The sequence below is a fragment of the Rhizobium sp. LjRoot98 genome (assembly GCF_964252935.1).
Taxonomy (GTDB): Bacteria; Pseudomonadota; Alphaproteobacteria; order Rhizobiales; family Rhizobiaceae; genus Pararhizobium.
The window spans coordinates 288,217-398,924 of sequence record NZ_CAXUPW020000003.1 but is presented as its reverse complement, the minus strand read 5'-3'; the positions used below and the strand labels follow the sequence as shown (position 1 = coordinate 398,924).

Sequence of the window (110,708 nt, the reverse complement as noted above, 5' to 3'; positions counted from 1 at the left end):
TGGCGAGATCGCGGATACCGCTATGATCGCCGGCATGACAGATTCCAGTTCGACAGGCGCCAGGCCAATCGCGGCCATTTCCAGCCGAGATATGGACGTGACCGCTTTGACCCCACCCTCCCGGTGCGGGAATATCGTGGCCAGCGCCCAAGCGGCTGGAGCCAGTCCTATGGCGGCGACGGTTTCCCATCCTATGCCAATGGCGGCACCTATTTCGGCGGCTTGTCGGCCTGGACCGATCCCGGCAACGGCACCTATTTCAGCTCAGAGCGGAGCGGCTACGGTTACTTTCCGGATGATACCGGCATGACCTATCCCGCGGTGCGCCCGAAAATCATCCACGTCAATCCGTCGACCAACGCGCGCGCCTGTTCCTGGGAATCCGGCGTTTGCGTGATCCGGCGGTGACAGATAGAGCCATAGCCGCATGAGTGCCGATAAAGTTGCAATCCTTCTGCAAGACGTAAAAGAGCATCGCGCGGATCTCTTTCCGATTGTCGCGCGCCTGCGCGACGTGATTCTGGCCGCCGGTCCTGCGATTACCGAGGAGGTGAAGTATGGTGGATTGCTGTTTTCATCCGGCCAGAGCTTCTGCGGCGTTTTTCCCTACAAGGACCACGTGACGCTGGAATTCAGCCAGGGTGCATCCCTCACTGACCCGCATGGCTTCCTGTCCGGCGAGGGCAAGTACCGGCGCCACATCAAACTGGAGACCATGCAGGATATCGAGACAAGCCACGTTGCCGATTATATCACGGCAGCACATGCGGCGGTGAACACCTGACCGCCTGCGCTATGGTTCGGCGCATCATCATTTGCCGCGCCGTGAAAGTCCTCAATCACAACCCGCGCTCAAAAAACGCCAGACCGTGGTCTTCTTGACCTCGCTGTCCTCCAGCGCCCGGGTCACCGGCACCTGGTAGGTCGCCAGCATCTGCATCCGGTCCCGCGGGCAATAGGCACGGCCGGGATCACCGACGAGGACATCGGCTCCCTCGGCGGCCAGCGCGCTCAGCCACCGCACGATCCGGTCGGCAAACGCCTTGTCATAAAAGACATCGCCAGCCAGATAGACATCCGCATCCCGCCCGGCGCCGATCATGTCGAGGCCCGCGGAAGCGACGTCGACACCATTCAGCGCGGCATTGAGCCGGATCGCCGTTTCGGTCCACGGATCGATATCGACGGCCAGCACCGACGATGCCCCTGCCTTCATCGCCGCGATCGCCACCAGACCCGAGCCGGAAGCGAAATCGATCACCCGCTTGCCGGCCACCAAATCCGGATGATCGAGAATATGCCGCGCCAGCCCCTGCCCACCCGCCCAGGCAAACGCCCAGAACGGCGGCGGCAAGCCTATCTCTTCCAGCTCTTCCTCCGTCTTCAGCCACAGATCATGCGCTTCGCTGGCCAGATAGAGCCGCACCTCCGGCACATGCGGCGGCGCCATGATGTCCGTGTTCTCGCGGATGAAGGTTTCGGGATTGGTTTTCATGGAGTCTGTTTGATGATTGGCCATTAGGTTGACGGCACCTCTTCTCCCCAGCGGGGAGAAGGTGGCCCATGGGGCCGGATGAGAGGGCGGTACACTCAGACTCGCTGAAACACCCCCTCATCGCCTCACTTCGTTCGGCACTTCTCCCCGCAGGGGAGAAGAGGAAGATCACCGCGGCGGATTATCCAGCCCGCCGATCCGGCAGATTTCCAGATACTCCTCCTCGGTCACCGGCTGCACCGATAGCCGCATCGAGGTAACCAGCGCCATCTTCTCGAATTTCGGATTGGCCTTGATGTCCTTCAGCGATACCGGGTTCGGCAGGTCGCAGACGGCGCGGATATCGACGCAATCCCAGCGGGCATCGCCCTCGGCGGTCGAATCCGGGTGCGACAGTGCACAGACCTCGGTGATCCCGACGATCTCCAGTCCCTCGTTCGAGTGGTAGAAGAAACCCTTGTCGCCGATCTGCATCGCCCGCATGTTGTTGCGCGCCAGATAGTTGCGCACGCCCGTCCATTCGGTCCCCTTGGCACCCGCATCCTTCTGCATCGCCCAGGACCATTTGAACGGTTCGGACTTGTAAAGCCAATACCCCACGCTCAGGCCTCCGGCTTGTTGAAGACCCAGTTCCAGGGCTTGATATCGACATTGGAAAACAAGCCGGCCTTGGCATAGGGATCGGCGCTCGCGATGGCCCGCACGTCCTCGATCGTCTCTGCCTTCAAAACCACCAGGCTGCCATTCGGCTTGCCGGCATCGTCAAGAAACGGACCGGCGAAGACCAGCGTACCCTTGGCGTTGAGATCGTTCAGAAACTCGACATGCGCGGGACGGGCGTCCATCCGCACCTGCAGGGCATTCGGCTTGTCCGTGCACAGAACCGCAAACAGCATTGTGTTCTCCTTGATTGCCTATTCTTAGGAAGTGTTTATTCCTGCGTGATCGGCCGGGACATCAGCTGTTCCAGCGCCGTCTTCACGTCCATCTTTCCATCAATGATCGCAGCCACCGCTTCGGTGACCGGCATATCGACACCCAGTTGCCGGGCCACATCGGCAGCGACGGAGGCAGCAAACGCACCTTCGACCAGCTCATTCGAATGCCCCTTGGCACTGCCGCTCTGCCCGAGCGCGATGCCATAACGCAGATTGCGCGACTGATGGCTGGTTGCTGTCAACACCAGATCGCCAAGACCGGACAGCCCGCGTACCGTATCCGCCTCGCCGCCCCGTGCCGCAACGAACCGTGACATCTCGGCCAGTCCGCGCGAAATCAGCGCCGCCCGGGCGGAATCGCCAAGACCTGCCCCTTCGACGATACCGCAGGCAATCGCCAGCACATTCTTCAACGCGCCGCCGAGCTGCACCCCAATACGGTCAGCCGACGGATAAAGACGAAAAGTCGCACCCGACAAGGCTTCGGCCAGAACCGCGGCCCGCTCGACAGAGCCCGCCGCAATCACCATCGCCGTCGGCAAGCCCTTGGCGATATCGGCGGCAAACCCCGGGCCGGAGAGCACGGCGACATTCTGCAGATGCAGCTCTTCCTCGACGACATCGGTCAGCAACCGGCCACTCGCCCGCTCCATGCCTTTGGCGCAGATCACCACATCGGCCCCCTTGCCGATGAAACCGTGCAATGACCGCCCAGCCTCGCGCTGCGCCTGCGATGGCATGGCGAAGAGCACGATGCCGGCACCCTCAAGAACGGTTGGGTCATCGGAAACAACAAGCGTTTCCGGCAGATCGATGCCCGGCAGCGCGCTGTCATTGCGGCCGGTTTGCTTGAATTCCTCGACGATACTTTCGCGGCGGGTGAGCAGCGTCACCGGCACCTTGCCAGAGGCGGCGGCAACGGCGGCCAGTGCCGTTCCGAAGGCCCCGGAGCCAACGACGACGATACGATCGGTATTCATGACGTCCGCCATCACGCCTTTGCTCCCCGCTTGCCAAAGCCGATCAGGGCTTTCGCATCCGCATCCAGCGGCCAGCGCGAACGCGGCGCCACATCGAGATCATCGGCCGGCAATCCTGCCGCCATGCGCTCGGCCCCCGCCCAAGCGATCATTGCCGCATTGTCGGTGCACAGTTGCATCGGCGGCGCGATGAAGTGAAAGCCATTCTTGTCGCACAGCTCCTGCAGCGTCGCCCGCAGCGTCTGGTTGGCCGCCACCCCGCCGGCCACCACCAGCGCCGGATGCGTCACCGTGCCGGCAAACTGCTCCTTGAAGCGGGCAAGCCCGCGGCCGATGCGATCCTTCAGCGTGCGCGAAATCGCCTTCTGGAAGGAGGCGCAGATATCGGCGATGTCCTGTTCGGTCACTGGCTCGATCGACTGCGCCGCCTGGCGCACGGCCGTCTTCAGGCCGGAAAATGAAAAATCGAGCCGCGCTTCGCCGACCAGCGGACGCGGGAAGGAAAACCGGTCCGGATTGCCACTTTTTGCCGCACGCTCCACCGCCGGACCGCCAGGATAAGGCAGCCCCAGAAGCTTCGCGGTCTTGTCGAACGCCTCGCCCAGCGCATCGTCGATTGTCGTCCCCCAGCGCTCGTAGACGCCGACGCCCTTCACCAGGATCAGCTGTGTGTGGCCACCGGAAACCAGCAGCATCAGATAGGGAAAGGCCAGCCCATCGGTCAGCCGTGCTGTCAGCGCATGACCTTCCAGATGATTGACGGCATAAAGCGGTTTTCCCGATGCCCGTGCCATCGCCTTGCCGGTCATCAGGCCCACAAGCAGGCCGCCGATCAGGCCGGGACCGCTGGTGGCGGCAATCGCATCGATATCCGCAAGGGTTACCCCGGCGCGCAAAAGCGCTTCCTCGATCAACGTATCCAGCGCCTCGACATGGGCGCGCGCCGCGATCTCCGGGACGACGCCACCATAGGCGCTGTGCTCTTCCAGCTGGCTCAACACCACGTCGCCCAGAATTTCGCCGTGGCCGTTTTCGTCGCGCAACACGACGGAAGCTGCGGTCTCATCACAGCTTGTTTCGATACCGAGGATGCGCAGGCGGGCAGACATGGGCAGAATTACTCGAACATTGCGGTCGCGGGGAAAGGCGGATACACGGAACTCCGGTAACAACGGATCGCAGTGGATGCAAACAAAACCTTTCCGGATCGGCACGCGGGGCAGCCCCCTGGCGTTGGCGCAGGCCCATGAAACGCGGGACCGGCTGGTGGCTGCGCATGGTATGCCGGCCGAAATGTTCGAAATCGTCGTACTGTCGACCATGGGCGACCGGATCACTGACCGGTCGCTGTCGGAAATCGGCGGCAAGGGCCTCTTCACTCAGGAACTGGAGGATATGCTCACCTCCGGCGGGCTGGATTTTGCCGTGCATTCCTCCAAGGACATGCCGACCAAGCTGCCAACGGGCCTCTATCTCTCCGCCTACCTGCCGCGCGAAGACGCCCGCGACGCCTTTGTCGGTCGCACCGCCAGGAAACTTCTCGATCTGCCGCAAGGAGCCACGATTGGCTCGTCGTCGCTGCGCCGTCAGGCGCTCATCAAGCGCCTGCGCCCGGATATCAACGTCATCACCTATCGCGGCCTCGTCGATACCCGGCTAAGAAAGCTGGCCGAGGGCCAGGTCGATGCGACGCTGCTTGCCTTTGCGGGCCTGAAGCGGCTGGGCAAGGACGACGTGCCAACCGAGCTTCTCGATCCCGAAACCTTCCCGCCAGCCCCGGCACAGGGCGCAATCTGTATTGAAAGCCGGATCGACGACAACCGGGTCAATAGTCTGCTCGAAGCGATCAACGATGCGCGAACCCACGAGGCCGTCACCTGTGAACGTGCATTCCTTGGGACGCTCGACGGCTCCTGCCGCACGCCGATTGCCGGTTACGCGGTCTCTGATGGCGAAAACATTCGTTTTTCCGGCATGGTCCTGACGCCTGATGGCAGCGAATATTTCCGCGTGGGCATTGAGGGCAAGGCAGCCGATGCCGAACAGCTTGGCGCCAAGGCCGGCAACGATATCCGCCTCGATGCGGGACCGGACTTCTTTTCGAGCTGGGCGTGAGCATGCCCGCCCCGTTGCGCATTCTTGTCACTAGGCCCAGGCCTTCAGCGGCGGCAACCGCAGCAAAGCTCGCAGCGATGGGGCACGAGGCCGTGCTTCTGCCGGTCATGGAAGCCATCCATCAGCCACGAGCGGCACTGGAAGCGCTGACCCATGCCCACAGCGCCATTGCCGTCACCAGCGCCGAAGTGTTTCGTGCCTTGGCACCCTATGGCGAACAGGTGACGCCGCATCTACGGACACCGGTCTATTGCGTCGGTCCCGCAACGGCGCAGGCAGCACAACGCATGGGCTTCCAATCCCTGATAACGGGCAGCGGCACCGGCGTTTCCCTGGCAAAGATTGCCGCGGCCGCATCGGTCGATCTCGCTGACGGCCTGGTCTATCTCGCCGGGTCGCCGCGCTCTCCGGCTTTCGAGGCAGGGTTACAGGCCGCAGGCATCGCCTGCCGCACCGCCGAGACCTACCGGATGTCGGCCATCGCGCACCCACCCGGGACAGTCGAGCAATGTCTGCATCCGCCGGTCCCGGACCTCGTTCTGCTCTATTCGCACGAAACCGCACGGCATTTTTTCGCGCTGCTGTCTCCACAAACGACACACAGGATGTCCGGCATGCGTATCCTGTGCCTCAGCCAACACGTCGCAAATGCCATCCCCCCTGGTTTCGGGCCGGTCGCCATTGCCGCGGAGCCTTCCGAAGAAGCCCTTCTCGCCCTCGTCTGACCCGCTGCACCACAGGCAGCGGAACACAAATCCATCCAGCGACGGTCAAGGAATTGTCGCTTGGGGGCTTTCCCTATCCCTGCCGCATGTCTAGGTTTAAGACTGTACGTCAAGTTCATGCGATAACGGAAAGAGATCATCATGGGACCGGAAAACCCTCCGCGCCGCTCGAAGTCCGATCAGGAGCCGTTGACGATCGACCTGGATGCCAATCCGGCCACTGCGGACGATGCAAAAAACGACGCAGCCGTGGAAACCGCTGAAAATGGCGACAGGGCCGACATCCGGGCTGGGGAAGCCGATGAAACCGTGCGGGCCGATATCGCCGAAGCATCCGATAACGCCAGAACAGACACCGGCTCCACAGCTCAGCCGGACGAAGAGGATACACGGGCAGAAGCCGCATCCGCAGCCTTTGCTGAGGAACCGGTATCGGCCGCGACTGCGGCAGAAGAACCGGCAAGGCCCATCTACCCTGCACAGCATCGTACCTCCAATTCCGGCGCCCTTGCCGCCGGCATTCTCGGCGGCCTGATCGCGCTTCTCGGCGCCGGCGTCCTGCAATATGCCGGTATCATGCCCTCGCTTGGCCCGGGCGGTGGCAATACCGCGATCGAGCAGAGCCTTGCCAGCGATATCGAAGCCCTGAAAGCGCAGCTCGCTGCAGCTCCGGCGCCGCAGGCGGCGGCCGATCTTGGCCCGCTCGATGCCCGCATTGCCGAACTGGAGAAGAAGACCGCCGAAGCGGGCAATGGCGCGGCCGCCGACGTCTCGGGCCTCGATGCTCAGATCACCAACCTGACCGGTGAAATCGCCACGCTGAAAGCGGCGTTGGCCGATGCACAGCAGTCAACCGAAGCCGCCAAATCCGAGCTTTCGGCCCGCCTTGACGCAGCCGAAAAGAAGATCGATGAGCCGGCAAGCGATGTGCAACTGGCCCGGGCCGTGGCGGTCACAGCTTTGAAGACGGCGATTGATCGTGGCGGACCGTTCTTGGCCGAGCTCGACGCGCTGAAAAGCGTCGCCGCCACTGATCCGGCCGTCACCGGCCTTGCGGAGGACGCCAAGACCGGTATTTCCCCGCGCGCCGACCTCGTGCGTGATTTCCCAGCCGTTGCCGATACCATGCTGGAGGCAACCCGGCACACCGATCCCAATCAGGGTGTGTTCTCCCGCCTGATGGACAGCGCATCTTCGGCCATCCGCATCCGCCCCGTCGGCAGCGTCGAGGGCGAAGGTCCGGAAGCCGTCGTTGCCCGCATCGAGGACAAGCTGGTGAATGGCGACCTGAAGGGCGCAAGCCTGGAATGGGACGCGCTGCCGGAACCGGCAAAGGCCGCAGGTGCCGCTTTCAAGACCAAGCTGGATCAACGCATCCGCGTCGAGGGGTTGATCGATGCCACCGTTGCCGGCGCCATGACGGCCAACCAAGGCTAAGGAAGAGTTCATGATCCGTATTCTGTTCTATGTTCTCGTCGTCCTCGCCCTTGGCGCAGGCTTTGCCTGGCTGGCTGATCGCCCCGGCGAACTGTCGCTGATCTGGCAAGGCCAACGCATTGAGATGAGCCTGATGGTCGCGGCAACGCTGCTTGCCTCGTTGATCGCTGCCATCCTGATCGTCGTCTGGTTCATCCGCGTCGTCTGGCTTTCGCCCCATTCGATCTCCCGCTATTTTCGCGCCCGCAAGCGTGACCGCGGTTATCAGGCTCTGTCCACCGGCCTGATCGCCGCCGGCGCCGGGGACAGTGCACTTGCCCGCAAGATGACCGCCCGCACCCACGGCCTTCTGAGCGCCGATCAGGAGCCGCTGATCCATCTGCTCGAAGCGCAGACGGCGCTGATTGAAGGCAAATACGACGACGCCCGCAAGAAGTTCGAGCTGATGGCCGACGATCCGGAAACCCGCGAACTCGGCTTGCGCGGTCTCTATCTCGAGGCCAAGCGGCTGGGCGCCAATGAAGCTGCCCGCCAATATGCCGAACGCGCTGCCGACAAGTCCCCGCACTTGCCCTGGGCAACGCTGGCCGCGCTCGACTATCGCAGCCAGACCGGCCAGTGGGACGAAGCCATCCGCCTTCTCGACCAGAGCCGCACGGCGCATGTCATCGAACGCAAGGAGGCCGACCGCAAGAAGGCCGTGCTGTTGACCGCCCGCGCTTCCGAAAAACTGGAGACCGATCCAAAGGGCGCCCGCGACGATGCGCAGGCAGCGCTCAAACTGGCCGAGGACCTGGTGCCGGCCGGCCTCATCGCCGCCAAGGCGCTGTTTCGCGAGGACAATCTGCGCAAGGGTGCCGCCATTCTGGAAAAGCTCTGGAAACAGGAGCCGCATCCGGACGTCGCCAAGCTCTATGTCCGTGCCCGCAGCGGTGATTCCGCCACCGACCGGCTGAAGCGCGCCAACAAGCTCGAAGCATTGCGGCCCAACAATCCGATCGCGCTCGCCGCCGTCGCCGAAGCAGCACTTGAAGCCCGCGAATTGCCGCTGGCTCGCGCCAAGGCGGAAGCCGCCGCCCGCATCCAGCCGAACGAAAACATCTTTCTGCTGCTCGCCGATATCGAGGAGGCAGATACCAACGATGACGGCCGCATCCGTCACTGGATGAACCAGGCACTGAAAAGTCCGCGTGATCCAGCCTGGACCGCCGATGGCGTCACATCGCCGGAATGGCTGCCGGTCTCGCCGGTCAGCGGCCGCCTGGACGCCTTCGAATGGAAGCAGCCGGTCGCCGAGATTGCCGGCGCGATTGAAGAAGGCAGGCCGGATACCGCCGACGCGGCGATCCGCAGCCTGCCGCCTGTTGCCATCGTCCACCAGCGCCCGGAACCACAGCCGGAGCGGGCCACCGTTGCGGTCAAGGCAAGCCCGGTGATCGAAGCTGCGGATAAGGCGCCGGAGACAGTCAAGACCATCGCCGTACCGGCACCGAGCGAATCGGTGATCGTGCCGCAAACGGTGAAGGCAGAGCCGAAACCGGTCCCGGCCAAGACTGTGGAAGCCAAGTCGACAGAGGCTGTCGTCGAGCCCTTCTTCGGTCGCCCACCCGATGATCCGGGCGTGCGCGACGATAACAACAAGCCATTGGAAAAGACGGCATTCCGCCTGTTTTGAGACGAAACCCCGACCTTAAACGGAAAAACATGTTTGAGCGTTTTCGAAGCTTTCTCGATAGCCTGACCGGCAGCGGAACGCCGGTCATCCAGCCCGGCGACCCCCGCATCGCCATCGCCGCACTCTGCATCCAGGTGATGGAGGCCGACGGCGAAATCCACGAGAAGGAGCGCAAGAAAGTGCGCTCGATGGTCAAGGATCATTACAAGCTCGACGATGCCTCGCTCGACGCGCTGATCGTCGCCGGGGAAACCGCCGAAAGCCAGGCCATCGATTTCTTCCGCTTCACCTCCGATATCAAGCGGCATTTCTCCGAGGAGCAGCGGATCGACCTGGTCGGCATGCTGTGGGAAATTGCCTATGCCGATGGCAAGCGCAGCGAGATGGAGGACCACGTGATCTGGCGCGTCGCCGATCTCCTGGGCGTATCCGGCAGGGACCGGATCATCAAACGGCAGGAGGTTGCTGCCAAACTGGACATCGTGGAGGAGGCCACAGCCCACCAGGAAAAGTGACATGCTTTTCGACGACCGTACCTACTATAGGCGCAACGCAGGCAAGCCGGTCCTGATCGTCCTGCACCAGGAGCGCTCCAGCCCTGGCCGTGTCGGCCATCTCCTCTTGGAAAAAGGGCTGAGCCTCGATATTCGCCGCCCGGTGTTGGGCGATCCCTTGCCCGCAACGCTGGATCAGCATGCCGGCGCCGTTGTCTTCGGCGGACCGATGAGCGCCAATGACGACGAAGACTATGTCCGCCGCGAGATCGACTGGCTCTCGGTGCCTCTCACCGAAAACAAGCCCTTCCTCGGCATCTGCCTTGGCGCCCAGATGCTGGTGCGCCATCTCGGCGGCGTGGTCGGCCCGCATCATGAAGGCCAGACGGAAATCGGCTGGTATCCGCTTGAAGCGACCGACAAGGGCCGCGCCCTGATGCAATGGCCATCGATGGTCTACCAGTTTCACCGCGAGGGCTTTGATCTTCCGGCGGGTGCCGAACTGCTTGCGTCTGGCGCCACCTACCCCAACCAGGCGTTCCGCTATGGCGAAAACGCCTGGGGCATCCAGTTTCATGGTGAGTTGACGCGGGTGATGATGCACCGCTGGGTCGTGCATGGGGCGCACCGGTTTGAACTGCCGGGCGCGCAGCTGGGGCGCCTGCATCTCGAAGGCCGGATGGACTATGATGCGCCGCTGCGCGCCTGGATGGACCAGTTTCTCACCCACATCTTCCAGCGGCACGGCGAGAAGACCGCTCTCTGATCGTCACGCCTTGCTGCGATCCGGCGCATCGAGCGAATCGATCTTGCGCAATTGCGGAAAACCGAGCGCCCAGATGACCGCGACCGCCAGCGTACCAACGCCGCCGATGACGACAGCCGGAACGGCGCCGATAAAATGCGCCATCGTTCCGGCGCGGAATTCACCGAGTTCGTTGGACGCTCCGACAAACACCATGTTGACCGCATTGACCCGGCCGCGCACGGCGTCCGGCGTCCACAGCGCAATCAGCGTTTCGCGCACATAAACCGAGATCATGTCCGCCCCGCCCATCAGCATCAAGGATGCGATCGACAGCCAGGCAATATGCGACAGCCCGAAAATGACCGTGCCGAGACCGAACAGCGCCACCCCGGCGAACATCAGCCTTCCGGCATTGTGACGGATCGGGTAGGCGGCCAAGGTCACGGCCACAAGGATGGCACCGATGCCGGGCGCCGCCCGCAGCAGCCCCAGACCGAGCGGACCGAGCACGAGGATTTCGCTGGCGAACACCGGCATCAGCGCCACGGCGCCACCGAGCAGCACCGCAAACAGGTCGAGCGAGATGGCCCCCAAAACGATCTTTTCCGTGCGGATGAACCTGAAACCGGCCAGTACCGAGGTCCAATCGCGCGGCTCGCTGAGGCTATGTTGCGCCGGCTTTGCGATCAGGAAGATGAGAATGGAGGCAAGGACGAGAAAGACCAGCGCCACGGAATAGGCAACGACGGCGCTCAGACCATAGAGCAGGCCACCGGCCACCGGCCCGAGGATCGCCGCCGTCTGCCACGAGGACGAATTCCAGGCGATAGCATTCGCCAGATCCTTGGCCGGAACCAGATTCGGCGCCAGCGACTGGACTGCGGGTGCCATGAAGGCGCGCTCGATGCCGAAGACGATCAGGATGGCAAAGACCGGCCAGGGCGAAAAGGCATGGGCAAGCGTCAGCCCCAGCAACGCCGCCGCGCAAAGGGCGCTGATGATCATGCAGATCGAGACGATCATGCGGCGCGAGTGCCGGTCGGCCACATGCCCGGTGATGAGGATAAGCAAAAGCGACGGCAGGAACTGGAAGAGGCCGATCAGACCGAGATACAGCGTGTTCTGCGTCTGCTCGTACATCTGCCATCCCACCGAGACGCTGATGATCTGGATGGCGAAGGACGCAAGGAAGCGGGCGAAGAAGAAACGGGCGTAGGAGACATGCCGGAACGCGGCGAACCGGTCAGCATCCTGATGAACGGACATACGGCAATCTTCCCGGACAATGGCAGTTATTCCGCCGTATTAAACATGTTTGGCCCATCGCGAAAGCACGGACTTGCCGGTTTAGCCGTCAATGTCTACATGTCTGTCAATAACGAATTGGAGACCGGCATGCTTGCTGTCATTGCGACCCTGAATTTCATCATCAACATAGCGTGGTTCCTGGTCATCGCCTCGGCCATTTTTTCCTGGCTCTACGCTTTCAACGTCATCAACGTGAACAACAACGCCATCAACATGATCGGCCGTTCGCTCTACCAGTTGACGGAACCACTCTACCGGCCGATCCGCAACATTCTGCCCAACATGGGCGGCGTCGACCTGTCGCCACTGGTGGTTTTGGTCATCCTCTATTTCCTCTGGTATTTCCTCAACACGACCGTTGCTGCCGCCTTGCTCAGCTAAACGCTGCCGCGCCTACGGGCTCATGGTTTGAATATTCGAAAACAAAAAACCTCCGGATCAGCCTGATCCGGAGGTTTTCTTTTGTAGAATGTCGAAACTCTGCCCTCCCTCTTCTCCCCACCGCCCACCGGGGAGAAGGTGGCCCAAAGGGCCGGATGAGCGGCTACAAGCCCAGAACTCGAGAAAAGTCCCTACCCCGCTGGGTAGAGAGCACGCACCGCGAACCGTTACTTCTCAGCCTTGGCGCGCTCGACTGCTTCGAGAATCAGCTTCTGCGCAACCGTGACATCCTTCCAGCCAAAGATCTTCACCCACTTGCCGGGCTCCAGATCCTTGTAATGCTCGAAGAAGTGCTCGATCTGCTGCAGGGTGATTTCCGGCAGGTCGGTATAGTCCTTCACCTTGTCGTAGCGTTTGGTCAGGTGATAGTTCGGCACGGCGACGATCTTTTCGTCCTTGCCGGAATTGTCTTCCATCATCAAGACGCCGATCGGGCGCACGTTGATGACGCAGCCTGGAACCAGCGGGCGGGTCGATGCGATCAGCACATCGATCGGGTCGCCATCTTCCGACAGCGTGTGCGGTACAAAGCCGTAATTGCCCGGATAGGTCATCGGCGTGTAGAGGAAACGGTCGACAACCAGCGTGCCGGCTTCCTTGTCCATTTCATACTTGATCGGATGGCCGCCAACCGGAACCTCGACGATCACGTTGATATCTTCCGGCGGATTCTTGCCAATCGAAATTGCATCAATACGCATGAGTTTTCCCCCAAGGGCCAGTTTTTCGGATGGCAAGTCCGATAAAGGGAAACATGACGCAGCGCAACATTACTTTCGTTTTCGTCCGAAAAATGCGACGTTTGAGCGAATATTCGCGCAGGATGGGACGTATATCTGCAAGAGGAACTCCGATGAAACAGTTCGCCTATGCAATACCGTTTCTGATGCCATTCTCGATGGCGGCCGGCCCGGCCCATGCCAATGACAGCGCGTATACGGACCTAGATACCGATCACTGCAAGGCCCTCTTGCCGGAAGATACGGAAAGCGGCAGCGTTTCGCTGCGCTGCAGGGGGTTCAAGGATTATGCGGTTTATTTCAAGGAAGGCGATCTGCGTCAGAGCATCCTCTACGGCTTCGTCAGCGACACCTATGTCAACGACGCCTTCGAAAGCTTCGAGCCGTTCAACACTGCGACGCGAAAGATCGAATGGCGGCTTGGTGTGGACGGCAAACCGGCTGCGACAATCCTGCGCTGGTTTCTGGACAATATCGATCCGGTTACCTACGAACCGTCACCGAAATTGAAAGGCCAGGTTCTCGTCGTCTCGAAAGTGGCGGATGGCTCCGGACAGGGATGTGTCGTCGGCTATGTCGATGCATTGGCCAATCCCGAGCCCAACGCACTGGCCCGGGAAATCGCCGACACCAGGACAAAAGACTTCGTCTGCGGCCGCAACATGGCAGCGTATCACGGCATTCGCGGGCCAACTGCGGCAGAGCCAACGCACGTTTTTCCCGACTGAAACGGATTGATAGGCAGACGCAGTCAGCCGGGGGTATCAGTCCCAGATATAGCCGATCTTCTTCAGGTTCCTTTCGCCGAAATCTTCCATGCCCTCGCAGAGATCGCGGCCGCCGGCCATGCGGAAGAAGCGGTCGGCATGGTGGCTGTCTTCCAGGCACCAGACAACAAGGCCCTGGCAACCCAGAGATTTCAGCAGGTTCTTCGCTTCGCCGAACAGGATGCGGCCAAGCCCGATGCCCTGATATTCCGGGCGCAGGTAAATCTCGTAGACCTCGCCTTCCTGCGGCAAAGACCGGGACCGGTTGAGGCCAAGCGTGGCGTAACCGGCGATAACGCCGGCCACTTCGACGACCAGCAGCGTCGAGGGTCCGCGCGTGGCTTTGCGCCACCATGCGTGATCGCGCCGGTGAACCATCTGGGTCAGCGGCTTGTGCGGAATGAGACCGCCATAGGCCTGCAGCCACGAGACGCGGTGAACATCCGAGATGGACATGGCGTCCCTCGGTTCGCCCGGACGCACCTCGATCGATAGTGTTTTCATAACGCGACTCTAGACCCGTGCCGGACAAACAGGAATCCCGTCCAAAGGCCTGTCTTTAACTAACTCACAGGCAACTTATGGGGACAACCATCCAAAGTTAACGCTTTTTTAACTTTTCCGGCAAGCGGCTTTCATCATGGCACACAGGATTTGGCACCCGGCGCCCGCCTAACACTCGGATAGCCTTCTCTTTTCTGGCCAAACAGGTGATTCGGCCTGGCGAACACCAGCCTTTTGCAGGGTTGCGGACAGCAATTGGAGGTACGAACGCGATTGGAGGGTCATGACCGCAGAATATGGCGGCGCGGCATGGAACCTTTTCAAGGGTCGCGCGTTTGAGAACGTCTGGATATGCGCAGCGACGCACATCGGGACTGCCGCGGCCACGTCTTCCGGCCCCGGATCTTAACGGGAAGTAGGGCGGTTCCAATTCTGGTCAAGCTCCAGGCTGCGGAAATCCCGAAACACCCATCGACCGATCGTTCAGCGGCACCCCTCGTGCCCGTTATGGAGTAGCCGATGAAAAATCTCTCAGCAGACAGGCGGATGATCAAGATCGCCATGGCGGCACCCTATCTCGAACGGGATGAGGAACACGCGCTGGCAATGGCATGGAAAGACCATCACGATCAGGACGCCCGCAACAAGATCGCCATGGCGCATATGCGGCTGGTCATCTCCATGGCCGCCAAGTTCCGCAATTTCGGCTTGCCGATGAGCGATCTTGTCCAGGAGGGACATATCGGCCTTCTGGAAGCAGCGGCCCGCTTCGAGCCGAGTCGCGAAGTCCGTTTCTCAACCTATGCCAGCTGGTGGATTCGCGCCTCGATGCAGGATTACGTGCTGCGCAACTGGTCGATCGTGCGTGGCGGCACCTCGTCGGCGCAAAAGGCTCTGTTCTTCAACCTGCGCCGGCTGCGCGCCAAGCTCGCCCAGGGCGACCGCCAGCTGACAGCCCGCGCCGTCCATGAAGAAATCGCCGTGGCGCTCGGCGTCAGCCTTGCCGATGTGCAGACAATGGACGCCCGCCTCTCCGGCAACGACGCTTCGCTGCAGGCGCCGATCTCCACCTCAGGCGAATCCGATGGCGGCGAGCGCCTCGATCTTCTCGCCTGCGACGCACCGCTTCCCGACGAGCAGGTTTCCGAAATGATCGACAGCGAGCGCCGCCGCACCTGGCTCAGCCACGCGCTCTGCCAGCTGAATGACCGCGAAATGAAGATCATCCGTGCCCGCCGCCTTTCCGAAGACAGTGCCACCCTCGAAGAACTCGGCGCCGATCTCGGCATCTCCAAGGAGCGGGTCCGCCAGATCGAAACCCGGGCATTGGAAAAGTTAAAGATCGCGCTTGTAGCGGAAGCGCCGGTACTGGCGATGCGGCATTGATATGCCTTTGACTGAGCACGGAACCGGATGAATAGTTTCATCCGGTTTTTTTGCGTCAGGATGAACCGTGTAAGCATATCCGCTGCACGATCTTCTGCGACGGCGGTCACGGGCGGTTTACCTTTCAAAGCTAATACTTCAAACACGTGGTATTGCGCCGGCGGCGCAGATTGTTCCCAGCTCGCTTTCAGGTGGTCTAATGCACGAGACATTCGATTCCGGCGTCTTCAACCTGGCGCCGATTGCCATGTGGATCGAGGATTTCAGTGAGGTAAAAGCGCTTTTCGATGTTTGGCGCGCCCAAGGGGTTACCGACATCCGTGCGTTCCTGCGGGAGGATACATCGCGCATCGGGCAATGCTCTGCGCGAATCCGGGTTCTGGATGTCAACCGCAAAACCCTCGAGCTTTTTGAGGCCGGTGACGTCGATCATCTTCGCGCGGGCATAGCCCAGGTCTTTCGAGACGATATGCTCGAAACACACATCAATGAACTGGCCGCCCTTTTCGACGGGGAAACCACGTTTTCCAGCACCACCGTCAACTACACGCTCTCCGGCCGGCGTCTCGATATCCAGCTTCGCGGTGCCGTCATGCCGGGCCATGAAGGCTCGCTTGCAAAGGTGTTGCTGACGACGGAAGACATCACCGCGCGGGAAGATGCACGCCGGGCGGAACTTGAACAACGGCTCTATGCCGAAGGCATCTTCGAACATTCGCCGGTGTCGCTCTGGATCGAGGACTTCAGCCGCATCAAGGCTCTGATCGAGGATATCCGCAATCGCGGCATCAGCGACTTTCGAACATTCATGGACGTCCATCCGGAATTCGTCACCCAATGCATGAGCGAAATCCGTGTCATCGACGTTAATCAGGCGACACTCGATCTGTTCTGCGCTCCGGATCGCATGACGCTGCTTCAACGGTTGAGCGATATCTTCCGCGACGATATGGAAAAGCCGTTCCGCGAGCAATTGATCGAGCTTTGGAACGGCAACCTCTTCCATCACCGCGAAATCGTCAACTACGCGCTGGATGGGTCCGAGCGGCATATCCTGCTGCATTTTTCCGTCTTCCCCGGACACGAAAACGATTGGTCCCGCGTTCAGGTGGCGCTGGCCGATATCACCGCGCGCAAGAAAGCCGAAGCCTATCTCGAATATCTCGGCAAGCATGACGTCCTGACGAAACTCTACAATCGCGCCTTCTACGCTGAGGAAATCAACCGGCTGGAACGGAAATCGCTGCGGCCGGTTTCAGCGATCATTATCGATCTCAATGGCCTGAAGGAGGCCAACGACCAGCTTGGCCACGACGCTGGCGACGCATTGCTGCGGCGGTTCGGCGAAATCCTCAACGGCGCTGTCTCGCAGCCCAACCATGCCGCCCGGATCGGCGGCGACGAGTTCGCCGTGCTGATGCCAGGTGCGGACATCAAGGCGGCAGGCGCGATGATGGAGACGATCAACGAACTCTTGAAGATCAACAACCAGTTCTATTCGAGCGCTCCCCTTACCCTGTCCTTCGGCGTCGCGACCAGCGAGCAGGGCGAATCCATGGAAGCGCTCGTCCAGCGCGCCGATACCCTGATGTACGAGCAGAAGAGAGCATTCTACGAAGCCAAGGGCACGATGGGCGTGACCGGCGGCCGCATCGCCCGCCGGACATCGTAGCGGGGAATGTCGAGGGCAGGGCGCGCCACGCGGACGAAGCGCGCTGGAACGGGAGAAAAAGTTAACTAAGGCTCAAGCAAATCGTTTCAACTTTAAATGTATATTAATGCAACTTTAATGTTCCGCAGCTGCTGATCGCCTCTTTGATTGGCATGCGCCCCGGCTGCATCCATGTTCCCCCGGCGGCGGCCGAGCCGTTCAGGCTCGCTGTCACCAGCATTGCGGGGGTATTGTTCCGAATGATTGCTTTTGTCATCCGACTTCGGAGCCGCGCGCATTTCAATGTGCAGAGAAAAAACGCCCAAAGCGCCCGCGCTTTCGTCGGCTCCGCCAAGCGTAGAATGGATACCAGGTCCAGGCTCGGCATCGTCATTGCCGCTTTTGCCGTGATCTTCCTCGCGGCCCTTGCCCGTCTTGTTCAATTTGGGGTTGCGGAACCCATCGCCCTCGCATCGATCGGTGACAATGTCTCGGCAGTTGCCTCGCGGCCGGATATCGTCGATCGCAACGGGCAGCTGCTGGCAACGGATCTTCGAACCATGTCGCTCTATGCCGAGCCGCGCCGAATCGTCGATGCCGACGAAGCCGTCGAAAAACTCTCAACCGTCATTCCCAATCTCGACTGGAGCGACACCCACCGGAAACTGCGATCCGATTCAGCGTTTCAATGGCTGAGACGCCAGCTGACCCCGCGCCAGCAATCGGACATCCTCGCCTTGGGCATACCCGGCATCGGCTTTAGGCCCGAAAACCGCCGCTTCTATCCGGGCGGCCCCACCGCATCGCATATTCTCGGCCATGTGAACGTCGACAATCAGGGCCTTGCCGGCATGGAGCGCTATATCGACCAGCAGGGGCTGGCCGATCTGCGCGCCGCCGGCCTGACGGGTGATGTACCGCTGGAACCGGTCAAACTATCGATCGACCTGCGTGTTCAGCATATCGTCCGCGAGGTCGCCGCGCGGGCAATGCAAAACTATCAGGCGGAAGCCGCGGGCGCCGTGGTTCTGGACATGAAGACCGGCGAGATCCTCGCAATGGCCTCGGTGCCCGATTACGACCCCAATCAGCCATCCCGGACACTGCCGGACGGCAGCATCGACAAGGAATACGAAAAAGGCTGGTTCAACCGCATCAGCAACGCCACGTTCGAGATGGGATCGACCTTCAAGAGCTTTACGCTGGCCATGGGTTTCGACGCCGGAAAGATCGACCTCAATTCGGTTGTCGACGCCTCCCGCCCGATCCGTATGGGCGGCTTCACCATCAAGGATTTCAAGGGCAAGAACCGCCCCCTCTCGATCGTCGAGGTATTCCAGTATTCCTCGAACATCGGCACGGCCGCCGTGGCAGATATGGTCGGCATTGAAGGCCATCAGGAATTCCTGACCCGGCTGGGGCTCCTGTCGAAGATGGAAACGGAAATGCCGGGCGTGGCGACGCCGACGCAGCCCAGAGCCTGGAAGAAGATCAACTCGGTGACCATCTCGTTCGGTCACGGGGTAGCGACCACGCCGTTGCAGACCGCCGTTGCGGCAGCCTCGCTGATCAACGGCGGGACCCTGATTCCGCCGACATTTCTGCCCCGGACACTTGAAGAGGCAGGGGCGATCTCCCGCACGGTCGTGACGGAAAAGACAAGCGCCGACATGCGCTATCTCTTCAACTGGAATGGTTCAAACGGATCAGGCCGCCACGCGCAAGTCCCCGGTTTCAATGTCGGCGGCAAGACCGGAACGGCTGACAAGGTCATCAACGGCCGGTACGCGAGCAACATCAACTTCAACGCCTTCGTTGCGGGCTTCCCGATGGACAAGCCGAAATACATTGTCCTGTCGATTATCGATGCGCCGAAAACGGGCGAGAACGGCGGACGCACGGCGGCATCGACCGCCGCCCCGATGATCAAGGAAATCATCGGCCGCGCCGGCCCCCTGCTCGGCATTCAGCCGCAGTTCGGCAAGGACGGATCGATGATGCTTGCCGACTATTGAGGCAAGACTGATCAGCCTTCCAGCCGTCTGCATCTATTCCGAGATGATCTTCACCTTGTCGCCCGGCTTCACCGTCGAGGTGATCTGCATGGCGTTGATCAGCCGGAAGAGATCGAGCTTGCGGTCAGTTCCCATCATCCGGGCCGAAAGCGTGGCCAGCGTATCGTTCGCCTTGACGGTCACGACACGGATGCGCAGCGGCTTCAGGGCCGCGGCCTCCTGCGGCGTCATGCGGCGGAAGGAGGCGCGCAGCACATCGGCCGTCGGCTCCAGGCTCGGCGCGCCCTTCGGCACGGCGGTCAGGAACCGGTAGATCTGCGTGTCGATCCGGATCACGGTGACGTCGAAATCCCAGCGCTCCGCCGATGCCCGTGCCGTTGCCGCCTCAAGCCCGTTGATCGTCACGGCATGGATCGTATCCGGCTGCAGGCCGGTTACCCAGCCGCTGCCGATATAGTCGGTCAGGCTGCGCTTCTGCGCATCGGCCACGCCGTCAAAGCGGATTGCCGTCTCGTTCGGCCCGGTCGCAAGCACCGCCTCGGCCTTGTTGTCGATCTGGAAGCCGGCCGGTACATCGAAACGGATGCCGAGCGTTCCGTGCAGGAACGTCTGGCCACGGACATAACCCTCCTGCGGGCTGTCGCCATAGAGCAAGCCATCGATCCCGGCGAGATAATAGTCGCGGCCGCGATCACCGACAGCGCCTTCTGCGCCAAAGGCACGGGCATGGCGGCGGGCGAGATCGACGCGCTGCGGCGCGCTCGGATGGCTCGACAGGAAGTCCAGGCTCTGGTCGCTGTCCGGATCGACCGAGGAGAACCGGCTATAGGCTGCCATCGAATCGAGGAAGCGTGCCGCCGCATAGGGATCGTACCCGGCTTCGCCGAGCATGCGCACACCGATGACGTCGGCCTGCAATTCCTGATTGCGCGAGAAGGCCGCCAGGCGCAGCTTGCCCCGCGCCAATGCCTGCTTGCCGGCCAGATCGCTCGACAGCACTTCGGACACGACGCGGCTGGCAATCACCTCTGCCTCTTCGCGCTGCTGCCGCTCGATGCCATGGTTGGCGGTCACGTGTGCCATCTCGTGGGAGAGCACAGCGGCCACTTCCGAGGCATCGTCTGCGAGCGCCAGAAGGCCGCGCGTCACATAGAGATAGCCACCCGGCAGCGCAAAGGCGTTGATCGCGGGCGAGTTGAGGATGGTGATGCGATAGGACTGGTTCGGGTTTTCCGAAACCGCCGTCAAAGCGCCGGTGATACGGGCAACCAACCGCTCGGTCTTTTGATCCTGATATTCGCCGCCGTAGCTCGCAACGATGCGCGGATGCTCGCGGGCGCCGACCTGGGCGCGCGGATCGTTCTTCTGGACTTCCTCGACGATCTGCGGATTGGAGGACGGCGAAACCTTGGGCTCATAGGTCTGCTCGATCACCGACTGGCAACCCGACAGGAGCAGGGCCCCGAACAACGCCGCGACGGCGCGATAGGACACGCCGAAGCCCGTTCCTGAATCCCGCTTTTGCGTTCCTGCCGTTCTGCTCATCGCCTCAGCTCGTTTCCAGTCTTCAGCCCAGCCGCGCAAACAGTCAGTTGATCGCGCGGATGCAAATTCAGTATTCTTTACAGCCGTATAAATAGGTCTGGCGCCAGTTACGGCAATGACCTGCTGTAACCTATTCGCGCCATGCGTGCCTAGCATACACCCATAGAAATAGTTTCCCCGTGATATCCCGGCAACGCACACCCAAACGTGAACGCGCAAGATAGCCAAAGCGCCGTCGCACAGGGTGTCGTTCAAATTGTGGCAAAAGCATCGCAGGCGATGCTCATCGCCCCAGAAACCGGGCGACCGCCGGAAGATCGGTATGCTCGAGAAACTGCGTCACCGGCTCATGCAGGAGAATGCGGCCCTTGTCGAGAAAGAGCACACTGTCTGCCAGCGTCCGGACGTCGTCAGGATGATGTGTAATGATCAGGATCGTGTGACCTTCCTGCTGGTGCAGATCAAGCAGAAGGCTGCTCATCCCGGCCCGCAGGCCCGGATCGAGCGCCGCAAACGGCTCGTCGAGCAACAGGACCGGCTTGCGGCGCACCAGCGCCCGGGCGAGCGCCACCCGCTGGCGTTCGCCGCCGGATAAGGTCGGCGGCAGGCGCTTGCCAAACCCCTCCAGTCCGACGCGCAGTAGCGCGCTTGCGATTTTCGCCTTTTCCTTGATGCCAAGCCTCAGTGCCGGATCGATGCCGAGACCGATATTGGTGGCGACGTCGAGATGCGCAAACAGGTTGTGCTCCTGAAAGATCACCGAGACCGGCCGTTCGGCAGGATCGCGCCCGGCAACATCTTTCCCGAGAATCTCAACCTGGCCGGTATCCGGTGTTTCGAACCCGGCGATCACATTGAGCAGCGTCGACTTGCCGGAACCGGATGCCCCCGTCACGGCAACGATCTGTCCCTTGCCGACGGCGCAATCGAAATGTAGTCCGGTTTCATCGAACTGGACCCGCACGTTGTCGAGACGAACAGCGATATCCGTTTCAGGCAGTGACATCTTTTCTCCTCTGATCGTCAGCCCCTGCCCGCGGCGTCCCGGCGATCGTTAGCACCAGGCAGACAAGCCCGAGAAACAAGGCCAGGCCCGCCGCATCGGTCGAGCGGTAACCTGCCATGCGGCTGTACAGCAGCCAGGGCAGCGTCACCATATCCTGCGAGCCGAACAGCGCCACGGCGCCGAGATCGCCAAGTGACAGGGCGCAGGCAAAAGACAGCGCCATCAGCAACGGCCTGCGCAAACCCGGCCAATCGATCAGCCGCAGACGATGCCAGCCGCTGAGACCAAGGCTGACCGCAAGTTTGGCCGTGCGGGCCGTATGCGTGGCCATTGCCGGTTCCAGCACGCGATAAACGAAAGGCAGCGCCATCAGCGTATTGATCAGGATGACCAGCAGCGGCGCAAATCGTGCGACATCTCCGAACGGCCGCAACAGCAAAAACCAGCCAGCCCCCAGAACCACCGGCGGCACCAGCAGCACCAGCGACGAACTGGCAAAAATCCCCACAGCCAGCCCCCGAAGAAGCACCGCTGGCCGCCTCGACGACAGGGCTGCCTGCCGCGCCCGGATCATGAGGGAGGCGGAGACAACACAAAGCAGCCCCGAGATCAGCGCAATGACGATACTGGTGATCAGCGCCCGCCGCACCATCGGATCCCCGGCAAGCTTGACGAGATCGGCACGCAGGCCGGAAGAGACGACCGAGCCGAGCGGCAGAGCCAGAAACAGAACGGCAAGCGCGATCACCAGTCCGTCGCCTGCCCGACCAAACCCACCGCGTCCATCAAAGCGGCGCACCCTGCGCCCGCCGCCATGCCCCTCGTCTGCCGCAGGTGTGAGCAGCCGGATCGCAACCAGCAGCGCGGCGGTCACGGAAATCTGCAGCAGCGACAGCGCGATAGCCCGTGGCGGATCGAAATCGAAGCGCAGCGCCTGATAGATAGCAACCTCGATCGTACTCGCCGCCGGCCCGCCGCCCAGCGTCAGCACCAGCGTAAAGCTGGTGGCGCAAAGCATGAAGATCAGCCCGGCAATGCCGGGCAAAAGCCCACGGATCACCGGCCATTCGATAAAGCGGAAAATCGACAGCGGCCGCATGCCGAGATTGGCCCCGGCCAGCCAGTATTCGCCGGGAATACGCTCCAGCCCGCCCAGCATCAGCCGGGCGGCGAGCGGCATGTTGAAAAAGACATGGGCAACGAGAATGCCCGACAGGCCGTAGATGCTGACCGGCTGGTCGAGACCGATGGCCACCAACGCGGTATTCAAAGCGCCCTGCCGTCCCCAGATGCCGATCAGTCCCAAAGCTGCCACGAGCGCCGGCAGCCCCAGCGGCAGCGCCATCAGCCGGATGATCCAGACACGGCCGGGGAACGCCGCCTGCCGCGCCAAGGCCCGCGCCACCGGAATGGCAAAGACAATCGACAGAACGGTCGAAAGCGACGCCTGCAGCAGCGTGAACCGGGCCACGCGCCAGACATAGGCATCGAACACCACGCCGTCATTGGCGGATCCCGGCTCGTCGAAAGCCAGGAGTGCCACCGCCGCCAGACAGACGAACAGCACAATGCCACCGAGGCATAGCGCCCCGGCAGTCAGTGTCAGACGTCGTTCCATGCGGTTGATCATGATGGCTTCGTATTGCTTTCGGGCGTCGCCTCGCCCTTTCTTCTCCCCAGCGGGGAGAAGGTGGCCCGCAGGGCCGGATGAGGGGGCCAAACACTCAGAATGTGCCGAACCGCCCCCTCATCGCCTCGCAGTCGCTCGGCACTTCTCCCCGCTGGGGAGAAGAAGAAATGATCGTCCCGGCACATCCAGTTCCTGTTCATCGCCGCCAGCCACTCATCAATCCAGACCTCCAGCCACCTGAGAACCTTGGCCCCTCACCCTAGCCCTCTCCCCGCACGCGGGGAGAGGGGATGACAGAGCTTGCCGCAAATCCCTTCTCCCCGTCACAACGGGGAGAAGGTGGCCGACAGGCCGGATGAGGGGCAGGCCTTGCCCAAACGAGGTGCTAATTCTTGCTCATCGCAGCCAGCCATTCGTCGATCCAGGCCTTGCGGTTAGCCGCCACTTCATCCGACGACATCAGAAACGTCTTTTCCGGCGCCACCAGCTTGCCGAATGCCTCCGGCAGCGGTTCCTTGGTGGCGGCAACCGGCATCATCCAGTTGGTCGTCGGGATGATCGACTGGAATTCAGGGCCGGTGACGAAGGTCAGAAAATCCTTGGCGAGCGCCGGGTCCTTGGCAGCCTTGGTCATGCCGGCGACTTCAATCTGGATATAGTGGCCTTCGGAAAAGGCAGCAGCCTGATAGCGGTCTGTATTTTCGGCAACCATATGGTAGGCAGGCGACGTGGTGTAGGAAAGCACCATCGGCGCTTCGCCCTTGGTGAACAGGCCGTAGGCTTCCGACCAGCCTGGCGTGACGGTCAGAACACGATCCTTGAGCTTGGCCCAGGCGGCACCGGCCTCATCGCCGTAGACCGATTTCATCCAGAGCAGCAGGCCAAGCCCCGGCGTCGAGGTGCGCGGATCCTCGATGACGATCTTCTGGTTCGGATCGCCCTCGACCAGTTCCTTCAGGCTCTTCGGCGGCTCCTTCATCGTCTCAGTGTCATAAACCACGGCAAAATGGCCGTAATCATAGGGAACGAAGGTATCGTCGGTGAAACCACCGGGAACCTTGACGGCCGAGGTGTCGATGCCATGCGGCGCAAAGAAGCCGGTTGCCTTGGCTTCGGACACAAGATTGGTATCGAGGCCCAGCACGATATCGGCCTTGGACGACGCACCCTCGAGCTTCAGCCGGGTCAGGAGTTCGACACCATCGGCGACGCTGACATAGGAAACCTTGCACCCGCAGGTCTTTTCGAAGGCTTCCGCCACCTTGGCGGCGGGCCCCCATTCGCTGGTGAAGCTTTCATAGGTATAGACCGTCAGCACCTTGTCTTCGGCCGAGGCGGAAAACGCGATGGTGAATGCAGCAGCTGCTGCGAGAAATGGAATGATTGCCTTGCGCATCCGCGCCTCCTCATAAATCCAAAATTGGGAATAGGGCGCTGGAATGTGCCGTCTAATCCCTCCGCCGGTACAAACCGGATCAGGTTCTTCGGGTTGGCTTTTGAATAGCCTCTCAGCCGAACGTTCCATAAAAGAACGGCCGGCACCCCGTTAGAGCAGGAGGAGGTTTAGACCCGGGCGAAATACTTGGCAAGTGGGGATTGTTGCCCCGCCCGATTACCGCAAAGCGGACATAATCCCATGACATGGGGCCTTATTGATTGAGAAATTTAGAGTGATACTGGAGATACGCCCGATGACCGAGACGTGCCGCATCCTTACCCCCGCCGAACAGAAAATCAGCGGCATAATGGTACGAGCCGAGCAAGCAATGATGGCGGCCATCTACAAAGCTGTCGAGGATGCCACCACGCAGACCGCCAATGAATTGCGTTCGATTGGCGCGCAGGACGAAGCGCCGGCATATGATTACTTTGCGGCCACCGCTCAACAACAGCTTTTTTTGTCGCAATGCGGCGCCGACCCCGAAACGCTTGAAGGCGGAAATCCCGAAATCGCCGCCCAGATCATCACCAATTATCAGAACATCTCCGACCACTACTGGCGCAAAAAAGGCTGAAGTACCGGCCGAAAGACGACGGCCAGCCCCTCATGCCGCCGGCTTCTGCGGCAACCTTACCGCTTTCAGGCTGATGGCCGCGATGAGCGAGATCAGCGAGATACCGCCAGCCGTCAAAAACAGCGGCAGGAAGGCGGCCGTATAGCTATCAGCCACCAGCTGGCGGGTCGCCTCCGGTAATGTCGACAGCACCAGCGGCGTCAGCTTTTCGATATCGGCAACACCCGGGATCGCCGTGGCGCCGCGGGCAAGACCTGCCGCGATGATTGCACCATAGATCGAGATGGCAATCGAGGCGCCGCCCATCCGTGACAGGGTGACCGCGCCGGTCGCCGCCCCGACATCACCACGCGAGGCGATGTTCTGCACCGCGACGATCGGCACCTGCTGGCCAAACCCGATGCCGATGCCATGCAGCGCCATGATCGCGCAAATCACATAAAGCGGCGTACCGGGCTCAATCTGGGTAAAGATGAGCAAGGCCAGAACCGTCAGGCTGGCGCTGACGATGGCAAACGGCTTGTAGCGGCCCGAGCGCGAAATCAGCCTCCCTGCCGTCAGCGAGCCGCAGACGATACCGCCGGTCAGCATGATGAACAGCAAGCCAGCCAGCGACGGCGACAGCCCCGTCGTCGTCTGCAGATACAGCGCGAAATAGTTGACCATGCCGATGCCGACGGCACCGCTCGCCAGCGAAATCACCAGCATCAGGCTGAATGTCGGGTTGCGAAACAGTGTCAGGGGAACGATCGGCTCCGGCGCCCGGCGCTCGACAACCACCCAGGCCGTCGCGCAGACCACGCCGAGCGCAACGATCGCCAGACTGCCGAATGAAAGTAGCGAGCCAAACAGTTCGGCACCGTCGCCCAGAAGCACGACGCAGGTTACCGAACCCGCCAGCAGCAGCGCACCGGCATAGTCGATGGTCGGACGGCGTGTCGGGCGGCGGTAGGGCAGGAAGACGAACAGGCCGATCAGCACCGCGATGCCGATCGGGATATTGATGAGGAAGATCGAGCGCCAGCCGAAATGGTCGCTCATCGCCCCGCCAAGTACCGGACCGACGGCCCCGGAGGCCATCAGGACGAGGCTGGAATAGCTCTGGTAGCGCGCCCGCTCGCGCGGCTCGAACAGATCGGCGTTGATGGAAAAGATCGATACCATGATGCCGCCGCCACCCAGGCCCTGCAGCACACGGGCGGCAATCAGCGTGTTCATCGACACGGCAAGACCACAGGCGATCGACCCCAGCGTGAAGATCGTCACCGCCGTGACCATCACATATTTGCGGCCGAACAGATCGCCCAGCTTGCCGTAAAGCGGCATGACGGCACAGGTGGCCAGCAGATAGGCCGAGCCGATCCAGCCGAAACGCTCCATCTGGCCAAACTCGCCAACAATGGTCGGCAGCGCGGTGGCGACAATCTGGTTGTCCAGCGTCGCCATGAACAAAGCCGTCATCAGGAAGAAGAAAAGGGTGAGCCGCAGCGCTGGGCTCGAAACGAGCGGCGCCGGCGCGATGTGCATGTCCATGGGAGCGTTCCGGTTGGTTTTGGCAATTTATGTGCTGTTAGCATATATTTGTCAACAGCACATTTATGCCGAGAGCATATTCATGCTTTATGGATCGCGCTTGTTTTGCTAGGATCAGCCATGGATCACGCACCTTTGCCCCTGGAATGCACATCTGAGACCGGAGAGCCCGAGGCCAGCCGCGCCCTGATCGGCCGCTCGATGGGCCGCTGGCGCACGATGATCGGCCGCCGCGTGCTGGCGCGCCTCGCCATCAGCAATGTCGCGCCCAGTCTCGAAATCACCCATCTCGACGTTCTCGATGCCGTCAGGCGGGCCGAACCGGAGGGCGAAGTCACGGTCGGCACCATCGCCGGGATGATGCGCATCGATCCCTCCCGCGCCAGCCGCATCGTCGGCGAAATGGTGGCGCGCGGCGCTCTGAGGCGCGAGGCCTCGCAGGCCGATGCCCGCCGCATCATCGTCGTGATGACCGAGCTCGGCCAGCAATTGATGGGCGAAATCCAGGCGGTCAAGCGTAACGTCATCGACAGCGTGCTGGCCGACTGGCCGGAAGAAGACGTCGCCAGCTTCTCCCTCCTCTTCGACCGCTTCGTCACCTCCTTCGAACAGGTCTGCACCACCCCCGGCAAGGATACGGATTAGCGGCGATCTCCCTCTTTTCCATAACGGGGCAAGGGCGAGCGGCAGACACCCTCTTCTCCCCGGCGGGGAGAAGTGCCGAACGCAGTGAGGCGATGAGGGGGCCGCTCGGCAATTTCTGAGCGTGTGGCCCCCTCATCCGGCCCTTTGGGCCACCTTCTCCCCGCCGGGGAGAAGAGAACACCAAATCCACGCCTGCCCCTTCCCCTCATCCCCCTGTTTACGCTATGGCCATGCGCCATGAGCAAACAGGCTTTTATCATCTTGATGGGCGGTCCCCTGACGCCGACGGACAGGCTTGCCACCCAGCTTGCCGGCGCCCGCGTCATCGCGGCCGATGGCGGCATGCGCCATGCCAGTGCGCTGGGGCTAAAGCCGGAGCTCTGGGTCGGCGATTTCGATTCCACGCCGGATGCCCTGATCGCCGAATGGCCGGATGTCCGCCGCGAGCCCTATCCCGCCGCCAAGAGCGAGACCGACGGCGAAATCGCCGTTGCCACCGCCCTTGAGCGCGGCGCGAAAAGGCTCATTCTCGCCGGCGCGCTCGGCGGCGAGCGCAGCGACCATGCCTTCATGCACCTACTTTATGCCGCCAAGCTTGCCGAAGACGGCATCGAGATGCTGCTCACCTCCGGCGAGGAGGAAGCCTATCCGCTGCTGCCCGGCAGCTTCGTGATCGCCCTGCCGAAGGGCAGCCTGTTTTCCATCCTCGGGCTCGATACGCTGACCGGTCTTTCCATCGAAGGCGCCCGTTATCCGCTCAGGGATTTTCATCTGCCGTTCGGCTCCTCGCGCACCGTTTCCAATGTCGCCGAAGGCACCGTCCGCTTCACCCTTTCCTCCGGCCGGGCGCTCATCCTTGCCCGCCCTCATGATTTTTCGGGAGCCTGACCATGGCGCCACCCATTCTGAAACTCGATGATATCGTGCTCTCCTTCGGCGGTACGCCGCTGTTGAACGGCGCCAATCTGCAGGTTGAGCCCGGCGACCGGATCTGCCTTGTCGGCCGCAACGGCTCGGGCAAATCGACCCTGATGAAGATCGCCGCCGGCCTTGCCGAGCCGCAGTCGGGCGAAACCTTCCGTCATCCCTCCGTCACCGTCCGCTACCTGCATCAGGCGCCGGATTTTGACGGTTTCGACAGTGTTCGCGCCTATGCGGAAGCAGGCCTCGGCCCGAGCGACGACCCCTACCGCGTCGCCTACCTGCTCGAACATCTCGGCCTGACGGGCGATGAAGACCCAACGCAGCTGTCCGGCGGCGAAGCCCGCCGCGCGGCGCTTGCCCGCGTCATGGCGCCGGAGCCGGATATCCTGCTGCTCGACGAGCCGACCAACCATCTCGACCTGCCGACCATCGAATGGCTGGAAGGCGAGCTGATCAAGAGCCGCTCGGCCCTCGTGGTCATCTCGCACGACAGGCGCTTCCTCGAAAAGGTTTCCAACGCCACCGTCTGGCTCGATCGCGGCCAGTCGCGCCGCCTCAATCAGGGTTTTGGCGCCTTCGAGGCCTGGCGCGACAAGGTGCTGGAAGAAGAAGAGCTGGAGCAACACAAGCTCGGCAAGGAAATCGAGCGCGAGGAACACTGGCTGCGCTACGGCGTGACGGCAAGGCGCAAGCGCAACATGCGCCGCCTCGGCGCGCTGCAGGACCTGCGCGCCAAGCATCGCGGCCATAATGGCCCGCAAGGCTCGGTGCAGGCGACCGTCTCCGACGCCCGCGAATCCGGCAAGCTGGTTATCGAGGCTGATCAGATCACCAAGACCTATGGCGAGCGCACCATCGTCGCCCCCTTCTCGATCCGCGTCCATCGCAGCGATTGCATCGGTCTCGTCGGCCCGAATGGCGCGGGCAAGACGACGCTTCTGAAGATGCTCACCGGCCAGATCAAGCCCGACAGCGGCTGGGTCAAGCTCGGCACCAACCTCGAGATCGCCACGCTCGACCAGCGCCGCGAGGACCTGAACCTTGAGGATACGCTGGCCCATTACCTCACCGACGGCCGCGGCGACAACCTGCTGGTCAATGGCGAGCAGCGCCATGTCACTGGCTATATGAAGGAATTCCTGTTCCAGCCCGAACAGGCGCGCACCCCGATCAAGAACCTGTCGGGCGGCGAACGCGCCCGGCTGATGCTCGCCCGCATCCTGTCGCGCCCGACCAACCTCTTGATCCTCGACGAACCGACCAACGATCTCGATATCGAAACGCTCGACCTGCTGCAGGAAATCGTCGCAGGCTTTTCCGGCACCGTCATCCTCGTCAGCCACGACCGTGACTTCCTCGACCGCACCGTCACTTCGACCATCGCGCCCGCCAATCCGGATGCGCCGGATGGACGCTGGATCGAATATGCCGGCGGCTATTCCGACATGATGGCCCAGCGCAAGGGTGCTGCCGACGAAAAGAAGCGCACGGAAAAAGCCGAAAAAGCCAAATCCGCCAGCAACGACGGCTCGTCCTCCGCCCCCAAGACCGGCAAGGGCAAACTCTCCTTCAAACAGAAATTCGCGCTGGAAAACCTGCCGAAGGAAATGGAAAAGGCCGAAGCCCAGATCGCCAAACACGAAAAGGAAATGGCCGACCCGAATTTGTTTTCCAAGAACCCCACGCGGTTTTCGGCGCTGGCTGCAGAGCTCGAAAAGCTACGAACCTCGATCACGAAGATGGAAGAGGAATGGCTGGAGCTGGAGATGTTAAGGGAGGAGATCGAGGGGTAGGGCACGCGGCACCGAGCCGCAGAATGATTGCTTTGCGTCGTTAGCGGGGAAAGACGAAAGCTGCCATATCACTGCGGTGTAACGATGTGCGCCATCGGCCCGATAGCAGCCTTCTCAAACGGCCTATGGCAAGATTCCGCTGCCATAGGCCTCATTCAACTGGGTTGATTTCAGATTTCTTTAAGTCTCGGGGTGCTGTCGAGACTGCCAATCAGAGTAGCACTTGCATCATTCACCCCCAAAACAACGGGGGTTGTGCCATGGGCTTTAAACCGCTCCACCACCTTTTCCAGTGCTGCAACTGCTGTGATATCCCAGAAATGAGCTTGCGAAACATCTATCGTCACGGCCATGCCGTGTGCTTCCTCGATGTCGAATGCCTCGATGAAAATATCGGCCGAGGCAAAGAACACTTGTCCGGACACGCGGTACATCATGTGAACTGCGGCAGCATCGATCTCCGTTTCGACCCGCAGCAGACGAGCAACCTTGAAGGTGAAGAACACGCCGCTCAGAAGAACGCCAACCGTGACGCCGAGCGCAAGGTTTGAGCTGAACACCGTAACGAGAACCGTCGCCACCATGACGGCACTGGACATCTTCGGGTGAACAACCAGCGTCTTCAACGAAGACCAATCGAACGTATCGATAGACACCATCACCATGATAGCAACCAGTGCAGCGACGGGAACTTGAGAAACCCACGGCTTCAACAGGACCATCAAAACCAGCAGGAACGCACCAGCAAAGAGCGTGGATAATCTGCCTCGTCCACCATATTTCACATTGCTGACGGTCTGGCCGATCATGCCGCAGCCGGCTATTCCGCCGAATAGGCTCGCGGCCATGTTGGCGATGCCAAGGCCGGTACACTCCCTGTTCTTCGGGCTTGGCGTACCGGTGAGATCGTCGACAACACTTGCCGTCATCATCGATTCCAGCAGGCCAACCATGGCAATGGCAAGCGCCGGTCCGGCGATGATCGTCAGGGTTTCCAATGTCATCGGAACCGCGGGCCAGCCAAAGCCCGGAAGGGAATCGGGAAGTTTGCCAAGGTCGGCAATTGTCATGACCGGCAGCTGAAAGGAGATCGATGCCGCCGTCAGGACCAGAATGCAAATCAGCGGCGATGGGATGGCATTGGTTATCCGGGGTGCAAGGTAGATGACAGCCAGTCCGGCCGCCAGCATGCCATAGGAAAGCCAGTCTCCCCCGATGATATGGGGCAGTTGGGCTGCGAAAATCAGGATTGCAAGGGCATTGACGAAACCTGTGCGTACAGATTTCGAAACGAAGCGCATTAACACTCCGAGACGCAGAAGGCCGAAAACGATTTGGAACAGTCCGGCCAGCAGCCCGGCGGCGAAGAGGTAAGCAAGCCCATGGGCATGAACCAGCGGTGCCGCGACGAGGGCGACCGAACCCGCGGCGGCGGATATCATCGCCGGACGGCCACCTGTGAAGGCAATGACGATGCCGATTATGAAGGAGGCGAACAGGCCGACCTGGGGATCGACACCCGCGACGAAGGAAAATGCGATAACCTCGGGAATCAGCGCGAATGTCGCAACTGCTCCGGCGAGCATTTCGCGCATAGGATTGGCAGACCAATCCCGACGAATCGAAGAAAATTGCATTTGATGAGTTCTCGCAAAGCATGGCGAACCGCGCTATCGGGCGGTCGGTTGAATTGGCATGCAGGTTTTGCGTGGTCTGGCGGATCGGCGGCCAGAAGAGCCACCCGGAATTACACCGGGTCCGTGGTGAGTGGATGTGTTCTACCGAAGTTTTCTCGCATTGCAATATGGAATAGCTACGACTCCAATGAGGGCATTTTCCGGACGCGGCATGCTGAAGTGGACTGGCTGCTTTCAAGAAGTCGAGAAGGTCATGGCAAGACCGGGGGTAACGGCGTTAAGTGGAAAGTATTTCCGATGGGAAGACTGCAGGAACTGTCCGTCACCCAACCCGCGCTGCGCATTCAAACAAGATATGACCGAACCAGAAAGGGTAACAGTCCATGGATAACGGGATTCGACGGGTCGTCCTGATCGTCGCGCTGGCGAACCTGGCTTACTTCGGGGTCGAGTTTGCTGTCGCGCTCCGGATCGGGTCTGCGTCGCTTCTGGCGGACAGCGCGGATTTCTTCGAGGACGCGTCCGTCAATCTCTTGATCTTCGTCGCAATTGCATGGTCAGCGAGGAACCGAGCCCGTGCCGGAATGGCGATGTCGCTCATTCTGCTTGCTCCGGCCATCGCGTTCCTCTGGACCGCCTGGCAGAAGTTCGAGGTTCCAGTTCCCCCCGAGCCGCTCGCCCTCGGCCTGACAGGGCTCGGCGCACTGGTGGTCAATCTCTCTTGTGCCTTCCTCCTTGCAGCCTATCGGAATGCGAGCGGATCGCTGACTAGAGCGGCGTTTCTCTCCGCGCGGAACGATGCCATTGCCAACGTCGCGATCATCGCTGCCGGGGCAGTGACGCTTCTGCTGTGGCGCTCGCCATGGCCGGACCTGATTGTTGGCTTCGGTATTGCCTGGATGAACCTTGATGCGGCCAAGGAAGTGTGGGAGGCAGCTCGCAAGGAGCACGAGGCGGTGGCGTAGCTGGAATTCGTCGGATGCGAAACCGGTTGTGCCGCGAACCTGTCATTATCTGTCCATGACCAAAGGTCTGCTTTCGCCCGCCTGAACTGCTCTCCAATGGCTTAAATGAAGGAGCCAACAGTCTTTTGGAAATGCATCCGTTATGGCCGCTTCGGCCCGGTCGCACTCTTCCAAGAAAAAATTCATCCCCGCAAATCCCCGCCCTTTAAACCCGTGCGATACTTCTTGCCGTCCCATCACGGATACACCGGTTTGCGTTGCCGGCGAGATGGGGCCGGTGCCCGGATGGTTTGGCGAAACGCGCGTCAAATCCCCGGGGCTGCGTGAAAGGTGGTTCTCCTCCGGTTCGCAAATGAACCGGGCGTGCCGGGTGGTCACACCGTTCTTGGACGGTCCAGGGCCAGACCTCGCCGGATTGAAAGGCTTGGCGGATAAGCGGCCGGGCTGGGGCATTGGAGGCTTTCCTGTCAGAGAGGAAAGCGCAGAAGAACCTGAGAAGCGCGGCAAAAAACATCGAACGGGGCGCTGAGAGGTGTCACCTGTTACTACTTTACGAGGCAGCTTTCAGCGCCCCGGCCGGCCTGCTCTTTGAAAACCCACGGCGAATTTTTCGCGCGTGGACGCAAACCATGGGACATTGTTTGTGCCCAACTTCCTAAGCCCTTCCGACGGGGATGCAATGCCGCAAGAAAGACGGCTGCAAGGAACAGCAGCGCGGCAAACTCTTACTCCCTCCAAAAGGGTGAGACGGTCCTCCCAGCCAAGCCCAAGGACCGTCCCACCCGCCGTCTGCGGCAATCGCCTCTCCCCGTTACAGAGTGGGAAGAAGACGCCGACTGCCGCGCGACCTCGCTCAACTCCGGCTTTGGCTCAGCGCCGCCACCCGGCCATGCCAGATGACCAGGCAGGGCACGACGACGAGCTCCATGCCAAGCCCGAGCACATGCCCCGCCGAGGGTACGCCATCGGCAATCAGCGAATACAGCCGCGCCAGCCCACCGCTGAAGGTGAGAATGGCCAGAAGCCGAATCCGCTCCGCCTTCGTCTCGATCGCCGGAATGCAGCTGTACCAGGCGAGACCAAAGGCAAGGAACAATCCGGACAGGAACCGGACATGGCTGCTCAGATCCACCGGGGGTTTTGTTTCGGTAAGAAACGACGGCCCCATCACCACGCCCGCCAGCCCGGCAAACACCGGCAGCATCGCCAGGATGGCAATGCTCGCCTGCAACAGGCGCCGCTGGCGGAAATCGGCCGGGCTGATCTGATAGGCAAGACTGGGCATCGCACATCCTCCTGAAGTCATCAGAGGAGTACGGGCGGGGGCGCCGCGAGGTTTCAGCGGCTCGAACACATCGGCGTGATGACAACCGAACGGCGACCATCACCGCGGTGCGCCACTCATCGGCGGGGCGCCGCATATTGATTCGCACGCCAACAGGCGCTATCTAGGAATTCGTGGTGATTTGGCCGGCCGGCTTGCAGCCACGTTAAATAAGTCGCTAAAGGGCCGTGCGAGCGCAAGCAAGCGGGGCCGGGAGCGATTCCTATCGTTGCCGGTTTTTTTGTGCCGGTCTGTTCGTTGAACCGAGTGTTGCCCATGCCGATCAAGATTCCCGATACGCTGCCTGCCTATGAAACCCTCGTCAAAGAGGGCGTGCGGGTCATGACCGAAACCATGGCGGTCCGCCAGGATATCCGGCCGCTGCAGATCGGCCTGCTCAATCTGATGCCGAACAAGATCAAGACTGAAGTGCAGATGGCGCGCCTTGTCGGCGCCTCGCCGCTGCAGGTCGAGTTCTCGCTGATCCGTCTCGGCGGCCACAAGGCCAAGAACACCCCGGAAGAGCATCTGCTCGCCTTCTACGAAACGTGGGACGAGGTGAAGCATCGCACGTTCGATGGCCTGATCATCACCGGCGCGCCGGTCGAAACGCTTGATTACGAAGACGTCACCTATTGGAACGAGATGCAGCAGATCCTCGACTGGACCCATACCAATGTCCATTCGACGCTGAACATCTGCTGGGGGGCGATGGCGGCGATCTACCATTTCCATGGCGTGCCGAAATACGCGCTGAAGGAAAAGGCATTCGGCGTCTACCGCCATCACAATCTCAACCCGTCCTCGCCCTATCTCAGCGGCTTCTCGGATGATTTCCAGATTCCGGTATCGCGCTGGACCGAGGTGCGCCGTGCCGATATCGAGAAAAGGCCCGAGCTGGAAATCCTGATGGAATCCGATGAAATGGGCGTCTGCTTCGTGCATGAGAAGGCGGGCAACCGGCTCTATGTCTTCAACCATGTCGAATATGATTCGACCTCGCTGTCGGACGAATATTTCCGCGATGTCGATGCCGGCGTGCCGATCAAGATGCCGCACAACCATTTCCCGCATAACGATCCGACGCTGACGCCGCAAAACCGTTGGCGCAGCCACGCACACCTGTTGTTCGGCAACTGGATCAACGATATCTATCAGACGACATCCTATGATCTCGCCGATATCGGGAAGGACAGACGCTGACCGCAACCCTCACCATCCGCCCCATTGAATCCGGCGACGAGCAGGACTGGCGCCGCCTATGGAAGGCCTATCTCGCCTTTTACGAAACCACCCTGCCGGACGATATCTACGCGCTGACCTTCTCGCGCCTCTTGAGCGGCGCGGCACATGAATATGCGGGTTTTCTTGCGGTTCTCGATGGCAGGCCGGTCGGCCTTGCGCATTACCTCTTTCATCGCTCCTGCTGGCAAAAGAACTCAATCTGTTACCTGCAGGACCTGTTCGCCGATCCTGAGGTTCGCGGACAGGGGATCGGCCGGGCGCTGATCGAGGCCGTCTATGCCCGGGCAAACGCGGAAAAGGCCGAAGAAGTGTACTGGATGACCCAGGACTTCAACGCCAATGCCCGCAAGCTCTATGACCGCATCGCAGACAAGACACCCTTCATCATCTACCAGAAGACGTTCTGAAACGGATCGGCCTGTCTCTGCAGGAAGGTGATGCGAGCCTGAGGCGGCTACCGTCGTTAATTGTATGACTTTTCGGTTGCCGCGTTCAACGAAATGACGCAGTTTGCCGCCGGGAAGAGTGGAGGAAGAATACCCGTGCAGACAGAGACTGAAGTATTCGGCCATATGCCGTCCGGCGAACCCGTGCACCGCATCATCATCAAGGGCGGCGGGCTGACCGCGCATATCCTCACCTGGGGCTCGGTCATCCAGGACCTGCGCCTCGATGGCCACGCCGCTCCTCTTGTGCTCGGCTTTGAAAGTTTCGCCGATTATCTCGCCCATTCCCCCTATTTCGGCGCCACGCCCGGCCGCAATGCCAACCGCATCGGCAGCGGCCAGTTTGCCATTGATGGGGTCTCCTACCAGCTCGAATGCAACGAGAAGGGCGTCACCCACCTGCACGGTGGCAGCGACGGCATTGCCAAGCGCCTGTGGACCTTGATCGAGGCGGCGGAAAACCGTGCCGTGCTGCAGATCGTCGATCCGGATGGCCGCGCCGGTTATCCCGGCAATTGCACGATCACCTGCACCTACACCGTCAGCGACGGTGGCGTCCTCAACGTCCTCTATGAGAGCACCACGGATCGCGCAACGATCTGCAATGTCTGTCAGCACAGCTATTTCAACCTCGATGGCACTACCGATGCGCTCGGCCATGATGCGATGATCGCCGCCAACAGCTATCTGCCGACCGACGAGCTGCAGGTCCCGACCGGCGAGATCCGCTCCGTCGAAGGCACCGTTTTCGACCTGCGCGCCATGACGCCGCTGAGCCGCCAGCTGGAAGGCGACAAGATCGGCTACGACCACAATTTCTGCCTGGCGGACGCCCGAGGCGCCAAGCAATCCGTCGCGCTGGTGCGCAGCATCAATTCCGGCGTTTCGCTGGAAGTCCGCACCACCGAGCCCGGCGTGCAGTTCTATACCGGCTTCAAGATGGACGTTCCCGTGCCCGGCCTCGAAGGCCGTCGTTACGGGCCTTTCGCAGGCTTCTGCCTGGAAACCCAGATCTGGCCGGATGCGATCAACCACGCCAATTTCCCGCAAGCCGTCCTGCGGCCCGGTGAAACGCTTAGGCAGGAAACCGATTACGTCTTCACCCGCAGCTGACCGCCCGTCTGCCGCCTGCTCAGGATCAGCCTGAGGGACATGGACCGCCCCCGTTGCGGCGCGTCATCCCTTGGCACGTGTGATACTGTTTAAAGACAAAGCGCTCTAGGCTTTTGCGGTAAAACCGGATTTGATGCCCCGATCAAGGCTGCGGCAAGGGGAGGACTTGGCATGGCTGAAACGGACAGACCGAAAATCGCGTTGGTGACGGGTGGCGGTACCGGAATCGGCCGCGCTATTGCCGAGGCGCTGTTGAAAAACGGCTACACGGTCATCCTTTCCGGCCGGCGATTCGATGTTCTCCAGCATGCCGCAAAGGAAATGGCCACCTTGACCGGCGGCACGGCGCGGGCGTTCGCTGCCGATGTCGGCGACCCGCAGGCGGTCGCCAGCCTGTTTTCCGCCATCCGCCATGATTTCGGCCGCCTCGACCTGCTCGTCAACAATGCCGGTATGGGTCTGCCCGCTGTTCCGATGGAGGATATTACCTTCGAACAATGGAACGACATCGTCGGCTCCAACCTGACTGGCGCCTTCCTCTGCACCCAGCAGGCGATGAAGCTGATGAAGGCACAGACGCCGCGTGGCGGCCGAATCATCAACAACGGCTCGATCTCCGCCTCGACGCCGCGGCCGATGTCAGCGCCCTATACAGCCACCAAACACGCTATCGCCGGCCTGACCAAATCGACGGCGCTCGATGGTCGCCCGTTCGACATCGCCTGCGGCCAGATCGATATCGGCAATGCCTCGACTGAAATGACATCACGGATGCGCACTGGCATCCTGCAGGCCAATGGCGAGATCGCCGCCGAACCGACCATCCCGGCAAACCTCGTCGCCGACGCCGTTATCTACATGGCCGGCCTGCCGCTCGACGCCAACGTGCTGACGATGACCGTGATGGCGACGCAAATGCCGTATGTCGGACGGGGATAAGGAAACAAATCCGCGCACCAAGGTGGCTGCTAAGACTGTACCGATTTTCCTGGAAGGCTCTCCGAAGAGAAGAAAATGGAGCGGGTGAAGCGATTCGAACGCTCGACCCCAACCTTGGCAAGGTTGTGCTCTACCCCTGAGCTACACCCGCTCATCAACCTCGGTCCGGGGGTAGTCGGTGGACCGTGGCGCCGCTGCGTTTGTTGTTTGCTGCGACGACGGCTATATGGCCCAGACGATTTTTAAATGCAACAGGGAAATGACGGCCAACCCAATATTTTTTTGAAGAAATGTCGCAAGCCCCTGAAAACAAGGCGTTTTGCAGCCTGCATTCTGTGGAAGATTGCGATTTTTTGCCCTTCGCCGTAAGGAAGACCACCATTTTCAAGCGAAAGAGAAGCCGCCATGAGTGAAATGCAGCCGAAGACACAGGACGAATTGTTTGCGCTTCTCGACAGCCTCGGCATCGCACACAAGACGATGCGGCACGAGCCGGTTTTCACCGTTGCCGAATCGGTGGCGCTGCGGGACGCGATTGCCGGCGGACACACCAAGAACCTGTTCGTGAAGGACAAGAAGGACAATTATTTCCTGCTCACCGTCGAGGAGAACGCAACAGTCGACCTGAAGACGGTACACACGCTCATCGGCGGCGCCAGCAAGGTCTCCTTCGGCAAGCCGGAAAAACTGATGGAATATCTCGGCGTGATTCCGGGAGCGGTGACGGCCTTTGGCGTCATCAACGACATTGGGCAGAACGTGAAGATCATCATCGACGAGGAGCTGATGAAGGATGAGATCGTCAACTGCCATCCGCTGTCGAACGATGCGACGACATCGATCGCCTCGAAAGATCTGCTGCGCTTTATCGAAGCGACGGGACACGAAGCCCTTGTCTTGAAAGTGACGTCCTGACATACGATCTTTGACGCAAAACAGTCAGGCGGACGCGGATGTCCGCGAGGAGACACGATGAGCGGCAACGACAATCCCTACGCAGCATCCTACGGCAACCAGATGACGGCAACGGCCAGCTACGGCGCCGCCCCGGCACCGGCGGCAGCGGCCGCGCCGGCGGGTGACCTGATCAAGGAAACCACCACCGCCAACTTCACCCGCGACGTGCTCGAAGCTTCCCGCCAGCAGCCGGTCCTCGTCGATTTCTGGGCGCCCTGGTGCGGCCCGTGCAAGCAGCTGACGCCGGTGATCGAAAAGGTCGTCACCGAAGCACAGGGCCGTGTCAGGCTGGTCAAGATGAACATCGACGATCACCCGTCGATTGCCGGCCAGCTCGGTATCCAGTCCATCCCCGCCGTGATCGCCTTTGTCGGCGGCCGCCCGGTCGATGGCTTCATGGGCGCCGTGCCGGAAAGCCAGATCCGCGACTTCATCGACAAGGTTGCCGGTCCGATGATCGACGACCAGCAGGCCGGGATCGATGCGGCGCTCGCAGACGCAAAAGCCCTGGTCGAGCAGGGTGATATCGAGAACGCTGCCGGTCTTTTCGGCGCCGTGCTGCAGGCGGACCCGGAAAATGCAATCGCGCTCGCAGGGCTTGCCAATTGCCTGATCACCGCCGGCGAACTGGACCAGGCACGCGAGGTTCTGGCCGATCTCTCCGAAGAGCTGGCCAAGGATGCCGGCATCGCCGCCGTTGTGAAAAAGCTCGCCCAGATCGAGGAAGCCCGCAAGCTCGGCGACCCGAATGCGCTGGAGCAGATCCTTGCTGCCGATCCTGACGATCATGGCGCCCGCATCAAGCTCGCCAAGATCCGCAATGTCGAGGGTGACCGCGAGGCGGCGGCCGATCACCTGCTGAAGGTGATGAAACGCGACCGGACGTTCGAGGATGATGGCGCCCGGCGCGAACTGCTGCAGTTCTTCGATGTCTGGGGACCGATGGACCCGGCAACGCTGTCAGCACGCCGCAAACTGTCATCGATCCTGTTTTCGTGATACCCTGACAGGGGCGCCTTTATGACAATCTCCCTTGAGATTTGACGTCGGCGCCCCATTTCTTGTCAGTAAGCGGCGCGGCGTCATTAAGGCCGCCACAAGAACGCCTGACAGCGACGGGGTAGTTGAGACATGCAAGTTGGTAACGCACGTTATCTGAGGCCTCAGGACCTGCCGGAGACCCTTCCGGTGTTCCCATTGACGGGCGTGCTGCTGCTTCCGGGTTCGCAATTGCCGCTCAACATCTTCGAGCCGCGCTATCTTTCCATGTTTGACGATGCGCTGGCCGGAAACCGCCTGATCGGCATGATCCAGCCCTTCTTCGGTGAAACGCGCGAAGAACCGGGCCAGGCGCATGTGCAGGCGCTTTGCCAGGTCGGTTGCGCGGGCCGCATCACCTCGTTCGCCGAAATGGAAGACGGCCGCTATATCGTCTCGCTGACCGGCATTTGCCGGTTCCGGCTGTTTGATGAAGTGCCGCTTGCGAAAAAAGGCTATCGCTCCTTCAAGATCGCCCCGTTTGCGACCGACCTCACCGGACCGGACGATGAGGCTCAGGTCGATCGCGAGGCTTTGCTGGCCGCTTTCAAGGCCTATCTCGATGCCAACAAGCTGGAAGCCGACTGGGAGAGCGTCGAGCGCGCCAGCAATCTGACGCTGGTCAATTCGATGGCGATGATGTCGCCCTATGGCCCGGCGGAAAAGCAGGCGCTGCTTGAGGCGCCCGACCTCAAGACCCGCGCCGAAACGCTGATCGCGATTACCGAGATCGTGCTCGCCCGAAATTTCGGCGATATCGAAACCATGCTGCAATAGGCGGATATGATGGAAGACAGGACCAGCCGGGTCGATCCCAAACTGCTTGAACTGCTGGTCTGCCCGCTGACCAAGGGCCGCCTCAGCTACCACGCGGCCGAAAATGAACTGATCTCGGAAAAGGCAAGGCTGGCCTACCCGATCCGCGACGGCATTCCAATCATGCTGATTTCCGAGGCGCGCAAAATCGAGGATTGAGGCTGCGATTGATCGTATGAAAGCCCCTCATCCGCCCTTCGGGCACCTTCTCCCCGTCACGACGGGGAGAAGGACCGACCGGCAAACTCCGCGCAGATCCCCTCTCCCCGCGTGCGGGGAGAGGGTTAGGGTGAGGGGCATTCGCCAGTCAACGAAGTCCAGCGCTTAAATCGCCTGCCCGCCCAGCATCTTCGGCTCGCTCTGGCCGCCAAGTCCGGACGCCTGACGGATGAAGAATGATTTGACCGATGGCATCCGGTCGACGATGCCCAGCCCGAAATCGCGCAGCGCCCTGACCGGCGTGACATCGTTGGAAAACAGCCGGTTCAAGACATCGGTGGTCACGCCCATGCGGAACGTGTCGAAGCGCCGCCAGCTCTGGTAGCGCTCGAGCACCGCGAGCGAGCCGATATCGAGACCGAGGCGATCAGCATCGACGATGGTTTCTGCCAGCGCTGCCACATCCTTGAAGCCAAGATTGAGGCCCTGGCCGGAAATCGGGTGAATGCCGTGAGCTGCGTCACCGGCAAGGGCGAAACGCGGCGCGATGAAATCGCGGGCCAGCGTCAGCCCCAGCGGAAAGGCGCGGCGTCCGCCGACGACCTTCAGCGTGCCGAGCTTGTGGCCGAAACGGCGCTCCAGTTCTTCCTCGAACACCAGATCGTCGCTGGCGACCAGCCGGTCGGCGTCGCGCGTCCGTTCCGTCCAGACCAGCGAGGAGCGATTGTTCTTGAGCGGCAGCGTCGCAAACGGCCCGGCCGGCAGGAAATGCTCTTCCGCCGTGCCGTCATGCGGCCGCTCATGTTCGACCGTGGTGACGATGCCCGACTGGCCATAGTCGAAATCGACGGTCTTGATGCCTGCGGCATCGCGCAGTTTCGAGCGCACGCCATCGCAGGCGACCAGGAGCCGCGCTTCCATTGTCTCGCCATTGGCCAGCTCAATGGAAACCGAGTGATCGCCGCTCTTGAAACCGGCAGCCGCCGTCGATTGACGAATCTCCACGCCGAGATTCGTGGCTGCCTTCCGCAGCGCGCCGACCAGAGCGACATTCGGCACCATATGGGCAAACGGCCGGCCCTCGATCTTTTCATCCTCGAAGGTCAGGAACACCGGGCGAACCGGATCGGCGGTCTTCGAATCGGTGATGACCATACGCTTGATCGGCTCGGCTTCCGGCTCGATCTCGCTCCAGATACCGAGCACGTCGAGCATTTGCGAGGCGGCGGCGATGATCGCCGAGGCGCGCTCGTCCTTCTTCCAGGCAGCCTCCGGAGCGCCGTCGATCAAGCTGACGGCGAGATGCGGCGCGGCCTTCTTGATGGATACGGCCAGCGACAGCCCGACATAACCGCCGCCCGCAATCAGCACATCGATCATCTCTCATTCTCCCGTCGCTCTTGAGCATTGCATGTGGCCTATATAGATCATTGATGCGCTCGTTCCTACCGTTTGAGCGCTCGAGCCCAGGAGATCGCCGAAATGTCGCGCCCCGCCGAGACCCCCGCCCCGATGGATGTCCTCTTGCAGACGCTGGATCTGGAAAAGCTGGAGGAAAACCTGTTTCGCGGCCGCTCGCCGCAGGTCGGCTGGCAGCGCGTGTTCGGCGGGCAGGTGATCGGCCAGGCGCTGGTGGCCGCTCAACGTACCGTCAGCGAGGGCCGTTACGTGCATTCGCTGCACGCCTATTTCATGCGGCCGGGCGATCCGTCCGTGCCGATCATCTACGATGTTGACCGGATCCGCGATGGCGCAAGCTTTGCCACCCGCCGCGTCGTCGCCATCCAGCATGGCAAGGCAATCTTTTCGATGTCGGCCTCCTTCCAGTTCGACGAGGAAGGGTTTGACCACCAGATCACCAGGCCGGACGTGGCGCCGCCGGAAACGCTGATGGGCGAGCAGGACATCAAGGAAAAATTCCTGGTCAATGCGCCGGAAGCGATCCGCCGCTATTGGGAGCGGCCCCGGCCGATCGAAATTCGCCCGGTTTCGCTCAAGCACTATTTCTCGCGCGACAAGCTGGAGCCATCGCAGGACGTCTGGGTCAAGGCGGTCGGCGCCGTTCCGGACGAGCGTCACATTCAGGCGGCGGTGCTCGCCTATATCTCCGATATGACCCTGCTCGACACCGCGCTCTATGCCCATGGCACCTCGGTGTTTGACCGCGACCTGCAGGTGGCGAGCCTCGACCATGCCATGTGGTTTCATCGCCCCTGCCGCATGGACGACTGGATGCTCTACACGCAGGACAGCCCCAGCGCCTTCGGTGCACGCGGCATGACGCGCGGTAGCCTTTTTGATCGCTCCGGCACCCTGATCGCTTCCGTTGCCCAGGAAGGCCTGATCCGGAAAAAGGCATCTGAATAAAAAATCGCCTCTTTTTTGATTCTGATTAATTTTTAATCGTTTATTTCGATGATTTTTTGACATTTCGCCGATGGCTTTCGGCGAAATATCGCATTTCCATGTCTTTTCATGGACTTACCCATTCAATCCCAAACTGGCACGCCCCTTGAATAGCTAGGGGCAGTCGTTGGGGATTTGTGCTCGGCGGCAAGGAGAGACGGCCCCGAGCCGAAGTTGAACAAGGATGGGAAACCAGATGAAAATTGTAATGGCCATTATCAAGCCGTTCAAGCTCGATGAGGTTCGCGAAGCCCTCACTGCCGTTGGCATCCAAGGCCTGACCGTGACCGAAGTGAAGGGTTACGGACGTCAGAAGGGACATACGGAAATCTATCGCGGCACCGAATACGCCGTGAGCTTCCTGCCGAAACTGAAGATCGAAATCGCTGTTGCCTCGGAGATTGTCGACAAGGCCGTCGAAGCGATCGCCACGTCAGCCAAGACCGGCCAGATCGGCGACGGCAAGATCTTCGTCTACTCGATTGACCATGCGGTGCGCATTCGTACCGGCGAAACCGACACAGAAGCGCTGTAAGTCACGGCCGTTCAGGGAGCTCCATATCAATGTCTTCATTTAAACTTTCTACCTCTCTTGGACGCGTGGGCGCTGCAGCCGCAGCCCTCCTCGCCCCGGCCATCGCCTATGCGCAGGAAGCCGCACCGGCGGCAGCCGAAGCGGTTGCTGCAGCCCCCGTGCCGAACAAGGGCGATACCGCCTTCATGTTCCTCTGCACCATTCTCGTCCTGTTCATGCTCATCCCCGGCCTCGGCCTGTTCTATGGCGGCCTCGTCCGCGCCAAGAACATGCTGTCGGTCCTGATGCAGTGCACCGTCGCCGGTTCGGCCGTCATGCTCATCTGGGTCATCTACGGTTATTCCTTCGCCTTCGGCGGTTCGACATCGCCCTATTGGGGCGGTACCGCCAAGATGTTCCTCGCGGGCGTCACGATGGACTCGACCGCCGCCACCTTCTCCGATGGCGTCGTCATCCCGGAAATGATCTTCATCATGTTCCAGATGACCTTCGCGGCCATCACACCGGCCCTGATCGTCGGCGCCTTTGCCGAACGCATCAAGTTCTCGGCTGCAATCCTGTTCTGCGTCCTGTGGGCAACCTTCGTCTACTTCCCGATCGCCCACATGGTCTGGGACGCAAACGGCCTGATCTTCGGCTGGGGCGCTCTCGACTTCGCTGGCGGCACGGTCGTTCACATCAACGCTGGCGTTGCCGGTCTGATCGGCGCGATCATGGTCGGCAAGCGGACCGGCTTCGGCAAGGACATGATGGCTCCCCATTCCATGACGCTGACGCTCGTCGGCGCGGCCATGCTGTGGGTCGGCTGGTTCGGCTTCAACGCTGGCTCCAACCTTGAAGCATCCGGCGGCGCGATGCTTGCCACCGTCAACACCTTCATCGCCACGGCTGCAGCCATCATTTCGTGGTCGCTGGTTGAAACCTTCACCCGTGGCAAGGCCTCTATGCTTGGCGCCGCGTCCGGCATGATCGCCGGTCTCGTCGCCATCACGCCTGCTGCCGGCATCGTCGGCCCGATGGGCGCGATCGTCATGGGCCTGATCGTGTCGCCGCTGTGCTACTTCTTCGTCTCCGTGGTGAAGAACAAGTTCGGTTATGACGACACGGCAGACGTTTTCGGCGTCCATGGCGTTGGCGGCCTGTTCGGCGCCTTGGCCACCGGTATCTTCGCCTCGTCGTCCCTCGGCGGCATCGGATATGCCGATGGCGTCACCATGGGCGGCCAGTTCATGACCCAGGTTTATGCCGTTCTCGTTACGCTCGTCTGGTGCGGCATCGGCTCGGCAATCCTCTACAAGATCGTCGATGTCATCGTTGGCCTGCGTGTTCCGGTCGAAGCCGAACGCGAAGGTCTTGACCTCTCCTCGCACGGCGAAGCCGCCTACCACTCCTGATGAACTTGCGGGCCGGGAAAACCGGCTCGCATCTCTTCCCGTCGCGGTTTCGTCTTGTGCGAAACCGCATTTGACCCGGACACCCGTCCGGGTCTTTTTTTGCCCTCACACCTGCCAATGACTGCCAAAAAACGCTTTCAATAGGGAAAACTGCGGTTGCAGAAGCGTTTCACGTAAAGGAAGCGTCAAGGTTAATAGGGCTTTAACTCTCCTCTGCTTACCTTCGAAGCATGCGCCCATGGCGTTTTTCGGGAATAACAGGCAGCAGGTCATCATGAGCAGAAGCAATCAGGCGGTATACGACAACCGTTCCAACCGGTTTGTGCTTTCCACATTCGTCTGGAAACAGGTCGCCGCCCTGGCGGGGTTTGCGGTGTTCGTCGCTCTCGGGTTCGCGATCGCGGCATTGTCGAGCTGGAACGTCGCCGATCCCAGCTTCTCCTACGCCACAGCCGATGCTCCGACCAACCTGCTCGGCTATACAGGTGCCGCCTTCGCCGACATCTTCATGCAGTTCTTCGGCATTGCCAGCGTTGTCGCACTTCTGCCCGTCGTCGCCTGGGGCCTGGTGCTGATCATCGGCAAACCCTTCGATCATATCGTCAAGCGCGCCGGCGCCTGGTTCCTCGGTTCGGTGCTGGCCTCGGCTGCACTCAGCTGCGTTCCCGCCCCCGTCACCTGGCCCTTACCCAACGGCCTTGGCGGCGTCTTTGGCGACATGATCCTGCGTTTTCCTGCTTTGTTTACCGGTACCTATCCGACCGGCACGTTCGGCACCGTGCTTGCCGTCCTGTTCACGCTTCCCGCCGCCTACTTCCTGATCTACAGCGCCGGCCTCATCGGCGTATCCGACCCTGAGGACGAGATCGACGAGCCGGCACCGGCACCCAGCAAGGCCCGCACCGTCAGCGACGAATCCGAGGACGACGAATCCGAAGGCATCATCATGGTGATGGCAGGCGCCCTCACCCATATGCGCTTTACCGCGCAAGCCCGTATCCGCCGCCTGTTTGGCTTGAGCGGCCGCCGCAAGCCGTCCGCGCGTGATTATGACGAACCCTATGATTTCAACGGCGACGAATTCGGTACGTTGAACGAACCGTCCCGCCCGAAGGCTGTTTCCCGCTCGGAGCGGGTCGAGCCGTCGCTGGACCGCAGCGAACGGCGCACGGTTGCAGCGCCGCCAATGTCTATGGACGAAGACGACGACGATTTCCCCGCGTTCGACAACCGCCGTGCCTCCGCCGACTTCATGCCTGATGGTGACGAGGACGACGACAACGATCCGGCTGCCGACTGGGCGCCGGTGCCCGCACCGCGCAAGCAGGCCATGCCGCAGACCGCCGCCCGTGTGGTCCCCGCCGCACCCCGCCCGAAGACCGGCCAGCGGGGCGATCGCGAGGCGCAGGCGTCTCTGGTGTCCGATGACGGCGATTTCACTCTGCCGCCGCTGCATTTCCTTGCCGAGCCAAAGAACGTCGCCCGCGACGCAACCCTGTCGGCCGATGCACTCGAACAGAATGCCCGCATGTTGGAAGGCGTGCTGGAGGACTTTGGCGTCAAGGGCGAGATCATCCATGTCCGTCCCGGCCCGGTCGTCACCATGTACGAACTGGAACCTGCGCCGGGCATCAAGTCCTCGCGCGTCATCGGCCTTGCCGACGATATCGCCCGCTCGATGTCGGCGATCGCCGCCCGCGTCGCCGTTGTTCCTGGCCGCAACGCCATCGGTATCGAACTGCCGAACCAGCGTCGCGAGACCGTCTATCTGCGTGAACTGATCGGCTCGAGAGATTTCGAGACCAGCAAGACCCGCCTTGCCATGGCGCTCGGCAAGACGATCGGTGGCGAACCCGTCATCGTCGATATTGCCAAGATGCCGCATCTTCTCGTTGCCGGCACCACCGGCTCGGGTAAATCTGTCGCCATCAACACCATGATCCTGTCGATCCTCTACCGGCTGAAGCCGGAGCAGTGCCGTCTGATCATGATCGACCCGAAGATGCTCGAACTCTCCGTCTATGACGGCATCCCGCATCTGCTCTCGCCTGTCGTCACCGATCCGAAAAAAGCAGTCGTCGCTTTGAAATGGACCGTGCGCGAGATGGAAGAACGCTACAAGAAGATGTCGAAGATCGGTGTGCGCAACATCGACGGCTTCAACTCACGCGTCGAGCAGGCGATGGCCAAGGGCGAGCAGATCAGCCGCACCGTCCAGACCGGCTTTGACCGCCAGACCGGCGAGGCCGTCTACGAAACGGAAGAATTCGACTTGGCACCGATGCCCTATATCGTCGTCATCATCGACGAAATGGCCGACCTGATGATGGTCGCCGGTAAGGATATCGAGGGTGCCGTCCAGCGGCTCGCCCAGATGGCCCGTGCCGCCGGTATACACGTGATCATGGCAACCCAGCGCCCGTCCGTCGACGTCATCACCGGCACGATCAAGGCCAACTTCCCAACCCGTATCTCCTTCCAGGTGACGTCGAAGATCGACAGCCGCACCATCCTTGGCGAACAGGGCGCCGAACAGCTGCTTGGCATGGGCGACATGCTCTACATGGCCGGTGGCGGCCGCATCCAGCGTGTGCACGGCCCGTTCGTCTCCGACACCGAGGTCGAGGATGTCGTCAAATACCTGAAGACCCAAGGCTCTCCGCAATATCTCGACGCCATCACCGAAGATGACGGAGAGGATGATGAAGGCGGCAGCGGCCCGGCGGGCACCTCCAACCTTGCCGATTCGGACGATCCCTATGATCAGGCCGTCGCTATCGTGCTGCGCGACGGCAAGGCATCGACATCCTATGTCCAGCGCCGCCTCGGCATCGGCTACAACCGCGCCGCCTCGCTGATCGAGCGCATGGAACAGGAAGGCATCATCGGTGCTGCCAATCACGCCGGCAAACGCGAGATCCTGGTGCCGACCGAAAGCGACATAACCGGCCGGTAACCCTCCGAGAAAGCCGTTCGCAAAAGAGCGTCGATCCCGGACAAAAATCACCGGGAAGACCCTCACGGCGAATTGAAGACGCGCGCAGGACAGGCCTTGAAGGCGCCGCACTTGCGCTCCACATGAGACTGGAAATGAAGGAGACGACGATGACAGACACGCAAACCGGCCATTTTGAACAGGATACGAAACGTCCGTCCCTGTCGCGCCGCGCCTTCGTCGGCGGCCTTGCTGTTTTCGCCGCTCTAAGCTTTATTGGCCTGCCAATCGAGCCCGCGCGAGCGCAAGCAGCTCCAGCAGCGGTCGCCCAGAAAATCGCCGACCATTTCGCCTCGGTCAAGACCATGAGCGGCGAGTTCGTGCAGTTCGGCCCGCGCGGAGAACAGACCGGCGGCAAGTTCTTCATCAGCCGTCCGGGCAAGATCCGCTTCAACTACGAAGCCCCCTCGCCGATGCGGGTGATCGCCGACGGCAAGTCCGTCGTCATCGGCAACCAGAAAATGAAGACCTGGGATATTTATCCGCTGTCGAAGACGCCGCTGAAGTTGCTGCTGTCCGACGAGATCGACCTGACCGGCAAGATGGTCCGCGACGTCAAGGAAGAGCCCGACCTGATCACCATCGTGCTGGGCGACCGCACCGTGTTTGGCGATGCGACGATTACCCTGATGTTCGACCCGAAGACCTATGACCTTCGCCAGTGGACGATCACCGATGCGCAGAAGAAGGATACGTCGGTAATGATCTTCAACGTCAAGAACGGCGTGCCGATGGACGACAAAGTTTTCCAGATTCCGTATGACGACATCAACAATCGCGGCAAGTAAGCCCGATTGAGGCTACCGATCATCCTTGATGGGCGCCGCCGTCGATGCGGCGAACCATGAGGATATCGTCGATCTCCCTGCCTTCATGAAGAATACCCGCTTCGACGCGGCCGATTTCCCTGAACCCCTCGCGCTGATAAAATCTCAGGGCCTGAGGATTTTCCGCGCTCAGCGCCAGTTCCAGCAGCCGCACACCGGTGCCGCGCGCGTAATCGGCAATCGCATCGAGAAGAGCCTTCGCATGACCGGCGCCACGCCTGTCCTTGCGCACATAGACCATGATCACCGTGGCACGATGCGCCAGCTTGCTGGCGCCTTGCCGCATCAGGCCCATGATGGCGACCGGCTCGCCTTCGTGAAAATCGACGAAAACAGCATTGACGGTCAGCCGCCTTGCCCATTCGGCATCCGGCAAGGCTTCCCAGTCCGCGGCGCTGCTGGCGAAGGCTGCGGGCTCGCGGCGCAGGGCTTCGAGCCGGATCCGGCGGAATATGTCGATGTCCTCAGGCCCGAGGTGCCGGATCATGTTGCTCTCCCATCAGCGGCAGAATCGCAAACCGCTGCCGCCCGGCACGCTACACGGCAATGGATCACGTGGCCAAGCTTAGAAAAACGGGGGCAGCATTACCCCTCACATCAGGGATGTAAGAGCCGATCCGGCAGCGATGGCGAGATAATAGGACACAATGCAGGCGGCAACGCATGCCGCCATGGCCACGATCACCATCAAACCATCCCTTTCCGCCAGCGAGATCGCGATCAGGACGATCGCCAGCGATGGAAGCGTGTTACCGAACGGGATCGGCAGAGCAATCAGGACGGCAAGCAACAAGACAGGGAGCGCCAGCACGATCCGGGCCTTGCGCCCGGTCAGCGCCCCAAGCCGCCCCGGCGTGAGCCACGCCTCGAAGCGCAGGACCCATGGCCGTGTCGTTGAAACCGTTGCCTCGACGGCTTTCAACGGCAGAACGCGGCGCCCGATGAAATCGGGCAACCATAGCCGGTCAGCTCCCGCCATCATCTGGATAGCAACAAAGGCAAGGCAGGATCCGAGGAAGAATCCGAACGGCCCGGGCAATGGAATGATCGTCGGCAGGGCGAGAATGAGAAGCGTGAAAGCGACACCAATCCGGCCTTCACGTCCCAGCATGCATTTCAACTGCAGCCCATTATCCTGTCTCGCGCGGTCGAGGAGTTCCAGCATGAACTCCGACCCCTTGATTTTTTCTTCCTCAAGCTGACCGTCCAAGTCATCAATCCGTCGAATGACTGTCGAGCAATGACTGACGGTGGAAGGATTTGAGCAGCTTGCGCATCTCTTCCTCGCTGACAGTAATACCTTTGGCTTCGAGATCGTGGATCAGTTTGGCGATGATGTCGGCATCGCCGGCAATCTCGAAATCGCTCCTGTGCACATCTTCCACATAGGCGGATAAATCATCGCCCGAAAGATTGAGTTTCTGACCCGCCCAGTAACCGGCGAGACGATTGCGTCTGGCGCGGATTTCATTGAGTGGCGAGGAATCGAATGGCTCGCTGGTTTCTGCCCCGCTCTCATTTTTCATAATTGTGCTCATCCCTACATTCGTCTTTCTATATCTACTCGCGATGGAAGGTGTCAGGTTTCGTCTTTCTGGAGTTGGGCCAAGGTAGCATCGCAGGCCGGATGGATACCCTGAAGAAAATCATCCGGCTGATACCAGCCAATGGTGACACCCATCGCAGACGTCAAGGCCCAGGCAGGCCGTTCACCCGCCTGAGTAAGGAGACGCGGTGCGCCCTCACGTAGGCAGGTCTCTGCCTGTTCGACGATGGCAGGCGCTGCCTGCGCACCGGCAAGCGCTTCGCGCAGGTCAGCTGCAGCGGGTTCGACGATCATCGAAGCGATAACTGATGACATGAATTCGAGAAGCATTTTTAAGTCCGTATTGAGTTAGGGGGAGAGTGTGTGGGCTGCCCTTAATGGGCAGCCGTCTCGCTTTTGCGGGTCTTCATCAGGCTCCAGACCACGCCGCTTGCGATGATCAGGAAAGTCATCGACAGGGACAGGGCAGCCGGGAATTTTTCCAGGCCGAGAAGATCGGCGACGAAGATCTTGGAACCGATGAACACCAGGACGATGGCAAGCGCCGGCTTCAGATATTTGAAGCGATGGATCATCGCGTCGAGAGCAAAGTAGAGAGCGCGCAGACCCAGGATAGCAAAGATGTTCGAGGTGTAGACGATGAACGGGTCGGTGGTGATCGCGAAGATCGCCGGAACCGAGTCAACGGCGAAGATCACGTCGGCAATTTCGATCAGCACCAGCGCCATGAACAAAGGCGTGATGAACAAAACCGTCTTGCCGGTCTGCGGGTGCGGCAGCTTGACGAAGAACCGTTCGCCGTGATGCGTCTCCGTGACGTTGAACTTGCGTCGCATGAACGACACCAGCGGGTTGTTGGCGATATCCGGATCGGATTCCCCGACAAACAGCATTTTCAGGCCGGTGAAGACCAGGAAGGCCGCGAAGAAATAGAGCACCCAGGAGAACTCGGTGACGAGCGTAGCGCCAAGGCCGATCATGATGGCGCGAAGGACGATGACGCCGAGAATACCCCAGAACAGCACGCGATGCTGATAGATGCGCGGAACGGCAAAGAAGGAGAAGATCAGCGCGATAACGAAGACGTTGTCCAGGGCCAGCGTCTTTTCGACGACGAAGCCGGTGACATAGTTCATCCCGGCTTCAGCGCCGAGATACCACCACACCCAGCCACCGAAGGCCAAACCGAGGGAGATGTAGAGCGCCGAAAGCTTGAGGCTTTCCTTGACGCCGATTTCCCGGTTTTCCTTGTGCAGGACACCGAGGTCAAATGTCAGAATGGTCGCGACCAGCGTGATGAACGCAGCCCACATCCAGAGTGGGGATCCCATCCAGTGGACGAGCATAAACGAAAGGTCCAAAGCCTTCTCCTTCGCCGGCATATAATGTCGAAGAAGGTCCGACATCGTAGAACGCCGGCGGCTCTACCAGAGGGGCCCGGACCACGGGTCTGGCCCCAAGTGGAGTTGCGCATCGGGCCGTTCAAGGGGCCTGGTATTTTTTATTTTCGATTTTGACGTTCCTGATGAGTGGCTCGCCGGGGATGCGCAGGACTACGCAATAACAGCGTAAATCCAATGGCCAAGCCGGTGAAAAATCCCTATGACGGAATGCGCGGGCTGCGCCCGTCTCAACCAGTCTTCATGAAAGAACCCCTCGCATGGCATTGTCGATCGCGACCTGGAACATCAACTCGGTGCGCCTGCGCATGCCGCTGGTCGAGCACCTTTTGAAGACCTGGGCGCCGGATATCCTCTGCCTGCAGGAAACCAAGGTCGCCAATGACCTCTTCCCCTTTTCACCGCTGAAGGAACTCGGCTACGAGCATATCGCCATCCATGGCCAGAAGGGTTACCACGGCGTCGCCACCATCTCCCGCCTGCCGCTGCATGAGCTGAGCGACCGGCGCGATTATTGCGGCGTCGGCGATGCCCGCCATCTCTCGGTGGTGTTTGAAAAATCCGGCAAGAAGATCCGCCTGCACAATTTCTACGTGCCCGCCGGCGGCGACGAGCCGGACCGGGCGATCAACCCGAAATTCGGCCACAAGCTCGACTTCATCGACGAGATGAAAATGCTGCACGCCGAAAGCGAGGCCGGTATTTCCTCGGTGCTGGTCGGCGATCTCAATATTGCCCCGCTGGAACACGATGTCTGGTCACACAAGCAGCTCCTGAAGATCGTCAGCCACACGCCGGTCGAGACCGAAGGCCTGACGGCGGTGCTGAACGGTGGCGCCTGGGTCGACCTGATGCGCCAGCACACGCCCTCACCCGAAAAGCTCTACACCTGGTGGAGCTACCGCGCCAAGGATTGGGAAGGTGCCAACAAGGGCCGGCGTCTCGACCATGTCTGGTCATCCGCCGACCTCTCGCCGCACCTCACCCGCGTCGATATCCTGAAAGAAGCCCGTGGCTGGGACCGTCCCTCGGACCACGTCCCCGTCATCGCCCATTTCGACCTTTAAAGCGGTTCATCGCCAGCCGAGTGCCGGCGCCACATGCTTCAGAACCGATTCGATGACATGGGCGTTGTAGTCGACGCCCAGCTGGTTCGGAACGGTCAGAAGCAGGGTATCGGCCTCGGCGATCGCCTCGTCTTCAGCCAGCTGCCGAATGAGGGCATCAGGTTCAGCCGCATAGGATCGGCCAAAGATCGCCCGCGTCTGGTCGTCGATATAGCCAATTGAATCGCTTTCCTTGCTGCCGCCACCGAAATAGGCCCGGTCGCGATCATCGACCAGCGCAAAGATGCTGCGGCTGACCGACACGCGCGGCGTGCGCGTATGGCCAGCGTCCTTCCAGGCCTCGCGGTAGAGCCGGATCTGCGCCGCCTGCTGGACATGGAAAGGCTCGCCGGTTTCGTCGTTCTTCAGCGTCGAACTCTGCAGGTTCATGCCGAGCTTGGCCGCCCAGATGGCGGTGGCGTTGGAGCTGGCGCCCCACCAGATACGCTCGCGCAAGCCCTCCGAATGCGGCTCGAGCCGCAGCAGGCCGGGCGGATTGGGAAACATCGGACGCGGGTTCGGCTGGGCGAAGCCCTGACCCTTCAGCACTTCGAGAAACACTTCCGTGTGCTTGCGGGCCATGTCCGCATCTGTTGCGCCTTCTTCCGGTTCAAGGCCGAAATAACGCCAGCCGTCGATCACCTGTTCCGGCGAGCCGCGGCTGATGCCGAGCTGCAGGCGTCCGTTCGAGATCAGGTCGGCGCTTCCGGCATCCTCGGCCATATAGAGCGGATTTTCGTAGCGCATGTCGATGACGGCAGTACCAATCTCGATCTTCTTCGTCCTTGCGCCAATAGCGGCAAGAAGCGGAAAGGGCGAGGCGAGCTGACGGGCAAAATGATGGACGCGGAAATAGGCGCCGTCGGCACCGAGTTCTTCGGCGGCAACCGCCAGGTCGATCGATTGCAAAAGCGCATCCCCAGCCGAGCGGGTTCCCGATTGCGGCGAGGGGCTCCAATGTCCGAACGAAAGAAAGCCGATTTTTTTCATTGTTTTCTATCCCGATGATGGCGATGTGTTGCAGCATAGATGGGGAAGAAGCGCATCACAGGAAAGAGCGTAGATCAACCGCAGACCTCCTGTCTTGGAAACACACTGTCTTCAAAAAGAAACGGCGATCTGGTCCTGGCACAAGCGCCGGTCTTTTTCCGGTCTTGCTATTCGATCAACGTCACCTGCCCATGCTCCAGGCAGTAAAATCCATCCTGCGGCACCGGCAGTTCCAGCATTTCACGGCGGGACAGCCCGAGGTAGACGCCCCTGATCAATCGCCCGGTGAGCCCGTGTGAAACGGCGATCACCGGCGTGGATATTCCAGAGAGCCAGCTGTCGACGCGTGCACAGGCACTGTCGAATGTCTCGCCATCCGGAGAACGGAAGTACCAGTCGAACGCATCCGCTCCCTCAAGCACGCCCGGATATTCGACGTCGATCTCGTATAGCGTCATGCCGTCCCAGCAACCGGTGGTCACCTCCATCAGGCGGGCGTCCTCCCGGGCAGGAAACGAAACCGTCAGCATGATGCGCGCGGCCGTCTCCTGCGCGCGGCCAAGCGGGCTGACGTAAAACTCAAATGTAATGCCATTCGCGCCGATTTCCTGCGCCAGCCGCGCAGCTACCCGATCCGCCTGAAGAATGCCGCGCGGCGTCAGCGGCGAATCCTTCTGCCCCTGGAAACGCCCAAGCGTATTCCAGACGGTTTCCCCATGGCGGAGAAGGTAGATCATGCGGGATATCTTTCGCGACGAGTGATCACCGCCGAGCTCTACCCGAATTTCGGCGCCAGCCTCTGCATGGCGTCGATCATCGCCTGCAGGTTAGCCTTGATCCGGCCTTCGACAACAACGGCGACTTCCGGATATTCCTCGAGCATGCGGCGGAACAGCGGCCGGTTGATGCGGATGACTTCGCTATCTTCCTCGGCGGTTGCAGTAAACTTGCGCTCGACGAACGAGATCATCGCCAGCTCGGAGAGAAGCGTGCCACGCCCGACTGTATCCACCACCTCGACGCTGCCATCGACCAGATTGCGTGTCAGCGTGACGGAACCACTGGCAATGGCAAAGGCGCAATCGGCCGGCGCGCCCTCGCGAAACAGCTGCTGGCCCCTGTTCAACCGGCGCCGCTCGGCACCGAATGCGATCAGCCGCAACTTGTCGTCATCGATATCCGCAAACAGCGGCACGAGGGACAGAAGGGTGATATCGTCGTTCAGCGACAAAGGGATACCTCTGAGCGGGCATGACACCAGATGGGACCACGCCCCATGTCGTTAGGGAACTATCTTGTAGCCGCCATTCTCTGTCACCAAAATCTCCGCATTGGAAGGGTCGCGCTCGATTTTCTGGCGCAGCCGGTAGACATGGGTCTCCAGCGTATGGGTGGTAACGCCGGAATTGTAGCCCCAGACTTCTTCCAGAAGCACGTCGCGGGTGACGACCTTCTGGTCGGCGCGATAGAGATAGCGGATGATCGCCGCTTCCTTTTCGGTGAGCCGGATCTTCTGGCCGTTCTCCAGCGTCAAAAGCTTCTGGCCCGGCTTGAACGTATAGGGACCGACGGTGAACGTCGCGTCCTCGCTCTGTTCGTGCTGGCGCAACTGTGCCCGGATGCGGGCGAGAAGCACAGCGAAGCGGAACGGCTTGGTGACATAGTCGTTGGCGCCTGCCTCAAGGCCAAGGATCGTATCGCTGTCGGTATCATGCCCCGTCAGCATGATGATAGGCGGCTTGAAGCCGCCCTTGCGCAGGAGCTTGACTGCCTCGCGGCCGTCCATGTCCGGCAAGCCGACATCCATCACCAGAAGGGCGATCTGATTGTTGCGGGCGGTGTTGATGCCCTTGGCAGCCGTCGATTCCTGCAGGATGGTGAATTCCTCATAGAGGGCAAGTTGCTCCACCAGTGTTTCACGCAGGTCGTTGTCGTCATCGACGAGAAGAATGGTGCGGGCCGACATTCGTATCCCTCCTTGCTTCCGGTTGAAACTAACCCAATCGATGCTTTTGACAAGCAGCGGGAGCTTTCACCCGTTTGTTACATATTGTGTAGTGCTATGGTTATGTTTCAGATCACGGACAACGCAAAAAACTGTGAGTAAAATGCGACGAAAACCCCGCAAGGCCGCAAATTGCGCCCGCACCATCACCGTCAGACCCAAACCCGGAAATCGCACCAGAGCCCTCGTCACTTTCGCCGGACGCACCGAGGAGGCCGCCATCGGCCGCAGTGGTATCACCGCGCGCAAGCGCGAAGGTGACGGCGCCACCCCGATCGCCGCCATGCCCCTTATCGGCGGCTATGTCCGCCACGACCGCATCACCAAACCGCCAACAGCCCTGCCACTGCGCTTCACGCCCAAAAATCTGCTGTGGTGCGACGAGCCCCGCCATGCCCTCTACAACCGGCCCGTGGACGCGCCGTTCAAGCCGAGTCATGAAAAGATGCGCCGCGATGACAACCTCTACGATGTCTGCCTGGTGATGGACTGGAACGTGATGAGCCGCAAACGCTATGGCGGCTCGGCCATCTTCTTCCACCTCGCCAAGCCGGGTTACACGCCGACAGAAGGTTGCGTCGCGGTGAGCCTGCCAGCGATGAAACGGCTGCTGCGGTTCATGCGGCGCGGGACTGTGGTGCGAGTGACGCGATAAGGGCTTGGCAGAAAACGTCACGCCGGCTGGGGCGTGACGAACCGCTCGAGGTAACCGTTTTCCGGCGTAATATCCGCCCAGCTCGCCACCGGGAAATCAATGACGGCAAGCGCTGCTGTCGGAAATTTAGCGCCGAGCCGCGCCATGGCATCTACCTCTCCATCGCCACAGAGCAGCGCCGCCGTTTCCTCGATCTCCGGATTGTGGCCGACGAGAACGATCACTTTCGCTTCGGTTCCCGCCGCGCGGAGCGCGTTCACCAGACGCTCCGGCGTGCTGTCGTAAAGGGAGGTGTCGAAGCGCTCAGGGATACCAGCAGCAAAGGCCCGCCGCGCCAAACCCCAGGTTTCACGCGTGCGCAGGGCGGGAGAAACAAGCGCGAGATCTGGAACCAGGCCTTCTCGCGCCATCAGGCCGCCCATGAACGCAGCGTCCTTGCGGCCACGCTCCGCCAGCGGCCGGTCGTAGTCGTCCACGCCTTCGGGACGGGCAGACTTCGCATGGCGGAAAAGAAGCAGGCGGCACGTCATTTGGAACTTTCCTTGTTGCGGCAACGCCTGGCACCGTTCGCGGTGTGCCGAACCGGATGGTGCCCGAAGTCCGTCAGCTGATTAAGGCATTGCCGTGACGATATGCGCGCGGATAGGGCCTTCGATAGCTCCGTCGCCAAACTGCCGCCTCAGCCCTGCGGCAACGGTTTCGGTCACATCCTGCAGCTTTCCGGGCGCACGCGCCTCGATCTCGACAGCCAGCGGGTTGCCCTGACAATAGGCCGTCGCCGCATCGAGCGCCGACCGGGCATGGCTGACACAGTCAACCGTCTCGATCTGTACCGACGAGAACCCGGCCGCCCGCACATCCGCAGTGATCGCGGGAATGTCGTGATATCCATGCGGTGTCCGCTCCATGAAACGCGGCGGATCGTCCGGAAACAGATCGCGCAGGGTTTGCGTGACATTCAGGACGAATGCATTGCTCTGGATGACATCCCAGACACTGAAGAGATAGCGCCCGGCAGGCCTCAAAACGCGCCGGGCTTCGCGGTAGCCTGCGATCCTGTCTGGAAAGAACATCACGCCGAATTGGCACACCACGGCATCAAAACCCTGATTGCCGAACGGCAACGCCAGACCATCAGCCTGCTTCCAGGTCACGCGGTCATCCGCACCCTGACCGGCGATTGCCAGATCAAGCATCGGCTGGTTGAGATCCGTGGCGACGATCAGCACGTCACGCCCGAGCCGGGCCGCCATGGCGCGTGTCAAAACACCAGTTCCAGCGGCGATTTCGAGCACGTCGCGCGGTTGAGACATGGCAACACGCCCCGCCATCTCCTGCGCATAAGGTTCGAAGATCATCGGCACAAAAAGCTTTTCGTAGATCGCCGGCATGCCCCCGGCAAAGACCTTGTCCGCGCCAGTCATGAGGAGACTCCCAAACCGTGAGGCCACTCTCCCAGCATACACCCCCAAACAAAAAGGCGGAAGCACCGCTTCCGCCTTCGTTGGTTCTGGCCCCCGGCGTAAGAACGCCGGGAGATAAACCCAAACTTACTTCCAGTCGCGAATGTCGACGAAGTGTCCGGAAACCGCGGCAGCAGCGGCCATCGCCGGCGACACCAGATGGGTGCGGCCCTTGAAGCCCTGGCGGCCTTCGAAGTTGCGGTTCGAGGTCGAGGCGCAACGTTCGCCCGGCTTCAGGCGGTCATCGTTCATCGCAAGACACATCGAGCAACCCGGTTCGCGCCAGTCGAAACCGGCTGCCTTGAAGATCTTGTCGAGGCCTTCGGCTTCCGCCTGTTCCTTGACGAGGCCGGAGCCCGGCACGATCATCGCTGAAACAGTCGAGGCCACGGTGCGGCCTTCGACAACCTTGGCGACTTCACGCAGGTCCTCGATACGGCCGTTGGTGCAGGAGCCGATGAAGACGCGGTCGATATTGATATCGGTGATCTTCGTGCCCGGCTTCAGGCCCATGTAATCAAGCGCACGCCACTTGGAGGTACGCTTGTTTTCGTCGGTGATGTCGTCCGGGTTCGGCACGATGCCCTGAACCGAGATGACGTCTTCCGGCGACGAGCCCCAGGAAACGATTGGCGGCAGGTCGGCGGCATTCAGCACGACAACGCGGTCGTAATGCGCACCTTCGTCCGTCTGCAGCGTCTTCCAGTAGGCAATCGCCTTTTCGAGGTCTTCGCCCTTTGGCGCACGCGGCTTGCCCTTGATATATTCGAAGGTCTTTTCGTCCGGCGCGATCAGGCCGGCGCGAGCGCCGCCTTCGATCGTCATGTTGCAGACGGTCATGCGGCCTTCCATCGACAGGTCGCGGATGGCTTCGCCGGCGAATTCGATGACGCTGCCGGTGCCGCCGGCGGTGCCGATTTCACCGATGATGGCGAGGATGATGTCCTTGGCGGTAACGTGTTCCGGCAGCTTGCCATCGACACGCACCAGCATGTTCTTGGCCTTCTTCTGGATCAGCGTCTGGGTGGCGAGCACATGCTCGACCTCGGACGTGCCTATGCCGTGCGCCAACGCGCCGAACGCGCCATGCGTCGAGGTGTGGCTATCGCCGCAGACGATGGTCATGCCAGGCAGGGTAAAGCCCTGTTCGGGGCCGACGATATGCACGATGCCCTGGCGGATATCACTGGCCGAATAATATTCGACGCCGAAATCGGCGGCGTTCTGAGCCAGCGCCTCGACCTGAATGCGGCTTTCCTCGTTCTTGATGCCGAGATGGCGATCCGGCGAGGTCGGCACGTTGTGGTCGACGACGGCCAAGGTCTTCTGCGGAGCCCGCACCTGACGGTTCGTCATGCGAAGGCCTTCGAACGCCTGCGGGCTCGTCACTTCGTGAACGAGATGGCGATCGATATAGAGAAGACAGGTTCCGTCATCCTGTTGATCGACCAGATGGTCGTCCCAGATCTTGTCGTAGAGGGTACGCGGTGCGCTCATGGCTGTGCATCCATTGTGAAGAAGTTCGGGCATTGTGAAGAAGGAAAGTTCCGGCAAAAGGCGCCGGCCACCCGGCCGGGGTCAAGCCCCAGCGGTCAAATAAGTCGGCTGCTAAGGGCGCCGCAAACGCACGCAAAAAACCGTGCCGGCAGACGCTTGTGGTCCTGCAGCACGACAATTTTCTGCTCGTAACATCCGAATTTGGATTCCATGGAGGCGGATATAGCAGTTTTGTGAAGGCTCGGCAATTGGCGAGATGGGTGTCGCGCTCTCCCCCTTCTCCCCTCGGGGAGAAGGGGAAACAGCGATTGCTTACCCCCTCTGCCCCTGCCGCATCTTCTGCTCCAGCCGCCGCAGCGCCAGCGATAGCCCGACCGTCAGGATCAGGTAGATATAGGCGACGATCGAATAGGTCTCGAAGAATCGGAACGAACCCGACGCATAGATCTTGCCCGCCTGGGTGATATCGGCGACGCCGAGCACCGACACGAGGGATGAGTCCTTCACCATCGCCACGAAGTCGTTGCCGAGCGGCGGCAGGATGACGCGGATTGCTTGCGGGAACACGACGAGCCGGAAGCGTTGATAGCGCGACAGGCCAAGCGCCTTGGCGGCCTCGATCTGGCCCTTGTCGACCGACAGGATACCGGCGCGAAAAACCTCGGCGATGAAGGCGGAATAGCCGATCGAGAGCGCAATGATCGCCCGCCACATCAAGGACAGGTCGCGCACCACCATCGGCTGCATAACCTCTGCCGAAATCAGCGGCGACAGGACGAAGTTGATCGCCACCACCAGCGCCGGTGCGCCGGCAAAGGCAATGTAGAAGAGAAGAACAAGGATCGGGATGCCGCGGATCACCTCGGTATAGAACCGGGCGATCTGGCGCAGCGCTGCCCGGTCTGACAGCGCCATCAGCGCGATGCCGAGCCCCAGCACCGTCGCAAAGAAGAAGCCGACCAGAGTGACGAAAATGGTGATGCCGATCCCGGCTGATACGATGGTGAAGACCTGGCGGTAAACGCCACTGGAGATGATCACCACGGCCAGCGCCACGGCGATCACGGCAAGGGCGACCAGCCACCAAGGATAGTCGCCCTTCTCTGAATTGTCGTGCGCAGGCGTCATCGGGCGGGGATCATTCGCCCATCTTGTAATCGACGAACCATTTCTGGTTCAGCTTGTCGAGCGTGCCATCCGCCTTCAGCGCTGCGATGGCGGCATTGACGGGGGCAACAAGATCCGAGCCCTTCTTGAAGATGAAGCCGAAATCCTCGGTGCCAAGCGGCCCGCCGACGACCTTCAGGCCACCCGCCGAGGAATCGACATAGCCCTGGGCCGCGACGCTATCGGTCAGCACCGTATCGACATCGCCAGCCTTCAAGGCCTGCACCGTCGCGCCAAATGTCTCGAATAGCTTTATGCGTGGGTTCTGTTCGTTGCCATCCAGTATTTCATAGACTGCCGTATAAAACGGCGATGTACCGATCTGCGCGCCAATCAGGCCGTCAGTAAAGGCGCCAAACGTCTTGGCATCGGTGAAACGAGCCTCGTCGCCACGCACCAGCATGAACTGCTGCGAGCGCATATAGGGATCGGAGAAATCCACCTTGGCCTTGCGCTCGTCCTTGATGGTGATGCCGGTCATGCCGATATCGTACTGGCCGTCGGACACCGCCTGAATCATCGCATCCCAGCTGGTGTTCTGATACTCGATCTTGAAATTCACCCGTTTGGCGATTTCTTCCATCGCGTCATATTCCCAGCCGATCGCCTTACCGCTCTTCGGATCGACGAACTGGACCGGTGGATAGGCATTCTCGGTCACCACAATAACGGTGCGCCCTGCCAGATCCGGCAGATCGGCAGCGGCAGCGGTGAAGGGCGCAAGAACAAGGGCGGTCAGGCCGGCGAGAAGGATGCGGCGGGAAAACATGGGTGGCTCCTGAATTGTGGCGACCGGAACGTGTCACAGAAGCCAGCGGGCTGGCAAGGGCCACGGCTTCGCCTCCGCCAGCAAAAATTGGAAAGGCCCGGCCTATCCGGTTGAATTTACGAAAAATCCTACCGGATACCCCGTCTACTCCATAAACTCAGCGAACTTTTGTCGCGCCGATCGAAAACGACAGCGGAATACGCGGTAGTCCCGGTACCTGCTCGAACTGGTCTTCGCCGATCTCCACCATGCCCGGATAATGCCGCCAGACGAGGATTTCGTGCTCGTTGAAGAAATCGAGCGCCAGCCCGGCCTGGAGGAGCGCATTGACTGTATCGCTGACCGGGTGCAGCCATTCATACATGCGCTGATGGGTTAGCGGCCGTTCATCACCGGTATAGGTGTGGGTTTCTTCAAACAGCAGCGGCTGTTCGGCAGGCGTGCGCCAGCTATAGGTCAGCGACAACCGGCCATCCTCCGCGCCTTCGTATTGGTACATCTGCGGATGCCCGTCGAGCAGGTAGAGACGGCCACCCGGCCGCAACAGGCTGGCGACGACTTTGGCCCATTGAAAGATATCCGGCAGCCAGTGAATGGCGCCCCAGGTGACGAAGACGATGTCGTAGGTTCGGTGTTCCAGCGCCGCCGCCGCATCATAGACCGAGGCCTCGACAAAAATCGCCTCCGTCCCGGCCCTTTTTGCAAAATCTCGCGCGGCGGCGATGGCCACCGGTGAAAAATCAAGCCCGGTAACCGAGCCCGCGCCCAGATGCTTGAGGCTCAGCGTATCCAGCCCGATATGGCATTGCAGGTGGACAATGTCCTTACCAGCGATGTCGCCGATCTCGCTTGCTTCCAGCGCATGCAAGGAAGAGCCGCCTGAAATCACCCGGTCGATCCGGTAGCGGCCTGTCGTGTCCGTCGCGTGCAGCCCCGCCCGGTCGTCCCAGTTCAGCCGGTTGGTTTCGATATAGTCGCTCATTCCATTCTCCCCCCAGAGAATTCCCCTGCTATCAAACAGAAAAAGGCGGCCCGAAGACCGCCTTTTCCAAACAATCCCGATGGATTGAAACTTATTCTGCTGCCGGCTCGGCTGCTGCTGCAGCGGCTGCTTCTTCAGCGGCCTTGGCTGCTGCGGCTTCGGCTGCTGCCTTTTCGGCGGCCAGAGCCTGTGCTGCTGCGACCTTTTCAGCTTCCAGACGTGCCTTTTCTTCGGCAACGGCTGCGCGCTCGGCGTCGTTCAGCTTGCGGGCGCGGGTGCCGGTATCTTCAACGATACGAGCCGACTTACCGCGGCGATCGCGCAGGTAGTAGAGCTTGGCGCGACGGACCTTACCGCGGCGAACGATCTCGACACCCTCGACGAGCGGCGAGTAAACCGGGAATACGCGCTCGACGCCTTCGCCGTAGGAAATCTTGCGGACCGTGAAGCTTTCGTTGATGCCACCGCCGGAACGGGCAATGCAAACGCCTTCATAGGCCTGGATACGGGTACGGGTGCCTTCTGTCACGCGAACGTTGACGCGGACGGTGTCGCCTGCCGAAAATTCCGGAAGCGTGCGCTTGGCGGCAATCTTGGCGGCCTGTTCGGCTTCCAGCTGCTGGATGATGTTCATGGGTCTAACCTTCTCAAGTTCTTCTGCAACAGCCAGAGCGCTCGATCGAACCCGTTGGACCTGACCTCGGATGAGGCGCCTCAAGGTTTTGTTTCTCGGGGAGAAACAGGAGCGAATTCACCATTCTTTGTTTTCGGCTGACGGGATTTCTCCCGAACCGGTCGGGCGAATACACCAAAGCACAGCGTTTGTCATCCCCGGGCGGCAAAAATTCTCCATGCCACAAGCTGGCGGAAGATGATTTCCGCGTCTTGCCGCCAGTGACCCTGCAGGCTATGCCGGATTCTATCGCTGGAGGAGCGTCATGTCCATATCCACTGCCATTCTGCTGTTTGTCGCAGGGTTCCTGTCGAGTGCCGTCAACGCGGTGGCTGGCGGCGGCACCTTTCTGACCTTCGGCGCCATGACGCTGGCTGGCCTGCCGCCGATCGTCGCCAATGCCACGTCCTCCATCGTCCAGTTTCCGGGCTATGTCACGTCGGCCATGGCCTATTCCAAGGAAATCTGGGCGGACCGCCGCGAGGCCGCCATTCTGGGCGTCCTGTCGCTGATCGGTGGCCTGGGTGGCGCGCTGATCCTGCTATCGCTATCCAATCCCTCGTTCCGGGCGCTGGTCCCTTGGCTGTTGATTGCAGCGACGGCGATCTTTGCCGCCGGCCCGCTGCTGCGGCCGAAGTCGGCAGTGGACGGCGCGCCGATCGGGCCGGTGGGATTGCTCAGCCAACTGGCCACCGCCATCTATGGCGGCTTCTTCGGCGCCGGCATGGGCATCATGATGCTGGCCGTGCTCGGCCTGTCGAAGGGCGGCGACTATCACCGGCTGAACGCGCTGAAGAACTTCCTGGCCATGGTCATCGCCGCCGTCGCCATCGTCGTCTTTGCCGGCGGCAACGTCGTCGGTTGGCTGCATGCCGCCGTGATGATCCCCGGCGGCGCGCTCGGTGGCTATGCCGGTGTCTGGCTCGCCCGCCGCGTGCCGCAGGCGCTGATCCGTGGCCTCGTGGTCGCCGTCGGCCTGCTGCTGGCAGTCTATTATTTCGTCACGGGTTGAGACGGCGCCGTCACGCCTGCTTCAACCGCAAGCCTTCGAGCAAGGTGCGAAATCCCTGCACCGCCCGCCTTGAGGTCTCTTGTGGATCCCCGGAATTGGCGATCCACAGGGCGGCGTTGATACTGGCGCCGTTGATCAGCCGCGCGGTCACTTCCTCGTCGACATCAATGATCTCGCCGTCCTGTTTCAGCTGACTCAGACTTTGGCTCAGGGCCGCGATGCAGCCGTTGGTCGTCGGCCATTGCGAGATGTCGCCGAGCACGGCCGGGCCGTCGCGGAACATGATGCGCTGGATTTCCGGTTCCAGCGCCATCTCGATATAGGCCGAACATTCTTCGACAAATCCCTGCCAGCGTGTCGGGGCGGCGGCTGAGACCCTGTGCAAGTGCTCCGTCATTTCCGCATCGATTTCCCGGATGACCGCCTGCAACAGGCCCTTCTTGTCACCGAAATGATGATAGAGCGCGCCGCGCGTCAGGCCCGCCGCCGCCGTGAAATCATCCATCGAGGCTTCCGCATATCCGACGGTGCCGAAGGCATGGCGGCCCGCCGCAAGCAGCTTGGCACGCGTTTCGGCAATCATTTCCGGGCGAGGCTTAATGATCCTGACCATACGGGCTCCTGCTTCACATACGCAGCGTATTTATTTTTACATACGTCCGTATTTTAATTGACATACGCCATGTATGCAACCACGTTAAGACATACGCCACGTATGTAGGTGGCCTGACCGGACAATTTTAGGAGCCTCCGATGTCCAACCCATACAAGGAAATATTCAGCGTGCCGGGGGCCAAGGGGTTTTCCGCGGCCGGCTTCCTCGCCCGCTTGCCGCTTGCCATGGCACCGATCGGCATCGTCGCCATGCTGTCGCAGACACGTGGTGACTATTGGGTCGCCGGTGCAGTTTCGGCGACCTTTGCGCTGACCAATGCACTGGCAGCCCCGCAAATCTCGCGTCTGGTCGACCGGTTCGGGCAAAGCGCCATCATCGTGCCGAGCACCATCGTCTCGGTCGTCGCCTTTGCCCTCCTCATCCTGTCGGCCAATCAGGACTGGCCGGAATGGACCCTGTTCGCCTCGGCCTTTCTCGCCGCCGCCATGCCCAGCATGCCGGCCATGCTGCGGGCACGCTGGACGGAAATCTTTCGTGGCCGCCCGGAGTTGAATACCGCGTTTGCCTTTGAATCCGCCGCAGACGAATTGGTCTATATCGCCGGCGCCTCCGTATCGGTTGGTTTGGCCGTCTCGTTGTTTCCCGAGGCCGGCATGCTGATCTCAACGTTCTTCCTTGCCTTGGGCACCACCGCCTTTGTCCTGCAGCGATCGACCGAACCGGCGGTCCGCCCGGTCGAGACAGGAGTGGCGCAGACATCGGCCATTCGCCTGCGCTCCGTGCAGATCATCACGCTGGCGCTGATCTTCGTCGGTTCGATGTTCGCAACGGCCGAGGTCACCACCGTCGCCATGACCAGGGAGCTTGGCCAGCCGGGCGCCGCCAGCTTCGTCATCGGCGTCTATGCGATCGGCTCGTTCGTGGTTGGCCTCATCCTCGGCGCCCTCAAGCTGCGCACGCCGTTGCACAGGCAGCTGCTGATCGCCGATACAATACCACTTCTAGCCCTTGCGGTCTTCGTCAGCGGCATCGCCATCTCGCCCACGTTCATCACCGCCTTTGGCCTGATCGAACGCCGGGTGCCGGAATCGATGCTGACGGAAGGCATCACCTGGGTCATGACCGGCATTGGCATCGGCATGGCGCTTGGCGCATTTCTGGCCGGCCTGGTTGTTGATATGTTCGGCGCGCAAAATGGCTTTTGGCTCTCGGTCGCGGCCGGCGTAGCGGTGGTCATCATCATCGCCCTGGGCCAGAAAATCCTTGCAGGTGGCAGGCCGCAAGCAGCCGGTGATGCGTTGGCCCAGGCCGCCGAATAATCCGGCAAAAGACCATGGCGCGCCGATTGGTGCGCCATGGTGGTCATGATGAGGACAAGAAGTGCTCGCCGGAAGGCAGGCCCGGATAAACTCTAGGTCCGCGTGAGGCGCTCCGGCCGTGCCTCGAAACCGCTGGCCTCCACCCGGTTTCGCCCCATTTTCTTGGCCTGATATAGCGCTTCATCCGCCCTTTCGACCAGGTCTTCAGCCGACGTCACAAGCGTACCGGCGTCGAAGGTCGAAACTCCGATGCTTGCGGTGACAACATTGAATTCGCTGCCGGCATGGACAAGCGCCCGCTGCTGCAAGGCAGCCCGAAATGCCTCGGCAAGATCGAGTGCTACCGCCCGGTCCGTCGCCGGAAGCACAATGGCAAACTCTTCCCCACCGTAGCGCGCGACCAGATCACCCGGGCGATTGGCAATCGCATTCAGACATGCGCTCACATGCTTCAGGCAGGCATCGCCCGCCGGATGGCCATAGGTATCATTGTAGGACTTGAAGCGATCGACATCGATCATCAGCAGGCTGAGCGGTGCTACCGTCCGCTGCGCATTGGCGCATTCCGCCGCCAGTGCTTCATCGAAAACGCGGCGGTTTGCCAGACCGGTCAGTCCATCGGTCTCGGCCAGATCCCGCATCTGCTCGGCAAGCTGCCGCAGTGACAATTCGGCATGTTTCATCGCCGTAATATCGGACACGACTACCAGGGCCGAGCCATCCTGCGTCAGGCGCGTCCGCAGGCTGAGCCAGCGATTGTCGGACAACGGGATTTCGGTGTCGCGGGTAAAATGCAGGCCCTTGGCGGTATTCTGGATCCAGACTTCACTGACATCCTTCGCTATATCCTTGCGTTCGCCATTGCGGGCGGATGCGCGCATGATGTCGGTAATATGAGCCCCGGGTTGCCGGGCATAGGCCGAGAGCGGGAATGCCGTCCGGTATCTCTCGTTGCAGAACAGCAGGTAACCATGGCGGTCAAACATCGCCAGCCCGTCCGACATTTCGGCCATTGCCTGAGACAGGAGGTTCCGGCTGTCGAGCAATTCGCGCTCAAGACGCTTGTGCTGGGTGATGTCCCGCGTCACGCCAGCCAAGCCAACCGTGTCGCCATGCCGGTTCTTCAGCACCACTTTCGTCGTTGAAAACCAGCGCGTCGCGCCCGTTTCGTCGTCGAGCGCCTCTTCATGATCAATCAGCGGCTCACCCGAACCCATGATCTGCTGTTCGGCCTCGAACAGGCGCTGGGCCCGCTCCGGCGGCGCCAGATCAAAATCCGACAAACCGACCATGTCCGACGGTTTCTGGCGGCCGTGTTGATGGGCGACATTCAGATTGGTCATGACGAATCGGCTGCGGGGATTTTTGACATAGTGAAAGTCCGGCGCCTGAGTCAGTGCCGCGCGCAGCAGATCCCGCTCGAGCGTCGACCGGTGGACATAGGTCATGACCGTGCCGGATATGGCTGCCGCCACCATGTTCAGGGAGGCCGTGATCAGGCTCATCTGGTACATGATCAACGGTGTATCAGGTTTTGAAAACACAAAGATCAGGATGCTCGACGTGACCGGCAGGATGAAAACGGTTGCCGCAACGCCTTTTGGCTTCGACGCGTGTTTTCCCAGGGCGAAATGCGCAGCGAGAAAGACTGCCGATACGATGGTAATACCGATGACGCCGTTGATTGCGCCGGCACCGCCCATGACCAGCCGAAATGCCATCGCCATTGGTGCCGTGATGGCGATCGCCAGCGGCCCACCGAACATTGCCGAAATCGCCAGCAACGAGCTTCTCAGGTCAAACCGGATGCCGCCGTCGAACTCGACCGACAAAAGCATGGTGATGACGACTCCAAGGCCCATCACCGCCCCGAAGCCAAGCTTCAGCTGAATTTTGGAGAGACCGTAGAAACGGTAATACAGGTGCATCCAGAGCGAGATCAGCAATGCTACTGAAGCCAGATTGCCGACCAATACCTGCCAGGCTGATGTCATTTCGTTCGTTGCCGTCTTAATCGAATGGACGACACATATCATCAAGACGTTACATAAAGCTTATGCCGGGCAAATACCCAAATACCGGGCAGACACCCGCCACACCTCTGAGACAATCGGACTGACGCTATTTCCGCAGCAGGTCCGGCCGCCTTTCCGCCGTTAGCCGCCTGGCTTCGGCTTCACGCCATTTGGCGATATCGCCATGATGACCGGATGTCAGAACCGCCGGGATTTCTTGGCCTTCGAACACCTGCGGCCTTGTATAGTGCGGATGCTCCAGCAGCCCACCTTCAAAACTCTCATGCACGCCGGAGAGATCATTGCCCATGACGCCGGGCAGGATACGCACGATGGCGTCGAGCAGGATCAGTGCCGCCGGCTCGCCGCCGGACAGGATATAGTCGCCGATCGAAACCTCTTCGAGCTTCCGTCCGTCGATGACGCGCTGATCGACCCCTTCGAACCGGCCGCAGACGATGATCGCGCCGGGCCCGGCTGCCAGTTCGCGTACCCGCTCCTGCGTCAAGGGCTTGCCGCGCGGGCTCATCAACAGCCGGGGGCGGTCGTCGCCGTCGGATGCGTGATCGATGGCCTTGGCCAGGATATCGGCCCGCAGCACCATGCCGGCACCGCCGCCGGCAGGGGTGTCATCGACGGTGCGGTGCTTGTCCTCGGCAAAATCGCGAATCTGCAGCGTATCGATCGCCCATTGGCCACGCTCCAGCGCCTTGCCGGACAGCGAATGGCCAAGATGCCCCGGAAACATGTCCGGGTAGAGCGTCAGGATGGTGGCGCGGAAGGGCAAGTCTTACTTCGCCTTCGGCTTGAACTGTTTGGTCGGATCCTCGTCCTTGTCGTCGGTCAGACCGGCCGCGAGCGGATCGACCAGCATCGTGCCGGCTTCCAGGTCGATTTCCAGCACCGACCATTCGGTAAAGGGGATCAGCACCGGCCGCTTGCCGGGGCCCTTCAGCTCAAGCAGATCGCCCGCGCCAAAGTCGAACACGCCGGTGACAGTGCCATAGCTTTTGCCGTCGGCATCGAGCGCTTCCAGCCCTTCCAGATCGGCGTAGAAGAATTCGTCTTCATCGAGATCGTCGTCCGGCAGGTTGTCGCGTTCGACATAGAGCTCCAGCCCGTTCAGTGCCTCGGCGGCATTGCGGTCGTTGACGCCGCGAAACCGCACGACGACGACGTTCTTCGCCTCGCGCACTTCCAATACCTCGAACGAACGGCCGTCCTCGGCGTGCAAATGGCCATAATCGCCGATGGCGGTCGGTTCCTCGGCAAAGGATTTGACGCGCACTTCACCGCGCAGGCCCTGAGCGCCGCCGATCGTTCCCATATGGACAGGGTTTTTGAGTTTGCTCATTGCCGGGTCACTCTCCAGATCAAGCCCTTCGCATAAACGAAAACGGGCGGCATGAAAACGCCGCCCGTCTTTAAAAACACGCTGACGCGTGGCTTATTCGGCAGCAGCGGCGGCTGCGTCTTCAGCCTTCTGCTTGGCTTCGGCGATACGCTCGAGAGCCTTCTTGCCTGGCAGGCCCTTGGTCGGGTTCGAGCGGGCTTCGCGGGTAGCAACGCCGGCTTCGTTGAGGAAGCGCAGAACGCGGTCGGTCGGCAGCGCGCCGTTCGACAGCCAATGCTGGATGCGCTCGATGTTCAGTTCAACGCGCTTTGCGTCGTCCTTCTTGAGCATCGGGTTCCACGAGCCGACCTTTTCCAGGAAACGGCCGTCGCGCGGCGAACGCACGTCAGCGATAACGATCTGATAGAACGGGCGCTTCTTGGAACCACCACGGGCGAGACGAATTTTCAGTGCCATGTTTTGTACTCCTTGAGATATCCAACCGCCTGGGGCGGTGTTTTTGTGTATGCGTTAAAGCTGATCAATCCTTGAGATCGGCAGCGATTGCTTCATGATGCCGGATGACTTCGTGGATGATGAAGTTCAAGAACTTCTCCGCGAAATCCGGATCCAGATTGGCATCCCGCGCCAGATGGCGCAGGCGTTCGATCTGGTATTCCTCGCGCGCCGGATCCGCCGGCGGCAAATTGTATTTGGCCTTCAGCACGCCCACTGCCTTGGTGCAGCGGAAGCGTTCGGCCAGCATGTGCACGAGCGCCGCGTCGATATTGTCGATCGACTGACGGTAGCCCGAGAGTTCCTGTTTGACGGCGGGATCAATCATACCGGTCCAGTCCTCACTTCTTCTTCGGCAGTCCGGGAAGCCCCGGGAATCCGCCACCGAGACCCGGCAACTTCATGCCGCCGCCCAGACCGGGCAAACCACCGCCACCCATGCCCTTGCCGAGGCCAGCGGCCTCCGCCTGCTTCTGCAGGGCTTCGAGCTGCTTGGGGTCCATCTTCGACAGATCGGGCATGCCGCCCATTCCGCCGCCCATGCCACCAAGGCCCATCTTGCCGGCAAGACCGCCCATCATCTGCTTCATCATGCCGCCCTTGCCCTTGCCGCCCATCATTTTCATCATGTCGGCCATCTGGCGGTGCATTTTCAGCAGCTTGTTGATTTCGGCCGCATCGGTGCCGGAACCGGCCGCGATACGCTTCTTGCGGGAATGCTTGAGAATATCCGGGTTGGCGCGCTCTGCCTTGGTCATCGAGGAGATGATGGCGAGCTGGCGGCCGAACATGCGGTCGTCGAGACCGGCAGACGCCATCTTGTCCTTCATGCCGGCCATGCCGGGCATCAGGCCCATGATGCCACCCATGCCGCCCATCTTCTGCATCTGGCCAAGCTGATCAGCGAGATCGTTCAGATCGAACTTGCCGGACTTCATCTTGGCGGCCATGGCCGCTGCCTTCTCGGCATCGATGTTTTCGGCAGCCTTCTCGACCAGCGAAACGATGTCGCCCATGCCGAGGATACGGTCGGCGACGCGTCGCGGATGGAACTCTTCCAGCTCCGACATCTTTTCGCCGACGCCGATCAGCTTGATCGGCTTGCCGGTGACGGCGCGCATCGAAAGGGCTGCACCGCCGCGGCCATCGCCGTCCATACGGGTGAGCACGAGACCGGTAATGCCGACGCGCTCATCGAAATTGCGGGCGAGATTGACGGCATCCTGACCGGTCAGCGCATCGGCGACAAGCAGGATTTCATGCGGATTGGAGCGGCGCTTGATTTCCGCCATCTCCAGCATCAGCGGCTCGTCGATATGCGTGCGGCCGGCGGTATCGAGAATGACGATGTCATGGCCGCCGAGCTTGGCAGCCTGGACGGCGCGCGCAGCAATATCGGTCGGCGACTGGCCGGCAATGATCGGCAGTGTATCGACGCCGGTCTGCACGCCGAGCTGGCGAAGCTGCTCCTGGGCTGCCGGACGGCGCGTGTCGAGCGACGCCATCAGGACTTTCTTCTTGTCACGCGACTTCAGGCGAAGGGCGATCTTGCCCGTCGTCGTCGTCTTACCCGAGCCCTGCAGACCGACCATCATGATGACGACGGGGGCCGCGGCATTCAGATCGACCGGCACGCCTTCCGATCCGAGCATGGCGACCAGCTCGTCGTGGACGATCTTGACGACCATCTGGCCCGGCTTGATCGACTTCAGGATTTCGGCGCCAACGGCCTTTTCACGGACTTTGTCGGTAAACGAACGAACAACTTCGAGTGCGACGTCGGCTTCCAGGAGCGCGCGGCGAACCTCGCGCAGGGCAGCCGAGACATCGGCTTCCGACAGCGCGCCACGGCCGGTCAATCCATTCAGAATGGATCCAAGGCGGTCCTGGAGACTTTCAAACATCGCTTCATCCTTGTCGTTTCAGGGCTTTTGCTTCGCCCGAAACGTTGTGCTTTTCCATGACGAAAACAAGACGCAAAGCCAAAAAGCACCCGAGGGCGCATCGCGCTGTCGGATGTTGACCTCCAGGATCTCCGCAAGGGGTCCGGGTCGGCGGCTACAAGTCTTGTTCTTGTCGCAGATTGCGGGCGGTAAACACGATATGGTCGGCAAAGTCAAGGCGAGACGGCAATTTCACCGCCCCAACTGCCTGCCCGCAAGCCTTTCTCAGGCATCCCGGCCGAAATAGACCTCCACCGAAGCGATACGGTCGCCATGAAACCGGATGATCTCGACATTGCGAAATGCGCCGCCGTCCCGCTTGTCAGCCCGGTAGCGCACCAGCGCCTCGTTGTCCTCAAGCGAAATGCGTTCGATGTGAATGGCGCTAAAGGCCGGCGGCTGCGGCCAGCACCGCTCGAAATACGTGGCCTTATTAATATGATCGTCGTTCGGACTGGAAAAGGTGAAATCCTCCGTGAGCATGTCGGAGACCTCGTCCTTCCGGTTGGCCAGATAGGCTGCGAAGAGCCCACGAACGGTTGCTTCCCTGTCCATCTTACCCTCCACGAACGGATTGCATTGCGGAACTGAGTTATAACCCAAACGACGGTCCGGCGCCAGAAACCGGCATGCCGCCGCCCAATTGAAGGGAGAAATGCAAGGCCCCATGTTAAGAAGCGAAACCGGTGCAACGAAAGAGCTGCAGTGAGCCAGATCCGAAATCCCTACTATACCGGCCCCATCTCCGATCATTTCGACGGCACCGTCTTCTTCAACCCCGAGGGCGAAGCACCACTCGGCTTTCGCGAGTTGATGCGCTGGCAGTTCGGAGGCGGACGTAGCATATGGCCCAAGACTGTCCGCAGTCCCTTTCCACAGGCGAAACCCGATAGTCGCGTCGGTGGTGATACCCTACGCATCACTATGATCGGCCATGCCTCACTGCTGATCCAGGTCTGCGGCCTCAATATTCTGACCGACCCGGTCTGGTCGCAGCGCACCAGTCCGTTTTCCTTCATAGGCCCCAGACGCGTCGTCGCGCCCGGCATCGCCTTTAAAGACCTGCCGCCCATCGACATCGTGATCGTTACCCATAATCACTATGATCACCTCGATCTCGCCACGCTGAAACGGCTGCATGAAGAGCACAGCCCACACATCGTCACCCCGCTCGGCAACGATACGATCATCCACCGCGCCCTTCCCGAAGCCAAAATTTCCGACATGGACTGGGGCGACCAGACTTCCTTCTGGGATGACATCACCATCGATTGCGAACCCTGCCACCACTGGTCGGCACGTACGTCCCAGGACCGCCGCATGGCGCTCTGGGCCGCCTTCGTGATCTCGACACCATCAGGCAAAATCTACCATGTCGGCGATACCGGCTTTCACGACGGCTTCAACTACCGGGCCGCTGCCGCCAAACACGGCGGCTTCCGCCTCGCCAACCTGCCGATCGGCGCCTATGAGCCACGCTGGTTCATGAGGGCGCAACACCAGAATCCGCAGGAAGCCGTCGAAGGCATGCGGCTGTGCAACGCTTCCTATGCCGCCGGTCACCATTTCGGCACCGTGCAGCTGACCAATGAGGGGATCGAGGCACCGGTTCAGGCGCTTGAGGTTGCCTTGAAGGATCAGGGCGTAACGCCGGAAAAATTCCGGCCACTCAGAGCAGGCGAAGTATTCGATGTACCGGCCGTTTAGGTTCAGCGTCCCTTTCCCCGCCGCCGGGAGAAGAAGGAGACCGGCGCCACGGCCCGTCACCCCTCGGGAAATTCCCGATACTGCGGCAGATTATCGGTAATCTCATACCATGGCGCCTTCGAGCCGACGAAAATATGCGCCGTTGGCCGGATCGTCGGCGCATCCACCAGCGTGCCCATAGGAACATGGGCATAGGCACCTTCGCGTACCACCGAATAGACCAGTGACCCGCAAGTACCGCAATGCACGTCATGGTTCTCATCGGGTTTTCCGTAGATCGACATCGCTTCCGCGCCCTTGATGAGTTGAAACCGCTCACGCCTGATCCCGGCAATCGGCTTAAAAGCCGACCCGGTCGTGCGCCGGCAGTTGGAACAGTGACAATTCATTGCATATTCGAAGGCGTCGTCGACTGCATATTCGACGGCACCGCACATGCACTTCCCGGTGAGGAGGGGCGAGGTTTCAAACATGGCATCTCTCCGTAAGCATCAGCGCCCAACAATCAGCATGACCCGCGCCCGCCGGGACCGCGACGCCTTGACCACACCAGTAAGCAGCTTCCAACATTTTTTCATCCCCGCAAATCCCCGCGATCAAAACCTGTGCCATCATCATTGCGTCCTGTCATCGGCGAGACCGCTAGGCGTAGCGGTGAGACAGGGCCGGTGCCGGGTGGAGGACAGACGTAAGCCTTTGTCCGGTGGATGGTCAGAAAGTGGTTTCCCTCCCGTCTGCAAAATGGCGGGGCGTGCCTGTGAGGCACACATGAGGACCGGCGAGCGGTATTGCGACAGCAATATCTTTCCTGACGCGGCGGCAACGTCAGCGTCAGCCCGTATCAAAAGGGCGCCGCCATCCCCGCAGAGAAACCGGAGTTGCCCATCGTCGAATACTGAACGGGGCGCTGGAAGGCGTCATATACTTACTTTGTCCCGGCACTTTCCAGCGCCCCGGCCAAGTAAACAACAGAGAAAACCACGGCGGATTTTCCGGGCGTGGCTTGAAGTGTTGCGGGTTTCACCTCCCCCTTGAGAGGGAGGTCGCCGCAGCGCAGCGGATGGGGGGCGACCTCCGCGAACACGAAAGGCAATTGTGTCTGCCGCAAATCACCCCACCCCGCCGCTTCGCTCTGCTCCCCCCTCAAGCGGCAGATTATCCCCCACTGGTAATTTCTACCCATTTCCGCCATATACAGCGCAACAAACGCAGGAAATGAACGTCATGAACACAACGGTCGAATTCGCAAGGATGAACGGGCTTGGCAACAAGATCCTGGTCGTCGACATGCGCGGCCGCAAGGACAAGGTGACGCCGCAGGCGGCGATTGCGCTCAATGCCAATCCCGACACTCAATTCGACCAGATCATGGCGATCCACGATCCGAAGGCCGAAGGCACCGACGCCTGGATCGACATCCTCAATTCCGACGGTTCGAAGGCGCAGGCCTGCGGCAACGGTACGCGCTGCGTCGTCCAGGCGCTGGCTGCGGAGACGGGCAAGAAGGCCTTCACCTTTCAGACCGTCGCCGGCATCCTGAATGCGCAGGAACATGCCGACGGAACGATCTCGGTCGATATGGGTACGCCGGTGTTCGAATGGGACAAGATTCCGTTGTCGGAAGAATTCTACGATACCAGCCGCATCGAGCTGCAGATCGGCCCGATCGATGACCCGGTCCTGCATTCGCCCTCTGTCATGTCGATGGGCAATCCGCATGCGATCTTCTGGGTCGATCGCGACGTCATGTCCTTCGACCTCGAACGTTTCGGCCCGCTGCTCGAAAACCACCCGATGTTTCCCGAGCGCGCCAATATCACGCTGGCGCAGGTCACTTCGCCCACGTCGCTGACGACCCGCACCTGGGAACGTGGCGCCGGCCTGACGCTGGCCTGCGGTTCCGCTGCCTGTTCCGCCGCCGTCTCGGCTGCCCGCACGGGTCGTACAGGCCGTAATGTCGAGATCAAGGTCGCCAGCGCCACCCCGCCTGGCATCCTCACCATCGAATGGCGCGAGCGCGACGATCACGTCGTCATGACCGGCCCCGCCGAGTGGGAATGGTCGGGCAGCGTCGACCCCACCACCGGCCTCTGGTCGCGTGAGGACGAGCCGCAGACGGGAAGCGCAGCACTTTGAGCGGCGTCGATGTCATAACCTTCGGCTGCCGTCTCAACACCTATGAATCCGAAGTGATGCGAGCAGAAGCCGAGAAGGCAGGGCTGAACAACGCCATTCTCGTCAATACCTGCGCCGTTACCGGCGAGGCCGTGCGTCAGGCCCGCCAGGCGATCCGCCGCGCCCGCCGCGAAAACCCGCATGCCCGCATCATCGTCACCGGCTGTGCGGCCCAAACGGAAAAGCAGGCCTTTGCCGAAATGCCCGAGGTCGATGCCGTGCTTGGCAACGAGGAAAAGCTGAAAAGCGCCTCCTACCGGTCACTGCCCGATTTCGGCGTCTCGGCCGAGGAAAAGCTGCGTGTCAACGACATCATGAGCGTGCGCGAGACAGCGCCGCAGATGGTCAAGCTGATCGAAGGCCATGTGCGCGCCTTCATCCAGGTGCAGAACGGCTGCGATCACCGCTGTACCTTCTGCATTATCCCCTATGGCCGCGGCAACTCCCGTTCGGTTCCGATGGGCGCCGTCGTTGACCAGGCGCGAAAGCTGGCGGACGGCGGCTACCGCGAGATCGTGCTGACCGGCGTCGACGCAACCAGCTATGGCGGCGACCTGCCGGGCGCCCCGACCCTCGGCCTGCTTGCCAAGACGCTTCTGAAGCAGGTGCCGGAGCTCCTGCGCCTGCGGCTTTCCTCGATTGACAGCATCGAGGCCGACAGCCACCTGATGGACCTGATCGCCGACGAGCCACGCTTCATGCCGCATTTGCACCTGTCGCTGCAACATGGCGACGATATGATCCTGAAGCGGATGAAGCGGCGGCATAGCCACATGGATGCGCTCCGCTTCATCGAAGACGTGCGCCGTTTGCGTCCGGAAACGAGCTTTGGCGCCGACATGATCGCCGGCTTCCCCACCGAGACCGAAGAGATGTTTGCCAATGCGATGCGGCTGGCCGAAGAGGCCAATATCGCCCATCTGCATGTGTTTCCCTATTCGCCGCGCGAAGGCACGCCTGCCGCCCGCATGCCGCAGCTCGACCGCGCCTTGGTCAAAGAACGGGCCGCCCGGCTGCGTGCCACTGGACTTCAGCTGCATCAGGCCCATCTTGACAGCATGATCGGAACGCAGCAAAGCCTGCTCGTCGAGAACAATGGCTTGGCACATACGGAAAATTTCACGCTTGCCGCCGTCCCCGGCCTGATGCCGCGCGCTATCGTGCAGGCTGTCATCACCGGCCACAACGGCAAGCATCTCGACATGCAATTGATGGCTGCCAACGCAGCCTGAGTTTACGGAATTCAAATGGCGCTCAGCTTTCTGAAAAAGGTCTTCACCTTCGGCAAGGACAAGCCGTCCGAAGACGAGCCGACTGCGGCGCCGGCAGCCGATGCCGTCATGGACCAGGCGGAATCGACGTTCAGCCCCAATGAGGCCCAGGCGGTCGAAGCCGAGCTTGAGCCCCGCACCGAAGACCTGCCACTGGCCGCCGATCCGGTGCTGCCGGAGGAGATGGATACCGCTGGCGGCCCCTCCGCCGACACCGCCGATGCGCCGGAGTTCAAGACCGCGGACGAAACCTCTGCCGCAGAGGTGGACGATACACCGGCCATTCTGCCTGCTGCCGAAGAGATCGGCGATGTCGGCCTTGTCCCGCTATCGCTCCTGGAAGCGGAAGCCGAAGCGGCTGAGACAGAGGAAACTTCGACACCCCCCTCTGTCCCTTCGGGACATCTCCCCCACAAGGGGGGAGATCAGATTGAGGCTGACGCTCTTTCCGCTCAAGATCGTCTTTCAGATGAAGCGCCGGAGCCAACCCCGGGTCCAATCTCCCCACCTGTGGGGGAGATGTCGGCGCAGCCGACAGAGGAGGGTGAACTCTCCGCGCTCTCGAACGCCGACGACCTTAGCGAAATCACACCGCTTGCAATCTCCGGCCTTGAGGCGGAGATGCGCGAAAAGGCAGAGGAAGGTGACGGCCTCTCCGCAGCATCTGAGCCAGCAGCCGAAATTGCCCTCCCCAAAGGCTTCGCCACCGGCCGCGCGGCCGAACCTGCGCCCGAGGCGCCGAAGCAGAAGCTCACCTGGTTCCAGCGCCTGCGCCAGGGCTTGGCCCGCACATCGTCGCAACTGACCGGACAGATCACCGCCCTCTTCACCAAGCGCAAACTGGATGACGAGACGCTGCAGGATCTGGAAGACCTGTTGATCCAGGCCGATCTCGGCGTCGAGACGGCGCTACGTGTCACCGATACGCTCGCCTCCGAGCGCTACGGCAAGGACGTCAGCGGCGAAGACGTTTCCCGCATCATGGCCGCCGAAATCACCAAGGTTCTGGCGCCCGTCGCCAAGCCGCTGCAGCTCGATCTCAACCATAAACCGCATGTCATTCTCGTCGTCGGCGTCAACGGCACCGGCAAGACCACCACCATCGGCAAGCTGGCGGCAAAGCTCTCCGGTGCCGGGCTGAAGGTCATGCTGGCTGCCGGCGACACTTTCCGGGCGGCCGCCATCGAACAGCTGAAAATTTGGGCCGAGCGTACCAAATCCGATATCGTCTCCTCGAAACTCGGCGCCGATGCCTCAGGGCTGGCTTACGAAGCCTTCGAACAGGCGCGTCTGAAGAAGAGCGACGTATTGATCATCGATACCGCCGGCCGCCTGCAGAACCGCACGGAGCTGATGGCCGAGCTGGAAAAGATCGTCCGCGTGCTCGGCAAGCTCGATCCCGATGCGCCGCACACGGTGTTGCAGACGCTCGATGCCACGACCGGCCAGAATGCGCTCAATCAGGTCGAAATCTTCCGCAACGTTGCCGGTGTCAACGGCCTGATCATGACCAAGCTCGATGGCACGGCGCGCGGCGGCATCCTCGTTGCCATTTCCGCCAAGCACAAGCTGCCGGTCTATTTCATCGGCGTTGGCGAAGGCGTGGACGATCTGGAACCGTTCGAGGCCAAGGATTTTGCCGAGGCCATCGCCGGAATTCCCCATTGACCCGGTTTTGCCTTTTTGCTGATGTTATTGAGATTAACCTCGGCCCGGTCATCCTCGGGCTTGACCCGAGGATCCAGGCAGAGGGCTGAGATGCCGACGAACATACGTCGCACTGCGGATGGATTCTCGGGTCAAGCCCGAGGATGACGACGAGAAAGACGGCCCTCACACCGGGCATGCACCACAATCGCTTTAAGGACGTTCCTATGTCATCGATCGAGGCGGTCAAGCCGCGCAAGGAAATCAGCCCGCTTCTGAAAATGGTGCTGGAGCTTGGGCCACTGGTGGTCTTCTTCTTCGCCAATTCACGCGGCGAATGGCTGGCACGCGAGTTTCCGGCGCTGACCGAACTGGGTGGCCCGATCTTCATCGCCACAGGCCTGTTCATGGCCGCGACCGCGATCGCGCTGACCGCCTCCTGGATCCTCACGCGCACGCTGCCGATGATGCCGCTGATTTCCGGCATTGTCGTCTTCATCATGGGCGCATTCACCCTCTGGCTACAGAACGACACGTTCATCAAGATCAAGCCGACAATCATCAATTCGCTGTTCGGCGTCATCCTGCTCGGCGGCCTGCTGTTCGGAAAATCGCTGCTTGGTTATGTCTTCCACAGTGCCTTCAAGCTTGACGAGGAAGGCTGGCGCAAGCTCACCATCCGCTGGGGCATCTTCTTCCTGGTCCTGGCCGTGCTGAATGAAGTCGTCTGGCGTAATTTCTCGACCGATTTCTGGGTCGCCTTCAAGGTCTGGGGCACGATGCCGATCACCGTGCTGTTCACCCTGTCGCAGATGCCGATCATCATGAAGCATTCGCTGGATCAGGATACGCCGAAGTGACCACCCTGGTACCGGCCGAAAACCGTTCGCCGCGTGCCGCCACCTTCTGGCTTGCCGCCTGCGCCGCTGTTCTCATCGCGCAAATCGTCATCGAATACTGGATGGGCCGCACGCCGATCTGTACCTGCGGCTACATCAAGCTGTTCGAGCCCACCGCCAATGGCCCCGGCAATTCGCAGCATCTGGCCGATTGGTACACCCCGTCGCACATCATCCACGGTTTCCTGTTCTATGGGCTGGCGCATCTGATCCTGCGCGGCAAGCCCCTCGCAGCCAAGCTGCTTCTGGCGCTGGTGATCGAATCCGGCTGGGAAATCCTTGAAAACTCCCCGATCATCATCGACCGCTACCGCACCGCCACCATCTCGCTCGATTATTACGGTGACAGCATCCTGAACTCGGCGATGGACACGGTGTTCATGGCGCTGGGCTTCTTCTTCGCCCGCCGCGCACCGGTCGCCGTCACGGTCGCCATCGCCATCGTCTTCGAGATTTTCACCGGCTGGCTGATCCGCGATAATCTGGCGCTCAACGTCCTCATGCTGGTCTATCCGCTGGACGCGGTGAAGGCGTGGCAGGGGGCGATTTGACGGGGTCGCCGGGACTGAAGGGAAATATTTCCCCGCACCCACTGCAGTTGAACCTTTGGATTGCGTGAGCGCGTCACGATCTCCCTCTTCTCCCCCGTGGGGAGAAGTGCCGAACGCAGTGAGGCGATGAGGGGGCGGGGGTTAGCTGGAGCCATACGACGAAGGTGCCTTCGGCCCCCCTCATCCGGCCCTGCGGGCCACCTTCTCCCCGCCGGGGAGAAGACAACCGAGCCGCAACCCTACTTCCCGGCCACAGCCTTTTCGATCGCGGGATAAAGACCTTCCTTCAGGCTGCGGTCGTCAAACGGCCCGACACGCTTATAGACGATCGTTCCCGAAGCATCGACGAGATAGGATTCCGGGATGCCGTAGACGCCCCAGTCGATGGCCGCCTTGCCGCGCGGATCGACACCGACCGCAGCGAAGGGATTGCCGAGTTCGCCGAGGAACCGCAGCGCATTCTCGGTCTGGTCCTTGTAGTTGATGCCGACCACCGTCAGCCGCGGATCCTTGGCAAGTTCCAGGATGATCGGATTTTCCTCTCGGCAGGGCACGCACCAGGATGCCCAAACATTGACCAGGGTCAGCTTGCCCTTGATGGCTGCATCAGTCAGCGGCGGCATCGCGGCACCCTTGAATGTCGCCCCTTCAAGCGGCGGCATATCCAGAGCCGGCGCCTTGGTGCCAATCAGCGCCGATGGAATTTCACTGATGTCGCGGCCGGACCCGAGCTGGCTCCAGAAAATCGCCGCAAGTCCGGCAAAGATCAGCAGCGGCAGCAGCGCGAGGATGGTGCGTATCTTGGCCGGCCGGTTGGCGTCGGGCGTGGTCGGGGTCTCAAGACTCATGATGCCTCTCCGGCTTGCGCCGAGCGGCGGCGGATACCGGCTGATTCCAGCGCCTGCAATTCGCGGCGTCGGGCGCGTCCGTCGGTCCAGACCCAAAGGACCAGCGCAAGCACGGTTACAGTGGCAATGCCATAACTGGCAAGAACATAGGCAGTGTGGGTCATCATCGGCTCAAGCCTCCCGGCCAGCGCTGCGAGCCGCCTGGCGGCGCATCGAGGTCACCCGGCGGCGCCAGATCTCGTTGCGCATCGCGGCGATATGCAGGGTGAAGAACAGCATGGTGAAGGCAACCGCCATCACCAGAAGCGGCCGCAGGAATTCCGGATCGATGGCAGAACCGCCGAGCCTCAGCACACTTGCAGGCTGGTGCAGCGTGTTCCACCATTCGACCGAAAACTTGATGATCGGGATATTGACGAAGCCGACGAGGATCAGCACGGCCGAGACCTTGGCCGCCTTGCCGGGTTCATCCATGGCGCGATTGAGCGCCATCAGCCCGAGATACATTAGAAACAGCACGAAGACCGACGTCAGCCGCGCATCCCAGACCCACCAGGTGCCCCACATCGGCTTGCCCCAGAGCGAGCCGGTCACCAGCGCCAGAAAGGTAAAGGACGCACCGATCGGCGCGGCGGCCCGGGCCGCAACATCGGCCAACGGATGACGCCAGACCAGCGTGCCGAGCGCCGAAAGCGCCATCACCGAGTAGCACATCATCGACAGCCAGGCAGCCGGCACATGCACATACATGATGCGCACCGTCTCGCCCTGCTGGTAGTCACCTTCGGTGGTAAAAGACAGATACAGCCCAACGGCAAACAAAAGCACCGTCAATCCGGCAAACCACGGCAGGACACGCGCCGCCAAGGCCAGAAACCGGGTGGGATTGGCAAGATCGCTGAATTTTCGAATGGCCAGACTGTTTTCGCTCATGATGGTTCTTTAACGCGCAATGCGCTTCTCTTCAATGAAGGGACAGCAATCACATTTGCGTCAGAGCGTCACGCGTTCAAAGGACGCGTGACGCTTGTCAATCCGACGCAGACCGGAGCGCCAGGGCCGCTGCCAACGGGCCGATGACCGCAAAGAACAGCGTGATGGCGATCAGGATCAAAAGCGGCGGCAGGAAGGGAGCCGGATCCTGGACGGCGGCATAGGCCGCACTGACGCCAAAGATCAACACCGGGATCGCCAGCGGCAGGACGAGGATCGAGACCAGCAGCCCGCCGCGTGGCAGGGTGACGGCAACGGCAGCGCCGGTCGCGCCGATAAAGGTGATGGCGGGCGTGCCGACCAGCAGCGTCAGCATCGTTGCGCCGATGGCAACTTCGTTCATGTTCATGAACAGCCCGAGCAATGGCGCGGCAATCACCAGCGGCAGGCCGGTCGCCGTCCAGTGCGCCAAGCATTTCACCAGCACCGTCAGCACCAACGGCGTCTCCTGCATCAGCATCAGATCCAGAGACCCGTCCTCACGCTCGGCCTGGAAGAGCCGGTCAAGACCGAGAAGAGATGCAAGCAGCGCACCGATCCACAGGATCGCCGGGCCGATGCGCGACAGAAGATTGAGATCAGGGCCGACGGCGAAGGGCACCACGGCAACAACGGTCATGAAGAACAAGACACCGATCAGCGCGCCGCCGCCGGCGCGCATGGAAAGTTTCAGGTCGCGCAGGAAGAGGGAGATCATACGGGTCCCCCCGGAATGCTTGGCCAAGCTCCCCTCATCCGGCCCTTCGGGCCCCCTTCTCCCCGTTGGGGAGAAGGGGGTGTTTGCGGCGAATGCACATGAAAAACTCTGGTATCGATAGCTGGCTGGGATGGACGCAGCCGCAGCGCGCTCCACCTTCTCCCCAGCGGGGAGAAGGTGGCCCGAAGGGCCGGATGAGGGGGAGCCTCAACGCAAAAAGTCAACAGCATCAGGACTCTGCCCCCTCACACACACCAGTAAACCCCGTCATCCGCAGTTCCCTTGCAGCCACTCCCAGCGGCTGATGCGTCGCCGCAATTACGATGCCGCCCGCACCGAGATGCCGCTCCACCAATCCGGCAAACAGCCGGTCCGCCGCCGCATCGAGTGCCGCCGTCGGCTCGTCGAGAATCCAAACGGGGCGATAGGCGACCAGCAGCTTAGCCATGGCCATGCGCCGTTGCTGCCCGGCCGAGAGATAACCGAAGGGCAGATGTGAGATTCCGCCAAGGCCGAGGGCTTCGGTCGCCTCTTCGAGGCCGATACCGGAACCGCCCACCGAATCACCCATGAAGGATTTCCAGAAAGAGAGATTTTCTTCAACGGTGAGCTCGCGTTTCATCGCATTGCGATGCCCAAGATAATGGCAGAGCTCGCGCGGATGGCTGATATCGGCAGTTGTATCGTCGAGCCGGACAACGCCGGATTCGGGCACCAGAAGACCCGCCAGGACGCGCAGCAAAGTCGACTTGCCCGATCCGTTCGGACCGGTGACAATCAAGGCTTCTCCGGCTGCAACAATGAACGAAATATCGTGGAAAATCAGATCCTCACCACGTTTCGCACTGAGGCCTTCGACACGCAGGCGGATCGGCATTCACATTCCTTTTACGACGTTCGTCGCAGCGCAAAAAAATTGTCTCAAATTGAGGACGGATGGTCTGGCACGTTCCGGAGAAATTATCTATAACCGCCCCAACACGCCAGCGGTCGGCGTGAATTTCATCCTAGCGCCGAACTTGGAATGATTTCCACGTACGGACAGCGGAAATGGCCGTACCCGCATCCCATATCGCGCTTTAAATGCGTTCGGGCGTTCGTGCGTCACGTTTTGGCGATCTAACGGAACGGGGTATTCCAGTGTCCAAATCCCTAGACAGTTTCAATTGTCGGTCGACGCTCTCGGTCAATGGCGTAGACTATGTCTATTACAGCCTGCCGAAGGCAGAGGCGAACGGCCTCGCCGGCGTTTCAAAGCTCCCCTACTCGATGAAGGTTCTGCTTGAGAACCTGCTTCGCTTCGAAGACGGCCGCTCGGTCACCAAGGAGAACATCCTGGCCGTTGCCGAATGGCTGAACAACAAGGGCCGCGAAGAAAACGAAATCGCCTACCGCCCGGCCCGGGTGCTGATGCAGGACTTCACCGGCGTTCCCGCCGTCGTTGACCTCGCCGCAATGCGCGACGCCATGGTTTCGCTCGGTGGCGACCCGGAAAAGATCAACCCGCTGGTTCCTGTCGACCTCGTCATCGACCATTCGGTCATCGTCGACGAATTCGGCACGCCGACGGCTTTTGCCCGCAACGTCGAACTCGAATACGAGCGCAACGGCGAACGCTACCGCTTCCTGAAGTGGGGCCAGCAGGCGTTCAAGAATTTCCGCGTCGTTCCTCCGGGCACCGGCATCTGTCACCAGGTAAACCTTGAATATCTCGGCCAGACGGTCTGGACCAAGGAAGAAGACGGCGAAATCACCGCCTATCCGGACACCTGCGTCGGCACCGACAGCCACACGACCATGATCAATGGTCTCGGCGTCCTCGGCTGGGGTGTTGGCGGCATCGAAGCAGAAGCTGCCATGCTCGGCCAGCCCGTCTCGATGCTCCTGCCTGAAGTCATCGGCTTCAAGCTCACCGGCAAGCTGAAGGAAGGCGTCACCGCCACCGACCTCGTGCTGATGGTCGTGCAGATGCTGCGCAAGAAGGGCGTCGTTTCGAAGTTCGTCGAATTCTTCGGTTCCGGCCTCGACAACATGACGCTGGCCGACCGTGCGACGATCGGCAACATGGGCCCGGAATACGGCGCGACCTGCGGCTTCTTCCCGGTCGATTCCGAGACCATCAACTACCTCACCATGTCCGGTCGCGAAGAACAGCGCATCGCGCTGGTCGAAGCCTATTCCAAGGCGCAGGGCATGTGGCGCGACAATGACGGTGCAGACCTCGTCTTCACCGATACGCTGGAACTCGACCTCGGCCAGGTCGTGCCTGCCATGGCAGGCCCGAAGCGTCCGGAAGGCCGCATCCCGCTCGAAAATATCGCTTCCGGTTTCGCCACATCGCTCGAAGGCGAATACAAGAAGCCGGGCCAGCTCGACATGCGCTATGCTGTCGAAGGCGCGGATTACGACATCGGTCACGGCGACGTGGCGATTGCCGCCATCACGTCCTGCACCAACACGTCCAACCCCTCGGTTCTGATCGCTGCCGGCCTTCTCGCCCGCAACGCCGTTGCCAAGGGCCTGAAGACCGCACCGTGGGTCAAGACATCGCTTGCACCTGGATCACAGGTCGTCGGCGAATATCTCGCCAAGTCCGGCCTGCAGGATTCGCTCGACGCACTCGGCTTCAACCTCGTCGGCTTCGGCTGCACGACCTGCATCGGCAATTCCGGCCCGCTGCCCGGCCCGATCTCGAAGACGATCAACGAGAAGGGCCTGATCATGTCCGGCGTTCTCTCGGGCAACCGTAACTTCGAAGGCCGTATCTCGCCGGACGTTCAGGCGAACTACCTCGCTTCGCCGCCGCTGGTCGTCGCCTACGCACTCGCCGGCACGGTCCAGAAGGACCTGACCACTGAGCCGCTCGGCATCGGCAGCGACGGACAGCCGGTCTTCCTCAAGGACGTCTGGCCGACCTCGCAGGAAATCCAGGAATTCATCCTGAAATACGTTACCCGCGCACTCTACGCATCGAAATATGCCGACGTGTTCAAGGGCGACGTCAACTGGCAGGCGGTTCAGGTACCGGCCGGCCAGACCTATGCCTGGGATGACAACTCGACCTACGTCCAGAACCCGCCTTACTTCGTCGGCATGGGCAAGACCGGTTCGGGCATCTCCGACATCAAGGGCGCCCGCGTGCTTGGCCTGTTCGGCGACAAGATCACCACCGACCACATCTCGCCGGCTGGCTCGATCAAGGCAGCCTCTCCTGCCGGTGCCTACCTCATTGGCCATGGTGTCGGCGTTGCCGATTTCAACCAGTACGGTACGCGCCGCGGCAACCATGAAGTGATGATGCGCGGCACCTTTGCCAATATCCGCATCCGCAACCACATGATGGGCCCGAACGGCAAGGAAGGCGGCTACACGATCCACTATCCTTCGAAGGAAGAGATGTCGATCTACGACGCTGCCATGCAGTACAAGGCAGAAGGCGTTCCGCTGGTCATCTTCGCCGGTGTCGAATATGGCAACGGTTCGTCGCGTGACTGGGCTGCCAAGGGCACCAACCTGCTTGGCGTCAAGGCGGTCATCGCCCAGTCGTTCGAGCGTATCCACCGCTCCAACCTCGTCGGCATGGGCATCGTGCCCTTCGTCTTCGAGGAAGGCACGACCTGGGAATCGCTCGGCCTGAAGGGTGACGAGAGCGTCACTATCGACGGCCTGGCAAACGTCCAGCCGCGTGAAAAGCGCATTGCCAAGATCACCTATGCCGACGGCTCGGTGAAGGACGTACCGCTGATCTGCCGCATCGATACGCTCGATGAGGTCACCTACATGAACAATGGCGGCATCCTGCAGACGGTTCTGCGCGATCTCGCCGCCTGATGCATCGCTGATGCTCGAATGAACGAAGCCGGGGCTTTCACGAGCCCCGGTTTTTTTGTGATCGCCGGTACCGTTCGCCTCACTCCAACGTGATTTTCCGTTGACGGAGGACCGGAGTATGAAGGGTGCCGACAGAGACTGTACGCCTGTACAACACCACTGAAATTCTGCTGCCTGAAATGCCAACATCCTTGAAATGCCCAACATCCTGAAATGGAAGTCTGAATGTCTGGATCAAGCACCGTTCGCCACATCACGCTCGCCCTTGGCCTTGGCCTAATGGCGATGCCGGCTGTGGCTGAAGATGCAGTGAAACCGGCAGGCGTGGTAGAACTGTTCACCAGCCAGGGCTGCTCCTCGTGCCCGCCAGCGGATGCAGCGTTGAAGACGCTGATCGACGACGGCAAGGTCGTTGCGCTCTCCTATCACGTCGACTACTGGAACTATCTCGGCTGGGCCGACACTTTGGCCTCGAAGGACAACACTGCCCGGCAATATGCCTATGCGAAGATGTTCGGCCGCAGCGGTGTCTACACGCCTCAAGCAGTGCTCAACGGCCGCGACCATATCAACGGCGCCGATATCGACGGGATCAACAGCCGCCTCTCCGCGATGAATTCGGCGGGACAGGGCCTCGCCGTACCGGTCGCCGCCAATGTCAGCAAGGATGAGATCGATATCAAGATCGGGGCAGGCACCGGCAAGGCCAATGTCGTCGTCGTTTATTTCAACCGGCAGCAACTTGTCGATGTGAAGAAGGGCGAAAACAGCGGCAAAAAGATTTCCTACTGGCACTCCGTCCGCGATGTCCAGACGATCGGCATGTGGGATGGCAAGCCTGCCAATTTCGTTCTGCCGGCTTCCATCCTCAACGAGGGTGAAAACGGCGGCTGTGCCGTGCTTCTGCAAAAGATGAAAGACAGTGAGACACCTGGCGCCATCGTCGGCGCTGTGACTGTCATGGCGGATAAAGCCGCCAATTGACACATAGTCTGGTTCGGCCCGGCAGCATCGAGGGGCTGGGGCTGAGGGTTCGAAGATGCCGGACCGAACCGGCCACGTTTCGCAGGTGCAAGCAGCACCCGATCGACATGGCATCAGGAGCAACCGCGCCCGATGGACGCTTTGGCTAGCCACTCCATTGCTGCACCCGTTTGCGGCAGAAAAACCACAAACAGACATGCAGGCCGGTCACTCGGAAGGACTCCCTTGTGCCAGCGAGCGCGAGTGTCCTTGCCAATTGGGGCGCCGGTTTGTTTGAAATGCGGCAGGCGAAAAAAAGTCTTGGCCGACCGCTTCCGGCTTTGCGGCTTGCATTTCAGCCCCGGTCAGGCAAACTGTTATCGTCCTGTCACAATAAAAGGCCGGAGTACCGATGACTGATCAGCCGGATTTGCCGCAAGGCGAGACCCGTTCCGAAAGGCAGAAATCGTCCGATGTGGTTGTTAATCTGCACGAATACCGCAGCAGCAATCAGGACCAGCTTCCCATCACCTTCCACCGCCGCGAGCTTGATATGATCCTCAGGGTCTATGGCCGCATGGTCGGGGACGGAGAGTGGCGCGACTATGCCATGGACCACTTGCGCGACAAGGCGGTCTTCTCGGTTTTCAAGCGGTCTGGTGAAATGCCGCTGTTCCGGATCGAAAAGAATCCGAAATTGTCATCCAAGCAAGGCGCCTTCAGCGTCGTCAATACGCATGGCATGATCCTCAAGCGCGGTCACGACCTGCAGCAGGTCCTCAAAGTCTTCGACAAGATGCTGAAGCTCATCAAGACCTGAGTTAGGCTTGGTAGAGCGTGTCGGGGTAGATGCCCGGCTCCGGATCGGTCGTCAGCCCTTCGCCGAGTGGCAATTGCATGATGATGGTATCGAGCCAGCGGCCATGCTTGAAACCCGTGCCCTTCATCAATCCGCCATGCTCGAAACCAGCGGCGCGATGGACCGCGACGGAAGCTGGATGGGCACCGCCGATGACGGCGACCATCTGGCGGAATCCGAGTTGCGTACAGCGCCGGATCAATTCAGCCAGCAGCGCCTTGCCGACACCCTGGCCGCGGGCCTCGGGCGCCAGATAGATCGAATCCTCGACCATGAACCGATAGGCGGTGCGCGTGCGGAACGCTGACGCATAAGCATAGCCGAGGAGCACGCCCTGCGCATCGACAGCGGCGATATAAGGATAGCCGTTGCCGGTAATCGCAGAAAACCGCGACGCCATTTCCGGCTCGCCCGGTGGCGTCATCTCATAAGAGGCCACGCCGTTCAGAACCGAGTCCTGATAGATCGCGGTAATCGCGGCGATGTCTGAAAGGGTGGCGTCACGAAGCGTGAAGGGCATGGGCGGACCTGACTGAGAAAGGGCATTCTCCTCTGCCATATCGTATTCGTGCGTTCAAGCGAGTGCCCGCCATCGTTTTCCGGACAACAAAAAAGGCGGCCGAAGCCGCCTTTTCAGATGTATTCCAGTTCCAAGTTATTCCTTGTTTCCGAGGAAACGCAGCATGAACAGGAACAGGTTGATGAAGTCGAGATACAGCGTCAGCGCGCCCATGATGGCCTTGCGACCGGTGGCTTCGGCACCTTCTTCTTCGAAGTACATTTCCTTGATCTTCTGGGTATCGTAAGCCGTAAGGCCTGCGAAGATCAGAACACCGATAGCCGAGATCGCAAAATCAAGCGCCGACGAGGCGAGGAAGATATTGACGATCGAAGCGATGATCAGGCCGAAAAGGCCCATCATCAGGAACGAACCCATGCCGGACAGGCTACGCTTGGTGGTGTAGCCGTAGAGCGACAGGGCACCGAACGAAGCAGCCGTGACGAAGAACGTCTGGGTGATGCTCTGGCCGGTATAGATCATGAAGATCGACGACAGCGAGAGACCCATCAGACCGGCATAGACCCAGAAGGTCGTCTGCGCAGCGGATACGCTCATCGAGTTGATGCGGAAGCTCATGTAGAACACCAGAGCCAGCGGTGCGAGCATGATGACCCACTTCAGCGGGCTCACATAGATCGCCTGACCGAAGGCCGTCAGCTGTCCGTCCGCGAAAGCGAACTGAAATGCAGCATAGGCGGCGATACCGGTGATCGCCAGACCGAGGGCCATCAGGTTGTACACCTTGAGCATATAGGTGCGCAGACCTTCGTCGATTACGGCCCCCGCCTGTGCGCCGGCAGGCGACATTCGGGTTTGGTAGTTTCTAAGATCAGCCATTGTTTCCTCTTTAAAAGCCCCGGTTAAGTTTACGGTGTCGGGCGGTAAGGGCGCATCCATGACGGTGCAAGCCACTTGACCCAGGCGCCGCTGCGGGGCTCCAGCATGCCTAGGGTGAATATGATGTCGAAATACGACTTGCACAAGACCGGCAGCCCCTGGAATCAGCCGAAAAGCGGATTCTCAGGGCTTTCAGGGGCTAACGTTAACGGTTAACTGGGCGCTTAGAGCTCGCGTAGGACGGGTGCGGCCTTCTGACCGAGCACCCGCCAGGTGCCCGCCAGACCGAAACCGACCGTGACGATCAGGGCGACAGCCATGGTGATCAGCGCCACATCCGGCAGGAAAGAGGACGGCAAACTCATGATTTTGCTCACCACGAACCATGCCGCGACGCCACCGGCGAACAGCGCGAAGATCGCCGTCGATAGACCCAGCATGGCGTATTCGTAGCAGAAGGCGCGGATCAGCGTCGAGCGCGTCGCGCCCAGCGTCTTCAGCACCACAGCATCATGGGTGCGCGCCCGGTTGCCGGCCGCAAGTGCACCGGCAAGCACCAGAATGGACGCCACGAGCGCGACCGCAGCAGCGGCGCGAATAGCGGTTGCCAACTGGCCGACCAGCACGTTGATGATGTCGAGCGCGTCCTTGACCCGCACGCTGGTGATCGTCGGATAGGCATTGGTAATGGCTTTGAGGGTGGCCGCCTCCTCCTGCGCCGTCGCACCGGGATCGATCACGGTGGCCAGCCAGGCGTGGGGCGCCCCGGCAAAGGTGTTGGGCGAAAACACCATGACGAAATTGATCGACAGGGATTCCCACTCGACCTTGCGGAAATTGGCAATCCGAGCGGTCAGGTTACGGCCGAGCACGTTGACGGTGACGGTGTCGCCGATCTTCAGGCCCAGTTCACCGGCCTCTTCGGACGAAAACGACACCAGCGGTTCGCCGGTATAATCCGGTGTCCACCAGTCCCCTTCCGTCAACGTCGAATTTTCCGGCTTGTTCTTGGCATAGGTAATGCCCCGGTCACCGCGCAGCACCCACTGGCCGGCGGGCGGTACATTCATCTTCGTCACATCTTGGCCGTTGAAAGCGAGGATGCGGCCACGCAGCATCGGCACCTCGATGACCTTGCCCTCCGGCAAGCTTGTCTGCAGCAGCGAGCGAAAACCCTCAACCTCGGCGCTCTGGATATCGACAAAGAAGAAGTTCGGTGCCCGTTCCGGCAGGTTGCCGGTCAACTCGCGGCGAAGGTTACCGTCGATCAGCGCCAGCGTCACGAGAAGTGCCAGACCAAGGCCGAGCGACAAGACGACCGAAGGCGTCAGCGCGCCGGGACGATGAATGTTGCCGATGGCCAGCCTCAGAGCCGGCGAACTGACCCGCGGCGCCCGGCGGGCAAGCATGGCGACCAAAATGGCGACGCCGCGCAGCACCACAAACGAAAAGGCGATGGCGCCGAGGAAGGTCAGCGAAATCTTCCGGTCATAGGCGGTGAAGATGGCAAGGCCTGCAAGAGCGCCAAGGCAGAGGGCGGCGGCCACCAGATAGGGCCAGGACGGCAAACGAGCGCGCTCGAAGCCTTGCTCGCGGAACAGCGCGGTTGCCGGAACTTCGCGGGCATGACCGAGCGGCAGGATGGCGAAAGCAAGCGAGGTCAAAAGGCCGAACACGGCGGCAAGACCAAGGGCACCCGGATAGATCTGGAACGCCGTCGATACCGGCAGGACACCGGCAAGGAACTGCGCCGCGACAAACGGAATGAGCGCGCCAAGGACGAGCCCGATACCGATGCCGATAAAGGCAATCAGAAGGATCTGGATGAGATAGATGGTTGTGACCATCGAGGCGGGTGCACCGACGCATTTGAACGTGGCGATGACGCCGCGTTTGGAATCGAGATATGCGCGCACCGCATTGGCGACACCGACACCACCGACGATCAGTGCTGTCAGCCCGACGAGGGTGAGGAACTGAGAGAAGCGGGTGATATTGGCCGTCAGTGCCGGGGCCGCATTCTGGCTGGTGCGAACCGACCATCCGGCCTGCGGAAACTTTTCCTCAGCCTGCCTGCGCAGGGCTGGCACGCTGGTGCTATCGGCAACCTTCACCTTGTAGGTATGCTCGACCAGACTGCCCGTCTGCACGAGACCGGAAGCATCAAGCGCCGCTTTCGAGATCAGTAGGCGCGGTGCAAAACCGAAACCGTCAGACAGGGCATCCGGTTCGCGCACGATGGTGCCAGCGACACGAATACGCGCTGTCCCAAGCAGGATTTCATCGCCCGTCTGGATGCTAAGGCGCTCCAGCAGCAATGGCGCGGCAAGCGCGTTGTAAATCCCATTGTTTTCAGAAAGCGCATCGCCAAGCGGTGCCGCCGGTTCGCTTTCCAACGTACCGTAAAGCGGATAGGCGCCATCGACGGCTTTCAGCTCGACCAAAGCCTGATTGGAGCCATCCTGCAACCGCGCCATCGAACGCAGTCCGGACGAGACGGCGACAGGGCCGAGACTATCGACAAAGGCCTTTTCTTCGTCCGTGGCGACGCGGTTATTGAGTTCGAAGCGGATATCGCCGGCGAGCAATTCGCGGCCCTGGCTGGCAATCGAGCCGGTGATCGACTGCGACAGGGAATTGACCCCGGCTATAGCCGCCGTTCCAAGTGCTACGCAGGCGAGGAAAATATAAAAGCCCTTCAATCCGCCGCGCATTTCGCGCAGCGCAAGGCGCAAGGCCAGCCCAAGACGGAAGCCGCCGAAAGTCGCGGCCCTCATGCGGACGCGACCTTGGACAGCGAAGCGGAAACGGATGGTTCGTGACCGGAGCCGGACACGATCTCGCCGGAGCGGACACGCACCTGGCGCGAGCAGCGGGCGGCCAGTGCCGTGTCATGGGTGACCAGAACCAGCGTCATGTCACGCTCGGCCTGCTTGGAGAAGATCAGGTCAGCGACCTGTTTTCCAGTTTCGCCATCGAGATTGCCGGTCGGCTCATCAGCAATCAGCAGCTTTGGCGAGGGCGCGAGCGCCCGGGCAATGGCAACGCGCTGCTGCTCGCCGCCGGACAATTGCCCGGGATAATGCGACAGCCGTTCACCGAGGCCAACCGAGATCAGTTCCCGGCGGGCGATCTCGAAAGCGTCGCGCACATTGGCAAGCTCGAGCGGCACGGCGACATTTTCCAGCGCCGTCATGTTGGGAATCAGATGGAACGACTGGAAGACGATGCCAATGTTGCGGCCACGGAACTCCGCTACCCGGTCTTCGCTCAAACCATGCAGTGGCGTGCCGTCGATAACGATCTCGCCGCTGTCGAGACGTTCGAGACCCGCCAGAACCATCAAAAGCGTGGACTTGCCGGACCCGGACGGACCGACGATCCCAACGGACTCTCCCGCCTCAATGGTCAGATCCATACCCTTGAGCACATGAACGGACGCAGCGGCCTGGCCGAGGGTCAGATCCGCATTTTTCAGTTCGATCATGGTTTTTGCCAAGGGAAACTGTCCTATATGTAAAAATATGAAGGTTGCCGGAGCGGCTGAGTTTTACCGATTTAAGGGCGCAATGATGCGAATAAAAGGTTTCTGTACATTTTTGTTGGCGATCACGGCAATTGTGATCATGCCCGCCATCAGCCGCGCCGAACCGGTAAGCCTCGTCGGGTTCGGCGATAGTCTGATGGCTGGCTATCAGTTGCCGGCGGAAGACGCCTTCCCCGCCCGGCTGGAAAAAGCTCTGCGTGCGAAAGGCCACGATGTGACGATCAGCAATGCCGGCGTCTCCGGCGACACAACGTCTGGCGGCCTGGCGCGGATCGATTGGTCGGTTCCGGATGGCACCAAGGGCGTGATTCTCGAACTCGGCGCCAACGACGCCCTGCGTGGTATTGCGCCCGAGGAAAGCCGCAAGAACCTTGTTGCGATGATCGAAAAGCTGCAGTCGCGCGGGATCAAGGTGTTGCTTGCCGGAATGATAGCGCCACCAAACATGGGAGCGGATTATGCCGCACGGTTCAATCCGATCTATTCCGAACTTGCCAAGACCTACGGCCTTGAACTCTATCCATTCTTCCTCGACGGTGTGGTCGAAGATGCCAAGCTGAAGATCGAGGATGGCATGCATCCCAATGGTGATGGCATCGGCGTCATGGTCGAGCGAATCCTGCCATCTGCCGAACGTTTCCTGCAATCACTCTCAACGGGGGGCTGACGCTAACCAAACAACAACTCTTTGCTTGTTCAGCGCCTGTTAATCCCGTTGGATAAATATTGCAGGTGCGAAATTATATTTGCTTCTAACAGGCAAGCATGATTCGCTGGGTTATCTTCAAGAGATTCGGGGAGCTCGTTATGCCGAGACTTTTCACCGCCCTCGAGATACCGCGTAATGCCGCAATGAGCCTTTCATTGTTGCGTGGTGGTCTTCCCGGTGCCCGTTGGATCGATGTGGAGAACTACCACATCACTCTTCGCTTCATCGGTGACGTCGAAAACCGCACTGCCGACGAGATCGTCGACAAGCTGGACCGGATCGAACGCCCGGAATTCCAGCTACAGCTGACCGGCACCGGCGCTTTCGGATCGAAAAAACCGCATTCTGTCTGGGCGGGCGTCAGCAACCCGCCGGAACTCTACGCACTTCAGGCCGAAATCGAGCGGATCTGCCAACGGCTTGGCCTGCCCGCCGACCCGCGAAAATTCACCCCCCATGTGACGCTCGGCCGGTTGCGGGCCTCGCGGGTTGAGGATGTGGTCAGCTATCTCTCGGGCCGCGGCGGCTTCTACACCAACCCGTTCACCGTCTCACGCTTCGTGCTTCTGTCGTCGCGCGATTCCGTCGGTGGCGGTCCTTACGTGACCGAAGAAGTCTTCCCGCTCTATGAGCGCTCTTCGAGCCTGCCGATCAGCAACATACATCCCTCGAAGAGCATGTTGTAGACAGTCTCAAAGCCTTCCGGCCCCTCATAGTAGGGGTCGGGAACATTGATGATGATGCCCTGGGTATATTCCAGAAACAGGTGCAGCTTGTGCTGCGCATCCAGCGGCGCCATCGCCCGCAGAGTGGCGAGATTGCTGGCGTCCATCGCAAAAATCAGATCAATCGCCTCGAAATCACCTGCATGAACCTTCCGGCAGCGCTGACGCGCAATGTCGATACCATGTTTCCGCGCAACCGCGATCGAGCGGCGATCCGGCGGATCACCAATATGCCAGCCGCCAGTTCCCGCTGAATCGACATCCACCAACCCATCCCCTGCGACATGCCGCAAAATACCCTCGGCCAGGGGTGAGCGGCAGATATTGCCGAGACAGACGAAAAGAATTCTGACAGGTTTCATGCTATTCAACGGCTTGAGGAAAAGGTTGAACCTATCCGCAGCTGCCGCGTTGTGGAACCGGAATATCACTTGCCGCTGCGAATAAAACTGGAGGGGATTGCGCCATGAAACAGGAAAAGCTCGGCAAGGAAGCCGTTGCCGAAAACCTTTCGAAGATGGAGGGCTGGGTTCTTGCCGAAGACGGGCTCTCGATCTGGAAAGCCTTCCGCTTCAAGAGCTTCGTCGAAGCCTTCGGCTTCATGACCGAAAGCGCGATTTCGGCCGAGAAGCTCAACCACCACCCCGAATGGTTCAATGTCTACAACAAGGTGGACGTGACGCTGACCACCCATGATTCGCAAGGACTGACCGAGCTGGACTTCAAGCTTGCCGCCAGGATGGACCGCGCGGCGGCAGGCCGGATGCCTGACCACCTTAAATAGGGCATTTGAAAGAGCGCCATTTGAAATCTTCGCCCTGCTCACCATATGATTTTCCATGACGAATGGGACACACAGGATGGATGACATCAAGATCGGCGAGATTTTGCTGCCTGGCGAGGAAAGCGAACAGGAAGCAAAGGCCCGTAAGGTTGAGCGCCGGTTCTGGCCGACCCTGAAAAGGGCGATGCGGCAGATCCCGTTCAGCCGTGACGTCGTTGCCGCCTATTACTGTGCCATGGACCCGGCGACACCCCTGCGCACACGCGGCATCCTGCTCGGAGCGCTCGCCTATTTCGTCATGCCGTTGGATTTCATTCCCGACGTCTTGGCCATGGTCGGCTTTTCCGACGACATTGCCGTGCTGACCGCCGCCTTTGCCGCGATCAGCGGCCAGATCAAGGAGAAGCACTACATCAAGGCCGACGAGGCCCTGCAGGATAAACTGCCCGACTGATCCACGTCAGTAGGCGCTATCAACGCCGCCTTCTTCAAGCAGCGCCCGTAATTTGCCGAAGGCGAGGCGGATGCGTGATTTGACGGTTCCAAGCGGCAGGCCCGTGGCTTGGGAAATCTCCGAATGGGACTGGCCGAAGAAAAATGCCATCTGAATCAGCGCAACTTGCTCTACGGGCAGCTTCGCCAGCGCAATCCGGACGATCTGCTCGCGATCTTCGCTTTCAATCAGGTCATCCGGCGCGGGCGGCGCCGCAGGCAGGAGAAGCGGCTCATGCGCGTCAAGCGTCCCATTGCGCTGCCGTCGCGCCACATCGATGCGCCGGTTGCGGGCGATCCGGAAAAGCCACGTGGAAAGCGATGACTTCTCCGGATCGTAGAGGTGCGCCTTCTGCCAGAGAATAACCATCACCTCCTGCACGACCTCCTCCGCCTCCGCGACACCGGCATTCTGCCGCATCAGGAAGGATTTCAGTCGTGGAGCAAAAAAGTCGAAGAGTTCCGAAAAGGCGGTCTGATCACGATTGCGTGCGACGGCCACGGCAAGGGCGGTGAAATGCTGTCTGACTTCAACATTCATTCCGCTTTTGATGGCCTCCCGCCCTGATTTCCGCAGTATTTAACCAGAGGTACAGCGCTTTTGCCAAAGGTCAAACTCTTGCCTGATTCTTTGTGAAATAAAACCAGCGCCGGGCACGCGTCGGCTGATCGGGCAATTGCCCGGCAAGCGAAACGTGCATGGCAGACGGAATTCGGCATTTTCCCGCCGCGGCCGCTCTCTGGGTTTTCGCACACAATGGATCGAGGCAAGCTTGGATCGTTCGGGCGCTTCAACGTTAGCCTGAAACTCGAGCCGGGTTTGCGGCGTACTCTGTTCCGTATTAAAGCGGAAAGGCAGCGAATTCGGGGAATGTTGACGGTTTGGTAACCTGAATTAAGTCAAAATCAATTAAATCATGACCATGCGTGGCCCGGCTGATGCTGATCGGGCTTTGGCAGCAAGAAACCGGCAGGACAAGATGTTTGTAAGAAAGCTTAACCTCGCAATCGCACTCGTGCTGGCAACTGCCGGCGTTGCTTCGGCTCAGTCGCCGACCCGCATTCAGCAGTTCAATGCCTGGGGCGCCTATTCCTATCAGGCCGGCGCTGGCAAGGTCTGCTATGTGCTTTCGGTCCCGAAGGAAAAGAGCCCGGCCAATGTCGATCACGGCGATGTCTTTTTCCTCGTGTCCCAGCGCCCCGGCCAGAACATCTCCTACGAACCGCAGGCGATGATGGGTTACCCGCTCCAGGACAGCTCCAAGGTCACCGTCACCATCGACAACAAGAATTTCACGATGTTCACCAAGGGGAACTCCGCTTGGGTGGAAAATGCCGCTGAAGAGCCGGCGCTCGTGGCTGCGATGAAGACCGGCAAGGCGATGTCCGTTGCCGCCAAGTCGCGCAAGGGTACGCCGACGGCCTATTCCTATTCGCTCTCGGGCATTTCGGCTGCGCTGAAGCAGATCGAAAACTGCAAGTAATCAGGCAACGTCGCCTCCGATCGTTTGAAAGGCCGGTTCATCCGGCCTTTTGGCGTTAAAGCCTTTTTGCAGATCTGCCCTGAAGCGCCGGAGGGTGACGCGGGGCGAAAACCGTGCTAAAGGCCCGGTCAACGATAGCTGCGTGGATCGTTGACGTTCCCGATGCGCGGCAAACGAACTCTGATCTCAGCATTGACGCAACCGGTTGCAGGCAAAAGCGCTTGAACGGGCCTTGCGTATCGCAAACATGGGAAATGGCGAGAATGGCCGCGACTGAAGCACTCGATCTGGACCGCCCCGTCAAGGCACCGGTCCGTCCGGCCATGGCCGCCGAAAAGCCGACGCTGATCGGCCTTTCGCGCGAAGACATGGGCAAGGCGCTGGCCGAAATCGGCGTCCCGGCAAAACAGGTGAAGATGCGGTCGAGCCAGCTCTGGAATTGGCTCTACGTGCGCGGCGTTTCCGATTTCGACCACATGACCAATGTGTCGAAGGACATGCGTGAGCTGCTGAAGAAGCATTTCACCATCGCCCGCCCGGAAATCGTCGAAGAACAGATCTCCACCGATGGTACCCGCAAATGGCTGCTGCGCTTCCCGCCGCGGGGTGCTGGTCGTCCCGTCGAAATCGAGACAGTCTATATTCCCGAAGAAGGCCGCGGCACGCTCTGCGTTTCCAGCCAGGTCGGCTGCACGCTCACCTGTTCGTTCTGTCATACCGGCACCCAGAAGCTGGTGCGCAACCTGACGGCCGAAGAAATTCTCTCGCAGCTGCTGCTTGCCCGCGACCGCCTGGGCGACTTCCCGGACCGGGACACGCCTGTGGGCACCGTCATGCCGAGCGAAGGCCGGAAGGTCTCGAACATGGTAATGATGGGCATGGGCGAGCCACTCTATAATTTCGAGAACGTCAAGACAGCGCTCTTGATCGCCACCGACGGCGACGGGCTATCGCTGTCGAAGCGCCGCGTCACGCTGTCGACTTCCGGCATCGTTCCGGAAATCTTCCGCACCGGCGAGGAAATCGGCGTCATGCTGGCGATCTCGCTGCATGCGGTGAAGGACGACTTGCGCGACATGCTGGTGCCGATCAACAAGAAGTATCCGCTGAAGGAACTGCTCGACGCCTGCCGGAAATATCCCGGCCTGTCGAATGCCCGCCGCATCACCTTCGAATATGTCATGCTCGAAGGCGTCAACGACACGCTGGAAGACGCCAAGGAACTGGTGCGCCTCCTGAAAGGCATTCCGGCCAAGATCAACCTCATCCCGTTCAACCCATGGCCGGGCACGAACTACCAGTGTTCGAAATGGGAGCAGATCGAGAAGTTTGCCGACTTCATCAATGCGGCCGGCTATGCCTCGCCGATCCGCACGCCGCGTGGCCGCGACATTCTCGCCGCTTGCGGCCAGCTGAAATCGGACTCCGAGCGTATGCGCAAGGTCGATCGCATGGCATTTGAGGCAATGATGATTGCCAACCATGGCGAGGATTGATCAGCAAATTTGATGGATGCTGGTCCGCATTTGGATTGATTTAAGTGTCCAGCCTTCCTAAGACTGCCTGAAAATCAGTCTTGGAGGACACCTATGCGCTCACTTCTCATTGCCTTGGCGGCAACTGTCGCCCTCACCCTGCCCGCCCGGGCGGAAGATGTCACGGTTGCGGTTACCGCCATCGTCGAACATCCGGCACTCGATGCCGTGCGTGATGGCGTCAAGGAAACCCTGGCTGCCGCCGGCTACAAGGAAGGCGAGAACCTCAAGTTCATTTACGAATCCGCACAGGGCAACCCGGCAACGGCAGCGCAGATCGCTCGCCAGTTCGCCGGCGAAGCGCCAAACGTCATCGTGCCGATCTCGACACCGTCGGCCCAGGCCGTCGTGTCCTCGACCCGCGACATCCCGGTTGTCTTCACCGCCGTTTCCGATCCGCTCGGCGCGCAGCTGATCAAGGACATGGACAAGCCGGGCGGCAACGTCACCGGTCTTTCCGATCTGTCGCCGGTTGCCGAACATGTGGCACTGATCAAGGAAATCCTGCCGAACGTGAAGTCCATCGGCTATCTCTACAATTCGGGTGAGGCAAACTCCGTATCGCTGCTCGCCGTCCTGAAGACGGAAGCTGAAAAGGCTGGCCTGACAGTAGTTGAATCCGCCGCCACCAAGTCCGCCGAAGTCCAGGGTGCAGCCCGCGCATTGGTCGGCCGCGCCGACGTCATCTACGTACCCACGGACAACACGATCATTTCGGCGCTCGAAGGCGCTGTTGCCGTCGCCGTCGAAGCCAAGCTGCCGCTGTTCACCGCCGATACGGATTCCGTCTCGCGTGGCGCCGTTGCCGCTCTCGGCTTCAACTACAAGGATGTCGGCAAGCAGACCGGCGACATCGTCGTTCGCATCCTGAAGGGTGAAAATCCGGGCAATATCGCCGTCAAGGTTGCTGCGGGTACCGATCTGGTCATCAACAAGGGTTCTGCCGCCAAGATGGGCGTCACCTTCCCGGAAAGCGTTCTCGCCCGCGCCACCCGCGTCATCGAATAAGGCCATACCGCCTTATATTTGCACAATCTGATTGATTTTGAGCCGCCCTCCTTCCATACGGGGGCGGTTCATTTGTAAAACAGGCTTGGTTTCGGCGGCGTTACTTTCAAAGTGCTATAGCGTCCGGACGAGTTTGAAGACGAAAAGAGAAGAGGACCGACCGCGGTGAGTCAAATTGCCTTCTGGGGAGCAGTCGAGCTTGGGCTCGTCTATGCCTTCGTCGCCATCGGCGTGTTCCTCGCCTTCCGCGTGCTCGATTTTCCGGATTTGACCGTTGACGGTTCGTTTCCGCTTGGCGCTGCCGTGACCGCCGTGCTGATCATCGCCGGGGTCAATCCATGGCTCGCCTCTGGCGTTGCCATGGTCGCAGGCGCTGCCGCGGGCATCGTCACCGCCATCCTCAACGTCCGCTTCCGTATCCTCAATCTTCTGGCCTCGATCCTGACGATGATTGCGCTGTTCTCGGTCAATCTGCGCGTCATGGGCAAGCCGAACGTCGCGCTGATCAACGCCGACACGATGCTGTCGCCCTTCTTCGGCCTTGGGCTGCGGGACTTTTACGTTCGTCCGCTGTTCATCGGGCTCCTCGTTGTCGTCGCTGTCATCGCCGTCTGGCGCTTCCTGGAAAGCGATGCTGGCCTCGCGATGCGGGCAACCGGCGCCAATGCGCGCATGGCCCGTGCACAAGGCGTCGATACCAGCCGCCAGATCTATCTCGGCATGGCGCTCTCCAATGCGCTGGTGGCGCTTGGCGGCGCGCTGTTTGCCCAGACCAACGGCTTTGCCGACGTGACCTCGGGTGTCGGCACCATCGTCGTCGGTCTCGCCGCCGTCATCATCGGTGAAACCCTGCTCGGCGCACGTGGCATCCTGATTGCGCTGATCGGCTGCGTGCTCGGCTCGATCCTCTACCGCATTGCCATTCAGCTGGCGCTCTCGACCGATATGCTCGGCCTGCAGGCCTCCGACCTCAATCTGGTCACGGCGGCCCTCGTCACCTTCGCCCTCGTTCTTCCCCGCCTGCGCCGCGGAGGTGCCGCATGATCAAGCTAAACGATATCCAGGTCATCTTCGGCAAGGGAACGCCGCTGCAGAAGCAGGCGCTGAACGGCGTCAGCCTGACGGTCGAGGAAGGCACCTTCGTCACCGTCATCGGCTCCAATGGCGCCGGTAAATCCACCGTGCTTGGCGTGCTTGCCGGCGACGTCATCCCGACCTCGGGCCAAGTCACCATCGGCAATCAGGACGTCACCCGCAAGGGCACGGCCGCCCGCGCCGGGCTTGTCGCTCGCGTCTTCCAGGATCCGTTGGCAGGCAGCTGCGGCGCCCTGTCGATCGAGGAAAACCTGGCGCTGGCCGCACGGCGCGGCGAAAGCCGCGGTCTCGCACCCGCCCTCGGACCCAAGCGCCGCGAACATTTTCGCGAGCGGATCGCCGAGCTGAACCTCGGCCTCGAGAACCGCATGCGCGACCGCATGGACCTGCTGTCGGGCGGCCAGCGCCAGGCGGTCTCGCTGGTCATGGCGACGCTCGCGGGCTCCGAAGTGCTGTTGCTCGACGAGCATACGGCTGCGCTCGATCCCGGCATGGCCGAGTTCATCATGAACCTTACTCAGAAAATCGTCTCCGAGCGCAAGCTGACAGCGTTGATGGTGACCCACTCGATGCGCCAGGCGCTTGATTTCGGTCACCGTACCATCATGCTGCATGCGGGCGAAGTGGTGCTCGACGTCTCCGGCGACAGCCGCAAAACGCTGCAGGTCGAAGACCTCATCGCCATGTTCCGCAAGATTCGCGGCCAGACGCTGGACGACGACGCGCTGCTGATCGGCTGATCAGCGCGTCTGCGTGAACAGGATCTTCACCGCAAAGATCGAGAACACGCCGGCAAAGGTGTAGTCGATGCCGCGCATGACGCCCTTGCGGCGCTGCAACCAGCTCGACAACCAGTCAGCCGTCAGAATGACCAGGACATTCACCGGCATCGCCGCAACGATGAAGAAGAAGCCGAGGAACAGGAGCTTCTGCGTCACCGCCGGGTCGTTGGCGGTGACGAACTGCGGCAGGAAGGTCATGAAGAAGATGATGACCTTCGGATTGAGCAAGTTGACCCACAGCCCCGTCGAAATATTGGCCAGAGCCGATGCACCGGTATCATCGACCTTCTTGACCGTCAGTGTCGATCCATACCGGATCGCCTGCACCGCCAGCCAGAACAGATAGGCGGCACCGCCGGTCTTCAGGATCATGAAGGCGGTCGGCGAGGCGGTGATCAGTGCCGAGATGCCGAAGGCGACCAAAAGCGTGTGCACGACACAGCCAAGGCTGGTTCCGACAACGATGAAGAAGGCCGCCGCCTTGCCTTGGCTCAGCGCCCGGCTGATCGAAAGCGTCATATCAGGACCCGGCGTCGCCGCCAGCAGCAGCGTTGCTGCGGTGAAAGCCAGAAGTGTCGGCAAGCTCGGCAGGAAATCCATGTTCAGGTCTTTCGCGGAATGGAATTGTTGTCTCGATATCACAGCCCATGTTAGATTGCAGCTACGTAATCGGCAGGAGTTTCCATGACAAAGAGCGCACAGATTGTTTTGGACGAGGAGCTCGGCGCTTTTGTCGACCGGCAGGTTCGTGAAGGAAACTATGCCTCCGCAAACGATGTCGTTAAAGCGGGCTTGCGCCTGCTGCGCGAAGACGATGCAAAGCTTGAGACACTCAAAGCCGCGTTGATCGAGGGCGAGGAATCAGGCGACCCCGTCGAGTTCGACTTTGAGGATTTCCTCAAACAGATGCATGCCAAATATGCCTCCAAGTAGAGGCTACAGACTTTTACCCGCCGCGCGACAGGACTTGGAAAATATTTGGCGCTACAGTTTTGAAACATGGTCCTTGAAGCAAGCAGACGATTATCAGCGTCAACTAGTCGATACTTTTTCTGCCCTGGCCACCGGTAGAAAAAGAGGCCGTGACTTGCGGGTAATCAGGCCCGGTTATTTCTCCGTTATCTGCAATTCTCACTGTATTTTCTATCGCCACGTCGAAACCGGCATCCTCGTAGTCCGCGTACTGCACCAGCGAATGGATCCGATGCGGCATCTCTGACGCCGCTTAACCAACATTTCCCGGCGTGACGAGGGTTGCGTGGCCCGGCAATCTCGCTAAAAGTGCCGCAGAATTTTTCTTGGGCGCGATCCCGCACTTTCCCGGACAAGCCCGCGTTTTCTCTGACAAGACGGACAGACAAACATGGCAAAGCAAGTGAAAAAGGTCGTACTCGCCTATTCCGGCGGTCTCGACACGTCGATCATCCTGAAATGGCTACAGACCGAACTCGGCGCTGAAGTCGTCACCTTCACCGCCGATCTCGGCCAGGGCGAAGAGCTCGAGCCGGCCCGCAAGAAGGCTGAGATGATGGGCATCAAGGATATCTACATCCGCGATGTGCGCGAAGAATTCGTCAAGGATTTCGTCTTCCCGATGTTCCGCGCCAATGCCGTCTATGAAGGCGTCTACCTGCTCGGCACTTCGATCGCCCGCCCGCTGATCTCCAAGCACCTGATCGAAATCGCCCGCGAAACCGGCGCGGACGCGATTGCCCATGGCGCCACCGGCAAGGGCAACGACCAGGTCCGTTTCGAGCTTTCGGCCTATGCGCTGAACCCCGACATCAAGATCATCGCGCCCTGGCGCGACTGGTCGTTCAAGAGCCGCACCGACCTGCTCGCGTTTGCCGAAGCCCACCAGATCCCGGTTGCCAAGGACAAGAAGGGCGAAGCGCCGTTCTCCGTCGACGCCAACCTGTTGCACTCCTCGTCCGAGGGCAAGGTTTTGGAAGATCCGGCTGTCGAAGCCCCGAACTACGTTTACATGCGCACCATCTCGCCGGAAGAGGCTCCGGATGTCGCAACCACCGTCAAGATCGGCTTCCGCAAGGGTGACGCCGTTTCGATCGACGGCAAGGAAATGAGCCCGGCCTCGATCCTGACCGCACTCAACGCACTCGGCCGCGACAACGGCATCGGCCGCCTCGACTTGGTCGAAAACCGCTTCGTCGGCATGAAGTCGCGTGGCGTCTATGAGACCCCCGGCGGCACAATCCTGCTTGCGGCGCACCGCGCCATTGAATCGATCACGCTCGACCGGGGTGCAGCCCACCTCAAGGACGACATCATGCCGCGCTACGCCGAGCTGATCTATTACGGCTTCTGGTTCTCGCCGGAACGCGAGATGCTGCAGGCGCTGATCGACAAGAGCCAGGAGCATGTCGAAGGCGAAGTGACGCTGAAGCTCTACAAGGGCAATGTCATGGTCACCGGCCGCGAGAGCAACAAGTCGCTCTACTCCGACAAGCTGGTCACCTTCGAGGACGATCAGGGCGCCTACGACCAGAAGGACGCCGCCGGCTTCATCAAGCTGAATGCGCTGCGCCTGCGCACGCTGGCTGCCCGCAACCGCGACAAGTAAGCATTTAAGGTTTTCGCTCAGGAGCCCGCTTCCGCAAGGAGGCGGGCTTTTTCGTTTATTCGCCCGACGTCCTGGCGCTATCCAGCACCAGACGCCGCGTCGAATATTGAAACCAGACATAGCTGACAACCGAGGTCAACAGCATCACCGGGATGATCACGCCGAAGGCGATGAACGGCGTGCCGAGAAGGGCCGCTGCAAGTCCGCCAAGAAAGCCGCCGGCCATCTGGATGAAGCCCATCATCGCCGATGCCGAACCGGCAATGTGCGGGAAGGAATGCAGGGCGGCCGTGGTCATGTGCGGGGTCAGGAAAGCGGTGCCGAAGGCGGAAAAGGCGATCGGCAGCATCACCGAAAGATAGCTCGGCGCGATGAAATGGACGGATAGCGCAATCATCAGCGCGCCGATCCCACACAGGGCAAGCCCGACACGAACCGATCCTTCTCCGCCCAGTTTTGCCGCTGTCAGCTTCAGGCAGACCGAGCCTGAAAAATAGCAACCGCTCTGCATCAGCATGCCGATTCCGAAAGCCGTCGGCGTCATGCCGACCCTGTCGATCAGAATGAAGGATAGCATGGTCGATTGCGCATAGAGAGCACCCACCGAACCGCCGAGCACGATGGCAGCGGCAACGAAACGGGGATCACGGATAAGCTCGCCATAGGCCGACACAAGCGGACCCGGCCGGGCGCGGCGGCGATCCGGCACCGTGGTTTCGCGCATGAAGACGATGACAGCGACAATGGCGATCAGCCCGAACCCGATCAACAGGAAGAAAATCGCCTGCCAGCCAAATGCAGCCAACGCCAAGCCGCCGAGGGTCGGCGCCATGGCCGGGCCGATGGCCAGCATGATGCCGATCAGGTTCATGATCCGCGATGCCTCGGCACCGGTAAACTGATCGCGGACGATGGCGCGGGCAACAGTGATGCCGACGGAAGCGCCGATACCCTGAATGAGCCGCCCGGCCAGCAGCCAATCGACCGTCGGCGCAAAGGCGCAAACGAGGCTGCCAAGCAGATTGATACCGACGAAAGCCAGCGTCGCCTTTTTGCGGCCGAACGCATCCGACATCGGACCGGCGATCAGCTGGGCCACCGAGAAGCCACCGAAATAGACCGACAGCGTCAGCTTGATCATCGATTCCGTCGTGGCGAAGGCCTGCACCAGCTCCGGCATGGCCGGGGTGTAGATCGACATGGAGATCGGCCCAAGCGTCGCCAGCAAGGCGCCGAGCATGCTGGTCCGGCGTTCGCTCATCCGCAAGTTCATTCGGAAACACTTTTCTTGTCGGAGGAAACGGAGCGGTCCAGCTGGTGCAGGTTTTCGCGCAGACCCTTCAGGCTTGCACGAAGGGCCTCTCGGCCATCCGCATCAAGCCCTGAGGTTACCTGATCCATCAGGTCGCGGACTTCCCTGCGAATATTAAGAAGCAACGGATCGGCCTTATCCGTGACAACGACATTCTTTGCCCGGCGATCGCACGGATCAGGAACCCGCTCGACAAGGTCCAGACCTTCCAAACGGTCAAGATAGGTGGAGAGCGTCATTGGCTCGATACCCATCCTGATGGCGATATCGGCCTGCTTGATCCCCTCGGTCGCCGCCACCTGGATCAGCGCCCGGGCCTCGCCCGGCGTCACGCCCAGAGCCGACGCCGTGATGCGGCGGTCGAATGCCCCGCGCAGCAGCCGCGACACGTCGGTGAGCAACATGCCGATCGTATCGGTTTCCAGTCTGACCGGCATGGGAACTCGCTTTGGGATAATCGTAAGCTTTACTTATCAAGAGCCGGACGCACCGGCAAGTTTCGCATGAAGCTGAATTCAAATATTCAAAATTGATAATAAATCGATCACGAAATCATCAATCAAAAGCACGGGTTATGACAACAGCGTGCATCGCGCATGCGTGAATTGAACGTGTCCAGCACCCGGATGCAGAGTTCGCAGTGGGGGCAATCACGCTCCCGGCCTATTGGGAGAGATGATATGTTCAAGACAATTTTCGCCACCACAATTCTCGCTGCCAGCCTTTCGGCTCCGGCCTTTGCCGCCGGCATGATGGCCTGCGATGACGCATCGATCATGAAAACGGAAGAAATGGCCAAGGGCATGACCGATCCGATGAAGAAGGATCAGATGATGATGGCCATGAAGGAAGTCGACAGCGCCAAGATGGCGATGAAGGACGGCAAGACCACAGAATGCGCTACGCATCTCGACAATGCCATGAAGGCAACAGAGACCAAATAAGCGTCACCGATTTTCGCGCGGCAGGGCCTGACTTGGCTCTGCCCGCATCTTGACGGAATCATCCGCGCAAGGTCGAATGGGCTTCACGCGCGAGGAGATTCCATGACGCAGACCCTGCTTTTCGGCGCCTTTCTGGCAGCCCTTCTTTATGTGCTCATTCCCGGCCCCGCTTTTCTTGCCCTTCTTGGTATTGGCGCAGGCCAAGGCCGCAAGGCGGGGGCGATGTTCATGGGTGGGCATCTGGCAGGCGATCTGCTCTGGTCTACGCTGGCTTTGGTCGCGATTGTCGGCGCCAAGACGATCGGCAGCACGGTCTTCGATGTTCTTGGCCTGCTCTGCGGCTTCTATCTTGCCTGGATCGGCTGGAACGCGCTGAGGGCCAAGCCCCGCGGCGAAAACCGGCCCTTGATGACCGTCGAGCGGCCGTACCGGCGTGGCCTGATCTTCGGCCTGACCAATCCGAAAGGCTATCCGGTGGCGCTGGCGACGTTTACCGCGCTGCTCGCCGGATCTTCCAACGCGCTTGATTTTCACGCGCTACCCGCGCTGCTGGCCGTTTCCTTCCTCGGCTTTCTTGTTGCCGATGTCATTCTGATCGGCATCATCGGTGCCTCCGTGGTCCGGCGCTTCTACCGCCGCCACGAACTGGCGATCGTGCGCCTCTCCGGCGTTCTGTTCATGGGCTTTGCCGTGCAGGCCGTGTGGCATGCGGCGCCCGGCCTTTTGGGATTGCGCAAGCCTTGACCGGCGATCCCAGAGCGCCCACCTGACATCTTGATATCTCCACAATCGCTGCCGACAACGGGACGCAGCACCCGCTATCGGCGGGACAGACCGGAATGCGAAAGGACTGCCCATGACATCGAGCCCCGCGCTGAACGCTGCCATCACCGACTGGAACGGCCCGAACGGGTTGCCGCGCTTCGAGGCGGTCAGCGACAGCGATTTTGCGGCATCCTTCGAGGCCGCCCTTGCCGGACACGAGGCCGAAATCAGCGAAATTGCCGGCAATCCGGCCGCGCCAACATTTGAAAACACCATTGTCGCGCTCGAGACCGCCGGCGATGCGCTGTCGCGGGTCTCGTCGCTGTTCTGGAACCGTGCCGGCGCCCACACGAATGATACCATCCAGGCGCTGGAGCGGGATATCTCGCCAAAGATGTCGCGGCATTATTCGAAAATCGGCATGAACGCCGCGCTGTTCCAGCGCATCGACCAGCTCTGGGAGAAGCGTGAAAGCCTCGGCCTCACACTGGAGCAAATCCGGGTATTGGAGCGCCACTGGAAGGGGTTCGTCAAATCCGGCGCGAAGCTGCCGAAGCCGGAGCAAGAAACCCTTGCCGGGATCAACGAAAAGCTCGCCGGTCTTAGCACCCGGTTCGGCCAGAACGTGCTGGCCGACGAAAAGGGTTGGTCGCTCATTCTGTCGGATGGGCCGGAACTCGACGGCCTTCCGGATTTTCTGAAGGACGCCATGGCATCGGCAGCGCGCGAACGCGGCGAAGACGGCAAATACGCCGTGACACTATCGCGCTCGATCATCGAGCCTTTCCTGACATTTTCGGAACGCCGGGACATGCGTGAGCAATCCTTCAAGGCATGGGTCGCCCGCGGCGAAAATCCGGGCGAGACAGACAATCGCGGCGTCATCCGCGAAACGCTGGCACTGCGCAGCGAAGTCGCCAGCTTGCTCGGCTACGGTAACTTCGCCGAAATGAAGCTCGACAACACAATGGCAAAGACGCCTGCTGCCGTAAACGAACTCCTGCGCGCCGTCTGGGCAAAGGCCGTCAAGCGCGCTCGCGAGGAAGAAGCCGACATCGCAAACATGATTGCCGAAGACGGCAAGAACCACGATGTCATGCCCTGGGACTGGCGCTTCTATTCCGAACGCATCCGTGCGCAAAAATTCAATTTTTCCGAAGCGGAACTGAAGCCTTATTTGCAGCTCGAAAAGATCATCGACGCCTGCTTCGATGTTGCTAACCGGCTGTTCGGCATTCGGGCGATCGAGAAGAAAGGCATCACCGCCTACCATCCGGATGTGCGCGTCTTCGAAATCCGCGATGCCGGTAACACGCTCATCGCACTCTTCCTCGGCGACTATTTTGCCCGCAGCTCGAAGCGGTCCGGCGCCTGGATGAGCGCGTTCCAGTCGCAGCACAAGCTGCCGCTGAAGAACGGCAAAACAGGTGAAATCCCGATCATCTACAATGTCTGCAATTTTGCAAAACCGGCGGAAGGCAAACCGGCGCTGCTGTCGCTCGATGATGCCCGCACGCTGTTCCACGAATTCGGCCACGCTCTGCACGGCATGCTGTCGGATGTGACCTATCCGTCGGTATCAGGCACATCCGTATCGCGCGACTTCGTCGAACTGCCCTCGCAGCTCTACGAACATTGGCTGACGGTGCCTGCGATCCTCAAGCAATATGCCGTGCATTTCGAAACTGGCGAGACGATGCCGCAGGCGCTGCTCGACAAGGTTCTGGCGGCGCGCACCTTCAACGCCGGGTTCAACACGGTGGAATTCACCTCGTCGGCGATCGTCGACATGGAATTCCACACACGCGGCCCGATTGATGACCCGATGGCGGTTCAGGCAGAAATCCTGGCTGAGCTTGGCATTCCAAAGTCGCTGGTCATGCGCCATGCCTCCCCGCATTTCCAGCACATCTTCGCCGGCGGCTATTCGGCCGGCTACTATTCCTACATGTGGTCGGAAGTGCTCGACGCCGACGCCTTCGCCGCCTTTGAGGAAACCGGCGATGCGTTCAATGCGGCGATGGCAGGCAAGTTGAAGGACCACATCTATTCCGTTGGCGGCTCGATCGACCCGGAAGACGCCTACAAGGCCTTCCGTGGCAAGCTGCCAAGCCCGGATGCGATGCTGGCCAAGAAGGGCTTGGCGATCACGGAAGAGCTTTCAGGTTCCGACGCCTGAGGGGCCGCAGTCACGGAACTGTCGCCAAACCGTTGGAATAGATTCATCCAACTGTAAACGAACTGACATCGCTTTCGCCAAAGGTCCGGCTCGGGTTTCAGATGATTCCCGAGACGGTACCGGAGGCCGATTTGGTCGATATTCAGGATACGCTGACCCGCCGCTCCTTCCTGCTCTCGGCAGGCGCTGCCGGGTTTGCCGCCACGTCGGTTCTTGCCACACCATTCTATTCCCGAAGCTCCGGGAGACCGTTCTTCACCCATGGCGTGCAGTCCGGCGATGTCGATACCAAATCCGGCATGATCTGGACGCGGGCGGACCGGCCGTCGCGCATCGCCGTCGAATACTCGACCACCGAAAGCTTTTCCGCATCCATCCGATTGCCGTCGATTGATGCGCTGCCCGGCAGCGATTTTGCGGTCAAATGTGCGCTCGACAACTTGCTGCCTGATCAGGACATCTTCTATCGTTTCACCGCAACCGATCTCTATGACAGCAACAGCGTGTCCGAGCCCGTCACCGGCCGGTTTCGGACCGCCCCGCTGCGCCGCCGTTCGGTGCGCTTCGTCTGGTCGGGCGACACGGCTGGTCAGGGCTGGGGCATTGATGACAC

The 110,708-nt window shown here is 60.8% G+C and carries 115 protein-coding genes, 1 tRNA gene, 2 riboswitches and 1 other annotated feature (2 of these 119 only partly in view); of the genes, 60 read left to right on the top strand and 56 right to left on the bottom strand.

Going from position 1 to position 110,708, the window contains the following annotated elements; genetic code table 11:
- Both ACSQ3J_RS13795 and ACSQ3J_RS13790 read left to right on the top strand, forming a co-directional pair.
- On the top strand, positions 1–408 hold the 3' portion of the coding sequence (locus ACSQ3J_RS13795) for a hypothetical protein (protein WP_156393920.1). It extends 210 nt beyond the left edge of the window; the window shows 408 of its 618 coding nt (coding positions 211–618); the start codon falls outside the window, past its left edge; the stop codon is at positions 406–408.
- Positions 409–427: 19 nt separating this feature from the next.
- Positions 428–784, top strand: coding sequence for a DUF1801 domain-containing protein (locus tag ACSQ3J_RS13790; protein WP_060502740.1), 357 nt, complete (start codon positions 428–430; stop codon positions 782–784).
- 51 nt (positions 785–835) lie between these two features.
- Here the strand turns inward: ACSQ3J_RS13790 and ACSQ3J_RS13785 are convergent, their stop codons facing one another.
- The 5 genes from ACSQ3J_RS13785 to tsaD all read right to left on the bottom strand — a co-directional run bounded on the left by ACSQ3J_RS13785 (position 836) and on the right by tsaD (position 4,522).
- On the bottom strand, positions 836–1,495 hold the full coding sequence (locus tag ACSQ3J_RS13785) for a class I SAM-dependent methyltransferase (RefSeq protein WP_060502873.1): 660 nt from the start codon (positions 1,493–1,495) through the stop codon (positions 836–838).
- A 168-nt stretch (positions 1,496–1,663) separates the two neighbouring features.
- Positions 1,664–2,095, bottom strand: a complete 432-nt coding sequence (locus ACSQ3J_RS13780) for an EVE domain-containing protein (protein WP_060502739.1) — start codon at positions 2,093–2,095, stop codon at positions 1,664–1,666.
- A gap of 2 nt (positions 2,096–2,097) precedes the next feature.
- Positions 2,098–2,391, bottom strand: coding sequence for a YciI-like protein (locus tag ACSQ3J_RS13775; RefSeq protein WP_060502738.1), 294 nt, complete (start codon positions 2,389–2,391; stop codon positions 2,098–2,100).
- A gap of 35 nt (positions 2,392–2,426) precedes the next feature.
- Positions 2,427–3,425, bottom strand: a complete 999-nt coding sequence (locus ACSQ3J_RS13770; RefSeq protein WP_060502737.1) for an NAD(P)H-dependent glycerol-3-phosphate dehydrogenase — start codon at positions 3,423–3,425, stop codon at positions 2,427–2,429.
- Positions 3,425–4,522: a tRNA (adenosine(37)-N6)-threonylcarbamoyltransferase complex transferase subunit TsaD gene (gene tsaD / locus ACSQ3J_RS13765; RefSeq protein WP_060502736.1), complete on the bottom strand. Its 1,098-nt coding sequence runs from the start codon at positions 4,520–4,522 to the stop codon at positions 3,425–3,427. Before tsaD ends, ACSQ3J_RS13770 begins: the two co-directional genes overlap by 1 nt.
- A 76-nt stretch (positions 4,523–4,598) precedes the next feature.
- Here tsaD and hemC point away from each other — a divergent pair, with 76 nt between their 5' ends.
- From hemC to ACSQ3J_RS13735, 6 genes are all read left to right on the top strand, one after another.
- Entirely contained in the window at positions 4,599–5,528 is a 930-nt protein-coding gene (hemC, locus tag ACSQ3J_RS13760; protein ID WP_060502735.1) for a hydroxymethylbilane synthase, read from the top strand.
- Positions 5,529–5,530: 2 nt separating this feature from the next.
- Positions 5,531–6,253, top strand: coding sequence for a uroporphyrinogen-III synthase (locus tag ACSQ3J_RS13755; RefSeq protein WP_082511995.1), 723 nt, complete (start codon positions 5,531–5,533; stop codon positions 6,251–6,253).
- Positions 6,254–6,394: 141 nt separating this feature from the next.
- Positions 6,395–7,690, top strand: coding sequence for a COG4223 family protein (locus ACSQ3J_RS13750; protein ID WP_060502733.1), 1,296 nt, complete (start codon positions 6,395–6,397; stop codon positions 7,688–7,690).
- Positions 7,691–7,700: 10 nt separating this feature from the next.
- The gene (locus ACSQ3J_RS13745) at positions 7,701–9,365 is read left to right on the top strand and encodes a heme biosynthesis protein HemY (RefSeq protein WP_060512031.1); all 1,665 of its coding nucleotides are present in this window, start codon (positions 7,701–7,703) and stop codon (positions 9,363–9,365) included.
- Between the two features lie 29 nt (positions 9,366–9,394).
- The gene (locus ACSQ3J_RS13740; RefSeq protein ID WP_060502731.1) at positions 9,395–9,880 is read left to right on the top strand and encodes a TerB family tellurite resistance protein; all 486 of its coding nucleotides are present in this window, start codon (positions 9,395–9,397) and stop codon (positions 9,878–9,880) included.
- 1 nt (position 9,881) lies between these two features.
- Complete coding sequence (locus ACSQ3J_RS13735; protein WP_060502730.1) at positions 9,882–10,625, top strand: glutamine amidotransferase; 744 nt, start codon at positions 9,882–9,884, stop codon at positions 10,623–10,625.
- 3 nt (positions 10,626–10,628) lie between these two features.
- Here ACSQ3J_RS13735 and ACSQ3J_RS13730 read toward each other — a convergent pair whose 3' ends face one another.
- Positions 10,629–11,873 carry an MFS transporter gene (locus tag ACSQ3J_RS13730; protein WP_060502729.1) on the bottom strand — a complete coding sequence of 415 codons (1,245 nt, stop codon included), beginning with the start codon at positions 11,871–11,873 and terminating at the stop codon, positions 10,629–10,631.
- A 129-nt stretch (positions 11,874–12,002) separates the two neighbouring features.
- Between ACSQ3J_RS13730 and ACSQ3J_RS13725 the strand changes: the two genes are divergently transcribed.
- A complete protein-coding gene (locus ACSQ3J_RS13725; RefSeq protein ID WP_112834609.1) occupies positions 12,003–12,296 on the top strand; it encodes a YggT family protein in 294 nt (97 codons plus the stop codon).
- Positions 12,297–12,523: 227 nt separating this feature from the next.
- Here the strand turns inward: ACSQ3J_RS13725 and ppa are convergent, their stop codons facing one another.
- The gene (gene ppa / locus ACSQ3J_RS13720; RefSeq protein WP_060502728.1) at positions 12,524–13,057 is read right to left on the bottom strand and encodes an inorganic diphosphatase; all 534 of its coding nucleotides are present in this window, start codon (positions 13,055–13,057) and stop codon (positions 12,524–12,526) included.
- 152 nt (positions 13,058–13,209) lie between these two features.
- Between ppa and ACSQ3J_RS13715 the strand changes: the two genes are divergently transcribed.
- The gene (locus tag ACSQ3J_RS13715) at positions 13,210–13,824 is read left to right on the top strand and encodes a hypothetical protein (protein WP_244481954.1); all 615 of its coding nucleotides are present in this window, start codon (positions 13,210–13,212) and stop codon (positions 13,822–13,824) included.
- Positions 13,825–13,860: 36 nt separating this feature from the next.
- Here the strand turns inward: ACSQ3J_RS13715 and ACSQ3J_RS13710 are convergent, their stop codons facing one another.
- Positions 13,861–14,367 carry a GNAT family N-acetyltransferase gene (locus ACSQ3J_RS13710; protein WP_060502727.1) on the bottom strand — a complete coding sequence of 169 codons (507 nt, stop codon included), beginning with the start codon at positions 14,365–14,367 and terminating at the stop codon, positions 13,861–13,863.
- Between the two features lie 519 nt (positions 14,368–14,886).
- Between ACSQ3J_RS13710 and ACSQ3J_RS13705 the strand changes: the two genes are divergently transcribed.
- The 3 genes from ACSQ3J_RS13705 to ACSQ3J_RS13695 all read left to right on the top strand — a co-directional run bounded on the left by ACSQ3J_RS13705 (position 14,887) and on the right by ACSQ3J_RS13695 (position 19,419).
- Entirely contained in the window at positions 14,887–15,753 is an 867-nt protein-coding gene (locus ACSQ3J_RS13705) for an RNA polymerase factor sigma-32 (RefSeq protein ID WP_060502726.1), read from the top strand.
- Between the two features lie 199 nt (positions 15,754–15,952).
- The gene (locus ACSQ3J_RS13700; protein ID WP_060502725.1) at positions 15,953–17,425 is read left to right on the top strand and encodes a sensor domain-containing diguanylate cyclase; all 1,473 of its coding nucleotides are present in this window, start codon (positions 15,953–15,955) and stop codon (positions 17,423–17,425) included.
- Between the two features lie 239 nt (positions 17,426–17,664).
- Positions 17,665–19,419, top strand: coding sequence for a peptidoglycan D,D-transpeptidase FtsI family protein (locus ACSQ3J_RS13695; RefSeq protein WP_060502870.1), 1,755 nt, complete (start codon positions 17,665–17,667; stop codon positions 19,417–19,419).
- A gap of 33 nt (positions 19,420–19,452) precedes the next feature.
- Here ACSQ3J_RS13695 and ACSQ3J_RS13690 read toward each other — a convergent pair whose 3' ends face one another.
- The 4 genes from ACSQ3J_RS13690 to thiB all read right to left on the bottom strand — a co-directional run bounded on the left by ACSQ3J_RS13690 (position 19,453) and on the right by thiB (position 24,996).
- On the bottom strand, positions 19,453–20,964 hold the full coding sequence (locus ACSQ3J_RS13690; protein WP_060502724.1) for a M48 family metalloprotease: 1,512 nt from the start codon (positions 20,962–20,964) through the stop codon (positions 19,453–19,455).
- Between the two features lie 283 nt (positions 20,965–21,247).
- A complete protein-coding gene (gene thiQ, locus ACSQ3J_RS13685) occupies positions 21,248–21,970 on the bottom strand; it encodes a thiamine ABC transporter ATP-binding protein (protein ID WP_060502723.1) in 723 nt (240 codons plus the stop codon).
- Positions 21,957–23,600 (bottom strand): thiamine/thiamine pyrophosphate ABC transporter permease ThiP, encoded by a 1,644-nt coding sequence (gene thiP, locus ACSQ3J_RS13680; RefSeq protein ID WP_082511994.1) that lies wholly within the window; start codon positions 23,598–23,600, stop codon positions 21,957–21,959. The genes thiQ and thiP overlap by 14 nt, the downstream gene beginning before the upstream one ends.
- Before the next feature lie 385 nt (positions 23,601–23,985).
- Positions 23,986–24,996, bottom strand: coding sequence for a thiamine ABC transporter substrate binding subunit (thiB, locus tag ACSQ3J_RS13675; protein WP_060502722.1), 1,011 nt, complete (start codon positions 24,994–24,996; stop codon positions 23,986–23,988).
- Positions 24,997–25,035: 39 nt separating this feature from the next.
- Positions 25,036–25,156: riboswitch (TPP riboswitch) on the bottom strand.
- 135 nt (positions 25,157–25,291) lie between these two features.
- Here thiB and ACSQ3J_RS13670 point away from each other — a divergent pair.
- Positions 25,292–25,615 (top strand): hypothetical protein, encoded by a 324-nt coding sequence (locus tag ACSQ3J_RS13670; RefSeq protein ID WP_060502721.1) that lies wholly within the window; start codon positions 25,292–25,294, stop codon positions 25,613–25,615.
- Positions 25,616–25,645: 30 nt separating this feature from the next.
- On the opposite strand, the gene ACSQ3J_RS13665 is transcribed toward ACSQ3J_RS13670, so the two are convergent.
- A complete protein-coding gene (locus ACSQ3J_RS13665) occupies positions 25,646–27,148 on the bottom strand; it encodes an MDR family MFS transporter (protein WP_060502720.1) in 1,503 nt (500 codons plus the stop codon).
- Positions 27,149–27,268: 120 nt separating this feature from the next.
- Here ACSQ3J_RS13665 and ACSQ3J_RS13660 point away from each other — a divergent pair, with 120 nt between their 5' ends.
- The 3 genes from ACSQ3J_RS13660 to ACSQ3J_RS13650 all read left to right on the top strand — a co-directional run bounded on the left by ACSQ3J_RS13660 (position 27,269) and on the right by ACSQ3J_RS13650 (position 30,510).
- Positions 27,269–27,793 (top strand): MarR family winged helix-turn-helix transcriptional regulator, encoded by a 525-nt coding sequence (locus ACSQ3J_RS13660; protein WP_060502719.1) that lies wholly within the window; start codon positions 27,269–27,271, stop codon positions 27,791–27,793.
- Between the two features lie 237 nt (positions 27,794–28,030).
- Positions 28,031–28,681 (top strand): thiamine diphosphokinase, encoded by a 651-nt coding sequence (locus tag ACSQ3J_RS13655; protein WP_436039308.1) that lies wholly within the window; start codon positions 28,031–28,033, stop codon positions 28,679–28,681.
- Between the two features lie 2 nt (positions 28,682–28,683).
- Positions 28,684–30,510, top strand: coding sequence for an ABC-F family ATP-binding cassette domain-containing protein (locus tag ACSQ3J_RS13650; RefSeq protein ID WP_060502717.1), 1,827 nt, complete (start codon positions 28,684–28,686; stop codon positions 30,508–30,510).
- Positions 30,511–30,680: 170 nt separating this feature from the next.
- Here ACSQ3J_RS13650 and ACSQ3J_RS13645 read toward each other — a convergent pair whose 3' ends face one another.
- A complete protein-coding gene (locus ACSQ3J_RS13645; protein ID WP_436039307.1) occupies positions 30,681–32,147 on the bottom strand; it encodes a SulP family inorganic anion transporter in 1,467 nt (488 codons plus the stop codon).
- Positions 32,148–32,217: 70 nt separating this feature from the next.
- Positions 32,218–32,273: a sequence feature (sul1 is cis-regulatory element that is thought to sense ions involved in sulfur or methionine metabolism; They are found in Alphaproteobacteria), on the bottom strand.
- Positions 32,274–32,530: 257 nt separating this feature from the next.
- On the opposite strand from ACSQ3J_RS13645, the gene ACSQ3J_RS13640 reads away from it, so the two are divergent.
- Positions 32,531–33,112: a cation transporter gene (locus ACSQ3J_RS13640; RefSeq protein ID WP_060502715.1), complete on the top strand. Its 582-nt coding sequence runs from the start codon at positions 32,531–32,533 to the stop codon at positions 33,110–33,112.
- Between the two features lie 853 nt (positions 33,113–33,965).
- Here ACSQ3J_RS13640 and ACSQ3J_RS13635 read toward each other — a convergent pair.
- Complete coding sequence (locus ACSQ3J_RS13635; protein WP_436039306.1) at positions 33,966–34,397, bottom strand: DUF4345 domain-containing protein; 432 nt, start codon at positions 34,395–34,397, stop codon at positions 33,966–33,968.
- Positions 34,398–34,560: 163 nt separating this feature from the next.
- A riboswitch (SAM riboswitch) is annotated at positions 34,561–34,638 on the top strand.
- A 74-nt stretch (positions 34,639–34,712) separates the two neighbouring features.
- On the opposite strand from ACSQ3J_RS13635, the gene metA reads away from it, so the two are divergent.
- The 4 genes from metA to ACSQ3J_RS13615 all read left to right on the top strand — a co-directional run bounded on the left by metA (position 34,713) and on the right by ACSQ3J_RS13615 (position 38,179).
- Positions 34,713–35,639, top strand: a complete 927-nt coding sequence (gene metA / locus ACSQ3J_RS13630; protein WP_037097288.1) for a homoserine O-acetyltransferase MetA — start codon at positions 34,713–34,715, stop codon at positions 35,637–35,639.
- The gene (locus tag ACSQ3J_RS13625) at positions 35,636–36,088 is read left to right on the top strand and encodes an N-acetyltransferase family protein (protein WP_436039343.1); all 453 of its coding nucleotides are present in this window, start codon (positions 35,636–35,638) and stop codon (positions 36,086–36,088) included. The genes metA and ACSQ3J_RS13625 overlap by 4 nt, the downstream gene beginning before the upstream one ends.
- 135 nt (positions 36,089–36,223) lie before the next feature.
- A complete protein-coding gene (locus tag ACSQ3J_RS13620) occupies positions 36,224–37,240 on the top strand; it encodes an aldose epimerase family protein (protein ID WP_436039305.1) in 1,017 nt (338 codons plus the stop codon).
- Positions 37,241–37,411: 171 nt separating this feature from the next.
- Entirely contained in the window at positions 37,412–38,179 is a 768-nt protein-coding gene (locus tag ACSQ3J_RS13615) for an SDR family oxidoreductase (RefSeq protein WP_436039304.1), read from the top strand.
- Positions 38,180–38,255: 76 nt separating this feature from the next.
- Here the strand turns inward: ACSQ3J_RS13615 and ACSQ3J_RS13610 are convergent.
- Positions 38,256–38,330, bottom strand: a tRNA-Gly gene (locus tag ACSQ3J_RS13610).
- A 254-nt stretch (positions 38,331–38,584) separates the two neighbouring features.
- Between ACSQ3J_RS13610 and ACSQ3J_RS13605 the strand changes: the two genes are divergently transcribed.
- The 4 genes from ACSQ3J_RS13605 (at position 38,585) to ACSQ3J_RS13590 (ending at position 41,149) form a co-directional block, all read left to right on the top strand.
- Entirely contained in the window at positions 38,585–39,094 is a 510-nt protein-coding gene (locus tag ACSQ3J_RS13605; protein WP_436039303.1) for a prolyl-tRNA synthetase associated domain-containing protein, read from the top strand.
- Between the two features lie 57 nt (positions 39,095–39,151).
- Entirely contained in the window at positions 39,152–40,135 is a 984-nt protein-coding gene (trxA, locus tag ACSQ3J_RS13600; protein WP_436039302.1) for a thioredoxin, read from the top strand.
- Positions 40,136–40,267: 132 nt separating this feature from the next.
- The gene (locus ACSQ3J_RS13595) at positions 40,268–40,951 is read left to right on the top strand and encodes an LON peptidase substrate-binding domain-containing protein (RefSeq protein WP_060502710.1); all 684 of its coding nucleotides are present in this window, start codon (positions 40,268–40,270) and stop codon (positions 40,949–40,951) included.
- 9 nt (positions 40,952–40,960) lie between these two features.
- Entirely contained in the window at positions 40,961–41,149 is a 189-nt protein-coding gene (locus tag ACSQ3J_RS13590) for a Trm112 family protein (RefSeq protein ID WP_037097280.1), read from the top strand.
- A gap of 165 nt (positions 41,150–41,314) precedes the next feature.
- Here ACSQ3J_RS13590 and ACSQ3J_RS13585 read toward each other — a convergent pair whose 3' ends face one another.
- The gene (locus ACSQ3J_RS13585) at positions 41,315–42,529 is read right to left on the bottom strand and encodes a ubiquinone biosynthesis hydroxylase (protein WP_436039301.1); all 1,215 of its coding nucleotides are present in this window, start codon (positions 42,527–42,529) and stop codon (positions 41,315–41,317) included.
- Between the two features lie 102 nt (positions 42,530–42,631).
- Here ACSQ3J_RS13585 and tesB point away from each other — a divergent pair, with 102 nt between their 5' ends.
- From tesB to ACSQ3J_RS13560, 5 genes are all read left to right on the top strand, one after another.
- Positions 42,632–43,516: an acyl-CoA thioesterase II gene (gene tesB, locus ACSQ3J_RS13580; protein WP_060502708.1), complete on the top strand. Its 885-nt coding sequence runs from the start codon at positions 42,632–42,634 to the stop codon at positions 43,514–43,516.
- Between the two features lie 223 nt (positions 43,517–43,739).
- Positions 43,740–44,090, top strand: coding sequence for a P-II family nitrogen regulator (locus ACSQ3J_RS13575; RefSeq protein ID WP_060502707.1), 351 nt, complete (start codon positions 43,740–43,742; stop codon positions 44,088–44,090).
- A 29-nt stretch (positions 44,091–44,119) separates the two neighbouring features.
- Positions 44,120–45,484, top strand: a complete 1,365-nt coding sequence (locus ACSQ3J_RS13570) for an ammonium transporter (protein ID WP_060502706.1) — start codon at positions 44,120–44,122, stop codon at positions 45,482–45,484.
- 274 nt (positions 45,485–45,758) lie between these two features.
- Positions 45,759–48,440 carry a DNA translocase FtsK gene (locus ACSQ3J_RS13565; protein ID WP_060502866.1) on the top strand — a complete coding sequence of 894 codons (2,682 nt, stop codon included), beginning with the start codon at positions 45,759–45,761 and terminating at the stop codon, positions 48,438–48,440.
- Positions 48,441–48,589: 149 nt separating this feature from the next.
- Positions 48,590–49,267 carry an outer membrane lipoprotein carrier protein LolA gene (locus tag ACSQ3J_RS13560; RefSeq protein WP_060502865.1) on the top strand — a complete coding sequence of 226 codons (678 nt, stop codon included), beginning with the start codon at positions 48,590–48,592 and terminating at the stop codon, positions 49,265–49,267.
- Positions 49,268–49,286: 19 nt separating this feature from the next.
- Here the strand turns inward: ACSQ3J_RS13560 and ACSQ3J_RS13555 are convergent, their stop codons facing one another.
- From ACSQ3J_RS13555 to ACSQ3J_RS13535, 5 genes are all read right to left on the bottom strand, one after another.
- Complete coding sequence (locus ACSQ3J_RS13555) at positions 49,287–49,793, bottom strand: GNAT family N-acetyltransferase (RefSeq protein ID WP_060502705.1); 507 nt, start codon at positions 49,791–49,793, stop codon at positions 49,287–49,289.
- Between the two features lie 105 nt (positions 49,794–49,898).
- Positions 49,899–50,516: an exopolysaccharide biosynthesis protein gene (locus tag ACSQ3J_RS13550; protein ID WP_060502704.1), complete on the bottom strand. Its 618-nt coding sequence runs from the start codon at positions 50,514–50,516 to the stop codon at positions 49,899–49,901.
- Positions 50,517–50,520: 4 nt separating this feature from the next.
- Positions 50,521–50,832: an ATPase inhibitor subunit zeta gene (locus ACSQ3J_RS13545; protein WP_060502703.1), complete on the bottom strand. Its 312-nt coding sequence runs from the start codon at positions 50,830–50,832 to the stop codon at positions 50,521–50,523.
- Between the two features lie 53 nt (positions 50,833–50,885).
- Positions 50,886–51,182, bottom strand: coding sequence for a hypothetical protein (locus ACSQ3J_RS13540; protein ID WP_060502702.1), 297 nt, complete (start codon positions 51,180–51,182; stop codon positions 50,886–50,888).
- Between the two features lie 44 nt (positions 51,183–51,226).
- Complete coding sequence (locus ACSQ3J_RS13535; RefSeq protein ID WP_060502701.1) at positions 51,227–52,213, bottom strand: TerC family protein; 987 nt, start codon at positions 52,211–52,213, stop codon at positions 51,227–51,229.
- 299 nt (positions 52,214–52,512) lie between these two features.
- On the opposite strand from ACSQ3J_RS13535, the gene ACSQ3J_RS13530 reads away from it, so the two are divergent.
- Positions 52,513–53,319, top strand: a complete 807-nt coding sequence (locus tag ACSQ3J_RS13530) for an exodeoxyribonuclease III (RefSeq protein WP_060502700.1) — start codon at positions 52,513–52,515, stop codon at positions 53,317–53,319.
- Between the two features lie 6 nt (positions 53,320–53,325).
- On the opposite strand, the gene ACSQ3J_RS13525 is transcribed toward ACSQ3J_RS13530, so the two are convergent.
- The 4 genes from ACSQ3J_RS13525 to ACSQ3J_RS13510 all read right to left on the bottom strand — a co-directional run bounded on the left by ACSQ3J_RS13525 (position 53,326) and on the right by ACSQ3J_RS13510 (position 56,314).
- Positions 53,326–54,348 carry an LLM class flavin-dependent oxidoreductase gene (locus ACSQ3J_RS13525; RefSeq protein ID WP_060502699.1) on the bottom strand — a complete coding sequence of 341 codons (1,023 nt, stop codon included), beginning with the start codon at positions 54,346–54,348 and terminating at the stop codon, positions 53,326–53,328.
- 167 nt (positions 54,349–54,515) lie between these two features.
- A complete protein-coding gene (locus ACSQ3J_RS13520) occupies positions 54,516–55,085 on the bottom strand; it encodes a histidine phosphatase family protein (protein ID WP_060502698.1) in 570 nt (189 codons plus the stop codon).
- Positions 55,086–55,123: 38 nt separating this feature from the next.
- Positions 55,124–55,579, bottom strand: coding sequence for a cyclic nucleotide-binding domain-containing protein (locus tag ACSQ3J_RS13515; protein WP_060502697.1), 456 nt, complete (start codon positions 55,577–55,579; stop codon positions 55,124–55,126).
- 51 nt (positions 55,580–55,630) lie between these two features.
- Positions 55,631–56,314, bottom strand: coding sequence for a response regulator transcription factor (locus ACSQ3J_RS13510; RefSeq protein WP_037097252.1), 684 nt, complete (start codon positions 56,312–56,314; stop codon positions 55,631–55,633).
- 142 nt (positions 56,315–56,456) lie between these two features.
- Here ACSQ3J_RS13510 and ACSQ3J_RS13505 point away from each other — a divergent pair, with 142 nt between their 5' ends.
- Positions 56,457–57,008: a L,D-transpeptidase family protein gene (locus ACSQ3J_RS13505; protein ID WP_060502696.1), complete on the top strand. Its 552-nt coding sequence runs from the start codon at positions 56,457–56,459 to the stop codon at positions 57,006–57,008.
- A gap of 17 nt (positions 57,009–57,025) precedes the next feature.
- On the opposite strand, the gene ACSQ3J_RS13500 is transcribed toward ACSQ3J_RS13505, so the two are convergent.
- The 7 genes from ACSQ3J_RS13500 to rplS form a co-directional block, all read right to left on the bottom strand.
- Positions 57,026–57,538, bottom strand: a complete 513-nt coding sequence (locus tag ACSQ3J_RS13500; RefSeq protein WP_060502695.1) for a SixA phosphatase family protein — start codon at positions 57,536–57,538, stop codon at positions 57,026–57,028.
- Positions 57,539–57,619: 81 nt separating this feature from the next.
- On the bottom strand, positions 57,620–58,432 hold the full coding sequence (locus ACSQ3J_RS13495; protein WP_060502694.1) for a class I SAM-dependent methyltransferase: 813 nt from the start codon (positions 58,430–58,432) through the stop codon (positions 57,620–57,622).
- A gap of 126 nt (positions 58,433–58,558) precedes the next feature.
- Positions 58,559–59,968, bottom strand: a complete 1,410-nt coding sequence (gene leuC, locus ACSQ3J_RS13490) for a 3-isopropylmalate dehydratase large subunit (RefSeq protein ID WP_060502693.1) — start codon at positions 59,966–59,968, stop codon at positions 58,559–58,561.
- Between the two features lie 312 nt (positions 59,969–60,280).
- A complete protein-coding gene (locus tag ACSQ3J_RS13485) occupies positions 60,281–61,096 on the bottom strand; it encodes an amino acid ABC transporter permease (protein ID WP_060502692.1) in 816 nt (271 codons plus the stop codon).
- A 10-nt stretch (positions 61,097–61,106) separates the two neighbouring features.
- Positions 61,107–61,904, bottom strand: a complete 798-nt coding sequence (locus ACSQ3J_RS13480) for a transporter substrate-binding domain-containing protein (RefSeq protein WP_060502691.1) — start codon at positions 61,902–61,904, stop codon at positions 61,107–61,109.
- Between the two features lie 157 nt (positions 61,905–62,061).
- The gene (locus ACSQ3J_RS13475; RefSeq protein WP_060502690.1) at positions 62,062–62,886 is read right to left on the bottom strand and encodes a class I SAM-dependent methyltransferase; all 825 of its coding nucleotides are present in this window, start codon (positions 62,884–62,886) and stop codon (positions 62,062–62,064) included.
- A gap of 91 nt (positions 62,887–62,977) precedes the next feature.
- Complete coding sequence (rplS, locus tag ACSQ3J_RS13470; protein ID WP_037097235.1) at positions 62,978–63,520, bottom strand: 50S ribosomal protein L19; 543 nt, start codon at positions 63,518–63,520, stop codon at positions 62,978–62,980.
- 304 nt (positions 63,521–63,824) lie between these two features.
- On the opposite strand from rplS, the gene ACSQ3J_RS13465 reads away from it, so the two are divergent.
- Complete coding sequence (locus ACSQ3J_RS13465; RefSeq protein WP_060502689.1) at positions 63,825–64,571, top strand: sulfite exporter TauE/SafE family protein; 747 nt, start codon at positions 63,825–63,827, stop codon at positions 64,569–64,571.
- A 10-nt stretch (positions 64,572–64,581) separates the two neighbouring features.
- Here ACSQ3J_RS13465 and ACSQ3J_RS13460 read toward each other — a convergent pair whose 3' ends face one another.
- Positions 64,582–65,184, bottom strand: a complete 603-nt coding sequence (locus ACSQ3J_RS13460) for a TetR/AcrR family transcriptional regulator (protein WP_436039299.1) — start codon at positions 65,182–65,184, stop codon at positions 64,582–64,584.
- Between the two features lie 140 nt (positions 65,185–65,324).
- Here ACSQ3J_RS13460 and ACSQ3J_RS13455 point away from each other — a divergent pair, with 140 nt between their 5' ends.
- On the top strand, positions 65,325–66,506 hold the full coding sequence (locus tag ACSQ3J_RS13455; RefSeq protein ID WP_436039298.1) for an MFS transporter: 1,182 nt from the start codon (positions 65,325–65,327) through the stop codon (positions 66,504–66,506).
- A 92-nt stretch (positions 66,507–66,598) separates the two neighbouring features.
- On the opposite strand, the gene ACSQ3J_RS13450 is transcribed toward ACSQ3J_RS13455, so the two are convergent.
- The 7 genes from ACSQ3J_RS13450 to ACSQ3J_RS13420 all read right to left on the bottom strand — a co-directional run bounded on the left by ACSQ3J_RS13450 (position 66,599) and on the right by ACSQ3J_RS13420 (position 72,868).
- Positions 66,599–68,500 carry a diguanylate cyclase gene (locus ACSQ3J_RS13450; protein WP_060502687.1) on the bottom strand — a complete coding sequence of 634 codons (1,902 nt, stop codon included), beginning with the start codon at positions 68,498–68,500 and terminating at the stop codon, positions 66,599–66,601.
- Between the two features lie 127 nt (positions 68,501–68,627).
- Positions 68,628–69,308: a tRNA (guanosine(37)-N1)-methyltransferase TrmD gene (gene trmD, locus ACSQ3J_RS13445; RefSeq protein WP_060502686.1), complete on the bottom strand. Its 681-nt coding sequence runs from the start codon at positions 69,306–69,308 to the stop codon at positions 68,628–68,630.
- Positions 69,309–69,311: 3 nt separating this feature from the next.
- Positions 69,312–69,875 carry a ribosome maturation factor RimM gene (rimM, locus tag ACSQ3J_RS13440; protein WP_037097225.1) on the bottom strand — a complete coding sequence of 188 codons (564 nt, stop codon included), beginning with the start codon at positions 69,873–69,875 and terminating at the stop codon, positions 69,312–69,314.
- A 93-nt stretch (positions 69,876–69,968) separates the two neighbouring features.
- Positions 69,969–70,331, bottom strand: coding sequence for a 30S ribosomal protein S16 (gene rpsP / locus ACSQ3J_RS13435; RefSeq protein WP_060502685.1), 363 nt, complete (start codon positions 70,329–70,331; stop codon positions 69,969–69,971).
- Positions 70,332–70,395: 64 nt separating this feature from the next.
- Positions 70,396–70,698 carry a chorismate mutase gene (locus tag ACSQ3J_RS13430; RefSeq protein ID WP_037097220.1) on the bottom strand — a complete coding sequence of 101 codons (303 nt, stop codon included), beginning with the start codon at positions 70,696–70,698 and terminating at the stop codon, positions 70,396–70,398.
- Positions 70,699–70,711: 13 nt separating this feature from the next.
- Positions 70,712–72,274 carry a signal recognition particle protein gene (ffh, locus tag ACSQ3J_RS13425; RefSeq protein WP_060502684.1) on the bottom strand — a complete coding sequence of 521 codons (1,563 nt, stop codon included), beginning with the start codon at positions 72,272–72,274 and terminating at the stop codon, positions 70,712–70,714.
- Between the two features lie 264 nt (positions 72,275–72,538).
- Entirely contained in the window at positions 72,539–72,868 is a 330-nt protein-coding gene (locus tag ACSQ3J_RS13420) for a nuclear transport factor 2 family protein (protein ID WP_060502683.1), read from the bottom strand.
- Between the two features lie 150 nt (positions 72,869–73,018).
- On the opposite strand from ACSQ3J_RS13420, the gene ACSQ3J_RS13415 reads away from it, so the two are divergent.
- Positions 73,019–74,020, top strand: coding sequence for an MBL fold metallo-hydrolase (locus ACSQ3J_RS13415; protein WP_060502682.1), 1,002 nt, complete (start codon positions 73,019–73,021; stop codon positions 74,018–74,020).
- A gap of 56 nt (positions 74,021–74,076) precedes the next feature.
- Here the strand turns inward: ACSQ3J_RS13415 and ACSQ3J_RS13410 are convergent, their stop codons facing one another.
- Positions 74,077–74,493, bottom strand: coding sequence for a GFA family protein (locus tag ACSQ3J_RS13410; protein ID WP_060512033.1), 417 nt, complete (start codon positions 74,491–74,493; stop codon positions 74,077–74,079).
- 751 nt (positions 74,494–75,244) lie between these two features.
- Between ACSQ3J_RS13410 and dapF the strand changes: the two genes are divergently transcribed.
- The 5 genes from dapF to ACSQ3J_RS13385 all read left to right on the top strand — a co-directional run bounded on the left by dapF (position 75,245) and on the right by ACSQ3J_RS13385 (position 80,563).
- Positions 75,245–76,156, top strand: coding sequence for a diaminopimelate epimerase (gene dapF, locus ACSQ3J_RS13405; protein ID WP_060502679.1), 912 nt, complete (start codon positions 75,245–75,247; stop codon positions 76,154–76,156).
- Positions 76,153–77,427, top strand: a complete 1,275-nt coding sequence (gene mtaB, locus ACSQ3J_RS13400) for a tRNA (N(6)-L-threonylcarbamoyladenosine(37)-C(2))-methylthiotransferase MtaB (protein WP_060502678.1) — start codon at positions 76,153–76,155, stop codon at positions 77,425–77,427. The genes dapF and mtaB overlap by 4 nt, the downstream gene beginning before the upstream one ends.
- A 15-nt stretch (positions 77,428–77,442) precedes the next feature.
- Positions 77,443–79,134, top strand: a complete 1,692-nt coding sequence (ftsY, locus tag ACSQ3J_RS13395; RefSeq protein WP_060502677.1) for a signal recognition particle-docking protein FtsY — start codon at positions 77,443–77,445, stop codon at positions 79,132–79,134.
- 206 nt (positions 79,135–79,340) lie between these two features.
- On the top strand, positions 79,341–79,973 hold the full coding sequence (locus tag ACSQ3J_RS13390) for a septation protein A (protein WP_060502862.1): 633 nt from the start codon (positions 79,341–79,343) through the stop codon (positions 79,971–79,973).
- 5 nt (positions 79,974–79,978) lie between these two features.
- A complete protein-coding gene (locus tag ACSQ3J_RS13385) occupies positions 79,979–80,563 on the top strand; it encodes a DUF2585 domain-containing protein (RefSeq protein ID WP_060502863.1) in 585 nt (194 codons plus the stop codon).
- 239 nt (positions 80,564–80,802) lie between these two features.
- Here the strand turns inward: ACSQ3J_RS13385 and ACSQ3J_RS13380 are convergent, their stop codons facing one another.
- From ACSQ3J_RS13380 to ccmA, 5 genes are all read right to left on the bottom strand, one after another.
- Complete coding sequence (locus ACSQ3J_RS13380; RefSeq protein ID WP_060502676.1) at positions 80,803–81,411, bottom strand: DsbE family thiol:disulfide interchange protein; 609 nt, start codon at positions 81,409–81,411, stop codon at positions 80,803–80,805.
- The gene (gene ccmD, locus ACSQ3J_RS13375; RefSeq protein WP_200954924.1) at positions 81,408–81,578 is read right to left on the bottom strand and encodes a heme exporter protein CcmD; all 171 of its coding nucleotides are present in this window, start codon (positions 81,576–81,578) and stop codon (positions 81,408–81,410) included. Before ccmD ends, ACSQ3J_RS13380 begins: the two co-directional genes overlap by 4 nt.
- Positions 81,579–81,582: 4 nt before the next feature.
- Complete coding sequence (locus ACSQ3J_RS13370) at positions 81,583–82,344, bottom strand: heme ABC transporter permease (RefSeq protein WP_037097202.1); 762 nt, start codon at positions 82,342–82,344, stop codon at positions 81,583–81,585.
- A gap of 97 nt (positions 82,345–82,441) precedes the next feature.
- Positions 82,442–83,101, bottom strand: coding sequence for a heme exporter protein CcmB (ccmB, locus tag ACSQ3J_RS13365; RefSeq protein WP_060502675.1), 660 nt, complete (start codon positions 83,099–83,101; stop codon positions 82,442–82,444).
- 229 nt (positions 83,102–83,330) lie between these two features.
- Positions 83,331–83,978: a heme ABC exporter ATP-binding protein CcmA gene (ccmA, locus tag ACSQ3J_RS13360; protein ID WP_436039297.1), complete on the bottom strand. Its 648-nt coding sequence runs from the start codon at positions 83,976–83,978 to the stop codon at positions 83,331–83,333.
- 263 nt (positions 83,979–84,241) lie between these two features.
- On the opposite strand from ccmA, the gene acnA reads away from it, so the two are divergent.
- The 3 genes from acnA (at position 84,242) to ACSQ3J_RS13345 (ending at position 88,715) form a co-directional block, all read left to right on the top strand.
- Entirely contained in the window at positions 84,242–86,932 is a 2,691-nt protein-coding gene (gene acnA / locus ACSQ3J_RS13355; protein WP_436039295.1) for an aconitate hydratase AcnA, read from the top strand.
- A gap of 225 nt (positions 86,933–87,157) precedes the next feature.
- Positions 87,158–87,916 (top strand): DUF1223 domain-containing protein, encoded by a 759-nt coding sequence (locus ACSQ3J_RS13350; RefSeq protein WP_060502674.1) that lies wholly within the window; start codon positions 87,158–87,160, stop codon positions 87,914–87,916.
- Positions 87,917–88,307: 391 nt separating this feature from the next.
- Positions 88,308–88,715, top strand: coding sequence for a DUF2794 domain-containing protein (locus tag ACSQ3J_RS13345; RefSeq protein WP_060502673.1), 408 nt, complete (start codon positions 88,308–88,310; stop codon positions 88,713–88,715).
- A gap of 1 nt (position 88,716) precedes the next feature.
- Here ACSQ3J_RS13345 and ACSQ3J_RS13340 read toward each other — a convergent pair whose 3' ends face one another.
- From ACSQ3J_RS13340 to ACSQ3J_RS13325, 4 genes are all read right to left on the bottom strand, one after another.
- The gene (locus ACSQ3J_RS13340) at positions 88,717–89,274 is read right to left on the bottom strand and encodes a GNAT family N-acetyltransferase (RefSeq protein WP_060502672.1); all 558 of its coding nucleotides are present in this window, start codon (positions 89,272–89,274) and stop codon (positions 88,717–88,719) included.
- 135 nt (positions 89,275–89,409) lie between these two features.
- Positions 89,410–90,153, bottom strand: coding sequence for a Bax inhibitor-1/YccA family protein (locus tag ACSQ3J_RS13335; protein ID WP_060502671.1), 744 nt, complete (start codon positions 90,151–90,153; stop codon positions 89,410–89,412).
- A gap of 224 nt (positions 90,154–90,377) precedes the next feature.
- Positions 90,378–92,930 carry an ABC transporter permease gene (locus tag ACSQ3J_RS13330; RefSeq protein WP_436039294.1) on the bottom strand — a complete coding sequence of 851 codons (2,553 nt, stop codon included), beginning with the start codon at positions 92,928–92,930 and terminating at the stop codon, positions 90,378–90,380.
- Positions 92,927–93,652, bottom strand: a complete 726-nt coding sequence (locus ACSQ3J_RS13325) for an ABC transporter ATP-binding protein (protein WP_060502669.1) — start codon at positions 93,650–93,652, stop codon at positions 92,927–92,929. The genes ACSQ3J_RS13330 and ACSQ3J_RS13325 overlap by 4 nt, the downstream gene beginning before the upstream one ends.
- A 73-nt stretch (positions 93,653–93,725) precedes the next feature.
- Here ACSQ3J_RS13325 and ACSQ3J_RS13320 point away from each other — a divergent pair, with 73 nt between their 5' ends.
- Positions 93,726–94,367, top strand: coding sequence for an arylesterase (locus tag ACSQ3J_RS13320; protein WP_060502858.1), 642 nt, complete (start codon positions 93,726–93,728; stop codon positions 94,365–94,367).
- 140 nt (positions 94,368–94,507) lie between these two features.
- Entirely contained in the window at positions 94,508–95,095 is a 588-nt protein-coding gene (thpR, locus tag ACSQ3J_RS13315; protein WP_060502857.1) for an RNA 2',3'-cyclic phosphodiesterase, read from the top strand.
- Here thpR and ACSQ3J_RS13310 read toward each other — a convergent pair.
- A complete protein-coding gene (locus ACSQ3J_RS13310) occupies positions 95,035–95,496 on the bottom strand; it encodes a low molecular weight protein-tyrosine-phosphatase (protein ID WP_060512051.1) in 462 nt (153 codons plus the stop codon). The two genes, thpR and ACSQ3J_RS13310, sit on opposite strands and share 61 nt — an antisense overlap.
- Positions 95,497–95,600: 104 nt before the next feature.
- On the opposite strand from ACSQ3J_RS13310, the gene ACSQ3J_RS13305 reads away from it, so the two are divergent.
- Positions 95,601–95,918 (top strand): 4a-hydroxytetrahydrobiopterin dehydratase, encoded by a 318-nt coding sequence (locus tag ACSQ3J_RS13305; protein ID WP_060502668.1) that lies wholly within the window; start codon positions 95,601–95,603, stop codon positions 95,916–95,918.
- A gap of 76 nt (positions 95,919–95,994) precedes the next feature.
- Positions 95,995–96,372, top strand: a complete 378-nt coding sequence (locus ACSQ3J_RS13300; RefSeq protein WP_060502667.1) for a YkvA family protein — start codon at positions 95,995–95,997, stop codon at positions 96,370–96,372.
- A gap of 6 nt (positions 96,373–96,378) precedes the next feature.
- On the opposite strand, the gene ACSQ3J_RS13295 is transcribed toward ACSQ3J_RS13300, so the two are convergent.
- Positions 96,379–96,951, bottom strand: a complete 573-nt coding sequence (locus tag ACSQ3J_RS13295; RefSeq protein WP_060502666.1) for a sigma-70 family RNA polymerase sigma factor — start codon at positions 96,949–96,951, stop codon at positions 96,379–96,381.
- Positions 96,952–97,390: 439 nt separating this feature from the next.
- On the opposite strand from ACSQ3J_RS13295, the gene ACSQ3J_RS13290 reads away from it, so the two are divergent.
- The 5 genes from ACSQ3J_RS13290 to ACSQ3J_RS13270 all read left to right on the top strand — a co-directional run bounded on the left by ACSQ3J_RS13290 (position 97,391) and on the right by ACSQ3J_RS13270 (position 102,272).
- Positions 97,391–97,894 carry an invasion associated locus B family protein gene (locus ACSQ3J_RS13290; RefSeq protein ID WP_060502856.1) on the top strand — a complete coding sequence of 168 codons (504 nt, stop codon included), beginning with the start codon at positions 97,391–97,393 and terminating at the stop codon, positions 97,892–97,894.
- 263 nt (positions 97,895–98,157) lie between these two features.
- Positions 98,158–99,390, top strand: a complete 1,233-nt coding sequence (gene rlmN / locus ACSQ3J_RS13285) for a 23S rRNA (adenine(2503)-C(2))-methyltransferase RlmN (protein WP_060502665.1) — start codon at positions 98,158–98,160, stop codon at positions 99,388–99,390.
- A 93-nt stretch (positions 99,391–99,483) separates the two neighbouring features.
- Positions 99,484–100,437 carry an ABC transporter substrate-binding protein gene (locus tag ACSQ3J_RS13280; RefSeq protein ID WP_060502664.1) on the top strand — a complete coding sequence of 318 codons (954 nt, stop codon included), beginning with the start codon at positions 99,484–99,486 and terminating at the stop codon, positions 100,435–100,437.
- A gap of 165 nt (positions 100,438–100,602) precedes the next feature.
- On the top strand, positions 100,603–101,481 hold the full coding sequence (locus ACSQ3J_RS13275) for an ABC transporter permease (RefSeq protein ID WP_060502663.1): 879 nt from the start codon (positions 100,603–100,605) through the stop codon (positions 101,479–101,481).
- Complete coding sequence (locus ACSQ3J_RS13270; protein ID WP_060502662.1) at positions 101,478–102,272, top strand: ABC transporter ATP-binding protein; 795 nt, start codon at positions 101,478–101,480, stop codon at positions 102,270–102,272. Before ACSQ3J_RS13275 ends, ACSQ3J_RS13270 begins: the two co-directional genes overlap by 4 nt.
- On the opposite strand, the gene ACSQ3J_RS13265 is transcribed toward ACSQ3J_RS13270, so the two are convergent.
- Positions 102,273–102,914: a LysE family translocator gene (locus tag ACSQ3J_RS13265; RefSeq protein WP_060502661.1), complete on the bottom strand. Its 642-nt coding sequence runs from the start codon at positions 102,912–102,914 to the stop codon at positions 102,273–102,275.
- Positions 102,915–102,998: 84 nt separating this feature from the next.
- Between ACSQ3J_RS13265 and ACSQ3J_RS13260 the strand changes: the two genes are divergently transcribed.
- From ACSQ3J_RS13260 to ACSQ3J_RS13250, 3 genes are all read left to right on the top strand, one after another.
- Entirely contained in the window at positions 102,999–103,247 is a 249-nt protein-coding gene (locus ACSQ3J_RS13260) for a type II toxin-antitoxin system ParD family antitoxin (protein ID WP_060502660.1), read from the top strand.
- On the top strand, positions 103,225–103,533 hold the full coding sequence (locus ACSQ3J_RS13255) for a type II toxin-antitoxin system RelE/ParE family toxin (protein WP_348270795.1): 309 nt from the start codon (positions 103,225–103,227) through the stop codon (positions 103,531–103,533). The genes ACSQ3J_RS13260 and ACSQ3J_RS13255 overlap by 23 nt, the downstream gene beginning before the upstream one ends.
- 144 nt (positions 103,534–103,677) lie before the next feature.
- Positions 103,678–104,895 carry an argininosuccinate synthase gene (locus ACSQ3J_RS13250; RefSeq protein WP_060502659.1) on the top strand — a complete coding sequence of 406 codons (1,218 nt, stop codon included), beginning with the start codon at positions 103,678–103,680 and terminating at the stop codon, positions 104,893–104,895.
- 55 nt (positions 104,896–104,950) lie between these two features.
- On the opposite strand, the gene ACSQ3J_RS13245 is transcribed toward ACSQ3J_RS13250, so the two are convergent.
- Both ACSQ3J_RS13245 and ACSQ3J_RS13240 read right to left on the bottom strand, forming a co-directional pair.
- Positions 104,951–106,156, bottom strand: coding sequence for a multidrug effflux MFS transporter (locus ACSQ3J_RS13245; protein WP_060502855.1), 1,206 nt, complete (start codon positions 106,154–106,156; stop codon positions 104,951–104,953).
- Positions 106,157–106,164: 8 nt separating this feature from the next.
- Entirely contained in the window at positions 106,165–106,644 is a 480-nt protein-coding gene (locus ACSQ3J_RS13240) for a MarR family winged helix-turn-helix transcriptional regulator (RefSeq protein WP_060502658.1), read from the bottom strand.
- Between the two features lie 243 nt (positions 106,645–106,887).
- On the opposite strand from ACSQ3J_RS13240, the gene ACSQ3J_RS13235 reads away from it, so the two are divergent.
- The 4 genes from ACSQ3J_RS13235 to ACSQ3J_RS13220 all read left to right on the top strand — a co-directional run.
- Positions 106,888–107,151: a hypothetical protein gene (locus ACSQ3J_RS13235; protein WP_060502657.1), complete on the top strand. Its 264-nt coding sequence runs from the start codon at positions 106,888–106,890 to the stop codon at positions 107,149–107,151.
- A 102-nt stretch (positions 107,152–107,253) separates the two neighbouring features.
- The gene (locus ACSQ3J_RS13230; protein WP_060502656.1) at positions 107,254–107,895 is read left to right on the top strand and encodes a LysE family translocator; all 642 of its coding nucleotides are present in this window, start codon (positions 107,254–107,256) and stop codon (positions 107,893–107,895) included.
- 112 nt (positions 107,896–108,007) lie between these two features.
- Positions 108,008–110,095, top strand: coding sequence for a M3 family metallopeptidase (locus tag ACSQ3J_RS13225; protein WP_060502655.1), 2,088 nt, complete (start codon positions 108,008–108,010; stop codon positions 110,093–110,095).
- Between the two features lie 101 nt (positions 110,096–110,196).
- A protein-coding gene (locus ACSQ3J_RS13220) for an alkaline phosphatase D family protein (protein ID WP_060502654.1) crosses the window boundary here: on the top strand, positions 110,197–110,708 show its 5' end (the start). Its footprint extends 1,081 nt past the window's final position; only the first 512 of its 1,593 coding nucleotides appear in the window; its start codon is at positions 110,197–110,199; its stop codon lies off the right edge, out of view.

Bases quoted from the DNA above. Each gene is read 5' to 3' on its own strand.
- ACSQ3J_RS13715 (WP_244481954.1), top strand. From the start codon at position 13,210: ATGAAACAGTTCGCCTATGCAATACCGTTTCTGATGCCATTCTCGATG.
- rpsP (WP_060502685.1), bottom strand. From the start codon at position 70,331: ATGGCACTGAAAATTCGTCTCGCCCGTGGTGGTTCCAAGAAGCGCCCG.
- ACSQ3J_RS13545 (WP_060502703.1), bottom strand. From the start codon at position 50,832: ATGAAAAATGAGAGCGGGGCAGAAACCAGCGAGCCATTCGATTCCTCG.
- ACSQ3J_RS13655 (WP_436039308.1), top strand. From the start codon at position 28,031: ATGAGCAAACAGGCTTTTATCATCTTGATGGGCGGTCCCCTGACGCCG.
- ACSQ3J_RS13595 (WP_060502710.1), top strand. From the start codon at position 40,268: ATGCAAGTTGGTAACGCACGTTATCTGAGGCCTCAGGACCTGCCGGAG.
- tsaD (WP_060502736.1), bottom strand. From the start codon at position 4,522: ATGTCTGCCCGCCTGCGCATCCTCGGTATCGAAACAAGCTGTGATGAG.
- metA (WP_037097288.1), top strand. From the start codon at position 34,713: ATGCCGATCAAGATTCCCGATACGCTGCCTGCCTATGAAACCCTCGTC.
- ACSQ3J_RS13670 (WP_060502721.1), top strand. From the start codon at position 25,292: ATGACCGAGACGTGCCGCATCCTTACCCCCGCCGAACAGAAAATCAGC.
- ACSQ3J_RS13650 (WP_060502717.1), top strand. From the start codon at position 28,684: ATGGCGCCACCCATTCTGAAACTCGATGATATCGTGCTCTCCTTCGGC.
- thiQ (WP_060502723.1), bottom strand. From the start codon at position 21,970: ATGTCACTGCCTGAAACGGATATCGCTGTTCGTCTCGACAACGTGCGG.
- ACSQ3J_RS13605 (WP_436039303.1), top strand. From the start codon at position 38,585: ATGAGTGAAATGCAGCCGAAGACACAGGACGAATTGTTTGCGCTTCTC.
- ACSQ3J_RS13695 (WP_060502870.1), top strand. From the start codon at position 17,665: ATGATTGCTTTTGTCATCCGACTTCGGAGCCGCGCGCATTTCAATGTG.
- ACSQ3J_RS13690 (WP_060502724.1), bottom strand. From the start codon at position 20,964: ATGAGCAGAACGGCAGGAACGCAAAAGCGGGATTCAGGAACGGGCTTC.
- ACSQ3J_RS13590 (WP_037097280.1), top strand. From the start codon at position 40,961: ATGGAAGACAGGACCAGCCGGGTCGATCCCAAACTGCTTGAACTGCTG.
- ACSQ3J_RS13560 (WP_060502865.1), top strand. From the start codon at position 48,590: ATGACAGACACGCAAACCGGCCATTTTGAACAGGATACGAAACGTCCG.
- ACSQ3J_RS13525 (WP_060502699.1), bottom strand. From the start codon at position 54,348: ATGAAAAAAATCGGCTTTCTTTCGTTCGGACATTGGAGCCCCTCGCCG.
- ACSQ3J_RS13450 (WP_060502687.1), bottom strand. From the start codon at position 68,500: ATGACATCAGCCTGGCAGGTATTGGTCGGCAATCTGGCTTCAGTAGCA.
- ACSQ3J_RS13480 (WP_060502691.1), bottom strand. From the start codon at position 61,904: ATGTTTTCCCGCCGCATCCTTCTCGCCGGCCTGACCGCCCTTGTTCTT.
- ACSQ3J_RS13475 (WP_060502690.1), bottom strand. From the start codon at position 62,886: ATGAGCGACTATATCGAAACCAACCGGCTGAACTGGGACGACCGGGCG.
- ACSQ3J_RS13615 (WP_436039304.1), top strand. From the start codon at position 37,412: ATGGCTGAAACGGACAGACCGAAAATCGCGTTGGTGACGGGTGGCGGT.
- thiP (WP_082511994.1), bottom strand. From the start codon at position 23,600: ATGATCAACCGCATGGAACGACGTCTGACACTGACTGCCGGGGCGCTA.
- ftsY (WP_060502677.1), top strand. From the start codon at position 77,443: ATGGCGCTCAGCTTTCTGAAAAAGGTCTTCACCTTCGGCAAGGACAAG.
- ACSQ3J_RS13260 (WP_060502660.1), top strand. From the start codon at position 102,999: ATGACAAAGAGCGCACAGATTGTTTTGGACGAGGAGCTCGGCGCTTTT.
- ACSQ3J_RS13755 (WP_082511995.1), top strand. From the start codon at position 5,531: ATGCCCGCCCCGTTGCGCATTCTTGTCACTAGGCCCAGGCCTTCAGCG.
- thiB (WP_060502722.1), bottom strand. From the start codon at position 24,996: ATGCGCAAGGCAATCATTCCATTTCTCGCAGCAGCTGCTGCATTCACC.
- ACSQ3J_RS13350 (WP_060502674.1), top strand. From the start codon at position 87,158: ATGTCTGGATCAAGCACCGTTCGCCACATCACGCTCGCCCTTGGCCTT.
- ACSQ3J_RS13635 (WP_436039306.1), bottom strand. From the start codon at position 34,397: ATGCCCAGTCTTGCCTATCAGATCAGCCCGGCCGATTTCCGCCAGCGG.
- ACSQ3J_RS13270 (WP_060502662.1), top strand. From the start codon at position 101,478: ATGATCAAGCTAAACGATATCCAGGTCATCTTCGGCAAGGGAACGCCG.
- trxA (WP_436039302.1), top strand. From the start codon at position 39,152: ATGAGCGGCAACGACAATCCCTACGCAGCATCCTACGGCAACCAGATG.
- ACSQ3J_RS13225 (WP_060502655.1), top strand. From the start codon at position 108,008: ATGACATCGAGCCCCGCGCTGAACGCTGCCATCACCGACTGGAACGGC.
- ACSQ3J_RS13280 (WP_060502664.1), top strand. From the start codon at position 99,484: ATGCGCTCACTTCTCATTGCCTTGGCGGCAACTGTCGCCCTCACCCTG.
- ACSQ3J_RS13735 (WP_060502730.1), top strand. From the start codon at position 9,882: ATGCTTTTCGACGACCGTACCTACTATAGGCGCAACGCAGGCAAGCCG.
- ACSQ3J_RS13305 (WP_060502668.1), top strand. From the start codon at position 95,601: ATGAAACAGGAAAAGCTCGGCAAGGAAGCCGTTGCCGAAAACCTTTCG.
- ccmA (WP_436039297.1), bottom strand. From the start codon at position 83,978: ATGCCGATCCGCCTGCGTGTCGAAGGCCTCAGTGCGAAACGTGGTGAG.
- ACSQ3J_RS13430 (WP_037097220.1), bottom strand. From the start codon at position 70,698: ATGATTGATCCCGCCGTCAAACAGGAACTCTCGGGCTACCGTCAGTCG.
- ACSQ3J_RS13255 (WP_348270795.1), top strand. From the start codon at position 103,225: ATGCCAAATATGCCTCCAAGTAGAGGCTACAGACTTTTACCCGCCGCG.
- ACSQ3J_RS13345 (WP_060502673.1), top strand. From the start codon at position 88,308: ATGACTGATCAGCCGGATTTGCCGCAAGGCGAGACCCGTTCCGAAAGG.
- ACSQ3J_RS13660 (WP_060502719.1), top strand. From the start codon at position 27,269: ATGGATCACGCACCTTTGCCCCTGGAATGCACATCTGAGACCGGAGAG.
- ACSQ3J_RS13310 (WP_060512051.1), bottom strand. From the start codon at position 95,496: ATGAAACCTGTCAGAATTCTTTTCGTCTGTCTCGGCAATATCTGCCGC.
- ACSQ3J_RS13245 (WP_060502855.1), bottom strand. From the start codon at position 106,156: ATGAGCGAACGCCGGACCAGCATGCTCGGCGCCTTGCTGGCGACGCTT.
- leuC (WP_060502693.1), bottom strand. From the start codon at position 59,968: ATGAGCGCACCGCGTACCCTCTACGACAAGATCTGGGACGACCATCTG.
- ACSQ3J_RS13555 (WP_060502705.1), bottom strand. From the start codon at position 49,793: ATGATCCGGCACCTCGGGCCTGAGGACATCGACATATTCCGCCGGATC.
- ACSQ3J_RS13700 (WP_060502725.1), top strand. From the start codon at position 15,953: ATGCACGAGACATTCGATTCCGGCGTCTTCAACCTGGCGCCGATTGCC.
- ACSQ3J_RS13640 (WP_060502715.1), top strand. From the start codon at position 32,531: ATGGATAACGGGATTCGACGGGTCGTCCTGATCGTCGCGCTGGCGAAC.
- ACSQ3J_RS13570 (WP_060502706.1), top strand. From the start codon at position 44,120: ATGTCTTCATTTAAACTTTCTACCTCTCTTGGACGCGTGGGCGCTGCA.
- ACSQ3J_RS13745 (WP_060512031.1), top strand. From the start codon at position 7,701: ATGATCCGTATTCTGTTCTATGTTCTCGTCGTCCTCGCCCTTGGCGCA.
- ACSQ3J_RS13330 (WP_436039294.1), bottom strand. From the start codon at position 92,930: ATGAGGGCCGCGACTTTCGGCGGCTTCCGTCTTGGGCTGGCCTTGCGC.
- rimM (WP_037097225.1), bottom strand. From the start codon at position 69,875: ATGAGCAAACTCAAAAACCCTGTCCATATGGGAACGATCGGCGGCGCT.
- ACSQ3J_RS13540 (WP_060502702.1), bottom strand. From the start codon at position 51,182: ATGCTTCTCGAATTCATGTCATCAGTTATCGCTTCGATGATCGTCGAA.
- tesB (WP_060502708.1), top strand. From the start codon at position 42,632: ATGTCGCGCCCCGCCGAGACCCCCGCCCCGATGGATGTCCTCTTGCAG.
- ACSQ3J_RS13775 (WP_060502738.1), bottom strand. From the start codon at position 2,391: ATGCTGTTTGCGGTTCTGTGCACGGACAAGCCGAATGCCCTGCAGGTG.
- ACSQ3J_RS13750 (WP_060502733.1), top strand. From the start codon at position 6,395: ATGGGACCGGAAAACCCTCCGCGCCGCTCGAAGTCCGATCAGGAGCCG.
- ACSQ3J_RS13730 (WP_060502729.1), bottom strand. From the start codon at position 11,873: ATGTCCGTTCATCAGGATGCTGACCGGTTCGCCGCGTTCCGGCATGTC.
- ACSQ3J_RS13390 (WP_060502862.1), top strand. From the start codon at position 79,341: ATGTCATCGATCGAGGCGGTCAAGCCGCGCAAGGAAATCAGCCCGCTT.
- ACSQ3J_RS13335 (WP_060502671.1), bottom strand. From the start codon at position 90,153: ATGGCTGATCTTAGAAACTACCAAACCCGAATGTCGCCTGCCGGCGCA.
- ACSQ3J_RS13500 (WP_060502695.1), bottom strand. From the start codon at position 57,538: ATGACGTGCCGCCTGCTTCTTTTCCGCCATGCGAAGTCTGCCCGTCCC.
- ACSQ3J_RS13725 (WP_112834609.1), top strand. From the start codon at position 12,003: ATGCTTGCTGTCATTGCGACCCTGAATTTCATCATCAACATAGCGTGG.
- ACSQ3J_RS13530 (WP_060502700.1), top strand. From the start codon at position 52,513: ATGGCATTGTCGATCGCGACCTGGAACATCAACTCGGTGCGCCTGCGC.
- ACSQ3J_RS13420 (WP_060502683.1), bottom strand. From the start codon at position 72,868: ATGGACAGGGAAGCAACCGTTCGTGGGCTCTTCGCAGCCTATCTGGCC.
- ACSQ3J_RS13510 (WP_037097252.1), bottom strand. From the start codon at position 56,314: ATGTCGGCCCGCACCATTCTTCTCGTCGATGACGACAACGACCTGCGT.
- ACSQ3J_RS13380 (WP_060502676.1), bottom strand. From the start codon at position 81,411: ATGAGTCTTGAGACCCCGACCACGCCCGACGCCAACCGGCCGGCCAAG.
- ACSQ3J_RS13235 (WP_060502657.1), top strand. From the start codon at position 106,888: ATGTTCAAGACAATTTTCGCCACCACAATTCTCGCTGCCAGCCTTTCG.
- thpR (WP_060502857.1), top strand. From the start codon at position 94,508: ATGCCGAGACTTTTCACCGCCCTCGAGATACCGCGTAATGCCGCAATG.
- rlmN (WP_060502665.1), top strand. From the start codon at position 98,158: ATGGCCGCGACTGAAGCACTCGATCTGGACCGCCCCGTCAAGGCACCG.
- ACSQ3J_RS13790 (WP_060502740.1), top strand. From the start codon at position 428: ATGAGTGCCGATAAAGTTGCAATCCTTCTGCAAGACGTAAAAGAGCAT.
- ACSQ3J_RS13370 (WP_037097202.1), bottom strand. From the start codon at position 82,344: ATGAGCGAAAACAGTCTGGCCATTCGAAAATTCAGCGATCTTGCCAAT.
- ACSQ3J_RS13645 (WP_436039307.1), bottom strand. From the start codon at position 32,147: ATGCAATTTTCTTCGATTCGTCGGGATTGGTCTGCCAATCCTATGCGC.
- ACSQ3J_RS13230 (WP_060502656.1), top strand. From the start codon at position 107,254: ATGACGCAGACCCTGCTTTTCGGCGCCTTTCTGGCAGCCCTTCTTTAT.
- ACSQ3J_RS13300 (WP_060502667.1), top strand. From the start codon at position 95,995: ATGGATGACATCAAGATCGGCGAGATTTTGCTGCCTGGCGAGGAAAGC.
- ACSQ3J_RS13250 (WP_060502659.1), top strand. From the start codon at position 103,678: ATGGCAAAGCAAGTGAAAAAGGTCGTACTCGCCTATTCCGGCGGTCTC.
- ACSQ3J_RS13505 (WP_060502696.1), top strand. From the start codon at position 56,457: ATGCGACGAAAACCCCGCAAGGCCGCAAATTGCGCCCGCACCATCACC.
- hemC (WP_060502735.1), top strand. From the start codon at position 4,599: ATGCAAACAAAACCTTTCCGGATCGGCACGCGGGGCAGCCCCCTGGCG.
- rplS (WP_037097235.1), bottom strand. From the start codon at position 63,520: ATGAACATCATCCAGCAGCTGGAAGCCGAACAGGCCGCCAAGATTGCC.
- ACSQ3J_RS13455 (WP_436039298.1), top strand. From the start codon at position 65,325: ATGTCCAACCCATACAAGGAAATATTCAGCGTGCCGGGGGCCAAGGGG.
- ACSQ3J_RS13785 (WP_060502873.1), bottom strand. From the start codon at position 1,495: ATGAAAACCAATCCCGAAACCTTCATCCGCGAGAACACGGACATCATG.
- ffh (WP_060502684.1), bottom strand. From the start codon at position 72,274: ATGTTTGAAAGTCTCCAGGACCGCCTTGGATCCATTCTGAATGGATTG.
- ACSQ3J_RS13575 (WP_060502707.1), top strand. From the start codon at position 43,740: ATGGGAAACCAGATGAAAATTGTAATGGCCATTATCAAGCCGTTCAAG.
- ACSQ3J_RS13520 (WP_060502698.1), bottom strand. From the start codon at position 55,085: ATGATCTACCTTCTCCGCCATGGGGAAACCGTCTGGAATACGCTTGGG.
- ACSQ3J_RS13320 (WP_060502858.1), top strand. From the start codon at position 93,726: ATGCGAATAAAAGGTTTCTGTACATTTTTGTTGGCGATCACGGCAATT.
- ACSQ3J_RS13565 (WP_060502866.1), top strand. From the start codon at position 45,759: ATGAGCAGAAGCAATCAGGCGGTATACGACAACCGTTCCAACCGGTTT.
- ccmB (WP_060502675.1), bottom strand. From the start codon at position 83,101: ATGATCTCCCTCTTCCTGCGCGACCTGAAACTTTCCATGCGCGCCGGC.
- ccmD (WP_200954924.1), bottom strand. From the start codon at position 81,578: ATGATGACCCACACTGCCTATGTTCTTGCCAGTTATGGCATTGCCACT.
- ACSQ3J_RS13705 (WP_060502726.1), top strand. From the start codon at position 14,887: ATGAAAAATCTCTCAGCAGACAGGCGGATGATCAAGATCGCCATGGCG.
- ACSQ3J_RS13495 (WP_060502694.1), bottom strand. From the start codon at position 58,432: ATGACTGGCGCGGACAAGGTCTTTGCCGGGGGCATGCCGGCGATCTAC.
- ACSQ3J_RS13770 (WP_060502737.1), bottom strand. From the start codon at position 3,425: ATGGCGGACGTCATGAATACCGATCGTATCGTCGTCGTTGGCTCCGGG.
- ACSQ3J_RS13265 (WP_060502661.1), bottom strand. From the start codon at position 102,914: ATGGATTTCCTGCCGAGCTTGCCGACACTTCTGGCTTTCACCGCAGCA.
- ACSQ3J_RS13585 (WP_436039301.1), bottom strand. From the start codon at position 42,529: ATGATCGATGTGCTGATTGCGGGCGGCGGTTATGTCGGGCTGTCGCTG.
- ACSQ3J_RS13740 (WP_060502731.1), top strand. From the start codon at position 9,395: ATGTTTGAGCGTTTTCGAAGCTTTCTCGATAGCCTGACCGGCAGCGGA.
- ACSQ3J_RS13290 (WP_060502856.1), top strand. From the start codon at position 97,391: ATGTTTGTAAGAAAGCTTAACCTCGCAATCGCACTCGTGCTGGCAACT.
- ACSQ3J_RS13340 (WP_060502672.1), bottom strand. From the start codon at position 89,274: ATGCCCTTCACGCTTCGTGACGCCACCCTTTCAGACATCGCCGCGATT.
- ACSQ3J_RS13485 (WP_060502692.1), bottom strand. From the start codon at position 61,096: ATGACGCCTGCGCACGACAATTCAGAGAAGGGCGACTATCCTTGGTGG.
- ppa (WP_060502728.1), bottom strand. From the start codon at position 13,057: ATGCGTATTGATGCAATTTCGATTGGCAAGAATCCGCCGGAAGATATC.
- ACSQ3J_RS13240 (WP_060502658.1), bottom strand. From the start codon at position 106,644: ATGCCGGTCAGACTGGAAACCGATACGATCGGCATGTTGCTCACCGAC.
- dapF (WP_060502679.1), top strand. From the start codon at position 75,245: ATGAACACAACGGTCGAATTCGCAAGGATGAACGGGCTTGGCAACAAG.
- ACSQ3J_RS13710 (WP_060502727.1), bottom strand. From the start codon at position 14,367: ATGAAAACACTATCGATCGAGGTGCGTCCGGGCGAACCGAGGGACGCC.
- ACSQ3J_RS13665 (WP_060502720.1), bottom strand. From the start codon at position 27,148: ATGGACATGCACATCGCGCCGGCGCCGCTCGTTTCGAGCCCAGCGCTG.
- ACSQ3J_RS13460 (WP_436039299.1), bottom strand. From the start codon at position 65,184: ATGGTCAGGATCATTAAGCCTCGCCCGGAAATGATTGCCGAAACGCGT.
- ACSQ3J_RS13410 (WP_060512033.1), bottom strand. From the start codon at position 74,493: ATGTTTGAAACCTCGCCCCTCCTCACCGGGAAGTGCATGTGCGGTGCC.
- ACSQ3J_RS13295 (WP_060502666.1), bottom strand. From the start codon at position 96,951: ATGAATGTTGAAGTCAGACAGCATTTCACCGCCCTTGCCGTGGCCGTC.
- ACSQ3J_RS13465 (WP_060502689.1), top strand. From the start codon at position 63,825: ATGTCCATATCCACTGCCATTCTGCTGTTTGTCGCAGGGTTCCTGTCG.